The 113,608-nt window shown below is 70.7% G+C and carries 104 protein-coding genes and 1 pseudogene (2 of these 105 cut by a window edge); 49 read left to right on the top strand and 56 right to left on the bottom strand.

The window, feature by feature from the left end:
- A protein-coding gene (locus tag A3CE_RS0131600; protein ID WP_084642147.1) for a GH92 family glycosyl hydrolase crosses the window boundary here: on the bottom strand, positions 1-1,389 show its beginning. It extends 1,836 nt beyond the left edge of the window; 1,389 of the gene's 3,225 nt are visible here — the first part of the coding sequence; it begins with the start codon at positions 1,387-1,389; the stop codon falls past the left edge of the window.
- Between the two features lie 311 nt (positions 1,390-1,700).
- Between A3CE_RS0131600 and A3CE_RS0131595 the strand changes: the two genes are divergently transcribed.
- From A3CE_RS0131595 to A3CE_RS0131535, 12 genes are all read left to right on the top strand, one after another.
- Positions 1,701-2,684 carry a LacI family DNA-binding transcriptional regulator gene (locus A3CE_RS0131595; RefSeq protein WP_020644107.1) on the top strand — a complete coding sequence of 328 codons (984 nt, stop codon included), beginning with the start codon at positions 1,701-1,703 and terminating at the stop codon, positions 2,682-2,684.
- On the top strand, positions 2,681-3,718 hold the full coding sequence (locus A3CE_RS0131590; RefSeq protein WP_020644106.1) for a class I mannose-6-phosphate isomerase: 1,038 nt from the start codon (positions 2,681-2,683) through the stop codon (positions 3,716-3,718). The genes A3CE_RS0131595 and A3CE_RS0131590 overlap by 4 nt, the downstream gene beginning before the upstream one ends.
- Positions 3,715-4,479 carry an ATP-binding cassette domain-containing protein gene (locus A3CE_RS0131585; RefSeq protein ID WP_020644105.1) on the top strand — a complete coding sequence of 255 codons (765 nt, stop codon included), beginning with the start codon at positions 3,715-3,717 and terminating at the stop codon, positions 4,477-4,479. The genes A3CE_RS0131590 and A3CE_RS0131585 overlap by 4 nt, the downstream gene beginning before the upstream one ends.
- Entirely contained in the window at positions 4,476-5,525 is a 1,050-nt protein-coding gene (locus A3CE_RS0131580) for an ABC transporter permease (protein WP_020644104.1), read from the top strand. Before A3CE_RS0131585 ends, A3CE_RS0131580 begins: the two co-directional genes overlap by 4 nt.
- Positions 5,526-5,554: 29 nt before the next feature.
- Positions 5,555-6,550, top strand: a complete 996-nt coding sequence (locus A3CE_RS0131575; RefSeq protein WP_020644103.1) for an ABC transporter substrate-binding protein — start codon at positions 5,555-5,557, stop codon at positions 6,548-6,550.
- Positions 6,551-6,789: 239 nt separating this feature from the next.
- Positions 6,790-7,509, top strand: a complete 720-nt coding sequence (locus A3CE_RS0131570; protein WP_026469067.1) for a type III secretion system chaperone family protein — start codon at positions 6,790-6,792, stop codon at positions 7,507-7,509.
- A gap of 44 nt (positions 7,510-7,553) precedes the next feature.
- Positions 7,554-8,600, top strand: a complete 1,047-nt coding sequence (locus A3CE_RS0131565; RefSeq protein WP_020644102.1) for a sensor histidine kinase — start codon at positions 7,554-7,556, stop codon at positions 8,598-8,600.
- The gene (locus A3CE_RS0131560) at positions 8,597-9,352 is read left to right on the top strand and encodes a LytR/AlgR family response regulator transcription factor (RefSeq protein ID WP_020644101.1); all 756 of its coding nucleotides are present in this window, start codon (positions 8,597-8,599) and stop codon (positions 9,350-9,352) included. The genes A3CE_RS0131565 and A3CE_RS0131560 overlap by 4 nt, the downstream gene beginning before the upstream one ends.
- Positions 9,349-9,699 carry a hypothetical protein gene (locus A3CE_RS0131555; protein WP_026469066.1) on the top strand — a complete coding sequence of 117 codons (351 nt, stop codon included), beginning with the start codon at positions 9,349-9,351 and terminating at the stop codon, positions 9,697-9,699. The genes A3CE_RS0131560 and A3CE_RS0131555 overlap by 4 nt, the downstream gene beginning before the upstream one ends.
- Before the next feature lie 82 nt (positions 9,700-9,781).
- Complete coding sequence (locus A3CE_RS0131545) at positions 9,782-11,506, top strand: sodium/solute symporter (protein ID WP_020644099.1); 1,725 nt, start codon at positions 9,782-9,784, stop codon at positions 11,504-11,506.
- Between the two features lie 70 nt (positions 11,507-11,576).
- Positions 11,577-11,936 carry a DUF485 domain-containing protein gene (locus tag A3CE_RS0131540; protein WP_020644098.1) on the top strand — a complete coding sequence of 120 codons (360 nt, stop codon included), beginning with the start codon at positions 11,577-11,579 and terminating at the stop codon, positions 11,934-11,936.
- Positions 11,933-13,540: a solute symporter family protein gene (locus tag A3CE_RS0131535; RefSeq protein WP_020644097.1), complete on the top strand. Its 1,608-nt coding sequence runs from the start codon at positions 11,933-11,935 to the stop codon at positions 13,538-13,540. Before A3CE_RS0131540 ends, A3CE_RS0131535 begins: the two co-directional genes overlap by 4 nt.
- Positions 13,541-13,610: 70 nt before the next feature.
- Here the strand turns inward: A3CE_RS0131535 and A3CE_RS0131530 are convergent, their stop codons facing one another.
- A complete protein-coding gene (locus tag A3CE_RS0131530; protein WP_020644096.1) occupies positions 13,611-14,348 on the bottom strand; it encodes an isocitrate lyase/PEP mutase family protein in 738 nt (245 codons plus the stop codon).
- A complete protein-coding gene (locus A3CE_RS0131525) occupies positions 14,345-14,806 on the bottom strand; it encodes a carboxymuconolactone decarboxylase family protein (RefSeq protein WP_026469065.1) in 462 nt (153 codons plus the stop codon). The genes A3CE_RS0131530 and A3CE_RS0131525 overlap by 4 nt, the downstream gene beginning before the upstream one ends.
- A 46-nt stretch (positions 14,807-14,852) precedes the next feature.
- Between A3CE_RS0131525 and pdxR the strand changes: the two genes are divergently transcribed.
- Complete coding sequence (gene pdxR, locus A3CE_RS0131520; RefSeq protein WP_020644094.1) at positions 14,853-16,235, top strand: MocR-like pyridoxine biosynthesis transcription factor PdxR; 1,383 nt, start codon at positions 14,853-14,855, stop codon at positions 16,233-16,235.
- Positions 16,236-16,453: 218 nt separating this feature from the next.
- On the opposite strand, the gene A3CE_RS0131515 is transcribed toward pdxR, so the two are convergent.
- From A3CE_RS0131515 to A3CE_RS0131505, 3 genes are all read right to left on the bottom strand, one after another.
- Positions 16,454-17,176, bottom strand: coding sequence for a peptidylprolyl isomerase (locus tag A3CE_RS0131515; RefSeq protein WP_020644093.1), 723 nt, complete (start codon positions 17,174-17,176; stop codon positions 16,454-16,456).
- A 272-nt stretch (positions 17,177-17,448) separates the two neighbouring features.
- The gene (meaB, locus tag A3CE_RS0131510; RefSeq protein WP_020644092.1) at positions 17,449-18,414 is read right to left on the bottom strand and encodes a methylmalonyl Co-A mutase-associated GTPase MeaB; all 966 of its coding nucleotides are present in this window, start codon (positions 18,412-18,414) and stop codon (positions 17,449-17,451) included.
- A complete protein-coding gene (locus A3CE_RS0131505; protein ID WP_020644091.1) occupies positions 18,415-19,602 on the bottom strand; it encodes an acetyl-CoA C-acetyltransferase in 1,188 nt (395 codons plus the stop codon). It lies immediately after the preceding gene.
- Positions 19,603-19,739: 137 nt separating this feature from the next.
- Here A3CE_RS0131505 and mce point away from each other — a divergent pair, with 137 nt between their 5' ends.
- Complete coding sequence (mce, locus tag A3CE_RS0131500) at positions 19,740-20,195, top strand: methylmalonyl-CoA epimerase (protein ID WP_026469064.1); 456 nt, start codon at positions 19,740-19,742, stop codon at positions 20,193-20,195.
- Positions 20,196-20,322: 127 nt separating this feature from the next.
- Here the strand turns inward: mce and A3CE_RS0131495 are convergent, their stop codons facing one another.
- The gene (locus A3CE_RS0131495) at positions 20,323-20,895 is read right to left on the bottom strand and encodes a TetR/AcrR family transcriptional regulator (RefSeq protein ID WP_020644089.1); all 573 of its coding nucleotides are present in this window, start codon (positions 20,893-20,895) and stop codon (positions 20,323-20,325) included.
- Between the two features lie 19 nt (positions 20,896-20,914).
- Positions 20,915-21,283: an SPW repeat domain-containing protein gene (locus tag A3CE_RS51930; RefSeq protein ID WP_026469063.1), complete on the bottom strand. Its 369-nt coding sequence runs from the start codon at positions 21,281-21,283 to the stop codon at positions 20,915-20,917.
- Between the two features lie 205 nt (positions 21,284-21,488).
- Between A3CE_RS51930 and ccrA the strand changes: the two genes are divergently transcribed.
- The 6 genes from ccrA (at position 21,489) to A3CE_RS51925 (ending at position 28,188) form a co-directional block, all read left to right on the top strand.
- Positions 21,489-22,829 (top strand): crotonyl-CoA carboxylase/reductase, encoded by a 1,341-nt coding sequence (gene ccrA, locus A3CE_RS0131485; RefSeq protein ID WP_020644087.1) that lies wholly within the window; start codon positions 21,489-21,491, stop codon positions 22,827-22,829.
- Between the two features lie 183 nt (positions 22,830-23,012).
- Positions 23,013-24,239 (top strand): coiled-coil domain-containing protein, encoded by a 1,227-nt coding sequence (locus A3CE_RS0131480; RefSeq protein WP_020644086.1) that lies wholly within the window; start codon positions 23,013-23,015, stop codon positions 24,237-24,239.
- Between the two features lie 93 nt (positions 24,240-24,332).
- Positions 24,333-24,785 carry a universal stress protein gene (locus A3CE_RS0131475; RefSeq protein ID WP_043791178.1) on the top strand — a complete coding sequence of 151 codons (453 nt, stop codon included), beginning with the start codon at positions 24,333-24,335 and terminating at the stop codon, positions 24,783-24,785.
- 1 nt (position 24,786) lies between these two features.
- The gene (locus A3CE_RS0131470; RefSeq protein WP_020644084.1) at positions 24,787-25,959 is read left to right on the top strand and encodes an adenylate/guanylate cyclase domain-containing protein; all 1,173 of its coding nucleotides are present in this window, start codon (positions 24,787-24,789) and stop codon (positions 25,957-25,959) included.
- 697 nt (positions 25,960-26,656) lie between these two features.
- A complete protein-coding gene (locus tag A3CE_RS0131465) occupies positions 26,657-27,865 on the top strand; it encodes a helix-turn-helix domain-containing protein (protein WP_245589617.1) in 1,209 nt (402 codons plus the stop codon).
- A gap of 5 nt (positions 27,866-27,870) precedes the next feature.
- On the top strand, positions 27,871-28,188 hold the full coding sequence (locus A3CE_RS51925; RefSeq protein ID WP_020644082.1) for a hypothetical protein: 318 nt from the start codon (positions 27,871-27,873) through the stop codon (positions 28,186-28,188).
- Here A3CE_RS51925 and paaE read toward each other — a convergent pair.
- From paaE to paaZ, 6 genes are all read right to left on the bottom strand, one after another.
- A complete protein-coding gene (gene paaE / locus A3CE_RS0131455; protein ID WP_020644081.1) occupies positions 28,166-29,218 on the bottom strand; it encodes a 1,2-phenylacetyl-CoA epoxidase subunit PaaE in 1,053 nt (350 codons plus the stop codon). The genes A3CE_RS51925 and paaE overlap by 23 nt on opposite strands.
- A 1-nt stretch (position 29,219) precedes the next feature.
- Positions 29,220-29,708, bottom strand: coding sequence for a 1,2-phenylacetyl-CoA epoxidase subunit PaaD (gene paaD, locus A3CE_RS0131450; RefSeq protein ID WP_020644080.1), 489 nt, complete (start codon positions 29,706-29,708; stop codon positions 29,220-29,222).
- Entirely contained in the window at positions 29,702-30,559 is an 858-nt protein-coding gene (gene paaC / locus A3CE_RS0131445) for a 1,2-phenylacetyl-CoA epoxidase subunit PaaC (RefSeq protein ID WP_020644079.1), read from the bottom strand. Before paaC ends, paaD begins: the two co-directional genes overlap by 7 nt.
- Positions 30,556-30,840 carry a 1,2-phenylacetyl-CoA epoxidase subunit PaaB gene (gene paaB / locus A3CE_RS51920; protein WP_043792750.1) on the bottom strand — a complete coding sequence of 95 codons (285 nt, stop codon included), beginning with the start codon at positions 30,838-30,840 and terminating at the stop codon, positions 30,556-30,558. Before paaB ends, paaC begins: the two co-directional genes overlap by 4 nt.
- Before the next feature lie 68 nt (positions 30,841-30,908).
- Positions 30,909-31,844, bottom strand: a complete 936-nt coding sequence (gene paaA, locus A3CE_RS0131435) for a 1,2-phenylacetyl-CoA epoxidase subunit PaaA (protein ID WP_020644077.1) — start codon at positions 31,842-31,844, stop codon at positions 30,909-30,911.
- On the bottom strand, positions 31,841-33,868 hold the full coding sequence (gene paaZ / locus A3CE_RS0131430) for a phenylacetic acid degradation bifunctional protein PaaZ (protein WP_020644076.1): 2,028 nt from the start codon (positions 33,866-33,868) through the stop codon (positions 31,841-31,843). The genes paaA and paaZ overlap by 4 nt, the downstream gene beginning before the upstream one ends.
- A 166-nt stretch (positions 33,869-34,034) precedes the next feature.
- Between paaZ and paaI the strand changes: the two genes are divergently transcribed.
- From paaI to A3CE_RS0131415, 3 genes are read left to right on the top strand one after another with little or no spacing between them, the layout of a single operon-like run.
- Positions 34,035-34,451: a hydroxyphenylacetyl-CoA thioesterase PaaI gene (gene paaI / locus A3CE_RS0131425; protein WP_020644075.1), complete on the top strand. Its 417-nt coding sequence runs from the start codon at positions 34,035-34,037 to the stop codon at positions 34,449-34,451.
- Entirely contained in the window at positions 34,448-35,725 is a 1,278-nt protein-coding gene (paaK, locus tag A3CE_RS0131420) for a phenylacetate--CoA ligase PaaK (RefSeq protein ID WP_020644074.1), read from the top strand. Before paaI ends, paaK begins: the two co-directional genes overlap by 4 nt.
- Entirely contained in the window at positions 35,722-36,315 is a 594-nt protein-coding gene (locus A3CE_RS0131415) for a TetR/AcrR family transcriptional regulator (RefSeq protein WP_020644073.1), read from the top strand. The genes paaK and A3CE_RS0131415 overlap by 4 nt, the downstream gene beginning before the upstream one ends.
- 102 nt (positions 36,316-36,417) lie before the next feature.
- Here the strand turns inward: A3CE_RS0131415 and A3CE_RS0131410 are convergent, their stop codons facing one another.
- Positions 36,418-36,729, bottom strand: coding sequence for a hypothetical protein (locus A3CE_RS0131410; protein WP_020644072.1), 312 nt, complete (start codon positions 36,727-36,729; stop codon positions 36,418-36,420).
- Positions 36,730-36,922: 193 nt separating this feature from the next.
- Between A3CE_RS0131410 and A3CE_RS0131405 the strand changes: the two genes are divergently transcribed.
- Positions 36,923-37,594: a TetR/AcrR family transcriptional regulator gene (locus A3CE_RS0131405; protein ID WP_020644071.1), complete on the top strand. Its 672-nt coding sequence runs from the start codon at positions 36,923-36,925 to the stop codon at positions 37,592-37,594.
- On the opposite strand, the gene A3CE_RS0131400 is transcribed toward A3CE_RS0131405, so the two are convergent.
- Complete coding sequence (locus tag A3CE_RS0131400) at positions 37,515-38,570, bottom strand: AraC family transcriptional regulator (RefSeq protein WP_020644070.1); 1,056 nt, start codon at positions 38,568-38,570, stop codon at positions 37,515-37,517. The genes A3CE_RS0131405 and A3CE_RS0131400 overlap by 80 nt on opposite strands.
- Before the next feature lie 78 nt (positions 38,571-38,648).
- On the opposite strand from A3CE_RS0131400, the gene A3CE_RS0131395 reads away from it, so the two are divergent.
- Together A3CE_RS0131395 and A3CE_RS0131390 are read left to right on the top strand one after the other, a co-directional pair.
- Positions 38,649-39,746, top strand: coding sequence for a winged helix DNA-binding domain-containing protein (locus A3CE_RS0131395; RefSeq protein WP_026469061.1), 1,098 nt, complete (start codon positions 38,649-38,651; stop codon positions 39,744-39,746).
- 90 nt (positions 39,747-39,836) lie between these two features.
- Complete coding sequence (locus A3CE_RS0131390; RefSeq protein WP_043791174.1) at positions 39,837-41,297, top strand: flavin-containing monooxygenase; 1,461 nt, start codon at positions 39,837-39,839, stop codon at positions 41,295-41,297.
- 44 nt (positions 41,298-41,341) lie between these two features.
- On the opposite strand, the gene A3CE_RS0131385 is transcribed toward A3CE_RS0131390, so the two are convergent.
- On the bottom strand, positions 41,342-42,811 hold the full coding sequence (locus tag A3CE_RS0131385) for a chitinase (RefSeq protein ID WP_026469060.1): 1,470 nt from the start codon (positions 42,809-42,811) through the stop codon (positions 41,342-41,344).
- 142 nt (positions 42,812-42,953) lie between these two features.
- Between A3CE_RS0131385 and A3CE_RS0131380 the strand changes: the two genes are divergently transcribed.
- Complete coding sequence (locus tag A3CE_RS0131380) at positions 42,954-45,341, top strand: Tex family protein (RefSeq protein WP_020644066.1); 2,388 nt, start codon at positions 42,954-42,956, stop codon at positions 45,339-45,341.
- Between the two features lie 173 nt (positions 45,342-45,514).
- Here the strand turns inward: A3CE_RS0131380 and A3CE_RS0131375 are convergent, their stop codons facing one another.
- From A3CE_RS0131375 to A3CE_RS0131355, 5 genes are read right to left on the bottom strand one after another with little or no spacing between them, the layout of a single operon-like run.
- Positions 45,515-45,928, bottom strand: a complete 414-nt coding sequence (locus A3CE_RS0131375) for a hypothetical protein (protein WP_020644065.1) — start codon at positions 45,926-45,928, stop codon at positions 45,515-45,517.
- A 9-nt stretch (positions 45,929-45,937) separates the two neighbouring features.
- The gene (locus A3CE_RS55495) at positions 45,938-46,552 is read right to left on the bottom strand and encodes a VOC family protein (protein WP_020644064.1); all 615 of its coding nucleotides are present in this window, start codon (positions 46,550-46,552) and stop codon (positions 45,938-45,940) included.
- A gap of 29 nt (positions 46,553-46,581) precedes the next feature.
- A complete protein-coding gene (locus A3CE_RS0131365; RefSeq protein ID WP_020644063.1) occupies positions 46,582-47,352 on the bottom strand; it encodes a 2-keto-4-pentenoate hydratase in 771 nt (256 codons plus the stop codon).
- Complete coding sequence (locus A3CE_RS0131360) at positions 47,349-47,795, bottom strand: nitroreductase family deazaflavin-dependent oxidoreductase (RefSeq protein WP_043791171.1); 447 nt, start codon at positions 47,793-47,795, stop codon at positions 47,349-47,351. The genes A3CE_RS0131365 and A3CE_RS0131360 overlap by 4 nt, the downstream gene beginning before the upstream one ends.
- On the bottom strand, positions 47,795-49,501 hold the full coding sequence (locus A3CE_RS0131355) for an acyl-CoA dehydrogenase family protein (protein WP_020644061.1): 1,707 nt from the start codon (positions 49,499-49,501) through the stop codon (positions 47,795-47,797). Before A3CE_RS0131355 ends, A3CE_RS0131360 begins: the two co-directional genes overlap by 1 nt.
- A gap of 236 nt (positions 49,502-49,737) precedes the next feature.
- On the opposite strand from A3CE_RS0131355, the gene A3CE_RS0131350 reads away from it, so the two are divergent.
- Positions 49,738-51,255, top strand: coding sequence for a DEAD/DEAH box helicase (locus tag A3CE_RS0131350; protein ID WP_020644060.1), 1,518 nt, complete (start codon positions 49,738-49,740; stop codon positions 51,253-51,255).
- 150 nt (positions 51,256-51,405) lie between these two features.
- Here A3CE_RS0131350 and A3CE_RS0131345 read toward each other — a convergent pair whose 3' ends face one another.
- From A3CE_RS0131345 to A3CE_RS0131335, 3 genes are read right to left on the bottom strand one after another with little or no spacing between them, the layout of a single operon-like run.
- On the bottom strand, positions 51,406-52,329 hold the full coding sequence (locus tag A3CE_RS0131345; protein ID WP_020644059.1) for an ABC transporter permease: 924 nt from the start codon (positions 52,327-52,329) through the stop codon (positions 51,406-51,408).
- Positions 52,316-53,107, bottom strand: a complete 792-nt coding sequence (locus tag A3CE_RS0131340) for an ABC transporter ATP-binding protein (RefSeq protein ID WP_020644058.1) — start codon at positions 53,105-53,107, stop codon at positions 52,316-52,318. The genes A3CE_RS0131345 and A3CE_RS0131340 overlap by 14 nt, the downstream gene beginning before the upstream one ends.
- A gap of 13 nt (positions 53,108-53,120) precedes the next feature.
- On the bottom strand, positions 53,121-54,173 hold the full coding sequence (locus A3CE_RS0131335; protein WP_020644057.1) for an ABC transporter substrate-binding protein: 1,053 nt from the start codon (positions 54,171-54,173) through the stop codon (positions 53,121-53,123).
- Between the two features lie 212 nt (positions 54,174-54,385).
- On the opposite strand from A3CE_RS0131335, the gene A3CE_RS0131330 reads away from it, so the two are divergent.
- Positions 54,386-54,781: a hypothetical protein gene (locus tag A3CE_RS0131330; RefSeq protein WP_020644056.1), complete on the top strand. Its 396-nt coding sequence runs from the start codon at positions 54,386-54,388 to the stop codon at positions 54,779-54,781.
- Between the two features lie 126 nt (positions 54,782-54,907).
- Here the strand turns inward: A3CE_RS0131330 and A3CE_RS0131325 are convergent, their stop codons facing one another.
- The 3 genes from A3CE_RS0131325 to A3CE_RS0131315 are packed head-to-tail and all read right to left on the bottom strand — an operon-like array spanning position 54,908 to position 58,013.
- The gene (locus A3CE_RS0131325) at positions 54,908-55,924 is read right to left on the bottom strand and encodes an S-adenosylmethionine:tRNA ribosyltransferase-isomerase (RefSeq protein ID WP_020644055.1); all 1,017 of its coding nucleotides are present in this window, start codon (positions 55,922-55,924) and stop codon (positions 54,908-54,910) included.
- Positions 55,921-56,595 (bottom strand): SDR family NAD(P)-dependent oxidoreductase, encoded by a 675-nt coding sequence (locus tag A3CE_RS0131320; protein WP_020644054.1) that lies wholly within the window; start codon positions 56,593-56,595, stop codon positions 55,921-55,923. Before A3CE_RS0131320 ends, A3CE_RS0131325 begins: the two co-directional genes overlap by 4 nt.
- A 44-nt stretch (positions 56,596-56,639) precedes the next feature.
- On the bottom strand, positions 56,640-58,013 hold the full coding sequence (locus A3CE_RS0131315) for a purine-cytosine permease family protein (protein WP_020644053.1): 1,374 nt from the start codon (positions 58,011-58,013) through the stop codon (positions 56,640-56,642).
- A 203-nt stretch (positions 58,014-58,216) separates the two neighbouring features.
- Here A3CE_RS0131315 and A3CE_RS0131310 point away from each other — a divergent pair, with 203 nt between their 5' ends.
- A complete protein-coding gene (locus tag A3CE_RS0131310; protein WP_020644052.1) occupies positions 58,217-59,740 on the top strand; it encodes a sensor histidine kinase in 1,524 nt (507 codons plus the stop codon).
- 63 nt (positions 59,741-59,803) lie between these two features.
- On the opposite strand, the gene A3CE_RS0131305 is transcribed toward A3CE_RS0131310, so the two are convergent.
- Both A3CE_RS0131305 and A3CE_RS51915 read right to left on the bottom strand, forming a co-directional pair.
- Complete coding sequence (locus A3CE_RS0131305; RefSeq protein ID WP_020644051.1) at positions 59,804-61,735, bottom strand: S53 family peptidase; 1,932 nt, start codon at positions 61,733-61,735, stop codon at positions 59,804-59,806.
- Positions 61,736-61,967: 232 nt separating this feature from the next.
- A complete protein-coding gene (locus tag A3CE_RS51915) occupies positions 61,968-63,149 on the bottom strand; it encodes an ROK family transcriptional regulator (protein ID WP_020644050.1) in 1,182 nt (393 codons plus the stop codon).
- A 51-nt stretch (positions 63,150-63,200) separates the two neighbouring features.
- Here A3CE_RS51915 and A3CE_RS0131295 point away from each other — a divergent pair, with 51 nt between their 5' ends.
- Positions 63,201-64,445 carry an MGH1-like glycoside hydrolase domain-containing protein gene (locus A3CE_RS0131295; RefSeq protein ID WP_020644049.1) on the top strand — a complete coding sequence of 415 codons (1,245 nt, stop codon included), beginning with the start codon at positions 63,201-63,203 and terminating at the stop codon, positions 64,443-64,445.
- Here A3CE_RS0131295 and A3CE_RS0131290 read toward each other — a convergent pair.
- On the bottom strand, positions 64,424-66,196 hold the full coding sequence (locus A3CE_RS0131290) for a discoidin domain-containing protein (RefSeq protein WP_020644048.1): 1,773 nt from the start codon (positions 66,194-66,196) through the stop codon (positions 64,424-64,426). The genes A3CE_RS0131295 and A3CE_RS0131290 overlap by 22 nt on opposite strands.
- Before the next feature lie 351 nt (positions 66,197-66,547).
- Between A3CE_RS0131290 and A3CE_RS0131285 the strand changes: the two genes are divergently transcribed.
- Positions 66,548-67,732, top strand: coding sequence for a glycoside hydrolase family 88/105 protein (locus A3CE_RS0131285; protein ID WP_020644047.1), 1,185 nt, complete (start codon positions 66,548-66,550; stop codon positions 67,730-67,732).
- Between the two features lie 173 nt (positions 67,733-67,905).
- Here A3CE_RS0131285 and A3CE_RS0131280 read toward each other — a convergent pair whose 3' ends face one another.
- Both A3CE_RS0131280 and A3CE_RS0131275 read right to left on the bottom strand, forming a co-directional pair.
- Positions 67,906-69,393, bottom strand: coding sequence for a glycoside hydrolase family 28 protein (locus A3CE_RS0131280; protein WP_020644046.1), 1,488 nt, complete (start codon positions 69,391-69,393; stop codon positions 67,906-67,908).
- A 332-nt stretch (positions 69,394-69,725) separates the two neighbouring features.
- Complete coding sequence (locus tag A3CE_RS0131275; RefSeq protein WP_020644045.1) at positions 69,726-70,352, bottom strand: TetR family transcriptional regulator; 627 nt, start codon at positions 70,350-70,352, stop codon at positions 69,726-69,728.
- A gap of 157 nt (positions 70,353-70,509) precedes the next feature.
- Here A3CE_RS0131275 and A3CE_RS0131270 point away from each other — a divergent pair, with 157 nt between their 5' ends.
- The 3 genes from A3CE_RS0131270 (at position 70,510) to A3CE_RS0131260 (ending at position 76,199) form a co-directional block, all read left to right on the top strand.
- The gene (locus tag A3CE_RS0131270; protein ID WP_020644044.1) at positions 70,510-73,440 is read left to right on the top strand and encodes an AfsR/SARP family transcriptional regulator; all 2,931 of its coding nucleotides are present in this window, start codon (positions 70,510-70,512) and stop codon (positions 73,438-73,440) included.
- An 87-nt stretch (positions 73,441-73,527) separates the two neighbouring features.
- Complete coding sequence (locus A3CE_RS0131265) at positions 73,528-74,742, top strand: hypothetical protein (RefSeq protein ID WP_020644043.1); 1,215 nt, start codon at positions 73,528-73,530, stop codon at positions 74,740-74,742.
- Positions 74,743-74,963: 221 nt separating this feature from the next.
- Positions 74,964-76,199 (top strand): glycoside hydrolase family protein, encoded by a 1,236-nt coding sequence (locus A3CE_RS0131260; RefSeq protein WP_026469055.1) that lies wholly within the window; start codon positions 74,964-74,966, stop codon positions 76,197-76,199.
- Positions 76,200-76,235: 36 nt separating this feature from the next.
- On the opposite strand, the gene A3CE_RS0131255 is transcribed toward A3CE_RS0131260, so the two are convergent.
- Entirely contained in the window at positions 76,236-76,688 is a 453-nt protein-coding gene (locus A3CE_RS0131255) for a DUF4396 domain-containing protein (RefSeq protein WP_020644041.1), read from the bottom strand.
- Positions 76,689-76,945: 257 nt separating this feature from the next.
- On the opposite strand from A3CE_RS0131255, the gene A3CE_RS0131250 reads away from it, so the two are divergent.
- Positions 76,946-77,965 carry an autoinducer 2 ABC transporter substrate-binding protein gene (locus A3CE_RS0131250; protein WP_020644040.1) on the top strand — a complete coding sequence of 340 codons (1,020 nt, stop codon included), beginning with the start codon at positions 76,946-76,948 and terminating at the stop codon, positions 77,963-77,965.
- On the opposite strand, the gene A3CE_RS0131245 is transcribed toward A3CE_RS0131250, so the two are convergent.
- The 3 genes from A3CE_RS0131245 to A3CE_RS0131235 all read right to left on the bottom strand — a co-directional run bounded on the left by A3CE_RS0131245 (position 77,962) and on the right by A3CE_RS0131235 (position 81,683).
- Positions 77,962-79,530 carry an esterase-like activity of phytase family protein gene (locus A3CE_RS0131245; RefSeq protein WP_020644039.1) on the bottom strand — a complete coding sequence of 523 codons (1,569 nt, stop codon included), beginning with the start codon at positions 79,528-79,530 and terminating at the stop codon, positions 77,962-77,964. The two genes, A3CE_RS0131250 and A3CE_RS0131245, sit on opposite strands and share 4 nt — an antisense overlap.
- Positions 79,531-79,620: 90 nt before the next feature.
- Positions 79,621-80,919 (bottom strand): DUF6923 family protein, encoded by a 1,299-nt coding sequence (locus tag A3CE_RS0131240; RefSeq protein ID WP_026469054.1) that lies wholly within the window; start codon positions 80,917-80,919, stop codon positions 79,621-79,623.
- Positions 80,916-81,683 carry a bestrophin-like domain gene (locus tag A3CE_RS0131235; protein WP_020644038.1) on the bottom strand — a complete coding sequence of 256 codons (768 nt, stop codon included), beginning with the start codon at positions 81,681-81,683 and terminating at the stop codon, positions 80,916-80,918. The genes A3CE_RS0131240 and A3CE_RS0131235 overlap by 4 nt, the downstream gene beginning before the upstream one ends.
- Positions 81,684-82,092: 409 nt before the next feature.
- On the opposite strand from A3CE_RS0131235, the gene A3CE_RS0131230 reads away from it, so the two are divergent.
- The 3 genes from A3CE_RS0131230 to A3CE_RS0131220 all read left to right on the top strand — a co-directional run bounded on the left by A3CE_RS0131230 (position 82,093) and on the right by A3CE_RS0131220 (position 86,199).
- A complete protein-coding gene (locus A3CE_RS0131230) occupies positions 82,093-83,565 on the top strand; it encodes a family 2B encapsulin nanocompartment shell protein (protein WP_020644037.1) in 1,473 nt (490 codons plus the stop codon).
- A gap of 241 nt (positions 83,566-83,806) precedes the next feature.
- Positions 83,807-85,195, top strand: coding sequence for a family 2B encapsulin nanocompartment shell protein (locus A3CE_RS0131225; protein ID WP_026469052.1), 1,389 nt, complete (start codon positions 83,807-83,809; stop codon positions 85,193-85,195).
- Positions 85,192-86,199, top strand: a complete 1,008-nt coding sequence (locus A3CE_RS0131220) for a family 2 encapsulin nanocompartment cargo protein polyprenyl transferase (protein WP_020644035.1) — start codon at positions 85,192-85,194, stop codon at positions 86,197-86,199. The genes A3CE_RS0131225 and A3CE_RS0131220 overlap by 4 nt, the downstream gene beginning before the upstream one ends.
- Positions 86,200-86,361: 162 nt before the next feature.
- On the opposite strand, the gene A3CE_RS0131215 is transcribed toward A3CE_RS0131220, so the two are convergent.
- On the bottom strand, positions 86,362-87,498 hold the full coding sequence (locus A3CE_RS0131215; RefSeq protein ID WP_020644034.1) for a CapA family protein: 1,137 nt from the start codon (positions 87,496-87,498) through the stop codon (positions 86,362-86,364).
- Between the two features lie 395 nt (positions 87,499-87,893).
- Here A3CE_RS0131215 and A3CE_RS0131210 point away from each other — a divergent pair, with 395 nt between their 5' ends.
- The 6 genes and pseudogenes from A3CE_RS0131210 to A3CE_RS0131190 all read left to right on the top strand — a co-directional run bounded on the left by A3CE_RS0131210 (position 87,894) and on the right by A3CE_RS0131190 (position 93,385).
- On the top strand, positions 87,894-88,871 hold the full coding sequence (locus A3CE_RS0131210; protein ID WP_020644033.1) for a substrate-binding domain-containing protein: 978 nt from the start codon (positions 87,894-87,896) through the stop codon (positions 88,869-88,871).
- Positions 88,872-88,983: 112 nt separating this feature from the next.
- Positions 88,984-89,454 (top strand): annotated as a pseudogene (locus A3CE_RS59955) (ATP-binding cassette domain-containing protein); the annotation flags it as partial.
- Between the two features lie 102 nt (positions 89,455-89,556).
- Positions 89,557-90,477 (top strand): sugar ABC transporter ATP-binding protein, encoded by a 921-nt coding sequence (locus A3CE_RS59950; RefSeq protein WP_425387615.1) that lies wholly within the window; start codon positions 89,557-89,559, stop codon positions 90,475-90,477.
- Between the two features lie 73 nt (positions 90,478-90,550).
- Positions 90,551-91,576, top strand: coding sequence for an ABC transporter permease (locus A3CE_RS0131200; protein WP_020644031.1), 1,026 nt, complete (start codon positions 90,551-90,553; stop codon positions 91,574-91,576).
- A gap of 2 nt (positions 91,577-91,578) precedes the next feature.
- On the top strand, positions 91,579-92,220 hold the full coding sequence (locus A3CE_RS0131195) for a FadR/GntR family transcriptional regulator (protein WP_020644030.1): 642 nt from the start codon (positions 91,579-91,581) through the stop codon (positions 92,218-92,220).
- An 82-nt stretch (positions 92,221-92,302) separates the two neighbouring features.
- Positions 92,303-93,385 (top strand): glycoside hydrolase family 88 protein, encoded by a 1,083-nt coding sequence (locus tag A3CE_RS0131190; RefSeq protein WP_026469051.1) that lies wholly within the window; start codon positions 92,303-92,305, stop codon positions 93,383-93,385.
- Positions 93,386-93,418: 33 nt separating this feature from the next.
- Here the strand turns inward: A3CE_RS0131190 and A3CE_RS0131185 are convergent, their stop codons facing one another.
- The 13 genes from A3CE_RS0131185 to A3CE_RS0131125 all read right to left on the bottom strand — a co-directional run bounded on the left by A3CE_RS0131185 (position 93,419) and on the right by A3CE_RS0131125 (position 105,003).
- Positions 93,419-94,081, bottom strand: coding sequence for an HAD family hydrolase (locus A3CE_RS0131185; RefSeq protein WP_020644028.1), 663 nt, complete (start codon positions 94,079-94,081; stop codon positions 93,419-93,421).
- Positions 94,082-94,137: 56 nt separating this feature from the next.
- Entirely contained in the window at positions 94,138-95,442 is a 1,305-nt protein-coding gene (locus A3CE_RS0131180; RefSeq protein WP_020644027.1) for a DNA polymerase IV, read from the bottom strand.
- A 1-nt stretch (position 95,443) separates the two neighbouring features.
- The gene (locus A3CE_RS0131175) at positions 95,444-95,755 is read right to left on the bottom strand and encodes a transcriptional regulator (RefSeq protein ID WP_020644026.1); all 312 of its coding nucleotides are present in this window, start codon (positions 95,753-95,755) and stop codon (positions 95,444-95,446) included.
- On the bottom strand, positions 95,752-96,375 hold the full coding sequence (locus A3CE_RS0131170) for a hypothetical protein (protein ID WP_020644025.1): 624 nt from the start codon (positions 96,373-96,375) through the stop codon (positions 95,752-95,754). Before A3CE_RS0131170 ends, A3CE_RS0131175 begins: the two co-directional genes overlap by 4 nt.
- A gap of 159 nt (positions 96,376-96,534) precedes the next feature.
- The gene (locus A3CE_RS0131165; RefSeq protein WP_020644024.1) at positions 96,535-97,266 is read right to left on the bottom strand and encodes an ABC transporter permease; all 732 of its coding nucleotides are present in this window, start codon (positions 97,264-97,266) and stop codon (positions 96,535-96,537) included.
- Positions 97,263-98,162, bottom strand: coding sequence for an ABC transporter ATP-binding protein (locus A3CE_RS0131160; RefSeq protein ID WP_020644023.1), 900 nt, complete (start codon positions 98,160-98,162; stop codon positions 97,263-97,265). The genes A3CE_RS0131165 and A3CE_RS0131160 overlap by 4 nt, the downstream gene beginning before the upstream one ends.
- A gap of 145 nt (positions 98,163-98,307) precedes the next feature.
- Positions 98,308-99,882, bottom strand: coding sequence for an alpha/beta hydrolase (locus A3CE_RS0131155; protein ID WP_026469050.1), 1,575 nt, complete (start codon positions 99,880-99,882; stop codon positions 98,308-98,310).
- Between the two features lie 118 nt (positions 99,883-100,000).
- The gene (locus A3CE_RS0131150) at positions 100,001-100,273 is read right to left on the bottom strand and encodes a hypothetical protein (protein ID WP_020644021.1); all 273 of its coding nucleotides are present in this window, start codon (positions 100,271-100,273) and stop codon (positions 100,001-100,003) included.
- Positions 100,266-100,646, bottom strand: coding sequence for an effector-associated constant component EACC1 (locus tag A3CE_RS0131145; RefSeq protein WP_026469049.1), 381 nt, complete (start codon positions 100,644-100,646; stop codon positions 100,266-100,268). Before A3CE_RS0131145 ends, A3CE_RS0131150 begins: the two co-directional genes overlap by 8 nt.
- Before the next feature lie 54 nt (positions 100,647-100,700).
- Complete coding sequence (locus A3CE_RS0131140) at positions 100,701-102,422, bottom strand: aminotransferase class V-fold PLP-dependent enzyme (RefSeq protein ID WP_020644019.1); 1,722 nt, start codon at positions 102,420-102,422, stop codon at positions 100,701-100,703.
- Positions 102,419-103,186, bottom strand: a complete 768-nt coding sequence (locus tag A3CE_RS0131135) for an amino acid ABC transporter ATP-binding protein (RefSeq protein WP_020644018.1) — start codon at positions 103,184-103,186, stop codon at positions 102,419-102,421. The genes A3CE_RS0131140 and A3CE_RS0131135 overlap by 4 nt, the downstream gene beginning before the upstream one ends.
- A complete protein-coding gene (locus A3CE_RS0131130; protein WP_020644017.1) occupies positions 103,179-104,066 on the bottom strand; it encodes an amino acid ABC transporter permease in 888 nt (295 codons plus the stop codon). The genes A3CE_RS0131135 and A3CE_RS0131130 overlap by 8 nt, the downstream gene beginning before the upstream one ends.
- A complete protein-coding gene (locus A3CE_RS0131125) occupies positions 104,053-105,003 on the bottom strand; it encodes an ABC transporter substrate-binding protein (RefSeq protein WP_026469048.1) in 951 nt (316 codons plus the stop codon). The genes A3CE_RS0131130 and A3CE_RS0131125 overlap by 14 nt, the downstream gene beginning before the upstream one ends.
- A 97-nt stretch (positions 105,004-105,100) precedes the next feature.
- Between A3CE_RS0131125 and A3CE_RS0131120 the strand changes: the two genes are divergently transcribed.
- Positions 105,101-106,084 carry a Gfo/Idh/MocA family protein gene (locus A3CE_RS0131120; protein ID WP_020644015.1) on the top strand — a complete coding sequence of 328 codons (984 nt, stop codon included), beginning with the start codon at positions 105,101-105,103 and terminating at the stop codon, positions 106,082-106,084.
- An 87-nt stretch (positions 106,085-106,171) separates the two neighbouring features.
- Here A3CE_RS0131120 and A3CE_RS0131115 read toward each other — a convergent pair whose 3' ends face one another.
- Positions 106,172-107,380 carry a family 8 glycosyl hydrolase gene (locus tag A3CE_RS0131115; protein ID WP_020644014.1) on the bottom strand — a complete coding sequence of 403 codons (1,209 nt, stop codon included), beginning with the start codon at positions 107,378-107,380 and terminating at the stop codon, positions 106,172-106,174.
- Between the two features lie 155 nt (positions 107,381-107,535).
- Between A3CE_RS0131115 and A3CE_RS0131110 the strand changes: the two genes are divergently transcribed.
- Entirely contained in the window at positions 107,536-107,937 is a 402-nt protein-coding gene (locus A3CE_RS0131110) for a PPOX class F420-dependent oxidoreductase (protein ID WP_026469047.1), read from the top strand.
- Here the strand turns inward: A3CE_RS0131110 and A3CE_RS0131105 are convergent.
- Together A3CE_RS0131105 and A3CE_RS0131100 are read right to left on the bottom strand one after the other, a co-directional pair.
- Positions 107,906-108,487: a TetR/AcrR family transcriptional regulator gene (locus tag A3CE_RS0131105; RefSeq protein WP_020644012.1), complete on the bottom strand. Its 582-nt coding sequence runs from the start codon at positions 108,485-108,487 to the stop codon at positions 107,906-107,908. The genes A3CE_RS0131110 and A3CE_RS0131105 overlap by 32 nt on opposite strands.
- Positions 108,487-110,031, bottom strand: coding sequence for an acyl-CoA synthetase (locus A3CE_RS0131100; protein ID WP_020644011.1), 1,545 nt, complete (start codon positions 110,029-110,031; stop codon positions 108,487-108,489). The genes A3CE_RS0131105 and A3CE_RS0131100 overlap by 1 nt, the downstream gene beginning before the upstream one ends.
- A gap of 186 nt (positions 110,032-110,217) precedes the next feature.
- Here A3CE_RS0131100 and A3CE_RS0131095 point away from each other — a divergent pair, with 186 nt between their 5' ends.
- Positions 110,218-111,606: a glycoside hydrolase family 28 protein gene (locus A3CE_RS0131095; RefSeq protein ID WP_020644010.1), complete on the top strand. Its 1,389-nt coding sequence runs from the start codon at positions 110,218-110,220 to the stop codon at positions 111,604-111,606.
- Here A3CE_RS0131095 and A3CE_RS0131090 read toward each other — a convergent pair.
- Positions 111,603-111,965 (bottom strand): winged helix-turn-helix transcriptional regulator, encoded by a 363-nt coding sequence (locus A3CE_RS0131090; protein ID WP_020644009.1) that lies wholly within the window; start codon positions 111,963-111,965, stop codon positions 111,603-111,605. The two genes, A3CE_RS0131095 and A3CE_RS0131090, sit on opposite strands and share 4 nt — an antisense overlap.
- Before the next feature lie 93 nt (positions 111,966-112,058).
- Between A3CE_RS0131090 and A3CE_RS0131085 the strand changes: the two genes are divergently transcribed.
- Positions 112,059-112,463: a RidA family protein gene (locus tag A3CE_RS0131085; RefSeq protein ID WP_020644008.1), complete on the top strand. Its 405-nt coding sequence runs from the start codon at positions 112,059-112,061 to the stop codon at positions 112,461-112,463.
- On the opposite strand, the gene A3CE_RS0131080 is transcribed toward A3CE_RS0131085, so the two are convergent.
- On the bottom strand, positions 112,460-113,608 hold the 3' portion of the coding sequence (locus A3CE_RS0131080) for a hypothetical protein (protein WP_020644007.1). Its footprint extends 54 nt past the window's final position; the window shows 1,149 of its 1,203 coding nt (coding positions 55-1,203); the start codon falls outside the window, past its right edge — the gene reads right to left on this strand; the stop codon is at positions 112,460-112,462. The two genes, A3CE_RS0131085 and A3CE_RS0131080, sit on opposite strands and share 4 nt — an antisense overlap.

Raw genomic sequence — 113,608 nt, 5'->3', positions numbered from 1 at the left:
GTACGCGCCGGCCACGATGATGTGGTACGGGTCGCCGTTCATCACGCCGGTGTAGTCGTTGGCGACCGTCCAGCGGTCCCACGAGCCGCCCTGCTCCGCGTAGGCCATCATCGACCGGACGATGTCGGAGGTCTCCTTCGGCGCGATCGTCGCCAGCAGCGGGGTCTCGGAACGGTAGATGTCCCAGCCGGAGAAGTTGGTGTACATCGCGTGGCCCTTGTCGGCCTTGTGGATGCGGCCGTCGAAGCCGGGGTACTGACCGTCCACGTCGGAGAAGACGTTCGGCTGGATCAGCGAGTGGTACAGCGACGTGTAGAACGTCGTCTGGTGCTCGTCGGAACCGCCGGTGACGGCGATCTTGCCGAGCTGGTCGTTCCACGCCTTCCGCGCGGCCGCGGCGACCGTGTCGAACGGCTTCTTGGTGTTCTCGGCCTTGAGGTTCGCCTTCGCGCCGTCAACGGACACAAAGGACAGTCCCACCTGGACGTTCACCTGCGCGCCGTTGAGGTTCGCGAAGGTGACGTACCCGCCGCTGCCCGGGCCGGACACGGTGGTGTCCTGCGGCTTCGCCTTGGCCGGGCGCGCGATCGACGCGCCGACGCCGTTGGGCTGCGCGACCTTCGCCTTGGCCCCGCCGGTCTCGGCGGCCTTGTTCGGGGTCACGGCACCGTTCTTCCAGGTGCCGATCGACGCGAACGGCGTGTCGAACTTCGCCGAGAAGTAGACGCGGTAGCTGTTGCGTGCCCCGCAGAACCGGCCGCTGGTCGCCCAGCCGCTGATGGTGTCCTTGCCGATGGTGATCGACGCGTCGTCGGTGCCGTTGACCGAGCCGGACGTGTTGACCAGCAACGTCGAGGACGCCCCCGCCGGGTAGGTCAGGCGGGCCGAGCCGGTGCGCTGGGTCGCGCTCAGCTCGACCTTCGCGCCGCTGTCGAGGGTGACGTCGTAGGCGCCCGCCGTCGCGTGTTCGTTGGTGTGCGAGAACTTGGACGTGTAGTGGGACGGGTCCGTGGCCGGGGACGTCGTCACTTCACCGACATAAGGGATGAACGGGATGTCCTCATAGGTCGAGCAGCCCGCGCCCGAAAGGTGCGTCAGGCTGAACCCGGTCAGGGCGTTGTCGTCGTAGAAGTAGCCGCCGGGCTGGGACTTCACCGTGTCCGGGCTCCACTGGACCATGCCGAACGGCACGACCGCCCCCGGGAACGTGTTGCCGGCACCGCCCCCGGTGCCGTGGTCGGCCCCGCCGGGCCGGGTGCCCACGAAGGGGTTGACCCACTTCGCGTAGTCGGTGCTGGTTGCTGCCACAGCGGGCACAGCGGGAGCCACCGCCGCGGTCACCGCCAGGGTCAGGAAGGTCAAACCGGCTCTTAAGCGCGCTCGCGCCATGGCCATCGCCTCTCCACCTCGTCAGCGCGACCAGAAACGGTGTCATGACAACCTTGTCGCGCAGTCGGTCGAACCGGGTCACCTTGGGCAGCGGCTCACCAAGCCGTCAAGGGTGTGGTCAAGACCTGTCCACTTCCGGACAGGGTGCTCAGCCGTCTGTCCTACGACGCCGGTAGCCGAATCGGCACAATCCGCGTTCGGGGCGTTGACAAGCCCGGGGGACGTGGCGTTCAATCCCCGTCACTATGACAACGTTGTCTCCTCTCGGCCGGGACTCCGGCAGCACGCGCACCGCGAGCAGACGAGCCACGATGAGCGACGTGGCCCGGCTGGCGGGCGTGAGCATCAAGACCGTGTCCCGCGTGGTCAACGACGAACCGGCCGTGCACCCGGACACCGCCGAGCGGGTCATGGCGGCCATCGAGCAGCTGGGGTTCCGGCGGAACCTGGGCGCGCGCAACCTGCGCCGCGGGTCCACCACCGGCACCATCGGGCTGATCGTCGAGGACGTCGGCAACCCCTTCTACTCCGAGCTGAACCGCGCGGTCGAACGCATCGCGACGTCGTTCGGGCGCCAGGTGCTCACCGGCTCGTCCGAGGAGAACTCCGACCGCGAGCGCGAGCTCGTGCTGGAGTTCTGCGCGCGGCGGGTGGACGGAATCCTCGTCGTCCCGGCCGGTCTCCAGCATGGCTACCTGGTGCCGGAGATGCGCGCGGGCACGCCGGTGGTGTTCATCGACCGCCCGGCCGGCGACATCGTGGCCGACACGGTCCTGGTCGACAACCTCGGCGGCACCGTCGAAGCCGTCACGCACCTGGCGAAGCACGGGCACCGGCGGATCGCGTTCCTCGGCGACAGCCCGGACATCTTCACCGCGGCCGAGCGCCTGCGCGGGTTCCGCGAAGGCTGCGTGCGCAACGGCATCTCCTACGACGAGTCCCTGGTCTCGATGGGGACACCGACGCCGGAGTCGATCGGCCACGCCGTCAAGCGGCTGCTGCACGGCCCGGACCCGGCCACCGCGGTGATCGCCGGCAACAACCGGATCGCCGTGCACCTGCTGCGCACGCTGGCCCACGCCGACAAGCGCCCGGCGATGGTGGGCTTCGACGACTTCGAGCTGGCGGACCTGCTGAACCCGCCGGTCACCGTGGTCGCGCACGACGTGAGCGCGCTGGGCCACGCCGCGGCCGAGCTGCTCTTCGCCCGCGTCCAAGGAGACCAGTCCCCGCCGAGAAAGGTAGTCCTGCCCGTGCATCTCGTCGCCCGCGGTTCCGGTGAGGCCGCCCCGTGACCCTCGAACCGATCCGGCTGCCCGCCAACCAGCCGCCGCAGTTCTACCGCGGGGGCGACGCCATCGCGGCACTGCGCGGCGCATCGCCGGACAAGAAGTCCGGTCCGGAGGACTGGGTCGCTTCGGCGACCACGATGTTCGGCCGGGAGACCACCGGGCTGACCCGGCTGCCGGACGGCGCCTGGCTGCGCGACGCCGTCGAGGCGAACGCGAACGGCTGGCTCGGCGCGAAGCACGTCGAGGCACTCGGGACGTCGACCGGGCTGCTGGTGAAGCTGCTCGACGCGGGCCAGCGGCTGCCCGTGCACTTCCACCCGGACGACGCGTTCGCGAAACGGCACTTCGACTCCCACTTCGGCAAGACCGAGGCGTGGATCGTCGTGGGCACCTACGGCGACGACCCGCGCGTCTACCCGGGTTTCAAGGAGACGCTGTCGAAGGCGACGGTGTCCGAGTGGACGCGCGAGCAAGATGTCCCGAGCATGCTGGGCGCGTTGAACAGCATCCCGGTGTCCGCCGGCGACACCGTCTACATCCCGGCCGGGCTGCCGCACGCGATCGGCGAGGGCGTGTTCGTCGTCGAACTGCAGCAGCCGACCGACTTCTCGCTCACCATCGAGTGGCGGGACTTCCTCGCGTCGCCGGAGAAGGGCCACCTCGGGATCGGCTTCGACACCGCGATCGAGGCCCTCGACACCTCCGGCTGGGACGTTGAACGTCTCGAGACCATCATCAAGCGCACCGCGGGCGACCCCGCGGCCACGGTGGACCTCCTGGCCGGCGGATCGGAGCGGTTCTTCCGAGCCGAACAGCTGCGTACGGACAAGCTGACAACGTTGTCACTCGACCCGTCATTCGCGGTCCTGGTCGTCCTCGACGGCGAAGGCACCCTGCGCACCGAGCACGGCGGCGAACACGCGCTGACGAAGGGCGACACCTACGTCGTCCCGTTCGACGCCGGCCAGACCGAGCTGTCCGGCACCGCGACGGTGATCCGCTGCCGCCCGCCGGCGCCGGAAGAGAGGCACCGATGAGCGAAATCCTCCTGGACGCGGTCGAGGTGACCAAGCACTACGGATCCGTCGAAGCCCTGCGGGGCGCGTCGTTCCAGGCCCGCGCCGGCGAAGTGACGGCGTTGATCGGCGACAACGGCGCCGGGAAGTCCACTTTGGTCAAATGCCTCTCCGGCGCGGAGCAGCCGATGTCGGGGAAGATCCTCCTCGACGGCGCCGAGGTGCACTTCGACTCGCCGACCACCGCGCGGCGCCTGGGTATCGAGACCGTCTACCAGGACCTCGCCGTCGCACCCGAGCTCGACCCGGCGGCGAACCTGTTCCTCGGCCGCGAAATCCACCGCAAGGGCATCCTCGGCAAGCTCGGCATGCTCGACAAGAACGAGATGCGGCGGCGGGCCGTCGAAGAGTTCCAGCGGCTCGGCGTGACGCTGCAGAGCACCGACGTCCCGATCGGCTCGCTGTCCGGCGGCCAGCGCCAGAGCGTCGCGGTCGCGCGTTCGGTCGTGTGGGCGTCGAAGGTCGTGTTCATGGACGAGCCGACGGCGGCGCTCGGCGTCGTACAGCGCGAGCGCGTGCTCGACGTCATCAAGAAGGTGCGCGACAAGGGCATCGCCGTCGTGCTGATCAGCCACAACATGCCCGAGGTGCTGTCGGTCGCCGACCGCGTCGAGGTGCTGCGGCTGGGCAAGCGCGTCGCCCGGTTCACCGGCTCGGACACGAAGCTCGAAGACCTCGTCGCCGCGATGACCGGCGCGCTCGTCCAAGAGGAGGCCGCGTGACCGTGTCCACTCCCCGGAAGGACATCCAGGAATCCCCCGAGGCGGGCTTCGGCAAGCGGCCGCTGGGCAAACGCCTGGTCGAGGCCAACACGTTCTGGATCGGGCTGGTCCTGCTGGCCCTGGTCGTGCTGTTCAGCGTGATCGCGCCGGACACCTTCCCGACGCTGTTCACCTTCCAGACGCTGTTCATCGAGTCCTCCGTCCTGCTCATCCTTTCCGTCGGCATGACGTTCGTGATCATCACGTCGGGCATCGACCTCTCGGTCGGCTCGGTGCTGATCCTCTCCGGCATGGTCGGGGGCAAGACGATGGAGGCGTTGTCCGGCGGCGACGCGTCGCAGGCGGGCTGGGGCGTGATCGTCGTCGGGCTCGTGGTCGCCGTGGTCACCGGCACGATCTGGGGCCTGATCAACGGCGCCCTCGTCGCGCTGGCGAAGCTCCCGCCGCTGATCGTCACGCTCGGCACCATGGGCGCTTCCCTGGCCACCGCCTACCTGCTCAACGGCGGCTCGGACCTGCGCACCGTGCCGGCCGCCCTCACCCGGACCCTCGGCTACGGCACGTCCTTCGGCGTCGTGCCGAACCTGGTGATCGTGGCGATCGTGATCACCGTGATCGGGGCGTGGCTGCTGCGGACGACGAAGTTCGGCCGGTACACGTTCGCGGTGGGCTCCAACGCCGAGGGCGCGCGCCGGGTCGGCATCGGCGTCACCGCCCACCTGCTGAAGGTGTACACGCTCACGGGTTTCCTGGCCGGGATCGCCGGGTTCCTGTCGCTGGCCTACTACAACTCGACGACCATCTCCGGGCACACCACCGACAACCTCAACGCCATCGCCGCGGTCGTGATGGGCGGCACCAGCCTCTTCGGCGGCGTCGGCACGATCCTGGGCACGGTGATCGGGGTGTTCATCCCCGCGGTGCTGCGCAAGGGCTTCAACATCATCCACGTCCAGGACTTCTGGCAGATGTTCATCGTCAGCTGGGTCCTGATCGCCGCGGTCTGGTTCGACCAGCGGCGCCGCCGTCGCCGCAACTCCCGCTGATTTCCCCGAGTACGAAGAGGTGCTTACGAATGAAGCTGACCAAGACTCTCACCGCCATGGGTGCCGCGGTCTCCGCCGCCGCCCTGCTCACCGCGTGCGGGTCCGGCACGGTCGGGCAGACCGGGTCCGGTGACTCGGCCAAGCCGGTCGGCGGCAAGAAGCTGGCGCTGATCCCCGGCGTGCAGGCCGAGCCGTTCTACATCTCGCTGCAGTGCGGTGCGGAGGCCGAGGCGAAGAAGCTCGGCTACGAGCTGACCACGCAGGCACCGCAGAAGTTCGACGCTCCCCTGCAGACCCAGCTGGTCAACGCCCTCGGCTCGAACCCGCCGGCGGCGTTGCTCATCGCGCCGACCGACGACACGGCGATGCTCGCGCCGATCCAGCAGGTCAAGGCCCGCGGCGCCAAGATCGTCGAGGTCGACACCGCGCTCAAGGACACGAGCGTGGCCGCGTCGTCCGTCTCGTCCGACAACACCGCGGGCGGGAAGCTCGCGGCGCAGACGATGGCGAAGCTCGCGGCCGGCAAGAGCGGCTCGGTCCTGGTGCTCGACACGATCGCCGGCACGTCGACCACGGCCGCCCGCGCCAAGGGCTTCGAAGACGAGCTGAAGAACACCCCGAACCTGAAGTCGATCGGCGTCCAGTTCACCCAGAACGAGCCCGACCAGGCCGCGGCCAAGGTGACGGCCGCCCTGTCGTCGACCCCGGACCTCGTCGGCATCTTCGCGACCAACCTCAACACCGGCGAAGGCGCGGCGACCGGCCTGCGCAACGCGGGCAAGGTCGGCGCGGTCAACCTGATCGGCTTCGACGCCAGCCCGTCCGAGGTCGAAGGCCTGAAGAACGGCCAGTACCAGGCCCTGATCGCCCAGGACCCGGCGTCGATCGGCACTCAGGGCGTCCAGCAGGCCGTCGCGGACGTCGAGGGCAAGGCGGTGACGCGGAACCTGACCGCGCAGCTGCACTCGATCACCAAAGCCGACATGGACGCCAACTCGCAGTACTTCTACAAGCAGAGCTGCTGACCGCCCGCGGAGCCGCACTCGCGTGGTGCGGCTCCGTCCGTCAGCGCCCTATGAGAGCTGTGCGTCTCGATCGCTACCCGCTTCACCAGGGCTTTTCACCGCCCGTAGTCGGTTACTACCGGTTACCGCGGTGAGGGAACCGCTCACCGCAGGGCCCGTTCCCCCGATCCGGTGTCTGGCGTCACACTCACTTGCACATGCAGATGCATCAGCACCTGCATGATCGCAGGGAGGGTGCGATGAACTACGAGCGGCCGGCGATGCACCGGACGATCTTCGCCGTGGACGTCGAGGGCTACGGCGACCAGCACAGGACGACCCCACACCGCCTGGCGTTGCGCGACGGGCTGTACCGCGCGCTGTCCCGGGCGTTCGACGACGCCGGCGTCCCCTGGACGGACTGCCAGGACCAGGACTGCGGCGACGGCGTCTTCGTCCTCGCCCCACCGGAGATCCCGAAAGGGCCCTTCGTCGAGTTCCTGCCCACCGCCCTCGCCGTGGCGCTGCACCGGCACAACCGGACGCACCCCGCCGGGGCGCGGATCCGGCTGCGGATGGCACTGCACGCGGGCGAGGTCGCCTACGACGACCACGGCGTCACCGCACCGGCGATCAACCAGGTGTTCCGGCTCCTGGCGGCCCCGCCGCTGAAGCAGGCGCTCAAGTCCTCGAACGGCGTGCTCGCGCTGATCACGTCGGCGTGGTTCTTCGACGAGGTCGTGCGGCACAGCGAGGGACTCGACCCGACGACCTTCCGGCCGGTGCGGGTGGCGGTGAAGGAGACCCGCACGACCGGTTGGGTCTCCCTGCCCGACCGGCCGTACCCGGCCGACGCGAGCCTCCTGGCCGAGGAGCCGCCGCCCGCCCCGGTGACGGCGATGGACGACTACCGCATCTGGCGCTGGTTCCGCCGCCACGCCCAGGTGCTGACCGACCGGGAGGACGCGGCTTGGCCGTAGGATCTGTTCCCCTGGACACCGCTGCCGAGGGGAGGCCGCTCACCGTGCACCTGCGCCCGGCGTCCCGCGCCGACCCGCTGCCGGTGCTCGCCGCCGCCCGCCGGATCACCGACGACCTGCGCGACGGCCTGTCCGGCACTCGCGCCCGCCGCGCCGCGCATCGCCTGCGCCGGCTGTTCGGCTTCCCCGGCCTCGGCCTCACCGACCTGTCCGGCGCACTGCTGTGGTCCGGACGGCCGGGGCCCGACGACGCCGTCGCTTCGGTGCTCGAAGGCGTGTTGCACACCGAGGAACCCGGCTCCGCGCCGGACGTCCTCGGGCTGCCGCTGCACGTCCGCGACGAACTCGCCGGGGCGCTGCTGGTCGTGGGCGACGTCCGGGACGCGGTCGCGGGCGAGGCCGCGGACCTCGTCGTCCAGGCCCTCGAACGAGCCCGGCTCGAGGCGTCGGCGGAACAGGCCGCGCAGGCCGAACTGCGGGCGCTGCGGGCGGAGATGTCCCCGCACTTCGTCTACAACGCGCTCACGGTCATCGCGTCGCTGGTGCGCTCGGACCCCGACCGGGCCCGCGACCTCATGCTCGACTTCGCCGACTACACCCGCTACAGCCTCGCCCGGCACGGCGAATACACCGTCGTCGCCGAGGAGTTCCGCGCGATCGAGACGTACCTGGCGCTGCAGAAGGCGGTGCTCGGCGAACGGCTGCGCGTCCAGGTGCGGGTCGCGCCGGAGATCCTCGCCGTCGCCGTCCCGTACCTCGTGCTGGAACCCCTGGTGGAGAACGCGATCCGGCACGGCATCGAGCCGCGGTCGGGCACCGGGCAGGTCCACGTGCACGGCCAGGCGGAAGGGAACGACTGCGTGATCTTCGTCGAGGACGACGGGGTCGGCATGGATCCGAAGCGGGCGGCGGACCTCCTCGCCGGCCGCGTCGGGGAGGACGACCCGGCCGGTCTCGGACTGGCCAATGTGGACAGACGGTTGCGGGACGTCTACGGCGCCTGGTACGGCCTCACGGTGGAGACCGAGGTCGGCGCGGGCACCCGGGTCGTCGTGCGGGTGCCGCGGTTCCAGCCGGGGGTGCTGCCGTGACCGGCCTGCGCGTCCTCGCCGTCGACGACCTGCCACCGGCCCTGGACGAGCTCTGCCGCATGCTCGGCGAAGCGCCCGATGTCGGCGAAGTCGTCGGCGCGGCCGACGCGCTGAAGGCATTGAAGCTGCTGCAGGCCGACCGCTTCGACGCGGTGTTCCTCGACATCTCGATGCCGGGCCTCGACGGTCTCGAACTCGCGTCCCTGCTGGCGAAGCTGAGCGAGCCGCCGGTGATCGTGTTCGTCACGGCGCACGACGGGCACGCGGTGGCGGCATACGGAATCGGCGCCGTCGACTACCTGCTCAAACCGGTCCGCGCCGAACGGCTTTCGGCGGCGTTGGCGAAGGTGCGGCGGATGGCGGCACCGGCGTCGCGCCCGACCCCGGACGCGATGGCCGCGCTCCCGGTCGAGTCGGGCGGACGCACCCGGTACGTCCGCCGCGACGACGTCCTGTTCGTCGAGGCCCACGGCGACTACGTCCGGCTGCACACCCGCGGCGGCGTGCACCTGGTGCGGATGCCGATCTCGCGGCTCGAGGAGTACTGGGAGGGCACCGGATTCAGCCGGGTCCACCGCGGGTTCCTGGTGGCGGTGGGAGCGGTACTGGAGCTGCGCAGCGACACCGCGGGCGGCCTGCTGGCCCACACCGAGGCCGGCGACGTCCCGGTCAGCCGGCGCCACGCCCGCGACCTGCGCGACAGGTTGCTGGAAGCCGCCCAGCGCGGCCAGCTCGGCCCGGGCGCGCGATGAGCAAGATCCGCCGTGTGGCCGTGACCAGCCCGCAAACCCGGCTCGCGCACGCACGGCGCCGGTCACGCGGCCGCTGGCGCCAGACGCGGCTGCCCGCGGGCGACACCCAGCGCGCCACGGCGCTGTACCGCGCGCAACGACGTCACGGCGTGCCCGCGCTGGCGCTGATGTTCGCGCTGCTGCTCGGCCTGCCCGGGATCTTCGCGGCGTTCCCCGGCCTGGACTCCGTGCGGCTGCTGGGGATTCCGCTGTCGTGGCTGATGCTGGCGGTCCTGCCGTACCCGGCGATGGCCCTGCTGGCCCGCTGGCAGCTCCGCCGCGCCGAACGCCTCGAGGACGACCAGTGACCTCCGAGTCCGTGAATGGCACATTGAGGGACTTGACGTCCCTCAATGTGCCATTCACGGACTTCGATGGCAGGACCGGCTAGTGGGAGTCGCGCTCGCTGTCGCACCGGTCGTGCTCGTGACGCTGCTCATCGGCGTCCGCGGGGTCGCCGCGATGCGCACGACGTCGGACTTCCTCGTGGCGTCCCGGCGGATCTCGCCGCTGGTGAACTCGGCCGCCGTCTCGGGCGAGTACCTCAGCGCCGCGTCGTTCCTCGGCATCGCCGGGCTCGTCGTCAAGGACGGCATCGGCGCGCTCTGGTACCCGGTCGGCTTCACCGCCGGCTACATCGCGATGCTCGTGCTCGTCGCCGCGCCGATGCGGCGGTCGGGCGCGCTGACCGTCCCCGACTTCGCCGAAGCCCGGCTCAACTCCCCCGCGCTGCGCCGCCTCGCCGCCGTCGTCGTGCTCGTGATCGGCACCATCTACGTCGTACCGCAGTTCCGCACCGCCGGCCTGGTGCTCGCCGCGGTCGGCGGCACCCCGTACTGGGTCGGCGTGGTGGTGGCCGGTGCCGCGGTCAGCGTCACCCTGGCCCTCGGCGGCATGCGCGCGGCGACGTACGTGCAGGCGTTCCAGTTCGTCCTGAAGCTGCTGCTGTTCCTCGTCCCGGCGATCTGGCTGGTGCTGCAGGCCGGCGCGGTCAACCGGACCGACGCGCTCAACCCCGTCGAGTTCACCCACTTCGCCCGCGAGACCCCGGTGCGGTTCGAGGTCGACGTCACCATGGAGATCCGCGAACCGACCCCCGTCCGGCGCAACGGCGTCGTCGAAACCCTGCCGCCGGGCGAATTCACCGCGCGCAGCCAGGACGAGGTCAGGTTCGCCACGGGCGCGGCCGTCCCGGCGGTCCGCGGCGGCGCCGCGCTCGGCGGCCCGGACTGGCGGCGCCCGCTGCTCGACCTCGGCGACCAGGGCTACCCGCTGCTCGGCACGTGGGCCGTCCTGGTCGCGACCATGCTCGGCACGATGGGCCTCCCGCACGTCCTCATGCGCTTCCACACCAGCCCGGACGGCCGCGCCGCGCGCCGCACCGCCGCGATCACGGTCGCGCTGCTCGGCGTCTTCTACCTCTTCCCCGGCGTCTACGGCGTGCTCGGGCGGGTCCTCGTCCCCGGGCTGTACCTCTCCGGCGCGACCGACACCGTGGTCGTCGCGCTTCCGTACCAAGTGGACAGTGGCTGGGCCGGCGGCCTGTTCACGGCGCTGCTGACGGCCGGCGCGTTCGCGGCGTTCCTGGCGACGTCGCTCGGCCTGCTGCTGGTGATGTCCGGCGCGATCGCCCACGACCTCGTGCCCGGCGAGCTGCGGCGGCTGCGGATCGCCGTGTTCGGCGTCGCCGGGGTGATGGTGCTGCTGGCGCTGCGCTCGGCAGAGCTCGACGCCGGCGTCCTGGTCACGTGGGGCTTCACCGTCGCCGCGTCGACGTTCTGCCCGCTGCTCGTGCTCGGCATCTGGTGGCCGCGGCTGACCGCGACCGGCGGGATCGCCGGGGTGCTGACCGGGCTGGTCGCGTCGTCCGGCTCGATCCTGTTCGCCCTCGCCGGGCCGCCGCTGCGCGGCTGGGTGGCGATCTTGGTGCAGCAACCGGCACCCTGGTCGGTACCCTTGGCGTTCGGCGCAATGGCGCTGGTCTCGTTGCGGGGCAGGCCACCCGCCTGGTCGACGGCGGCGATGCTGCGCCTCCACCTGGACGAACCCCGTTTGACGGGACCGCGCGACCGTTCGTCAACCGTTCGTCGTCTGACCCGGCTGTTGAGCCGCTGATTCTTCACGCGAGCCTCACGCGTCCCTACGGTGTCACAGGTCACTTTCCGCAACGTCGCAGGGAGCAGCGATGAGCACGACGGACACCGGCGGGCCCCCGGACACGTCAGAAACCATCTGGGAACGCGCGCACGAAAGCACCGAGTTCCGCGAGCTGCGCAGCCGCCTGCGCCGGTTCGTCTTCCCGATGACGGCGGTGTTCCTGCTCTGGTATCTGCTGTACGTGCTCCTCGCGGACTACGCGCACGGCTTCATGAGCACAAAGGTGTTCGGCAACATCAACGTCGGCCTGATCTTCGGCCTGCTGCAGTTCGTCTCGACGTTCGTGATCACCGGGCTGTACGTCCGGTACGCCAACCGGAAGCTCGACCCGGTCGCGGAGAAGATCCGTGAGGACATCGAAGGCGACTCTGCGAAGGAGCAGGCATGACGAACATCGCCGCGGGTGTGGAAGGCAGCAGCCCGCTCCTCAACATCATCATCTTCGCCGCCTTCGTGGTCATCACCTTGGTGATCGTGTTCCGCGCCAGCCGCAACACGAAGACGGCTTCGGACTACTACGCCGCCGGCCGCGCGTTCACCGGCCCGCAGAACGGCATCGCCATCTCGGGTGACTACCTGTCGGCGGCGTCGTTCCTCGGCATCGCCGGCGCGATCGCCATCAACGGTTACGACGGCTTCCTCTACTCCATCGGCTTCCTGGTCGCCTGGCTCGTCGCGCTGCTGCTGGTCGCGGAACTGCTGCGCAACACCGGCAAGTTCACGATGGGCGACGTCCTGGCGTTCCGGATGAAGCAGCGGCCGGTGCGGGCCGCGGCCGCGACGTCGACGCTGATCGTGTCGTTCTTCTACCTGCTCGCGCAGATGGCGGGCGCCGGCGGTCTCGTCGCGCTGCTGCTCGGCGTCGAAGGCAAGGGCGCGCAGGCACTGGTGATCGCCGTGGTCGGCGTGATCATGATCGCCTACGTCCTGATCGGCGGCATGAAGGGCACCACCTGGGTGCAGATCATCAAGGCCGCGCTGCTGATCATCGGCGCGCTCGTGATCACCCTGTGGGTGCTCGGCAAGTACGGCTTCAACTTCTCCCAGCTGCTGCAGGCCGCCGTCGACAAGGCGGGCAAGGCCGGGCAGACGCTGCTCGGCCCGGGCAAGCAGTACGGCGCCACCGGAACGTCGAAGCTGGACTTCCTCTCCCTCGGCATCGCGCTGGTGCTGGGCACGGCGGGCCTGCCGCACGTCCTGATGCGCTTCTACACCGTGCCGACGGCCCGCGACGCGCGCCGCTCGGTGGTCTGGGCAATCGTGCTGATCGGCGTGTTCTACCTGTTCACACTGGTGCTCGGCTACGGCGCCGGTGCGCTGGTCGGACCGGACACGATCAAGAAGGCGCCGGGCGGGGTCAACTCCGCGGCTCCGCTGCTCGCGCTCGAACTGGGCGGGCCGGTGCTGCTGGGCCTGATCTCCGCGGTCGCCTTCGCGACGATCCTCGCGGTGGTCGCCGGCCTGACGATCACGGCGTCGGCGTCCTTCGCCCACGACGTCTACGCGAACGTCGTCAAGCGCGGCAAGACGTCGCCGGACTCGGAGGTCAAGGTCGCCCGGATCACCGCGGTGGTGATCGGCGCCCTCGCCATCGGTGGCGGCATCCTGGCCAACGGGCAGAACGTCGCGTTCCTGGTCGCGCTGGCCTTCGCGGTCGCGGCCTCGGCGAACCTGCCGACGATCCTCTACTCGCTGTTCTGGAAGCGGTTCAACACCCAGGGCGCGCTGTGGTCGATCTACGGCGGCCTGGCCATCACGATCGTGCTGATCGTGTTCTCGCCCGCGGTGTCGGGCAAGAGCACGTCGATGATCAAGACCGCGGACTTCGCCTGGTTCCCGCTGAGCAACCCGGGCATCGTGTCGATCCCGGCCGCGTTCATCCTGGGCTGGCTGGGCACGGTCCTGTCCAAGGAGCACGACGAGAAGAAGTACGCCGAGATGGAGGTCCGCTCCCTCACCGGCGCGGGCGCCGAAAAGGCGGTCGTTCACTAGCGCACCGACCCCGAAGGCCGTCGCGAGGGTGTTCCCGATCCCCTCGCGACGGCCTTCGGCCATTCCCCGGTCAGTACGGGAGCCGGCCTTCGGCGACACCGGTGACGGCCGCCTCGAACTGCTTCCGGACGTACTGCCAGAGGCCGCCACCCAGCGAAATCCTCGCCACCCCCAGTGCGGCGAGGCCTTCCAGACCCGGGCTGTCCGGCCAAGCGGCCGCGTTGACGGCCCCACCGACCCCCCGCACGAACTCCGCGATGAGTTCGGGCGTGCGCAGGTGGATCGGGTAAACGCAGTCGGCGCCGGCCCCGAAGTAGGCCTGCGCCCTGGCAATACCGGCTTCGAGCGCTTCACGGGCGTCGGCTCCCCGGAAGGAGTCGACGCGCGCGTTGATCACCAAGCCGTCCCCCGCCGCGGCACGCAGGGCGGCGATCCGCTCCGCCTGCCGGGCGACCGGCCGGACCTCGCCGGTGGCGTGGTCGGTGTCCTCGAAGTTGCAGCCGGCCGCGCCCGCGTCGAGCAGCCGGCCCGCCAGCTCGGCGCCGGACAGGCCGTAGCCCGACTCCGCGTCGACGGTGACCGGGACGCCGACCGCCTTCGCGATCCGCGCGGCGGCGGCGAACATCTCGTCGGCGGGCGCCGCCTCGCCGTCGGGGAACCCGAGCGCGGCCGCGACGGCGACCGAGCTGGTCGCCACCGCCGGGAACCCGGCGGCCTCGACGAGCTTCGCGGTGTCGGCGTCCCAGACGTTCGGCAGCACCAGCGGCCTGCCCGGGACGTGCAGCGCCTTGAGCGCGGCGGCGGTCACTCGTCCCGCTTCGGCAGCGGCGTGTGGCTGGTGATGGTCATCCGGTTCCAGCTGTTGATCGCGATGATCTCCCACGCGACCGCGCGGTACTGGTCTTCGGTGAACACCTTCGCCGCCTGCTCGTAGACGTCGTCGGGCACCGCCTGCGTCGCGGACAGCTTGGTCATCGCCTCGGTGAGGGCCAGTGCGGCCTGCTCCTGCTCGGTGAACAGGCCGGTCTCGCGCCAGCCGTCGAGCACGAACAGCCGCCGCGGCGACTCGCCCAGCTCGAGCGCGTCGCGGGTGTGCATGTCGAGGCAGTACGCGCAGCCGTTGAGCTGCGACGCGCGGGTCTTCACCAGCTCCAGGAGTTTCGGGTCGAGCCCGGCGTTGGCCCCGGCTTTGTTCACCTCGGCCTGCAGGCCGGCCATCGCCTGGTAGAGCTCGGGCGCGCCCCCGAGTCCGATGCGCTTGGTCATGCCGTTCACGCTAGCGGCGACTGGACCACGGGTATGGTCCAGTCACATGACGGATTCGTGGTCCAGTTCGGGGCTCGACGTCCACCTCGGCTGGCAGCCCTCGACGGGCCGCAGCGGGCTCGTGGCGGCGATCCGCGCGGCGATCCGGGAGGGCCGGTGGCAGCCGGGCGCGGCGGTGCCGTCGACCCGCGCATTGGCGCACGACCTGGGCGTCGCCCGCGGAACGGTCACCCGCGTGTACGCCGACCTCGCCGCCGAGGGCTACCTGCGCACGGCCCAGGGCGCGCCGACCAGGGTGGCGACGGCGGGCTCGCTCCCCCAGTCCGCGCCCCGGCAGGCGCCGCGCGACCCGGCGCCGCGCTGGGACCTGCGCCCGGGCCGCCCGGACCTGACGGCGTTCCCCCGGCATGCCTGGATCACCGCCACCCGGCGGGCCCTGCTGCGGACGCCGGCGGCGGCGTTCGGCTACGAGTCGGAACTGGGCGCGCCGGAACTGCGGGACACCCTCGCCGGCTACCTCGCCCGCGCCCGCGGAGTGGTCGCCGACCCGGCGCGGATCGTGGTGTGTCACGGGTATTCACACGCCGTCGCGGTGGTGTCCCGGGCGCTTGCCGGCCTGGGCGTCGGCGAAATGGCGTTCGAAAACCCTTCCCTGGCCACGTACCGCTCGATCGCGGCGGCACAGGGACCGCGGGTCGTCGGCGTTCCGGTCGACGAGCACGGGATCGACGTGTCCGCTTTGGACAGTCCGGCGGCGGTCGTGACGGCGGCGCACCAGTACCCCACCGGCGTCACGCTGGCCCCGCCCCGGCGGGCGGCGCTGGCCCGCTGGGCGAGCGAATCGGGCGCGTTCGTGCTGGAAGACGACTACGACGGCGAGTTCCGCTTCGACCGCCAGCAGGTCGGAGCGCTGCAGGCGCTGGCGCCGGAGCGGGTGGTGTACGCGGGCACGGCGAGCAAGACCCTGGCCCCGTCGCTGCGGCTGGCGTGGCTGGTGCTGCCGCGGACCCTGGTCGAACCGGTCCGCGCCGCGATGGCCGACAGCGGTTCACGCCCGGCGCTGCTGAATCAGCTGGCACTGGCCGAGCTGATCGACTCGGGCGCCTACGACCAGCACGTCCGCCGCAGCCGCGCGGAGTACCGCTCCCGCCGCGCCCGTCTCCTGGCGGCGTTGCCGGACTCGGTGCGGCCGTACGGCATCGCGGCGGGCCTGCACCTGCTGCTGACCCTGCCCCCGGACGGTCCCTCGGAGGCAACGGCCCTGGCGGCCTGCCGCCGCCGCTCGATCGGCATCGAGGGCCTGGGCAGCTACTGGATGACCCCGGACTGCCCGGGCGGCCTGATCGTCGGCTACGCGGCAACCCCGAAACACGCCTTCGCCGGCGCAACCCAGCATCTGGTGGAAGCCCTCTGGGAAATCACCGCCTGACCCACCCACTCCCGCCCCCAATCACACAAGTCCCGCCCCCAATCACGCGAGTCCCGCCCCCAATCACGCGAGTCCCGCCCCCAATCACACGAGCCGACCGCCCAGGCACACGAGCCGACCCTCCAATCACGCGAGTCGACCCTCCAATCACGCGTAATGCCCTTCCCATCACACGCGATGGCCGCGGGCCACCCTCAGCGGGTGGCCCGCGATCACCGTCAGAACCAGCAGTCCGGCCGGACGCGGAGCAGTTCCGTCCGCAGCACCGGCGTGCCGTCGACCGGCGCCGGGTCCTCCGCGGTCGGCTGGATCCCGCCGGCGGCAACCTTGTCGAGCGTCTTCAGCCCCTCGGCGCCGACCGTGCCGAACACCGTGTAGTTGGGCCGCAGCGCGGAATCGCCGTACACCACGAAGAACTGCGAACCGTTGGTGTCCGGCCCCGCGTTGGCCATCGCGAGCAGTCCTCGCGCGTACACCCGCCGCGCACCGGTCGGGTCGGTCGGCGCCGGCGGCAGGTCCACCGGCAGCTCGTCCTTGTACTTGTACCCCGGCCCGCCTTCGCCGGTCGCGGTCGGGTCGCCGCACTGCAGGACCTTCAGCGTCGGGTACGCGGTGAGCCGGTGGCACACCGTGTGATCGTAGAACCGGTGGCGCGCCAGGTGCAGGAAGCTCTGCACGGTGCACGGCGCCTTCGCGCGGTCGAGCCGCAGCGGAAGCGCGCCCTGGCTGGTCGGGATCGCGACGTCGACCTTGCCGTGGCCCGGCGTGTGCCGCGGGTCGGGTGGCAGCGGCACCGGCCGGGCGGGCGGTTCGTCGGGGGTTTCGGTGTACTGGCACGGCCCGTGAGTCGTCTTCGGCGGAGCGTCGGCCGCCGTGGCGACGCCGTTGCCCGCCACGAACAACGCGCCCGCCGCCAGCGCGGTGACGAGTGTTTTCTTCATCCTGCACGCCCTCCCAGTGATCGCCCGGTTCCGGAGCGCCCCGCAGTCTAGGCCCCGCCACCGACAGCCAGAACCGGCGAAAGTCGCCTGTGTCAGCCCATCGGGTGAACTCGGACGCGGGCCCCCCGGAAACTGTCGTACCCCCGGCGCACGATGGTCATCACGCGGCAAACCCGCCGCACACGAGGGAGGGCATCATGGCGTTTCAGCGAGGAACCGTTGCCGTGGCAAGGTTTCTGCTCGTACGGCTCGCGTCGGCGGTCCGGGCCGTATTAACCTCGCAGGTCCGCGATCAGTTCCTCGGCGGCGGCGAACGGATCGATCTCCCGGGCCACCACCCGCTCGGCCACCCCGGCCAGCCGTCCCCCGCCGCGCAGGTCCGCCAGCTCGGCCCGCAGCCGCCGCACGGCGATGGCCTCGACTTCGTCGCGCGCCCGGGCCGCCCGGCGCCGCGCCAGCTCGTCGTGCGCCACCAGCCAGTCATGGTGCGAGGACAGGGCCTTCACGAGCTCGTCGATGCCCTCGCCCTTCGCCGCGACGGTCCGCACGATCGGCTGGCGCCAGGCGGCTCCCCGGATCTCCCGGCGGGCCAGCGCGATCATCTGCTTGAGGTCGTGCACCGTCGCGTCGGCGCCCTCGCGGTCGGCCTTGTTGACGACGAAGACGTCGGCGATCTCGAGCACGCCGGCCTTCGCGGCCTGGATACCGTCGCCCATCCCCGGCGCGAGCAGCACCACCGTGGTGTCGGCCAGTTTCACGACGTCCACTTCGGACTGTCCGACGCCGACGGTCTCGATCAGCACGATGTCGAAGCCGGCGGCGTCGAGCACGCGCACCGCCTGCGGGGTCGCCCACGACAGCCCGCCGAGGTGCCCGCGCGTGGCCATCGAGCGGATGAACACTCCCGGATCGGTGGCGTGCTCGGTCATCCGGATCCGGTCGCCGAGCAGCGCACCGCCGGAAAACGGCGAAGACGGGTCGATCGCCAGGACACCGACCCGCTTGCCCTCCGCGCGCAACGCGGTGAGCAGCGCCGAAGTCGAGGTCGACTTGCCGACGCCGGGTGGCCCGGTGAGCCCGACGACCCGGGCCCGCCCGGTGTGCGGGGTCAGCGCCCGCGCGATCTCGGCGACGCGGGGGTGGGCGTCCTCGACGAGCGACAGCAGCCGCGCGACGGCACGGGGCTGCCCGTCCCGCGCGCGGCCGACGAGGTCGTCGAGGTCGAGTGGGCCGGCCACTTACGCGGACGGCACCCGCAGCAGCAGCGCGTCGCCCTGGCCGCCGCCACCGCACAGCGCGGCCGCGCCGAGCCCGCCACCGCGGCGGCGCAGTTCGTGGATGAGGTGCACGGCGAGCCGCGCGCCGGAGGCACCGATCGGGTGGCCGAGCGCGATGGCACCGCCGTTGACGTTGACCTTCTCGGGGTCGAGGCCGAGCTTCTCGGTGGAGACCAGCCCGACCGCGGCGAAGGCCTCGTTGATCTCGACGAGGTCGAGCGCGCCGGCGGTCAGGTTCGCCTTCGCCAGCGCGGCGAGGATGGCGTTCGACGGCTGCTCGTGCAGGCTCGCGTCGGGCCCGGCGACGACACCGTGCGCGCCGATCTCGGCGAGCGGTGTGATGCCGAGTTCCTCGGCCTTCGCCCTGCTGGCCACGACGACCGCGGCGGCGCCGTCGGAGATCTGCGAGGCCGAGCCCGCGGTGATGGTGCCATCGGAGGCGAAGGCGGGACGCAGCTTCGCGAGGCTCTCGGCGGTCGTTTCGGCGCGGACGCCTTCGTCGGTGTCGAAGACGACCGGGTCGCCCTTGCGCTGCGGGATGGAGACCGGCGCGATCTCGTCGGCGAAGTAGCCGTTCTTGATCGCCTCGGCGGCACGCTGGTGGGAGCGCGCGGAGAAGGCGTCCTGTTGCTCGCGGGTGACGCCGTAGCGGGCGTTGTACTTCTCCGTCGAGGAGCCCATGGCGACCTGGTCGAACGCGCAGAAGAGACCGTCGTAGGCCATGTGGTCGACGAGCGTGGTGTCGCCGTACTTGAAGCCGGAGCGGGACTTCGGCAGCAGGTGCGGCGCCTGGGTCATCGACTCCTGGCCGCCGGCGACGACGAGGTCGAACTCACCGGCGCGGATGAGCTGGTCGGCGAGCGCGATGGCGTCGAGGCCGGAGAGGCAGACCTTGTTGATCGTCAGCGCGGGCACGCTCATCGGGATGCCCGCGGCGACCGCGGCCTGGCGGGCCGGGATCTGGCCGGCGCCGGCGGTCAGCACCTGGCCCATGATCGTGTACTGCACCGCGTCCGGGGAGACCCCGGCGCGTTCGAGGGCCGCCTTGATCGCGACCCCGCCCAGCTGAGCCCCCGTGAAGTCCTTGAGGGAGCCCAGCAGGCGCCCGATCGGCGTACGGGCGGCACCCAGGATCACGGAACCGGACACGGCGTCCTCCAAGCATCGGCGCATGGGCAGTTTTGCCGACCATACCCGGGAGCAGGGCTTCTTGATGGAGCCAGTGTGAGGCGGGGCACGCGACGATTCCGGCTCGGCGCGGCGCGCGGGCCCCCTATCCTGCCTCCATGAATGACGCCCTGCGGCCGTTCGTGACGGCCATCGACCACGTCGGCATCGCGGTCCCGGACCTCGACGCGGCCATCGAGTTCCACCGCGCGCACTTCGGCCTCGAAGTCGCGCACGAGGAGGTGAACGAGGAGCAGGGGGTGCGGGAGGCGATGCTGCGCGCGCCCGGCACGGCGGGCACCGAGACGCAGATCCAGTTGCTGGCACCGTTGCGCGAAGACTCGGCGATCGGCAAGTTCCTGGCCAAGAGCGGCCCCGGGCTGCAGCAGCTGGCGTACCGCGTGTCCGATGTGGACGCCGCGGCGGCGGCCCTGCGCGAACAGGGCTTGCGCCTGCTGTACGAGGAGGCGAAACGGGGAACGTCGAACAGCCGGGTGAACTTCGTCCACCCGAAGGACGCCGGCGGCGTCCTGGTGGAGCTGGTGGAGCCGGCGAAGGACGGCGCCCCGCACTGAGCGCGGCCGGCCCGTTCCGGCGCAAGGGTTCCGGCGTGACGAAACCGAACGCCGGTGCCGGGAACCGGGCGGGTGCCCCGAGGGGATACCTGCCGAGCGCACCTCGGACGCCGGCCCACCTGGCGGGCTAGGCGGGTGCCGCCTTGGCGGACAGCGCGTCGGCGATGAAGGTCAGCTCGCCGTCGAACTCGGCGGGCAGGTCGTCTTCCGAGTGCCGGGCCGTGGCGTGGCGGTGGCTGACCGCGCGGGCCAGCAGGCCGGACGCCCGCTCGACGTCGGCCGGCGGGAGCCCGCCGCCGGTGGCCGCCACGATCACCGCGCGGACCTGCCGGACGAGGACCTGGAAGCGTTCGTGGAGGGCGTCGCGGACGACGTGGTGGGTGTCGGCCTCGCGCCACAGGAGGTGGGAGAGGCCGAGAGACCGGCTGAAGCGGTGGTCGAGTTCGCGGACGAGCCGCCGCAGGCTGCCCACGAGGTCGCCGGGGACGACGACCACGGCCGGCTCGATGCGCTCGTCGGGCAGCCGCTCGACGAGCGCGGTGAGCAGATCCGACTTGTGCCGGAAGTAGTAGTGCACCAGCCCCTTCGGCACCCCGGCCCGCTCGGCGATGCGGGAGGTCGGGGTGGCGTCGAAGCCGGACTCGGCGAAGAGCGCCTCGGCGGCGCAGAGAATGCGCTCCTTCGCCGAATCCTCGGTCATTCCGGTGCCTCCTGGTGCGTCAGTGCTGGCCTGCCGTGCGGTGGGCGGCGTTCGCGACCGGCATCGCCGCCGCGCCGGCGATGACCGTCAGCACGCCGGCGATCCAGGACGTCCAGGACGCGCCGTTGAACTCGGTGTAGCTCATCACCCACGGCGCGATGAAGAGCAGCACGCCGAGCGCGATCTGGACGCCTTCGCCGTAGACCATGCCCGGCATCGCCAGCGAGACGAGGCCGTCGAGAGCGATCAAGGCACCCAGGACGACCATCGTCCACATCGCGGTCGTGTCCGTGCTCAGCCAAAGGGGTGAAAGAGCGGCGACCACCCCGATGACGACCTCGGCCCAATCGTGGGGCCGGGTCCATGCGCGCGTAGAGACTTCACTCATTCGTGCTCACCTCCGTCGGTGAAACTGCTGGCCGGGTGGGTGTACCCGGTTTCAATGATCCGCTTGACTGGCCAGCCGGTCAAGATATCCGGGTCACAGTTCGGCGTGTGAGGGTGCCGCTCGTCTCGTACAGTTGTGGGCGCGTGTTACCGGCGGGTAATTTCTGGCGCCAACGCCGTTGACCCCCATCTCCGCGGAGGAACCGATGACGCAGCTCGGCGAGATCCAGCAGGCCATCTTGAACGGCGAGTCCGCCGCGGTCGGCTCGTTGCCCGTGCCCGAGAGCTACCGCGGGGTGACCGTGCGCGCGGACGAGGTCGACATGTTCGAAGGCCTCGAGAGCCGGGACAAGGACCCCCGCAAGTCCCTGCACGTCGACGAGGTCCCCGTCCCGGAGCTGGGCCCCGGCGAGGCGCTGGTCGCCGTGATGGCGAGCGCCATCAACTACAACACCGTGTGGACGTCGATCTTCGAGCCGATCCCCACGTTCAAGTTCCTCAAGAAGTACGGGAAGCTCTCGCCGCTGGCCAAGCGGCACGACCTGCCCTACCACGTCGTCGGCTCCGACCTGGCCGGCGTCGTGCTGCGGACCGGCGTCGGCGTGCACAACTGGAAGCCGGGCGACGAGGTCGTCGCGCACTGCCTGAACGTCGAGCTCGAAAGCCCGGACGGGCACAACGACACGATGCTCGACACCGAGCAGCGGATCTGGGGCTTCGAGACGAACTTCGGCGGGCTCGCCGAGATCGCGCTGGTCAAGGCCAACCAGCTGATGCCGAAGCCGGACCACCTGACCTGGGAAGAGGCCGCCTCCCCCGGCCTGGTCAACTCGACCGCCTACCGCCAGCTCGTCTCGCGCAACGGCGCGGACATGAAGCAGGGTGACGTCGTCCTGATCTGGGGCGCCTCGGGCGGCCTCGGCTCCTACGCGACGCAGTACGCGCTGAACGGCGGCGCGATCCCGGTGTGCGTCGTGTCCAGCCCGGAGAAGGCGGCGATCTGCCGGAAGCTCGGCGCCGAGCTGATCATCGACCGCAGCGCCGAGGACTACAAGTTCTGGAAGAGCGACACCGAGCAGGACCCGAAGGAATGGCAGCGCTTCGGCGCGAAGATCCGCGAGCTGACCGGCGGCGAGGACCCGGACATCGTGTTCGAGCACCCGGGCCGGGAGACGTTCGGCGCGTCCGTCTACGCCGCGCGCAAGGGCGGCACGATCGTCACGTGCGCGTCGACCTCGGGATACATGCACCAGTACGACAACCGCTACCTGTGGATGAACCTGAAGCGGATCATCGGCTCCCACTTCGCGAACTACCGCGAGTCCTGGGAGGCGAACCGGCTGATCGCGAAGGGGCTGATCCACCCGACGCTCTCCAAGACCTACCCGCTCGAGGAGACCGGGCAGGCCGCGCTGGACGTGCACCGCAACGCCCACCAGGGCAAGGTCGGCGTGCTCGCGCTCGCCCCGCAAGAAGGCCTCGGCGTCCGCAACGAGGAGAAGCGCGCGAAGCACCTCGACGCGATCAACGCGTTCCGCGGCGCTTGAGCCGCGAAGGCGCCGGGAGCGGTCGCGCTCCCGGCGTCGGAAATCGCCGAAGAGCAGCGGAAATCCGCCAGTTCCCTTCACCGCGGCAGACGGCGCGTTCGGCGCACGGCCCGGGTGCTCACCCTTCCGTGACCGGACTGCGACTACGGTAGGGCCATGAGCCTTGGCGATGAACGGGAGCTTGTGCCGCTGGGAGCCGGCTTCGACGTAGCGAAGCGCGGGTACAGCCGAGCGCAGGTCGACGAGCACCTCGAACGGCTGGACGCCGACCTGAAGATGCTCACCGCGGATCGGGACGCCGCCATCGCGCAGGCCGGCGACCTGGCCCGGCAGCTGGAGATCTCCCGCGGCGAGATCGCGGACCTGCGCGGGCAGGTCGACCGGCTGGCCCAGCCGCCGACGAGCGTCGAAGGCCTGTCCGAGCGGCTGCAGCGGATGCTGCGCCTGGCTCAGGACGAGTCGGCCGACACCCGCGCTCGCGCCGAAGCCGAGGCCGGGCACATCCGGGCCAAGGCGGAGACGGACGCGAGCGCCATGCGCGCCCGGTACGAGCAGCTGCTCACCGAACTCGACCTGCGGCGCAAGGAGATGGAGGCGGAGCACCGCAAGGTGCTCGAAGACGCCCGCGCGCAGGCCAAGGAGATCACCGACAAGGCCGAGGCGGAGCGCAAGCGGCTCGACACCGAGTCCTCGGACCGCCGCACGAAGGTCGAAGAGGACTTCGAGATCGCGATGGCCTCGCGCCGCACCGAGGCGATGCGGGTGCTGGCCGAGCAGGAGGCGGCGAGCAAGGCCGAAGCCGCGCGGCGCGTCCAGGAGGCCACGCAGGACGCCGCCGACATCCGCGCGAAGGTCCTCGAAGAGGAGAAGGCCGCCAGGGCCGACATCGACCGCCGCCAGCGGGAATCGGTCGCGGAGGCGAACAAGCGCCGCCAGGACTCGATCACCGAGGCGAACGCCCGGCTCGCGGAGGCGGCCGACGAGGCGCGGCGCCGCGTGACGGCGGCGACCGAGGAGTCGAACCGGCGGATCACCCAGGCGAACGAGCGGGTCGACGCGCTGCGGAAGGTGCGCGGCGGGCTGGCCGAGCAGGTGCGCTCGGCGCGGGCGGTGCTGGCCGAGGCGCACACCGTCCTCGGCGACGACGTGAAGGTCCCCGCGGACATCACGGCCGACCTGACCGCGGACCGGACCGGCAAGACCGGCCAGGACCAGAAGCCCGGGGACGACACCGAGAAGACGGTCCGGGTGACCGACGTCGAAGAGACGATCCGGATCCGCGCCGCCGACGTGCCGAAGCCCAAGCCCGGTACCCGGCCCGGGACCAAGCCCGCCCCCACAGCGTCCCCCAAAGCAGCGCCGAAGCCGGCTCCGCGGCCGAGCGGAGCGCAGAAAGCGACTGGCGAGTAACCTTCCACCCGACACGGGCGCGGACGAGCCTGCGCGGCCGGCACCGGCCGGCCATCGTCCCTGCTCACGCGGGATAACCTGGAGGTTTTGCGCATGGGTGCGGCATATCGGACCGTGGTGGTGGGCACGGACGGCTCGGAGTCCTCGTTCGCGGCGGTGGACCGGGCGGCGGCGGTGGCCGGTGACGCGGGCGCGACGCTCGTCATCGCGTGTGCGTACTACCCGGCCAGCCAGTCCGACGTCGACAAGGCCCAGGACGCCCTCGGCGAAGAGGCGTACCAGGTCGTCGGCTCGGCACCGGCCGAAGACACCCTGCAGTCGGCCCGGGACCGCGCGGCACGCGCGGGAGCCGAGAAGATCGACACGGTCGCGATGAAGGGCGACCCGGTCGACTCGCTGCGCAAGGTCGTGCGCGAGCGCGAGGCCGACCTGCTGGTGGTCGGGAACCGGGGGCTGAACACGATCGCCGGCCGCATCCTGGGCTCGGTGCCGTCGGAGGTCGCCCGCAAGTCCGGTGTGGACGTGCTGATCGTCCACACGACCTGACGTGGTCGATTCGAGCGAAGAGCTCCAGCAGCGGCTCGAACGCGTCCTGCTCGGCGGCAGGCGGAAGTACACCCGGCTCGAGGTGGCGGAGAAGGCCGGCGTGCCCGACGACCGGTCACGCCGCCTCTGGCGCGCCCTGGGCTTCGCGACGGTGCGCGACGACGAGGTGGTCTTCACCGACGCGGACGTCGAGGCGATGCGGACCGCGGACCAGCTGGTCCAGTCGGGGCTGATCGACCCGAGCATCGAGGTGTCGGTGACGCGCGCGCTCGGCCAGCACCTGTCGCGGCTGGCCGAGTGGCAGGTCGACATGCTGTGGGCGCTGATCACCGAGCAGCCGGAGCTGGGTGGCAGTGAGCGGCAGATCGCCCGGCTGGTGGACCGGTTGCTGCCGGAGCTGGAGCGGGTGCAGAACTTCGTCTGGCGGCGCCACCTGGCCGCGTACGCGGGACGCGCGCTGGCCGCGCCGGACGAGCACCTCGAAACCCGCACCCAGGTGGTCGGCTTCGTCGACATGGTGGGCTACACGCGGCTGACGCGCCAGATCGACGAAGAAGAGCTGAGCCGCGTGCTCGACGCGTTCGAGACGCTGGCGACGGAGGTGATCGCCGAGCACCACGGCCGGGTGGTGAAGATGATCGGCGACGAGGTCCTGTTCGTCGCCGACGCGCCGGTCGACGCGGCGGAGATAGCGCTGACGCTGACCGAACGCACCTCGGCGGACGAGAACCTGCCTTCGGTCCGCGCGGGCATGGCCTCGGGCCGGATCTTGTCGCGCTTCGGCGACGTCTACGGCTCGGTGGTGAACTTGGCGGCCCGCCTGACGTCGGTGGCCCGCCCTGGCACGATCCTGGTCGATCGCGAGCTGGCGGCGGAGCTGTCGGAGGAGAAGGCGTACGAGCTGAGGCCCCGCAGGCCGGTGACGGTCCGGGGCTACAACCGCCTCCGCCCGGCAGCGTTGCGGCGGGCCCGGGAAGCGCCGACGGGCATGTTCGCGAGTTCCCAGCAACTGGCGGCGGAGATGCTGGGCCTCACCGAGCCCGTATCCAGGAATGCCGAAGGCGCCGAGGAGGAAACCGCATCGGCAGCCGAGCCCTCGGACGCCACCCGTTCCGGCAAGTCTTCCGACGCCGTCCCTCGCCTCCGCGGCAGGCGGCGTCGGCGCGTCCTCTGACGGTTACCGAGGGGTTTCCCGTTACCTGCCCGTGCAGTCAACAGGAAACTCCTTGTCGCCGGAATGTGAAGGACAAATCCTGGACGAGAACCGAGCCAAGCTCGTTTTGCATTCCGTCTCCCGACGCCGTCTGCCAGCTCCGGACGAAGCATCGGGCCGAAGGTCCCCCTGTTGGCGCAGGGGGACTTTCACATCCTTCGCCCGGTCTCGGGCCTCCGACCACCGCGGGATACCCGACGGCGGACGTCCCGTTTCTCGTTTCGCGCTGAGCGAGCAACAAGAAACTTCTTGCCGGACGGTACTGCCGGACGAATCCTGGACAACAACCGGACGCAGGCCTTCTCGCATTCGGTTTTCGATGCGGTCTGCCGTTTCCGGGCGAAGCATCGAGACGCAGTTCCTTCTGTTGGCGCGGAGGGGTCTGTACCGCCTTCACGTCGATCGACTCCGCTCTCAGGCCCCCGAGGGCTGGCCAAGACGATGGTGCGCGTTGCATCATGGAGCCGCCTGAGCGACCTCGGAGGCCCGGTAGCGCCAACTGCCGGGCAGCACGGACCAGCCGACCAGCCCGGGCGAGAAGCCTTCGTCCGGAGCTGAGCAGAAGTGCGGTGGTGTCCGATGATTCACGGGTTCCTTCTCCCCACGATCGGCATGTCCTGGCCGCGGCCGGATCGTCGATGGCGCGAGAAGCCCATCGATGGACGCTGCTGAGCCCGAGCGAGGGCCGATGCCCGATTTCGGGACGGAGCTGAAACGCCGGCGCACGTCGGCAGGGATGTCGCTCACCGGCCTGGCCGCGGCGGTCCACTTCACCAAGGGCTATCTCAGCAAGGTCGAGAACGGCAAAGTCCGGGTGAACCGAGATCTCGCGAAGTCCTGCGACCAAGCCCTCGACGCACGCGGTGAGCTGCTCGCCCTCGTGCCTGAGAACACGCCGCGTGCAGCTCTACAAGCGAGACTGCCGGCCGCAGACCTCACACGTGAGCCCGATGACGCCCCGGTGGTGATCGGAACAGCGGCGTTGGCGATCATGGGAGAGCTGCTCAAGCAGTACCGGGGACTCGCTCGTATCGCGGCACCGCGGCTGGTGGCCCCCGCCGTTCGCGACCTGGCTCTCCGCCTGCAACAGCACCTCGGCCGACGGGACGAAACTGTCAGTGTGCTCGCCGCCCGAGCTGCCGAGCTCGCCGGATGGATCGAGCAGGAGATCGGCGACGTGCGCGCGGCACGTCAGTGGACCGTCCAGTCGGGAGAGCTCGCCCGAGCGGCCGGACGGGACGATCTCGTCGGCTTCGCTCACCTGCGACTGGCCGATATCGCGCTCGAAGCCGAGGAGCACGAGTCCGCGCTCGCGCACGTCGTGACCGCCGGGCGGTGGTTCGAGGCAGGCGATCCTTGGCTGCGGGGCCTGCTGGCCATCCGGGAAGCTCGGGTTCACGCGCTGAGGAAAGACCCCGCCGGCCTCCGGGCTGCGCTGACCTCGGTGGAGTGCATGCCCACCGGCAATGTCGGCGAGTACGGCGAGGACAGCAGCCTCGACGCCGAAGTCCACCGCGCGGTCACCGAAGGGTGGGCGCTGTTCGAACTGGGCGACGGTTCTCCGGCCACTTCACGCGCTCTCCAGGAAGCGCTGGAGACGGTACCGATGGACAACCCGCGGTGGCGTCATCGGGTACAGGCGCGGCTGGCTCTGGCCCAAGCCGAAGCGGGCGACGTCGACGCAGCAAGTGCGCACGTCATCAGCCTGGCCGACGACGCACGCGTGCTCGAATCCGCTACCGCCCAGCTGGACCTGCGCCGGTTGCGTACCGCTCTGGGAAAGGGGAACGGCAAGAAGGTCGACGAGGTCCGTGCTCTCCTCGCAGAGCCGCTGGGGCCCGGCCGGGATCCGGCCCGGGGATGGTGAATCCCATGGCCGAACCCGGCACGTCAGAGCTGCCGACAGGCATCTGCGCTCTCATCGGGTACGTCGTCAGTGGCAAAACGCGAACCGAGAACCTGCTGCGCCTGATCAAGGCCGCCACCCTCTCGGTCATCAGTGTGCTGCTCGTCGTCTCGATCATCGCCGGCAGCGTGCCGGCGGCCACGGGCCACGTCGCCGGTGGTCTGGCCTTGCTCGCGGGAGCTGTCACGTCTCCCGTCGTGGGCGGACTGAGCTGGAAGGGTTTCATCCGTCTGCGCGCCGCCCTTCAGCGACGCAAGCACTTCAGGCGTCGAAGTCGACCGTGAGTGTCTCCGAGACCGGGTACGACTGGCACGTCAGGACGAAGCCCGCCGCCACCTCCGCCTTCTCCAGGGCGAAGTTCCGTCGCAGGTCGACCTTGCCCTCCGTCACCCTGGCCCGGCAGGTTCCGCACACCCCGCCCTTGCAGGCGAACGGCAGGTCCGGGCGGAACTTCTGCGCGCCGTCCAGCACCGACGTCGACCGGGGCAGCGTCATCGGTGTCGAACGGCCGTCCAGGACCAGCGTCACTTCCGAAGACTCACCCGAAACCGCCGGGTCGAGATGCTCCACCGGGGCCGGTGGCGTGTCCACGTAGAACAGCTCCTGGTGCACCCGCGACTCCGGTACCCCCAGGGACGTCAAGAGGTCCCTGGCTCCGGAAACCATCTCGAACGGGCCGCACAGCCACCAGTGGTCCACGGAAGCCGCCGGCACCAAAGAGGAAAACAGCGCCCGCAGCTTCGGGACGTCCAGGCGGCCCGTGAACAGCTCCGCCTCCCGCGGCTCCCGGGACAGCACGTGGATCAGCTCCAGCCGCGACGGCGCGCTGTCCTTCAGGTCCGCCAGCTCGTCCGCGAACATCACCGTGTCCGTGCGGCGGTTGCCGTACAGCACCGTCACCGTCGCCGTCGAAAACCGGAGCAGCGAGGACACGATCGACAGCACCGGGGTGATGCCCGAGCCCGCCGCGATCAGGACGTGGTGGCCGCCCGAGGCCAGGTCCGGGGTGAACGAACCCGTCGGCGGGGCCACCTCGATCGTGTCGCCGACGCCGACCTCGCTCACCAGCCACGACGAGAACAGGCCGTCCGGCACCAGCCGCACGCCGACCCGGGGTGGCGCGCCCGACGGGGCGCAGATCGAGTACGACCGGCGCTCGTCGCGGCCGTCGATCGATCGCCGCAGCGTCAGCGATTGCCCCGGCTTGAAGTCGAATTCGGAGGCCAGGGAAGAAGGCACGTCGAACGTCACCGCGACCGCGTCGTCGCACAGCCGCTCGACCCCCGCCACCGTCAGCTCGTGGAACCGCGCCACCTCAGATCTCCTTGACGTGCTCGAACGGCTCGAGACACGCGCGGCAGCGCCGAAGCGCCTTGCACGCCGTCGCGCCGAAACGGGACTGCTCTTCGGTGTCCGCGGAACCGCAGTGCGGACACGACACAAGCGTGACCGGCGCCGACAGCGTCAGCGGGATCGGGCCTGACCGCCGCGGCGCCGCGGCCGGTGGGGCGATGCCGGCCGCGGCCAGCTTTTCCCGCCCCGACAAGGAAATCCAGTCCGATGTCCACGCCGGCGACAGCTGCGTCCGGATCTCGACGTCCGAGTAGCCCGCCGCGAGCAGCGCGTGCTCCAGGTCGTCGCGCATGGTGTCCATCGCCGGGCAGCCCGTGTACGTCGGCGTGATCGCGACGACCACGCGCCCCTCGGACTCGGACACCGAGCGCAGCACGCCCAGGTCCGCCAGCGTCAGCATCGGCAGCTCGGGGTCGGTGACCGTGGCGGCCACGGCCTCGGCGGTCACCATTTCGCGTCCGGCATCGCCCGGGCCACGCTCTGCAGCTCCGCCAGCAGGAACCCCAGCTGCTCGGTGTGGACGCCGTCGCGGCCCGTCCGGCCCGACACCCCGGCCAGCTCACCCGACGACGGCCGCGCCAGCGAAGCCGCGGCGAGGGCCTGGTCCAGCACCGCGTCGAACTCTGGCCGCAGGGACGCCGCGTCCACGAGTTCCAGCGAGTGCGCGCGGAACAGCTCCCCCACGTACGGCCAGACCGCGTCGAGCCCCTCCTGCATCCGCGAGTGCGACAACGGCGTGCCGTCGCCGAGGCGGACCAGCCACTGCGCCGCGTAGTCGCGGTGGTAGGTCACCTCCTTGACGCCCTTGTCCGCGATCGCCGCCAGCACCGGGTCCACCGACGAAACCAGCCGCTGGAGCAGCGCCAGCCGCCACGTCGAGAACACGAACAGCCGCGCGATCAGGTGCCCGAAGTGCCCGCCGCCCAGCTCCGCGAGCCGGACGTTGCGGAACTCGTTCTCCATGCGCCCGAACGCGTAGGAGTCCTCCGAGCGACCGGAGCCGTCGGCCTTGCCGGCCCGGGCCAGCAGCAGCCGCGCCTGGCCGAGCAGGTCGAGGGCGATGTTCGCGATGGCGACCTCGTCCTCCAGCTCCGGCGCGTTGGTGCACCACTCCTGGAGCCGGTGGGAGAAGATCAGCGCGTCGTCGCCCAGCATCAGGCAGTAGGCCGACAGCCGCGCACCGTCCACACCGGACGGTACCGAGGTGTCCACTCCGGACAGCGAGTCTTCGAAGCCGGTGCCGAACGCCCAGCGGGCGTCGTTCTCCTCGGTGATGGCCTCGTACACGTTGTCGAAACTCATATGTGCGGCACCTCCTCGGGAATGTCGTAGAACGTCGGGTGCCGGTACACCTTGTCGCCGCTGGGCGCGAAGAACGGGTCCTTCTCGTCCGGCGACGACGCCGTGATGTCCGAGGCGCGCACCACCCAGATCGACACGCCCTCGTTGCGGCGCGTGTAGAGGTCACGCGCGTGGTGCAGCGCCATCTGGTCGTCGGCCGCGTGCAGCGACCCGACGTGCACGTGGTTCAGCCCGCGCTTGCCTCGGACGAACACCTCGTACAGCGGCCAGTCGTGCTTGATCGGGCCCGGGGCGGCGGGGACGCCTTCCAGCGGGACGGCGCCGTGGCCGCCTTCGGCCGTCAAGTCGGTCACTTGCGCTCCTTCTTTCCGGCGTGCGCGACGGCGGCTTCCCGCACCCACGCGCCCTCTTCGTGGGCCCGGCGCCGGTGCGCGATCCGCGAAGCGTTGCAGGGCCCGTTGCCCTTCAGGACGTTCTTGAACTCGTCCCAGTCCACCGCGCCGAAGTCGTAGTGCCCGCGCTCGGCGTTCCAGCGCAGCTCGGGGTCCGGGAAGGTGACGCCGAGGGCTTCGGCCTGCGGCACCGACATGTCGACGAAGCGCTGCCGCAGCTCGTCGTTGGTGTGGCGCTTGACCTTCCACGCCATCGACTGCGCGGTGTTCGGCGAATCGGCGTCCGGCGGCCCGAACATCATCAGCGACGGCCACCACCAGCGGTTCACGGCCTCCTGGACCATCTCTCGCTGTTGCGAAGTCCCGCGCATCATCGTCATCAGCAGCTCGTAGCCCTGCCGCTGGTGGAAGGACTCCTCCTTGCAGATCCGGATCATCGCCCGCGCGTACGGCCCGTACGACGACCGGCACAGCGGCACCTGGTTGCAGATCGCCGCGCCGTCGACCAGCCAGCCGATCACGCCGACGTCGGCGAAGGTCAGCGTCGGGTAGTTGAAGATCGACGAGTACTTCTGGCGTCCGGTGATCAGCTTGTCGGTGAGGTCCGCCCGGTCCGCACCCAGTGTCGCCGCGGCCGAGTACAGGTAGAGCCCGTGGCCGGCTTCGTCCTGCACCTTGGCCAGCAGGATCGCCTTGCGCCGCAGCGACGGCGCCCGCGTGATCCAGTTGCCCTCCGGCTGCATCCCGATGATCTCCGAGTGCGCGTGCTGCGCGATCTGCCGGATCATCGTCTTGCGGTAGCCGTCGGGCACCCAGTCGCGCGGCTCGATCCGCTGATCACGCTCGATCGTCGCCTCGAAGTGTTCTTGGAGCTGTGTCCCATCCAAGGTCACGGCTGCTCCTTCGAAACCAGGGTCAGGACGTCGTACTTGGCGACGGACTCGCCCGCGGCGTTCGTGACGCCGGCGTCCCAGCGGACCTCGCCGTACTCCTGGTCGATCCGCGGGGTGATCTGCTTCGCGGTCAACGTGACCGTCAGCGAGTCCCCGACCTTGACCGGGGTGAGGAACCGCAGGTTCTCCAGGCCGTAGTTGGCCAGCACCGGGCCCGGCTCGGGCGAGACGAACAACCCTGCCGCAAACGAGACGACCAGGTAGCCGTGCGCGACGATCCCGCCGAACAGCGGGTTGGCCGCTGCGGCTTCTGGGTCGGTGTGCGCGTAGAAGGTGTCGCCGGTGAACTCGGCGAAGTGGTCGATGTCCTCCTGCGTGACCGTGCGCGGCCCGGCGACGACGGAGTCACCGATCTTCAGCTCGGCCAGGGACTTCCGGAACGGGTGGACGCCTTCGGCGCGCGGCGCGCCGGCGACCCAGCGGCCGGTGACGGCGCTCAAGACGGCAGGCGAACCCTGCACTGCGGTGCGCTGCATGTGGTGCAGCACGCCGCGGATGCCGCCCATCTCCTCGCCGCCGCCCGCGCGGCCCGGGCCACCGTGGACCAGCTGCGGCATCGGCGAACCGTGCCCGGTGGACTCCTTCGCGTCCTCGGCGTCGAGCACGAGCAGCCGTCCGTGGAACGGCGCCGCGCCGAGGACGACCTCGCGCACGAACTCCTTGTCCGCCGACACCACGGACCCGGCCAGGCTGCCGCCGCCGCGCGCGGCGAAGTCGACGACCTGCTCGGTCGACGTGTACGGCATGAGCGTCGAGACCGGCCCGAACGCCTCCACCTCGTGCGGCTCGGAGCGTTCGGGGTCGGCCTTGAGCAGCACCGGCGAGATGAAGGCGCCGCGCTCGGCGTCGGCGTCGACCACCGAGACGTTTTCCGGGTCGCCGAACACGACGCTCCCGGCGTCCAGCAGCGCCTTGAGCGACCGCCGGACCTCTTCGCGCTGCTCCAGGCTGGCCAGCGCGCCCATCCGGACGCCTTCCGACGCCGGGTTGCCGACCGTCACCTTCGCGAGCCGTTCGGACGCGGCCGCGGCGACCTCGTCGAGCAGCTCCGCCGGGACGAACGCGCGGCGGATCGCGGTGCACTTCTGCCCCGCCTTGACCGTCATCTCGGTGACGAGCTGCTTGACGAACAGGTCGAACTCCGTCGTCCCGCGCACCGCGTCCGGGCCGAGGATCGAGCAGTTCAGCGAGTCCGCCTCGGCGTTGAACCGCACGGAGTTCCGCACGATCGCCGGGTGCGCCCGCAGCTTCTGGGCGGTCGAAGCCGACCCGGTGAACGACACCAGGTCCTGCGCGGTGACGTGGTCGAGGAGGTCGCCGACGCTGCCCGCGACGAACTGCAGCGCACCCTCCGGCAGGATGCCCGACTCGATGATCAGCTCGGCCAGCCGCGCGGTCAGGTACGCCGTCGAGCTCGCGGGCTTGACCAGGCTCGGCACCCCGGCGAGGAACGCCGGGGCGAACTTCTCCAACGGCCCCCACACCGGGAAGTTGAACGCGTTGATCTGGACGGCGACGCCCCGCAGCGGCGTCGCGATGTGCTGCGCGACGAACGTGCCCCCGCGCGAGAGCGGCTCGACGTTGCCCTCGACATAGACCGTGTCGTTCGGCAGCTCGCGCTTGCCCTTGGAGGCGTAGCTGAACAGGACGCCGATGCCGCCGTCGATGTCGAACTTCGAGTCACCGAGGGTGGCACCCGTGCGAGCGGAGAGTGCGTACAGCTCGTCGCGGTGCTCACGCAGGTGCGAGGCCAGGGCCTTGAGCAGGGCCGCACGCTGGTGGAAGGTCAGCTCCCGCAGCGCCGGGCCGCCGACCCGGCGGCCGTACTCGAGGGCGGCCGCGAAGTCGACCCCCGCCGACGAGATCCGGGCGACCTCCTCGCCGCTGGCCGCGTCGTGCAGCGGGACACCCTCGTCCGCCGCCGTGTGCCAGCTCCCGGAGACGTAGCTGCGCAGCAGTGCCATCAGGTCCCTCTCGCCGAATTACCTACCGGACGTTCAGTTAATCGCATGGTAACCGCCGGGCCCGAAGATCGGAAGAGCCGGACGCTTGACACCGGCACCGACCACTGCCTTTACTGAGCGGCACCGCGAGGTGACCGTCCATTCGGTCAGTGGGGACGGAGCAGGAATGACCAACGCCGCGCACACCATGTTCGCCGCCGACGAGGCGTCGCGCGCGCTGGGCATCGAACTCGTCGAAGCCCGCGACGGCCGGGCGGTGGCGACCATGACGATCACCCGGGCGATGGTCAACGGCCACGACATCGCGCACGGCGGGTACGTCTTCCTCCTCGCCGACACCGCGTTCGCCTGCGCCTGCAACACCCACGGCCCGGTGACGGTCGCGGCGGGCGCGGAGATCTCCTTCGTCGCCGCCGGGCGGCTCGGCGACCACCTCGTCGCGACGGCCGCCGAGCGCACCCGCTACGGCCGCAACGGCATCTACGACGTCACCGTGCACCGGGAGACCCCCGGCGGCCCCGAGGTCGTCGCCGAATTCCGCGGCCGCAGCCGCGTCCTCTCCGCGAAACGGGACGAAGCATGATCGAGACGGACATCAGCGCCGACGAGCTGGCCGTACTGCAGCTCGAGCGTCTGCAATGGACACTCAAGCACGCTTACACGAACGTTCCCGCGTACCGGAAGAAGTTCGACGCGGCCGGCGTCCACCCCGGCGACTGCAAGGAACTCGCCGACCTGGCGAAGTTCCCGTTCACCACCAAGCAGGACCTGCGCGAGAACTACCCGTTCGGGATGTTCGCCGTGCCGCAGGACCAGGTGCGCCGCATCCATGCCTCGAGCGGGACGACCGGCAAGGCCACCGTCGTCGGCTACACCGAGCAGGACCTCGACACCTGGGCGACGGTGATGGCCCGGTCGATCCACGCCGCGGGCGGGCGGCCGGGGCACAAGGTGCACGTCGCCTACGGCTACGGCCTGTTCACCGGCGGCCTCGGCGCGCACTACGGCGCCGAGAAGCTGGGCTGCACCGTGATCCCGGCGTCCGGCGGGATGACCGCGCGGCAGGTGCAGCTGATCACCGACTTCCGGCCCGAGATCATCATGGTCACGCCGTCGTACATGCTGACGCTGCTCGACGAGTTCGAACGACAGGGCGTCGACCCGCGTTCTTCTTCCCTGAAGATCGGCATCTTCGGCGCCGAGCCGTGGACCGAGCAGATGCGCACCGAGATCGAGGAGCGCCTGGACCTCGACGCCGTCGACATCTACGGGCTGTCCGAGGTGATGGGCCCGGGCGTCGCGCAGGAGTGCGTCGAGACGAAGGACGGCCTGCACATCTGGGAGGACCACTTCTACCCCGAGGTGATCGACCCGTACTCCGAGGAGGTCCTGGGCGGCGGCGAGACCGGCGAGCTGGTGTTCACGTCGCTGACCAAGCAGGCGCTGCCGATCATCCGCTACCGCACCCGCGACCTGACCGAGCTGAACCCGGGGACCGCGCGGCCGGCGTTCCGGCGGATGGCCAAGGTCACCGGCCGCACCGACGACCTGATCATCCTGCGCGGGGTCAACGTCTTCCCGACGCAGATCGAGGAGATCGTGCTGCGGACCGCCGGGCTGAGCCCGCACTTCCAGCTCGTCCGGTCCACGCGGGGACGGCTCGACCACCTGACCGTGCGGGTGGAGGCACGTCACGACGCTTCCGGCGACGACCGGCAGCGCGCGGCCGCCGAGCTGGTCGCCGCCGTGAAGGACGGCGTCGGCGTCACGGTGTCGGCGGAGGTCGTGGACCCCGACACCCTCGAGCGGTCCATGGGGAAGATGCGGCGGATCATCGACCAGCGGGAGACGCCGTGACGACACCGCGCCGCGGGCGCCCCGGCTACGACCTCGAATCACTGCTGCAGGTGGCGGTGAAGCTGTTCAACGAGCGCGGCTACGACGGCACGAGCATGGAGGACCTCTCCCGCAAGCTCGGCATCACGAAGTCGGCGATCTACCACCACGTGCCCAGCAAAGAGGAACTGCTGCGGCTGGCGGTCGACCGGGCTCTGGACGGGCTGTTCGAGGTCGCGTCCGAGACGGCCCGGCTCGACGGGCGCGCGATCGACCGGCTGGAGCACCTGGTGCGCGGCAGCGTGCTGGTGCTCGCCGACCGCCTGCCGTTCGTGACGCTGCTGCTTCGCGTGCGCGGCAACACGAAGGTGGAGCGGGCGGCACTGGCGCGACGGCGCGAATTCGACCGCCTGGTGACGGACCTGGTGAAGCAGGCCGAAGCGGAGGGCGACGTCCGCCCCGACGTCGATCCGGCGGTGACCGCGCGGCTGGTCTTCGGCATGGTCAACTCGCTGGTCGAGTGGTACAAGCCGCGGCGCGGATCGGCGGCGGCCGAGGTCGCGGACGCGGTCTGCAAGGTGGCGTTCGAGGGCCTGCGCACCGGCTCCTGAGCGAGAAGCGGTGCTGCGGCGGCGTCCTGAATGACTCATTCAAGACCTCCCACGTCCTGAATGAGTCATTCAGGACCTCCCGGACCGCCGAGCCGCGGCGGGTCAGTCCTCCGCGGTCTGCGGCGGCCGGCCCGCCTGCCACAGCAGGGCCGAACGCAGCTGCTCGATGAGCCGTTCGTCGTCCGCTTCGGACGGGTCGACGCCCAGCGGAATCCAGCGCTCGGAGACCTTGGCCCCCTGGTCGTAGCTGGTGATCACGATGCCCGAGTAGGACAGCGACTCTTCGTCCGCGCAGTCGCCGTCGGGCAGGGGCTCGTCCGCTTCGAAACCGTCGTCGAAGCTGACGTGGCGATGCTGCAGGCGGACGCTCACCCAGCGTCCCGCCCGCCGGATCGGCGCGTCTTCTCCGGTCATCTGCTCCTGCCCCCAGTCGCGGGTCCCTGCCGTCTCGTCGCATCCGGGTGCCGGGAAGTTACCGGCCGGTTGTTCCGGTTGCGTAACGACAAAGGTTGGCGCGAAACACCGCGCGCCCGCCACCGGAGTCACTCTTTTGACATCGGGTCAACTACTTGTTGACAGCGTGCCGGTCCCCCGCGAGGCTGAGCGGATGACCAGTGGGACCCGGCCGCGGCGCCGCCGGCTCGAACCGGCCGAGCGGCGCGCGGAGATCCTCGCCGCGGCCCGGCACCTGTTCGGCGCCGGCAGCTACGCGTCGGTGTCCACTTCGGACATCGCCGAGGCGGCCGGGGTGGCGCGCCCGCTGATCAACCACTACTTCGGCGGGAAGCGCGAGCTGTACCTGGAAGTGGTGCGGCAGATGATGATCGTGCCCGCGCCGGTCACCGAAGCGCTGCCGGACACCACGATGGAGCAGCGCCTGGCGATCGGCGTCGAACGGTGGATCGAAGTCGTCGACCGCAACCGCGACGCGTGGCTGACCGTGATCGGGCCGGAGGCGGCCGGGCGCGACCCCGAGATCGAGCGGATCATGCTGGAGGCCGACGAGATCGCGGCCGACCGGGTTCTGGAAGCCGCCCTGATGACCGGCGTGACCGAGGGGCGCGAAGAGCTGCGCGCGATGATCCGGTCGTTCGGCGGGATGCTGCGGGCGGCGTCGCGCGAATGGCTGATCCGCGGCACACTGGACCGCGCGGCGCTGCGCACCTTCCTCACCGATTCGATCCTCAACCTGCTCAAGGTCACCTACCCGGCGGTGCTTGCCGAGCGGCGCGGAAGCGACGGGCGAACGCCGCCGGCGTCAGCCCGGTCCAGCGCTTGAACGCGTGGATGAAGCTCGACGCCTCGGCGTACCCGAGCCGGTAGGCGACGTCCTCGACCGACAGCGCGCCCGTGTCGAGCAGCTCTTCGGCGAGCGTGTGACGCACCTCGTCGACCAGCGCGCGGTAGCTCGTGCCGGCTTCGGTCAGGCGGCGGCGCAAGGTCCGCGTGCTGAGCGAAAGCCGGCGGGCGATCTCGTCCATCCCGGCGTCGACGCCCCCGAGCCGGACCAGGCGTTCCCTGACCTGCTGGGAGATCCCCGAACGCTGCCGCCGGCGCGCGACGAGCGCGTCGCACTGAGCGGCGCACAGGGCGACGGTCTGGTCGTTGGCCTGCGGCAGCGGCCGGGTCAGCAGCGCCGGGTCGAGCGTCGCGCGGCAGGCGTCGGCGCCGAACCGGGGCCGCAGCCCGAACGTCGTCTCGTAGGCGTCCATTGCGGACGGATCGTGCCGGAACCCCAGGTCCTCCAGCGTGATCTCGGGCAGCAGGTCGCGCATGACGGTGAAAATCGCGGCCAGGTCGCGCAGCACGAGGAAGCGGGCGACGTCGGCGGGCACGCGGCTGTCGTCGAGCTCCAGCGTCAGCCGGTCGTCCCGCAGCTCGACGTGCGGGATGCAAAAGGCGAAGCTGAGGTCGAAGTAGCGCAGGGCGAACAGCATCGCGTCGCGCAGCGTCGGGCTGCTGATGCAGGCGAAGCCGAAGATGCCGAAGGTGCTGACGCGGTAGCGGCGCCCGAGCTCCAGCGCCGTCGCGTCCGAACCGTCCAGTCCGGCCAGCGCGCGGACGACGGCCAGCTCCTGACGCGCGTCGACCTGGACGGCCGGGTCGGCGAGGAGCTCCGGCGAGAGCGTCGTCGCGGCGAGCAGCTGCCCGGCGGGGAGGCCGCGTTCGGCGGCGAACCGGGTCATCAGCTCGATGCTCGCGGTGCCGCGGGGGAAGTCCCAGTCCCCGACGGCGGGCGCGGCGAGCTCGGCCATGGCCGGAAGTATGGATCAGGTGCTTCCGCCGGGCAATCGAGGACCGGAACTGTCCTGGGTGATCGTTAGGGTGACGACGTGCAGACCTTGAGCCGAAGGGCCCTGAACCGCGCGATGCTGGAGCGCCAGCTGCTGCTGAGCCACGCGAAGATGTCCGCCTTCGACGCGGTGGAGCACCTGGCCGGGCTCCAGGCACAGGCGCCGTTCCCGCCGTACTACGCGCTGTGGGCGCGGTTGGCGTCGTTCCAGCCGTCGGATCTGGCGTCGTTGCTCGAGAACCGGCAGGTGGTGCGGATCGCGCTGATGCGCGGCACGGTCCACCTGGTGACGGCGGCGGACGCGCTGGCGTGGCGCCCGGTGGTGCAGGGACTGTACGACCGCGACCTCAAGCAGAACGCGCTGCACGCCCACGAGCTGGCCGGGCTGGACCACGACGCGATCGCCGAAGCGGCGCGGAAACTGCTTCTCCGCGGGCCGATGCCGGGTATCGCGCTGGGCGCCGAGCTGACGCAGCGCTGGCCGGACGTCCCGAAGGCATCGTTGACGCACCTCGCCCGGGCCCGGCTGCCGCTGGTGCAGACCCCGCCCCGGGCGATCTGGGGCAAAGCCGGGCAGACGACGTACGCGTGCCTGGACGAGTGGGTGGGCGCGTCGCTCTCGCCGCCTTCGCCCGCTTCGCTGATTTCGCGGTACCTACGAGCCTTCGGGCCGGCGTCGGTGGCGGACGTCCAGACGTGGGCGGGCATCACCCGGCTGGGCGAGGTGGCGGCTTCGATGGAGTTGCGCCGCTACCGCGACCCGGACGGCCGGGAGCTGCTGGACCTGCCGGAGCTGACGGTGCCCGGCGAGGACGTCCCGACCCCGCCGCGGCTGCTGGGGCCGTTCGACCAGACGATCCTGTCGTACGCGGACCGCACCCGGGTGATCTCCGACGACTACCGGAAGCGGGTGATCTCGCAGAACGGCCTGGTCAAGGGGACGCTGCTGGTGGGCGGGTACGTGCGCGGCTTCTGGGAGCTGAAGAAAGACCGCAAGGCGGCGACGGTGGAGCTGTCGCCGTTAGAGAAGCTGCCGAAGAAGGAGCTGGCGGCGCTGGAGAGCGCGGCCGGGCGGCTGGTCAGCTGGGCGGAGCCGGCTGCGGAGACCCGGGAGGTCCGGGTGCTGCCGGTGGACTGAAGCCCCGTCCCGCCCGGCTGGCCGGAAATCTCGATCGGGTGACCGATCGTCCCCTGGTGTCACACCTTCTCGGTCCGTAGCTTTTTCCGCATGAGTAGTTCGGCGAAGGGCCCCTCGGTGCTGATCGTGGGCACCGGGTTCGGCGGCATCGGGACGGCGATCGAGCTGAAGCGCGCCGGGTTCGGCGACTTCACGATCCTGGAGCGCGCCGACGGGCCCGGTGGGGTCTGGCGGGACAACACCTACCCCGGAGCCGCGTGTGACATCCCGTCGCCGCTCTACTCGTTCTCCTTCGAGCCGAACCCGCGCTGGCCGAAGCGGTTCTCGCACCAGCCCGACATCCTGGCCTACCTGCGGCGCGTCATCGCGAAGCACGGTCTCGAGCCGCACATCCGGTACGGCGCCGAGGTCACCGGGGCCGCGTTCGACGAGGGCACCGGCACCTGGCGGGTCGCCACCAAGAACGGCGAGACGTTCGAGGCCGACGTCTTCGTCCCCGCGGTCGGCCAGCTGTCCAGGCCGGTCCTGCCCGACATCCCGGGCCGTGAGCGCTTCGCGGGCGACGCCTTCCACTCGGCACAGTGGGACCACGGCGCCGAGCTGGCCGGGAAGCGCGTCGCCGTCGTCGGGACCGGGGCCAGCGCCATCCAATTCGTGCCCGAGCTGCAGAAGCGCGCGAAACACGTCACGGTCTTCCAGCGCACGCCGCCGTACATCATGGCGAAGTCCGATCCGAGCTACCGGCGGTGGCAGCACTGGCTGTTCGAGCACCTGCCGCCCACGCAGCTGCCCGGCCGCCTGCGGATCTTCCTGCTGGCCGAGTACGCGACGTACGCGATGACGCGCCACCCGCTGCTGGCCAAGGTGTTCGAGCTGCGGACCGCGCAGCTCCGGCGCCGCCACCTCAAGGATCCGGAGCTGCGGGCGAAGCTGAAGCCGGCGTATCCGCTGGGCTGCAAGCGGATCCTCTTCAGCAACGACTACCTGCCCACGCTCGCCCAGCCGAACGTCGACGTCGAGACGCGCCGGATCCGCGAAATCACCCCGAACGGCGTGCGGGTCGAGGACGGGACCGAGCTCGAGGCGGACGTCCTGGTGTACGGCACCGGCTTCGCCGCGACGGACTTCCTCGGCCGGATCGAGGTGCGCGGCCTGGGCGGCCGGTCGCTGCGGGACGCCTGGTCCGGCGGCGCGCGGGCGTACCTGGGCATCACCGTGCCCGGCTTCCCGAACCTGTTCTGCGTCTACGGGCCGAACACGAACCTCGGCGCCGGCTCCATCATCTACATGATCGAACGCCAGGCCCGCTACGTCCGGCAGGCGGTGGAGCAGCTCGCCCGGCCCGGAGTGTCCTCTTTGGACGTCCGGCCGGAGGTCGAACAGCGCTACGACGCCGAGGTGCAGGCACGGCTGGGCCACAGCGTCTGGAGCGCCTGCACGAGCTGGTACCGCCAGGCCGACGGCCGCGTGACGACCAACTGGCCGGGCCTGGTCACCGAGTACGACCGCCGGACCCGGCGGCTCGACGTCGCGGACTACCGGGTGGCGTGAGGCCCTCCCGGCCGCGCTTCCGGGAGGGCCTCTTCAGCACACGGTCAGGGCAGGCCGGCGAGCCCGGCCGAGACCGCGTTGGCGAACGCGTACCCCTGCGACGCGTCCCAGTTGATCGACCACGTCATCGCGCCGCGGATCGACGGGTACGTCGCCGACGGCTTGAAGCTGCCGCACGACGTTCCGCGGGCCAGGCAGTTCAGCGCCGACACCGTGTTCGACGGCGCCTGATAGCCGCCGCCGGCCGCCTGGGACGAGGCCGGCAGGCCGAGGCCCACCTGGTCCGCCCGCAGGCCGCCCTGCAGCTGGATGCAGGCCAGCGCCGTCAGGAAGTCGACCGTGCCCTGCGAGTAGACGTTGCCGTTGCAGCCGTTCATCGAACCGGAGTTGTAGTACTGCATGTTGACGATCGTCAGGATGTCCTTGATGTTCAGCGCGAGCTGGAAGTAGCCGCCGGCCGTGGATTGCATGTCGATCGTCTGCGGCGCCATCGTGATCACCTTGCCGCCGCCGTTGTAGATGCTCCGCAGCGCCTGGCCCATGTACGTGGCGTTGATGCCGTTCTCCAGGTCGATGTCGACGCCGTCGAAGCCGTAGTTCGCGATCAGCGACTTCACGCTGGTGGCGAAGTTGGTGGCCGACGAAGAGTCCGTGACGCTGATCGTGCCGTTCTGGCCGCCGACCGAGATGATCACCTTCTGGCCGCGCGCCTGGACCGTCCTGACGTCGGCCTTGAACTGCGCGTCGGTGTAGCCGCCGAGCTGCGAAGACAGGCCCGAGTCGAGCGTGAAGCTCACTGCGCCGGGCGTACCGGTGGCGTCCGCGAACGACACCGCGATGACGTTGTACTTCGTGGGCACGTCCGCCAGCTTCAGCGCCTTGGCGCCGTTGTAGAAGTTCTGCCAGTAGCCGGTCAGGACGTGTTTCGGCAGGTCACCCTGGGTCGGCGGCGGCGTGGTCGTCGTCGGCGGGGTCGTGGTGGTCGTCGGCGGGGTGGTGGGCGTGGTCGGCGTCGTCGAGGGCGGGGTGCCCGGGCCGTCGAGGCTGACGTCGTCGGCGTAGTACGCCGGCTGGGCGTACCAGCCGTGCAGGTACACCGTCAGCGACGTGCTCGAGCCGGTGGTGAAGCTCAGCGACAGCTGCTGGTAGCCGCTGGTGCCGGGCGTCCACGTGCTGGTCGTCGCCGAGCCGGAAACGCCCAGGTAGACGTAGCTGCCCTGGACCCAGGCCGACAGCTGGTACGCCGTGTTCGGCGAGACGGTGAGCGTCTGCGAGCACTGCGCGTTGTCCGACGACGTCGGCGCCACGTTCAGGGCGCGGCTCCCGCTGTGCACGGGGCTGCTCACCACGGACGGCGTGGCGGTGCACGTCCAGCCCGTGGTGCCGGCCTCGAAGCCGGGGTTGGCCAGGATGTTCGCCGCCGAAGCGCTGCCGGCGAGCACGAAGGTCACACCGAGACAGAGTGCAACCACGGATAGTAACGACAACAGGGCGAAGCGAGCCTTGGGGACCATGGGACCTCCACAAACCAGTGAGGCAGGTCACCACAAAATGGACTAGACCAATCTGATTGTCAAGGAGCCCCATCCGAAAGTCGGGGCGGCGGAAACGGCAGAATGGGACGATCGGATCCAGGCCAATCGGGAGCGTGTTGCAGTGAGCGTGTCGGTCGAGCAGAAGATCGCCGAAGAACTGGGCGTGCGCGAAGGACAGGTCAAGGCCGCCGTCGACCTGCTCGACGGCGGGTCGACCGTGCCGTTCATCGCGCGCTACCGCAAGGAAGTCACCGGCATGCTCGACGACGCGCAGCTGCGCACGCTCGAGGAACGGCTGCGCTACCTGCGGGAACTCGAGGAGCGACGGCTCGCCGTGCTCGAGTCGATCCGGAGCCAGGGCAAGCTCGACGACGCCCTCGAGGCCCAGATCCTGGCCGCCGACACGAAGTCGCGGCTCGAGGACATCTACCTCCCGTACAAGCCGAAGCGGCGCACGAAGGCCATGATCGCGCGCGAAGCGGGTCTCGAGCCGCTGGCCGACGGCCTGCTCAACGACCCGGCGACCGATCCGCACGCCGCCGCGGCGGTGTTCGTCGACGCCGACAAGGGCGTCGCGGACGCACAGGCCGCCCTCGACGGCGCCCGCGCGATCCTCGTCGAGCGCTTCGCCGAGGACGCCGACCTCATCGGCGAGCTGCGGGAGAAGATGTGGGGCCAGGGGCACCTGGTGGCCAAGGTCCGCTCCGGCAAGGAGGAGGAAGGCGCCAAGTTCTCGGACTACTTCGACTTCTCCGAGCCCTACACCAAGCTCCCCTCGCACCGCATCCTCGCGATGCTTCGCGGCGAGAAGGAGGAGGTCCTCGACCTCACGATGGCGCCCGAGGAGCCCACCGACGAACCCCAGGTCGGGCCGACCGAGTACGAGCACCGCATCGCCGCGAAGTTCGGCATCGCGCAGCAGGGGCGCCCGGGCGACAAGTGGCTCGGCGACACCGTGCGCTGGGCGTGGCGCACCAAGATCCTCCTGCACCTGGGCATCGACCTGCGCATGCGGCTGCGCCAGGCGGCCGAGGACGACGCCGTGCGCGTGTTCGCGTCCAACCTCCGCGACCTGCTGCTCGCCGCGCCGGCCGGCACCCGCGCCACGATGGGCCTCGACCCGGGCTTCCGCACCGGCGTCAAGGTGGCGGTCGTGGACGCGACCGGCAAGGTCGTCGACACCCACGTCATCTACCCGCACCAGCCGGCGAACAAGTGGGACCAGTCGATCGCCGAGCTCGCGGCGCTGTGCGCGCGGCACAAGGTCGAGCTGATCTCGATCGGCAACGGGACGGCGTCGCGCGAGACCGACAAGCTCGCGATCGAGCTGATCAAGAAGCACCCTTCGCTGAACCTGACGAAGGCCGTCGTGTCCGAGGCGGGCGCTTCGGTGTACTCGGCGTCGGCGTTCGCTTCGCAGGAGCTGCCGAGCATGGACGTCTCGCTGCGCGGCGCGGTTTCGATCGCTCGGCGGCTGCAGGACCCGCTGGCCGAGCTGGTGAAGATCGACCCGAAGTCGATCGGCGTCGGGCAGTACCAGCACGACCTGTCCGAGGTCTCGCTGTCGCGCTCGCTCGACGCGGTGGTCGAAGACTGCGTGAACGCGGTCGGCGTGGACGTCAACACCGCGTCCGCGCCGCTGCTGACCCGCGTTTCGGGCATCACGACGGGGCTGGCGGAGAACATCGTGACGCACCGCGACACGAACGGGCCGTTCCGGTCTCGGACCGCGCTGAAGGAGGTCGCGCGGCTCGGCCCGAAGGCGTTCGAGCAGTGCGCGGGCTTCCTGCGCATCCCGGACGGCGACGACCCGCTCGACTCGTCGGCGGTGCACCCGGAGGCGTACCCGGTGGTGCGGCGGATCCTGTCGACGACCGGGACCGACCTGCGCGCGTTGATCGGCAACACGCGGACGCTGTCGTCTCTTCGCCCCGGTGATTTCGTCGACGACACGTTCGGCCTCCCGACGGTGACGGACATCCTGGCGGAGCTGGACAAGCCGGGCCGCGACCCCCGCCCGGCGTTCAAGACGGCGACGTTCGCGGAGGGCGTGGAAAAGATCTCGGACCTCAAGCCGGGCATGCGGCTGGAGGGCGTGGTGACGAACGTGGCGGCGTTCGGCGCGTTCATCGACGTCGGCGTGCACCAGGACGGCCTGGCGCACGTTTCGGCGCTGTCGAAGAACTTTGTGAAGGACCCGCGCGAGGTCGTGAAGCCCGGGGACATCGTGAAGGTGAAGGTCCTCGACGTCGACGTGCCGCGGAAGCGGATTTCGCTGACGCTGCGCCTGGACGACGAGCCGGGAGCCGCGTCTTCGCGCGGCGGCGAGCGGCGTGACCGCGGCCAGGGCGGCGGTCAGGGTGGCGGCCAGGGTGGCGGCCAGCGCCGTGGTGGCGGTAGTGGCGGCGGTGACCGGCGCGGCGGTAGCGGTGGCGGCGGCAAGGACCGCGGCGGCAACGCCAGCGGGTCGATGGCCGAGGCGCTTCGCCGGGCCGGCTTCGGCAAGTAGGTTGTCCACAGGCCGGCGGAGATGTGGACAACTCCGCCGGCCGGCGGCTTTTCGGCCGGGTTCGTCAGTGGGGGCCGATAGACTGGACTTGGGCACGCCCCCCAGGGCGGGTGGGGGCCGCCAGGTGAGACGGGCGGGGCCCGGCAAAGTTGCGCCCGGTTCGCCCTCTGCGGTCAGCGCAGCGCGAAGAGACCGGCCGCGAACAACGCCACCGGCACCACCGCCGCGGCCGCGCTGATCAGCCCGTGGCCGCCGCGCCAGCCCACCGGGGACGCGTCGAGCACCATGCGGCGCAGCAACGCCGCCTCCAGCACCGCCGTCAGCAGGAACCCGAAGCCCACGCTGAAGATCGCCGCCGCGCCGACGAAGAACAGGCCCGAGGTCGACGCCGCGCCCAGTGGTGCCGCGATCTCCCAGCGCACCAGTCCCGCGGATGCCGCGAGCAGCGCCAGCAGCAGCACGAACGCGACCAGGAAGCCGATCCGCGCCGTCGTCTGGTGCTGGGCTCGCGTGAACAGCCAGAATCCCGCGTCGAGCGCCGCCACGATCACCGCGAGCACCAGGAACCCCGCACGGAACGTCAGCATCCGCTCACCCTAGCGAGGCGGGACCTGGCTCATGATCGCCGTCGGGTGGCCGTCCGGGTCGGTGAAGAACGCCATCCACTCCTCCGCCCCCGACTCGTGCCGGAAGATCAGGTGCGGCGCGCCCAGGAACTCCACACCCCGCGAACGCAACTCGTCGTAGACGGCGTCGATGTCCGGAACGCGGAAGTACAGCACCGACTCCGCACCCTTCGGCTCGCCGGCGGTCAGGAACAGCCGGATGCCGTCGCAGTCGAAGAACGCCAGGTCGCCGAATGTGTATAAATGCGAGAGACCGAGCACGTCGCCGTAGAAGACCTTCGCCCGGCCGAGATCCGCGACCGTCCGCGAAACCTGCCCGATCGGTCCCAGCACCGCTGCCTCCTCACGCGTCCGGCCGGCGAGCGCGCTGTCCGCCGGGGCGCCGCGCCAGGCGCGCAGCTCGGCCCGCCCGGTGAGGCCGAGCTTGCGGACGGCGTTGCCGACGTGGAACTTGACGGCGTCCTGGCTGGTGCCGCGCCGCCGCGCGATCTCGCGGTTGGTCAGGCCGTGGCGGACCGCGTCGACCACCCGCCACTCGGCGGGGGTCAGCCGGTCCGGGTGCCGTGGCCTGCCGCGCTCGCCCACGCGCCGACGATAGCCGCGGAACCGCCGAATTACCCTCCCCCGGCGAACCGCACCTCGACACTGCCCAGCGCGCCGAAGTCCGCCACCACGTGGCCGCCCGCACGGATCGGGCACGGCGGGGTCGCCGTCCCCGTCGTCACGACATCGCCCGGGCGCAACGAGCGGCCGTGGCGGGACAGCTCCATCGCCAGCCAGTGCAGGGCCAGACGCGGGTCGCCCAGCACCAGGCTTCCGCTGCCCCGGGCGAACTCCGCGCCGTCGGCGTGCAGGACCACCGGCTGCCGGGGCAGGTCGTGGTCGCGCCAGCCCGGGACCGCCCGGCCCTCGAGGAACCGGCCCGCGCAGGCGACGTCGGCCAGCAGCTGCGGGCCTCCCACGTGCTGGTGGTCGGTGTAGCGGCTGTCCGGCATTTCCAGGGCCAGGAACATCGTGTCGACCGCGTCGAGCATCGCCGTCAGCGACGGCGACGGCCCCGGATCGGCCTTGAGCCGGAACGCGAACTCGGGTTCGGCCACGCCCATGGTCATCGTGTCCGCCGGCACCGGCGCGCCCTCGACGTGGTGGAACCGCTCGAACAGCGCGCCCGCCAGCGGGCCGGGGACGTCGAGGTACTGCCGGGCGTACACGGTGGTTGCCGCGATCTTCCAGCCGGACACCGGCCCGGCCAGCTCGGCGAGCGCCGCCTGCGCGGCCATGCCCTCGGCGAGGTCGTGCGGGCGGGCGTCGGGCGGAAGACCGTCGAGACGTTTCCCGGTCTGCCACGCGTCCCAGATCAGCTCCGCCGCCCGCTCCCGGTTCACACCCGTGATCTTGCCAACCGGAACACCGGGTGTCGATCGGCTTCCACGGCGAAGGCCTCGGCCGGGTCGGTCAGCTTCGCGTCGAAGAACGGCGCCGTCACCGGGATCTTGCGGACGTACGCGCGCAGCACCGGGCCGGCCGTCGCGGCGTCGGCCTCCTCGACCTCCCACGTCTCGCGCCGGCGGCCGCGCCACAACCGGGCGGTGGCGTCGACGCGGAGGTTGTGCACCCAGCCGACCTGCCCGTACGGCGACACGAGCCAGCGGTCGCCACCGACTTCGACGACGTTGACCGGAGTGGTGCGGTCGGCGCCGGAGCGCCGCCCGCGCGTGGTCAGCAGCCACCCGGTGCTCCCCGCGATCGGGATGCCGCGTTCCAGGAACGCCGTCACCAGGACGTTCGCGGCTTTCCGCATGATCCCCAGCCGGTACTTCCTCGCCATCACGGGTGCATAGCGTAGACCCCGGAAAGCGCGCGGACGCGCGCCCAGACGTTCTCGAAGCGCTCCGCGTCCACCACCGGCTTGCGCAGCGCGGCCAGGGCGATCGCCTGCTGGGCCTCGGTCGAGCTCGCCTTGCCGTTGAGGTCCACCGCCGCGACGCTGAAGTCCTGCACCAGCACCGCGAAGATCTGGTCGACGACCTCGTCGTCCAGGCCGGTGATGCGGGCCTGCTCCAGGATCAGCTGGCCGTACACGATCAGGGTGAACAGTTCGGTGAGCGCGAGCCCGAAGTCGAGGTCGGCCTGCTGCGCCTCGTCCGGCGCCGCTTCGGTGAGCAGCTTGACCAGCGAGCCGGCCTGCTCGGTGAACAGCGCGACGTTCGGGATGTGCGCCGCTTCGGCGTAGGCGGTCTTCCAGTCGTGGAAGCGGACCTTCGACAGGCCGCGCGCCGGGCCCTGGCGGAAGAGGAACTCGTCGTCCGCGGCGTCGGTGCGGGTGCCGACCGGGGCGTACTCCTGCGGCGCGAACAGGTAGTTCGGCATGAACTTCGCGATCAGCGCGAGGTTGACGGCCACCGTGCCTTCGAGCTTCGGCAGGCCGTCGATGTCGTTCTTGGACATCGCCAGGTAGGTGTCGGCCTCGAAGCCCTTGGCGGCCACGACGTCGGCGACCAGGCCGATCACCTTCTGCGCCTCGGTGGTCACCTTCATCTTGGTGATCGGGTTGAACAGCAGGTAGCGCCGGTCGTCCGGGCCGGCGCTGCGGAAGTAGTCGACGGCGCGGTCGGAGAACAGCTTCATCGCGGTCAGCCGCGCGTAGGCCTCGACGAACTCGCGGCGGACGTGCGGGAAGTTCGTCACGGGCTTGCCGTACAGCACGCGGTTGTGCGCGTGCGTGATGGCCTCGTACAGCGAGTGCGTCGCCATGCCGATGCCGCCGAAGCAGAGGTTGAACTTGCCGATGTTGACGGTGTTCAGCGCGGCGCTGAAGGCTTCGGCGCCGACGTGGAGGATGTCGTCGGCGTGCACCGGGTAGTCCTCGAGCCGGAACTCGGCGACGTACATCTGGGACGGCACGACGTTCTTGACCACGTGGTAGTCCGGGTGCTCGGAGTCGGCGTAGAAGAAGACGTACTGGTCGGGGCCCGCGACGCCGTCGATGCGGCCGAACACCGAGACCGTGCGCGCACAGTTGCCGTTGCCGATGTAGTACTTGGAGCCGGTGGCGCGGTAGCCGTCGCCGTCCTTCGTGAGCACCATGCCGGAGGAGTAGATGTCGGCGCCGTGGTCCTTTTCGGACAGTCCGAACGCGCCGACGCCGCCGGCGTCCAGGGCGTCGGCCGCGCGCTTGCGGGCGACGTCGTTGCCGCTCTGCCACACCGGGCCGAGGCCCAGGATCGTGACCTGCCACGGGTACCAGTAGTTCAGCCCGTAGAACCCGAGGATTTCCGACAGCGCCGCGACGCGGCCGGTGTCCCAGCGCTTGTCCGGGTTGCCCCCGGCGTTCGCGGCCGGCGTCAGGAAGGTCGAGAACAGGCCTTCCTTGCCGGCGAACTCGATGAAGTCCGCGTAGAAGGTGCGGTTGTGGTAGTCCTCGGTGAGCTTCGCCTTGCCACGCTGTTCGAACCAGTCGATGGTGGCCCGGAGCAGCCGGCGCGTCTCCGCGTCGAAGTGGGCCGGGTCGTACTCGTGCGGGTTCAGCAGCATGGAACTCCTCCTTGATTACCGACCGGTAACTTAGCAAGGCGGTCCGAGTGCGGGCAATCTCACTGGGGGTACGTCACTCCTTCCCGCTATACTGATCATGCGGGCCGCTCAGTTCTGCCTCGGCCCGCTGTTGTTGTCGACTACCACGCGCCGCGGCCGTACGTAGGTCTGCGCCGGGCAGGACAACCCTTCTCAGGTTATGGAGACCAGGGCGTTCAGCGCGCCCACAAGCACTTATGAGCACTTTTCTCGAACTTGGCCTGCCCGCCCCGCTGGTGACCGCACTGGCCGCCCAGGGCGTCACCGAGCCTTTCCCGATCCAGGCGGCGACCCTGCCGCACACCCTCGCCGGGCGCGACGTGCTGGGGCGCGGCCGCACCGGCTCCGGCAAGACGTACGGCTTCGTGCTGCCCGTGCTGGCGCGCCTCGCCGCGGGCCCGACGCGGCGCAAGCCCGGCCGTCCCCGCGCGCTGATCCTGGCGCCGACGCGCGAGCTTGCGACGCAGATCGAGGCCTCGATCCTGCCGCTGGCGAAGCCGCTGGGCCTCAAGACGACGACCATCTTCGGCGGGGTCAGCGCGAACCCGCAGATCACCCGGCTGCGTGACGGCGTCGACATCGTCGTCGCCTGCCCCGGCCGGCTCGCCGACCACATGCGCTCCGGGCACGTGAAACTCGACGCCATCGAGATCACCGTGCTGGACGAGGCCGACCACATGGCCGACCTGGGCTTCCTGCCCGAGGTCCGGCGGATCATGGACCAGACGCCGTCGCGCGGGCAGCGGATGCTGTTCTCCGCGACGCTGGACAACGGCGTCGACGTGCTGGTCAAGCGCTTCATGAACGACCCGATCACGCACAGCGTCGACTCGGCCCAGTCGCCGGTGTCGACGATGGACCACCACGTCCTGCACCTGGAGGAGACCCACCGGCTGCAGGTGCTGGTCGACCTGACCGCCGCGCCGGGCCGCACGCTGGTGTTCACGCGGACCAAGAGCCGCGCGAAGGCACTGACGCGAAAGCTGGTGGCGTCCGGCGTCCCGGCCGTCGAGCTGCACGGCAACCTGGGGCAGAACGCGCGGACGCGCAACCTCGAGGCGTTCTCCTCGGGGACGGCGAAGACGCTGGTGGCCACGGACATCGCGGCCCGCGGCATCCACGTCGACGACGTCCGGCTGGTCATCCACGCCGACCCGCCGGTCGAGCACAAGGCGTACCTGCACCGCTCGGGCCGCACGGCGCGCGCCGGGGCCTCGGGCACGGTCGTGACGCTGATGACCGACGCGCAGGTCCGCGACGTGCGCGACCTCACGCGCAAGGCGGGCATCAAGCCGACGACCACCCAGCTCGGCCCGGGACACCCGCTGCTGGCGGAGCTGGCCCCCGGCGAGCGTTCGTTCACGGCGTCACCGAAGCGGCCTCCGGTGGACAACCGCCCGAAGAAGGTTTCCGCCACGGGCTCGGCCCCGGGTGGCGGCCGCGGCCGCCGGGGAGGCCCCGCCACGCCGAAGGAGAACCGCGGCGGCCAGCGCGCCCGGGCGAACGGTCAGGCGCGCCGCGACGAGCAGCCGCAGCGTTCGGCCGACGCCGGCCGTGGCGGTTCGGGAGCCAACCGCCGATCGGGCGGCGCGGCCGGCGCGGGCAAGACGGGCGGCACCGGGCGCTCGGGCGCCCCGGCGGCGACGGGCAACCGCCGCAGCGGCGCGGCGGCTTTCTCGGCCGGTACTCGCGCGGGCGGTCGACGCCCGCGCTGAGCGGGCTCCGGCACGCAGGACCTGCGAAGGGCCGGATGGGTCAGCCTCTGACCCATCCGGCCCTTCGCCGTTCCAAGCGTAGCCGCAGGCACCGCCACGCGCCGATGATCGGCGCCGCGGAAGCGGCTTCGACATCCAGGCGCGAAACTTCTAGAGCGACGAAGTCAGCCCGCGGGCCCGCAGGACGGCGCGCTCCAGCGGGCGGAACACCGCCAGCTCGATCCCCACGCCGACCAGCAGGATCAGGAAGATCGCCGCGATCACCGTCTCCATGCTGTTGAACGACGAACCCTGGTTCAGGTACGCGCCGAGCCCGACACCCAGCTGGGGCGACAGCGCGATCAGCTCGGCCGCCATCAGCGACCGCCACGAGAACGCCCAGCCCTGCTTCAGCCCGGCCAGGAAACCCGGCAGCGCGGCGGGCAGCAGGATGTGCCGCGCCGAGGACAGCCGGTTCGCGCCCATCACCTGGCCGACGCGCGGCAGGATCGGCGGGATCTGGTCGATGCCGGACACCAGGCCGTTCGCGATCGACGGCACCGAGCCGAGCAGCACCACGAAGTAGATGGCCGCGTCGTTGATCCCGAACCACAGGATCGCCGCCGGCACCCAGGCCACCGACGGCAGGCTCTGCAGCCCGGTCAGCAGCGGCCCGATCGCCGCCCGCACCACGCGGACCTTAGCCACGACCAGGCCCAGCGGGGTGCCGATGAGCACACCGGCGAGGAAGCCGAGCGCGGCGCGGTGCACGGACGTCCAGACGAAGCCGAACACCTGGCCGTCGACGACGATGTCCCAGAACTCGCCCCACACCGCCGCCGGTGACGGCAGCTGCGACTCCGGCCAGAAGGCGGCGGCCCAGAGGATCTGCCAGACGACGATCAGCAGGACCAGCGCGCCCAGCGGAGGCAGGAAGCCCCAAGCGAAGCGTTTCCAGAACCCCGGGCGGCGGTCGCCAACAGGGGCGTCCAGCGAATCCAGTCCGGCGCCGACCGCGTCCAGGTCGACGTCAGCACCGCCGCCCCCGGGGGTCTGGGGGTTCGACCCCCGGGCAGCAGAGTCAAGCTGCGGCATGGGTGCTGATCACCTCACGCAGGTGCCCGGTGATTTCCTCGGTCAGCTCAGCTGCGTCGGCCAGCGGCACGTCCGTCCACTCGCGCACGACCCGGCCGGGCCGTGACGACAGCAGCACCACGCGCTGGCCGAGCCGGACCGCCTCGCGCACGTCGTGCGTCACGAACAGCACGGACGTGCCCGTGCTGCGGTAGACGCGCAGCAGCTCGCCCTGCAGGACGTCGCGGGTGATGGCGTCGAGCGCGGCGAACGGCTCGTCCATCAGCAGGAGCGACTGTTCCGGGTCGCCGCCGACGCGCAGGGTCGCGGCCAGGGCGCGGGCCAGCGCGACGCGCTGCCGCATGCCGCCGGACAGCTCGTGCGGCCGCTTGCCGCCCGCGCCGTTCAGGCGGACCAGGTCCAGCAGCTCGGCGGCCTTTTCGCGGCGCTCGGCCCGGCCGAATCCGGCCAGCCGCAGCGGCAGCTCGACGTTGCGGGCCGCGGTCAGCCACGGCATCAGCGCGGCTTCCTGGAACATCACCGCCGGCCGGGAGGTGTTCAGCGTGATCTCCCCCGCCGACGGCGCGTCCAGCCCGGCGACCAGGTTCAGCAGCGTGCTCTTGCCGCAGCCGGAGGCGCCGAGCAGGCAGACGAACTCGCCGGGCGCGACCGTCAGGTCCACGCCGTCCAGCGCGACGACCGCGCGGCCGGCCGTGCCGAACGTCTTGCGGACGCCGTCGAGCCGGACCGCGGTCGCGCCGGTGAAACTGGACCGGCCGGTCGGGAGGGTCGTGGTCATCGCTGACTGCCTCTCACTTGGTCAGTTCGGGAGCTACGACGGCGGGCAGGTTCTGCGCCTTGAGCACCTCGTTCAGCGGGCCGAAGTCGGCGAAGCCCTTCAGCGCCACTGCCGATTTCACCACGCCGGCCGTCACCGAGTCCTGCGCGAGCTGCGGGAATTCGGCGGCGATGGGGTCGGTGGTCAGCTCGATGCCGGAGAACGCACGGTCCAGGACCGCCGCACTCAGGGTACTGCCGGCCAGCTCCTTGAGTGCGCCGTTGACCACGGTCTTCGCCTCCGCCGGGTTGGCCTTCGCCCAGTCGATCGCGGCCAGCTGGCCCTTGAGGAGCGCGCGGACGGTGTCCGGGTGCTGCTGCAGGAACTCGCTGCGCACGATGACGACGGTGCTCGGGAAGCGGCCGCCCGGCCACAGCGTCTTCTCGTCGACCAGGACCTTCGCGCCGGCGTCGAGGACCAGCCGCGACGCCCACGGCTCGGGCAGCCAGCCGCCGTCGACCTCGCCCTTCTTGAAGGCGTCGAGCGTCTTCGGGTTGTCGAGGTTGGTGATCTTGACCTGGCCGGTCAGCTGCTTGCCGGCGAGAAACTTCTTGAGCGCGACGTCCTGGGTGTTGGCCAGCTGCGGGGTCGCGATGTTCTTGCCCTTGAGCCCCTCGACGCTGGTGATGTCCGGTTTGACGACCAGCTGCGCGCCACCCGAAACGGCGCCGGAGACCAGCTGGATGGCGCCCTTGGACTTGGTGAAGGCGTTGATCGCCGGGCCGGAGCCGATGAAAGCGACGTCGAGGGAGCCGCCCAGCAGGGCGTTGACCTCTTCGGGGCCGGCGTTGAAGGTCTGGGTGGTGAGCTTGGTCGAGCCGAGCTCGTTCTTGAAGAAGTCCTTCTTGACGCCGATCAGCGCGGGCGCGTGCGTGACGTTGGGGAAGAACCCGACCCGGACCTCGCCGGCGGCCCCCTGGTTCGCGGCCGGCGCGGCGCTGCTGTCGGCGCGCGAACAGCCCGCGAGCAGGCCCACGACGGTCAGGGCGGCCAACGCCGAGGCCAGGGTTCTCCGGGAGGTGCGCACGTCAGCATCGCCTTTCGTCGGTGTCGGGGCGAGGTTCGCACGGTCACCCACTCAGGCGCATAGCCATCCGCATCCCGGGAATCCTGGTGAGATTTCTTGACATCGGCGGCCGGGGCGCTTACAGGCCGTCTTCGAAGAAAGTCGCCGGCACGGACAACCGCTCGCGTCACCCGAACGTGGTAAAGGATGACCACCGATTCGGGAGGGAAGACATGACGAGCACCGCACAGCGACGCGGCCAGGGGGCCGCAGGCGTCCGCGTGGCGCTGTTCGTGCTGTTCATCGGGCTGGGCCAGGCGTCGTTCGAGTGGCTCCGGTCACTCGGCATGGACGCGGTGACGGGCGTGGTCGTCTGGGCGATCCCGGTCGTCACCGGGGCGGCGGTGGCCCTGGTGCTGTGGATGGCGTCGGACCGCGCGTTCGCACTGCGCAACTGGCTGCCGGTGGCGGTGAGCATCCCGGTCTACGTGGGCGGCGGCTTCGGCCTGGCCACCGGCACGGCAAGCCTGGTGGCTTCGATCGTCAGCGGCGTGGGCCTGGGCATCGCGGCCGTGGTGGGGGCCGGGCTGTACCGGTCCCACCGGCAGAACGCCGAGGCGCGCCAGTAGGACAGAGTTGTAGCTGCCGTGGTGTCTTGAATGACTCATTCAGGACCTCGGAAGACCTGAATGAGTCATTCAAGACACCACAGCAGCTGCCTTTCGCGTGCTCGCGCAGGCCTCCCACGACCGGACTCAGCGGCGAAGCAGGAGCGAGACGTCGCCGAATTCGTGCCACAGGTACCGCTCCTCCACCGCCGCGTCGTACGCGCGCTGGACCACCTCCGCGCCCGTCACCGCTTGCAGTAACAGCAGGTGGGACGCGTCCGGCGCGTGCAGGCCCGTGATGATGCCGTCCGCCACCCTGGCCGGGCGGTCCGGGCCCAGCACCAGGTTCGTCCAGCCCTCGGCCGCCCGGACCATGCCGTGCGCGGAGGCCGCCGACTCCAGGGCTCGGGCCGCTGTCGTGCCCACCGCTATCACCCGGCCGCCGCGGGCGCGGACCCAGGCGACCAGCGCCGCCGTCGGGGGCGGTACGCGGAACCGCTCCGGCTGGGGTGGCTCGCCCGCCTCCGGGGACGACACCCCGGTGTGCAGCAGCAGCGGCGCGAACAGCACTCCGTCGGTGACCAGGCGTGTCACCAGCTCCGTCGTGAACGGGCGGGCCGCCGAGGGCATCTCCGCGCTGCCCGGCTCGCGGGCGAACACCGTCTGGTAGTCCGCGAGCGGCCACGCCCGGGGGACGTAGCCGTAGCGGATCGGGCGGCCGGCCGCCGCCAGGAACCCCGGGACCGGTCCCTCGACCGCCACCTCCGCCCGCCACAGCCGCCGGTCCCCCGGGGCGGCCGGCGCCAGCAACGTCAGTGACGCGCCCCTGGGCAGCTCCAGGTGCTCCCCCGGCCGGCCGTCGAGCAGCGGGCCGCCCGGGGCGCGCAGCTCGACCACCCACGAACCGTCGTCGAGTGACGTCGAGAAGTGGACGACGACCGGACGTCCGCCGCGGATGGCGTCGACCGCCGCCGGGAGGGTTCCGGACGTGTTGACCACCAGCAGGTCACCCGGCCGCAGGTGCTCGCCCAGCGAAGCGAACACCGTGTGGTGCACGCCCGACGGCGAGGCGACCAGCAGGCGGACTTCGTCGCGCGCCAGGCCGCGAGCTTCCGGCGGCGCCGACGCCGACAGCTCGTCCGGCAGCTCGAACCGGACGTTCATCCCGCCGCCAGGAGGTCGGCCGCGCGATAGCGGCCGCTGGGTGGGCGCTCGTCGAGCAGCCTGAGGAACGCCGGGACCGCGGACGACGGCAGCGGCCGGTCCGAGATGTCCTCGCCGGGGAACGCGCGCTGGTGCATCGCCGTGCGCAGGTCGCCCGGGTCGACCGCGTACACGGCCAGGTCCGGCTGTTCCACGCCGAGGACGGCGGTGAGCTGGTCTAGCGCCGCCTTCGCGGAGCCGTAGCCGCCCCAGCCTTCGTACGGCTCGACGGCGGCGTCCGAGCTGATGCCGATCACGATGCCCCGCGCCGCCGTCAAGGCGGGCAGCAGCAGCTGGGTCAGCGCGAGCGGCGCGAAGACGTTCACGCGGTAGACGTTTTCCAGCTCCGCCAAGGGATACCGCGCCAGCGGCGGCAGCGGGCTGACGCCGAGCGAGCTGGCGTTGTTGACGAGCAGGTCGAGCTCGGCGCCGGCGACAGCAGCCAGTGCGGCGCGGTGGGCCGGGTCGGCGACGTCGCCGGAGACGGCGGTGAAGCCGATCTCGCGAGCCGCCGAATCCAGCGCGGCCGCGTCCCGGCCGTCGCCGACGACCGTCCACTGGCGACTCACCAGGGCCGCCGCGAGCGCGCGGCCCAGACCGGCGGACGCCCCGGTGATCAGTGCGGTGGGCATGGTTCCTCCTTCGAGGGGTACCACACCATCGTGAAACCTCTACATTACTCGAGGTCAACCGGAGACCGGCCGCGAAGCAGGAAATACGCTGCCGGCGAAACGACGAGCCCGACGTAGTACGCGAGGTCGGCGCCGTGCAGGGCCGCGGCGACCGGTCCGGTGTAGAGGGACGTGTTCATGAACGGCACCGCCGCGCCGAAGCCAGCCACGAACGCCACCACCGCCGCCCAGGGGCGGACGGGGACCGAAGCCAGGACGTCCACCCGGCGCCCGCCGCGGGTCCGCGCGAGCCAGTCCGGGACGACGACGCCGAGGAACGGCGGGATCCAGTAGCTGACGAACAGGAGCACGTTCTGGAACTTCGCCGCGAGCTCGCCGCTGTGCATCCAGAGGATCAGCGCGAACGCGAGCACGGTGACGACCACCGCCGACACCGGGCGCCGCAGCCGGACGCCCACGGTCTGCAGGGCCAGCGAGCCGCTGTAGTCGTTCATCGCGTTCGACGACACCGCCGCCAGCGCGATCACCGCCAGCGCCAGCGCACCCAGGAACCCGCCGCCGAGCAGGTCCGCGACGCCCTTCGCCGTCTGGTCGCCCAGCGACGTCCCCAACGCGAGCCCGAGACCTTCGCCGATCGCGTACGACGCCGTCAGCCCGAGCAGCGTCGCCCAGAAGACCGACCGCGACGACGTCCGGTGCGGCAGGTAGCGGCTGAAGTCCGACGCGTAGGGCGCCCACGAGATCGCCAGCGACAACGTGATCGTCGTGAACAGCACGACGCCGCCCGCCAGGTCGGCGCCGGACGCGGTGTCCGCGGTGGCGATCGGGTGTCCGGAAAGGACTTTCACCGCCAGCGCGGCGAACGCGAGCACCAGCAGCACGCTCATCACCGCCTGGACGCGGTGGATCAGGGCGTAGCCGAAGACGCCGAGGGCGCACTGCAGCACCAGCACGATCAGCACCGCCACCCAGAACGGCAGCCCGGTCAGCTCCGCGAGGGCCTCGCCGCCGAACAGGCCGACCAGCGCGTCCCAGGCGATCGAGCCGAGCCACTGCACCAGCCCCGGCAGCACCACCCCGCCGCCGAACGGCAGCCGGGCGAGCGGCAGCTGCCCGGTGCCGGTGCGCGGGCCCCAGGTGGACAGGTACGCGACCGGCAGCGAGCCGAGGACAGTGCCGGCGAGCATCGCGGCCAGCCCCGTCCAGAAGCCCAGGCCGAGCGTCGCGGCGAGGGTGCCGGTGAACACGGCCGTCATCGTCAGGTTGGGCGCGAACCACACGCTGAACAGCCGCCACGGACGCCCGAAGCGGTTGTCCTCCGGGACCGGCCTGATGCCGTGGGTTTCGATCGCCAGATCCCGCCCGCCGGTGGGCATCCGCCCGCCGAAGACCTCGGCGTCCAGACCGCGTCCGCTCATGTCCTGCCTCCCGTCCGAACCCTGTTCACCCTAAAGCGCGGCCGCCCGGTGTAACGCGACGGCCCGAACGGGCGAATCATGGTTAGCCGTTGCCGGAACGCCGCCCGATCCCGCCAGGTGCCACCCGGCTGCCCGAGCGCGCGTCCGCGAAGCACACCGGGAGGGGTTGCGTGGTTGCGGTGCAGCACCCCCGGACACTCGTGATGACCGGCCTGCTGACCGCCGGTTTCGCGCTCGGCGTCACCGCGCTGACGCTGAAGGCGGCCGAGGGCACCCACTCCGCGCTCGACACCGCGCTCAGCACCACGACCGGGTTCCTGTTCCTGCTCGCGGGCGCGGTCGCGCACGTGCGACGGCCGGCGAACCCGATCGGCGTGCTCATCGCGCTCGTCGGCCTCGCGCTGTTCCTCGAAGACCTGCAGTTCACGCGGAACCCGCTGCTGTACACGATCGCCGTACCGCTGCGCGCCGCGTCCAGCCCGGTGATCGCGCACCTCGTGCTCGCGTTCCCGCACGGACGGCTCCGGTCGCGGTGGGAACGCCTGCTCGTGGCCGCGGCCTACCTGGTGGTACTCGGCTCGGGCGTGGCCGGCCTGCTGGCCGACGACGACCCGCGCAACCTGGTGGCGATCTCGTCCGCCGCGGCCGATGGCGCCTTCGCCCACCGCGTGCTGGACTTCGTCGCGACGGCGACCAGCGCCGGTGTGGTCGTCGTGCTGCTCTACCGGTGGCTGACCGGGCGGCTGCCGCAGCGGCGGCTGCTGTCGCCGGTGATCGCCATCGCGTTGTCCGGCGCGCTGACGTCCGGCGTGGGCACGGCACTCGGCGACGGGAACCCGCTTTCCGAGCCGCTGCTGCAGGCGTACCGGATCCTGTTCTGCCTGTGGCCCCTGGCGTTCCTGTTCGGGGTGCTGCGCGCCCGGGTCGGCAACGCCGAGATGCTCCGGCTGCTGCTGGAACGCGACGGCACCGGGCTGGCCGCGCTGGTGCAGGACGACGAGGTGTGGAAGGACAGCCGGTCGATCGACGCGCTCGACGCCGCGGCCGGGCTGGTGCTGGACAACCAGCGGCTCACCGCCGAGCTGGAGCAGCGGCTGGCCGAGGTGCGGGCGTCGCGGGCGCGGCTGGTCGCGGCGGGCGACGAGGAGCGCCGCCGTCTGGAGCGGGACCTGCACGACGGCGCCCAGCAGCGGCTGGTCAGCGTCGTGCTGCTGCTGCGGCTGGCGGACCGCCGGTACGGCGCCGAGCTGCCCACCGAGGTCCGGGCCCTGATCGGCGGCGCGGTCGACGAGCTGCAGACGGCGATCACCGAACTGCGGGAGCTGGCGCGCGGCATCCGGCCGGCGATCCTCACCGAAGCGGGCCTGGCCGCGGCGGTCCGGTCGCTGGCCGCCCGCATCCCGATGGAGGTGGGGCTGTCGGTCGGCACCGTGCCGCGCCTCGACGCGGCGGTGGAGGCGACGGCGTACTTCGTGACGTCGGAGGCGTTGACGAACGCCCTCAAGCACGCCCAGACCGACCGCGTCGACGTCCGGATCGCGGTGGCGGGCGCCGAGCTGCGGGTGGAGGTGACGGACCGGGGCGCGGGCGGCGCGGACGTCGAGGGCGGCACGGGACTCGCCGGGCTGCGCGACCGGGTCCAGGCCCTCGGCGGCGAGCTCGGGGTGCGAAGCGGCCCGGACGGCACCACCGTGTGCGCGGTGATCCCCCTGGCCGGAAAGCCGTGAAGGCCACCTTCAGGAACTTGTAGTTCCTGAAGGTGGCCTTCACGGACTTGGGACTACTTGGGACTAGACGAGCAGCAGGAACAGCCAGCCGTTGGGCGTGCCGAGGCCGGTCACGTCGTCGTAGCCGGGGGTGGTGTGGATGGTCAGGCCCTGGTAGTCCAGGGTGCGGACCGAGTGGAGCAGGCCGGCCGAAGCGTCGACGGCGTTCGCGTAGTCGACACGAGCCACGGCGGCGTCCACGTGCTTCACGTCGCTGATCGCCGGGGTACGGGAGGTCAGCTTGTAGATCACGGGGTTGATGAAGCCGTGGTGGAAGTGGTCGAAGCTGTCGGCCACCGCCATGATGCCGGCGAACACCGGCGACGCGAGGCTCGTGCCGCCGATCCGGTACTGGTCGTAGTAGGCGCCGTCCGGGAAGGTCTGCGTCTGGCCGACCAGGAAGCCGGTGTTCGGGTCGCCGACCGCGGAGATGTCCGGGACGACGCGGCCCTTGTTGTTGCCGGTCTGGTTCTTCTTCGCCAGCGCGTCCGGCACGACGCCCTTCTGGTAGAAGGGCTGCGGGAACAGCCGGCTCGTGCCACCACCGGAACCGCTGGTGTAGTTGGCCGGGCCGTAGACGCCGTTGGTCAGCAGCGACTTGCTGGTCTCCCAGCCGGTCTCGAAGATCCGCTTGCCGTCCTTGCCGATCGCGATGGACGTGCCGCCGACCGCGGTGATCCACGGCGCGGAGGCGGAGAAGTCCGGCGACGGCGTGCCGAGGCGCGCGACCTCGTCACCGTTGTCGCCCGAGGAGAAGTAGACGCCGATGCCTTCGAGCACCGCCTGCAGCGAGATCTGGTTGAACACCTTGACCTCGTCGGCCGGGATGTCCTCGCCGGTGTCGCCGTAGGAGTTCGACACGATGTCGGCCTTGTGGCCGGCGATCACGTAGTTCAGCGCCACGTCGAGGGCGTTGTCCTCGCAGGACTCCCCGCCGACGTACAGGATGTCGGCGCCCGGCGCGAGACCGTGGGCGGCCTCGACGTCGAGGGTCTCCTCGCCGTACCAGCCCGCCGCGTCGCACTGGTCCGGCGGCTCGAGGACCGGGTTCGCCGGGAAGACGTGCTGCTTGAACTGGCTCTGCTTCAGCGGGTGCTGCGGGTCGTTCTTCTTCGCGTACGTGCTCGCGTCCGAGTAGATGGTCGGCGAGGCGAACGCGTCCACGATGGCGATCGTGGTGCCCTTGCCGTCGGCGCCGACCTTGTCGACGCCGTAGGCCGAACGCAGCTGCGCCGGGGTGTAGCCGCAGGGCGCGTACGGCAGCTGCTTGCCGTTGTAGGCGGGATCGGTGGTGTCGATCTTCTCGCCGTAGTAGGCACTGCACGGCCGCGCGTTGCGGAACCCGGGGCCGGGCGGGACGTCCGACGGCGTACCCGAGCCGGTCGCGTGGTCCGGCTTGAACAGGTTGGTCGCCTGGTCGACGCCGACGACGCCGAGCACGTCGCCGGCCAGGTTCGCGGGCACCGACAGGTTCTTGTCGGCGGCACGCAGCGTCTGGCCCTTGACCCGGTACTTGCCCAGGTCGACGGCGAACGCCTGCTCCGTCTGGCCGGCGGTGCCGGTGGCTTCGACGTAGGCGCGGTTCGACGGCACCTCGCCGATGCTGAAGCCGTTGCCGGTCAGCCACGACTTCACGGCGTTCACGGTCGCGTCACTGGCGGCGAACCGGTCACGCACCTGATCGGGGTTCAGGAATTGCCGGTAGGTCGGGCTGTCCGGGTCGGAAACGGCCTGGGCCAGCGCCTCGGCACCGGCGTTGTCGCGCTGGTTCAGGTAAACCCGGAAGCTCAGCTTCGCCGCGGGCGCGGTGTCGGCGACCTTCGCCTGCGCGTTCGCCCACAACGGGTGCGACTGCGGAATGTCCTGACGCCCCTGCGCCGACGCCGTCGCCGGCAGGGCGGCGGTGAGGCCACCCACCACCGCGAGCGAAAGGAGCAGGGTGGAGCTTCTTCGCACAGAAATCTCCCTCTCGAATGCGGCCCCCAGAAAACGGGCCTGGAACACCGGGTGAGACTAGAACGGCGTTCCGCTCGCGGGGAAGTACTTGCGGAACCGTTATCTCGACGCATATTCACCGGTGGTACGGAAATCCGGTTTGTCACACGGAAAATGCGAGGAATAATCCTCGATGTACGATACGTCCGGTTCGCTCCCGTATTGCGGAACAAGCGAGACCGGCCGACGCCACCTACGAAAGTCGGTCGCTCCGTCCACTCGGGACAGTCGGAACAGTGACCCCAGCCAGGCGGCTGTCCACGGCGGCCGGCGCGAACACCGCCTCCACCACCATGGTGACCGCCCCGCCGATCGCTTCGCCGCGGCCGCCGATTTCGACGCGCAGGCTCTGCGTCGCGCGCGGCAGCGCCCGCCGGTAGAGCACCTCGCGGACGCCGGCCACGAAGTGCGGCTCGGCGAGGTCGCCGGCGATCACCAGCACCCCGGGGTTGACCACGCAGACCAGGGTGGCGAGCACCTCCCCCACCTCGCGGCCGGCGAACTCGGCGAGCCGCACCGCGGCCGGTTCGCCGGCCACGATGCGGTCGCGGACCCCCGAGCCCGACGTCGTCGGCAGGCCCAGCTCCGTCAGGCGCGCGGCCAGCGCGCCACCGCCGGCGACGGCCGCGAGGCAGCCGAGCGAACCGCACGCGCAGCGGGCTTCGGGATACCCGGGCAGCCGGATGTGCCCGATGTCGCCCGCCCCGCCGTCGACACCGCGGTACACCTCGCCGCCGAGGACCAGCCCGGCGCCGATCCCGGTGGACACCTTGACCACGACCAGCGCGGCCGTGTCCGGGTACCGGGCACGGTGCTCGCCGAGCGCCATCAGGTTCGCGTCGTTGTCGGCCAGCACCGGGACGCCGAAGCGGGCGCCGAGGTGAGCGTCGATCGCGTAGCCGTCCCAGCCGGGCATGATCGGCGGCTGCTTGACGCGGTTGCCCTCGACCGGGCCCGGCACGGAGACGCCCACGCCGCAGACCGGCCGGTCTGCCTCGGCCAGCATCGCCGCGAACCACTCCGCGATCCGGCCGAGCACGGGCTCCGGGCCGTCGGCGACGCGCAGGGCGCCCGCGCGGTGCGCCAGCCGCCGTCCCGCCAGGTCGGTGAGCGCGGCCTCGGCGTGCGTCGTGTCGATGCTCGCGGCGAGGACCACGGCGTGCCGGTCGTCGAACCGCAGCTGCCGCGCGGGACGGCCGCCGGTCGAGTCCTCCTGGCCTCCCTCGGCGAGCAGGCCCGCCGACTGGAGCTGCTCGAGACGCGCGGTCAGCGTCGAGCGCGACAGCCCGCTGCGCGTCTGGAGCGCCTTCCGCGTGGTCGCCTCACCCGTACGGACCAGTCGCAGCAGCTCCCCGGCACTGGTCGGCGTCGTCATCCAGCCTCTTTTGCTCATTGACAAGACATAAGTTGGAGATAGATTGGACATATGAACGTAACATGGGGGCGCGCCGCCGACGTCCTGGCGGGCAACTGGCTCGGCTCGTCGACCGTGCCTTCGCGGGGGCTCTACCCCCACCAGTGGAGCTGGGACTCCGCCTTCATCGCGTTCGGCCTGCGCCACCTGGCCCCCGAGCGCGCGCGGCGTGAGCTGCTGACCCTGTTCTCCGCCCAGTGGCGCGACGGCCGCGTGCCGCACATCCTCTTCAACCCGGACACCCCGCCCGAGGCGTACTTCCCCGGCCCGTCCTTCTGGCACGCCGGACGGACGTCGGGCCTCATCCAGCCGCCGGTGCACGCACGGGCGGTGCTGGCCGTGCACGAGGCCGAACCCGACCACGTGTTCCTCGCGACGCTGTACCCGAAGCTGCGGGCCTGGCACGAGTACCTGCGGACCCAGCGCGACGCGGGCGGGCGCGGGCTCGTGGCGATCGTGCACCCGTGGGAGTCGGGGATGGACAACAGCCCGGCGTGGGACGGGCCGCTGTCGGCCGTCACGCCGTCGACCGGGTTCGTCCGCCGCGACCTGCAGCACGGCGCCGCCGCGGACCGGCCGAGCGACGACGACTACGGCCGGTACGTGCGGCTCGCCGCGGACTACCGGGACAGCGGCTACCGGGACTTCGGCGATTTCGTCGTGGAGGACCCGGGCTTCAACGCCTTGCTGGCCGACGCCGAGCTGGCGCTGGCCGAGATCGCCGCGATCCTCGGCCTGCCGGCGGCCGCCGCCGCCCATCGCGAGGCCGCGGCACGCGTCGCGAAGGCGTTGCAGGACACGTTGTGGGACAGCACTTCCGGCTGGTTCTTCGCCCGGAACGTCCGGACCGGCGCGCTGACCCCCGAGTACACGTGCGCGGGCCTGCTGCCGCTGGTGCTGCCGGACCTGGCGGTCGCCCCCGCCCTGCTGGCGACGGCGACCGGCCCGCGCTTCCGGCTCGGCCGGGTGCACGGCGTCCCGAGCTACGACCTGACGGCCCCGGACTTCGACCCGGGCCGCTACTGGCGCGGGCCGTCGTGGTTCAACGTCGGCTGGCTGGTCCGCCAGGGCCTGCTGCGGCACGGCGAGCACGCCCTCGCCTCACGGCTGGCGGACGACCTCGCCGACACAGCGGCCCGGACGGACTTCGCCGAGTACTGCGACCCGCTGACCGGCGCCGGCCACGGCACGCGGTCCTTCAGCTGGACCGCGGCCCTGACCGTCGACCTCCTCGCTCAGCCGGCCGCGGTCGCGTAGTCCGAACCCAGCCAGGTCTCGTCGATCCGCAGGCGCTTGTACCGCGAGCTGTCGCTCGAGGCCGCGTACGTGCTGGTCACCTGCAGCCGGACGTACCGGGCCGTCACCGCGGAGAGGTCGGCGAACTGGACGCCGCGGTGGCTCGGCAGCGTCCCGGACTTCACCGCGCTGCCCCAGTCCTTGCCGTCGCTGGAGACGAACACCTTGTACGCCTTGATCCGCGCGGACTGCTCGGAGTCCGACCGGGCGTAGCTGACCGAGTCCTCGCGCTGGTTGATCCCGACGTACTGCACCTTCTTCGCCGAGCCGAGGTCGAAGTCGAGGTTGACCGGCAGGGTCTTGCCGTTGTCGAAGTAGGTGAGGTAGTCGCCGTCGCTGGCGGACTGTCCACCGTGGCCACTCGCCGACGCGCTCGCCTTGAGCGTCACGGTCTTCGGGTCGTAGGTGCCGGTACGGCCCGACGTCTCCACCTTGAACACCGTGTCGTAGGTGTCCCAGCCGGACAGCCCGGTCAGGGTCAGGCTGCCGCCGCCCTGGCTGAAGGCGATCGCCGCGCCGGTGCGGAGGTTCGTCACCCGGCGGACGCGGTAGCCGTTGTCGCGGATCTTCAGCGTCGACGTCGACGGTTTGGTCAGGACGTGGACGTACTGCGATTCGCCCTTGATGGTGATGACGCCGTGCGCGCCGTCGTTCCAGAAGCCCGGCTGCATGCCGCCGTACATGTACCCGGCGCCTTCGGTGCCGCCGAGGGACTCCCAGATCGCGTCCAGGTAGGTGTTCGCGAAGTTGTTGAACGCTTCCTGGTTCGACGGGAACTTCCCGTTCACCATCGCCGTCTCGGCCATCAGGGACTTGATCGACGAGCCCGAGTTGGTCACCAGACGTCCGATGTTGAGCATCTTGTTCACCGACGAGTTGGAGCCGCCGTACCACCACGAGCCGCTGTCGGGGAGCTTGAAGCACGCCTCGGTGAGCCGCGGCATCGCCGTGTACGTCGCCTGCGGGTAGTCGTAGGACGGGGACATGCCGGTCTTCTGCTCGTTGCTGATCGTGTCCATGATCGGCGTGTCTTCGTTGTTGTTGCTCAGCAGATAGTCCGGCCGCTGCTGGTAGATCTGCTGGTAGAGGTCGTGGGACTCCCAGTAGGCGTTGTCGTTGTCGATCCAGAACCCGCCGAGGTCGGGGTAGTTCTTCATGACCTCGAAGAAGTTGTCGTAGCTGAACTGGCCGAAGCCGCTCTGGCTGTCGAGGTCGACGTCCTTGCCCTTGTACTTGGAGTAGCCGGACGAGTCGAGCCACTCGTGGCCGCCCTCGTCGTGCCACTGGGCGTCGTTGGTCATGTAGAGGATGACCTTGAGGCCCTGGGGTTTCGCCGCGGCGATCAGCTCGCCGAGGAAGTCCCGCTTGGTGGTACAGCTGCCGGGGATCTTCGACGGCCAGGCCCGCGAGTAGCCCAGGCGGCTGTGGAAGGAGGCGAGCACGAGGTACGACGCGTGCAGCTTCTTGGCCTCGTTGACCCAGTAGGCGGGACTCCACCCGCCGTCGGTGATCGCCTTCTCCCAGGCGCTGCAACTGGTGTAGCCGGGTGACGTGCGCATGCCCCAGTGCAGGAACAACCCGGCCTGGCTGTCGCGCAGCCACTGCTGGGAGGGCTTCTGCAGGTCGGCCGACGCCGGTGCGGCGACGAGCCCGGACACCACCAGCATCGACGCCGCGGCGACGAGCACCCGGCGCAGGAACTTGGCTGACATGAACGACCTCCAGTGGTCTGGTCCACTCGGTGGTGTACTCCTGCCGTCGCGGCCCGGTCAAGACTTAGATCCGACCTTTCCGCCGCGTTTCGCTGGCCGGTACATCGAAGGGGCCGCCATTCGGGTTAAATATCTGATATATGAGACGAGAGATCCGATCTCTCTTGACTGCGGGTCGGCGGGGCGAGTAGATGTTCTCCCCAGAGAGCGCTTTCGCTCCAAGACCATCGCTCCGGCGACACGGGTAGCACGCCGCGCCCCCCAGAGCTGGTCGGGATGCCGACGGACGGCGGATCGGCATCCCGGCCACCCACTCCCGCGTCGCGGGGCCAGCGCACGAAAGGGACGACGATGTCCGAGCACCCCCTTCGCCCGACCCGGCGCGCGGTCCTGGCCGGCACCCTCGGCGCCCTGGGCGCCCTCGCCGCGGCAGGCCCCCTCGCGCGCGCGGCGGACCGGCTTCCCCCGATCGGTGGCACGGCTCCGGCGGACTGGTCCCGCGCCGTGATCGACTCGACGATGAAGCGCTACACGCCGGACAAGATCGGCGGGTGGGGCTACACCCTCGGGCTGTACCTCTACGGCCAGTACCTGTTCTACAAGCGCACCGGCGAGAAGAAGTACCTCGACTACATCATCGCGTGGTACGACCGGTTCATCACCGACAGCGGCATCTCGAACAGCTTCACCAACCTCGATTCGATGCGTTCGTGCCAGATGCTGCCACTGCTGTACGCGGAGACCGGCCGCAAGAAGTACAAGACGGCCGCCGACCAGCTGCGCAAGCGGTTCCCGTCCTACCCGAGGACGTCCGACGGCGGCATGTTCCACGCCACCAGCAAGGTCGGCCAGCTGTGGGGCGACGGCGTCTACATGGCCCAGCCGTTCCTCGCGCTCTACGGCGCCGCGTTCAACGACGGCGCGTACTGCTTCGAGGAGTCCGCGAAGAACCTCGTCGTCTACTTCAGCCACCTGCGCGAACCGGCGAAGGGCCTGCTGTACCACGCTTACGACGAGGACGGCTCCGAGTCGTGGGCGTCCGGGACCGGGCACCACTCGAAGTACCACTGGGCCCGCGCGATCGGCTGGTTCGGCATGGCCACCATCGACATCCTCGAGGTGCTCCCGGCGAACCACCCGCGCCGGGCGGCGCTGATCGAGATCGTCCAGTTCCTGGCCGCGGGCTACCAGCGGTACCAGGACGCCTCGACCGGCCGCTGGTACCAGGTCGTCGACCGCGGCGGCGACTCGAAGAACTGGCTCGAGACGTCGGCGTCGTCGATGTACACGTTCACGATGGCCCGCGGCGTCCAGCGCGGCTACCTGCCGGCGTCCTACCAGGCAGTGGCGGACAAGGGCTACGCCGGCGTGCTGAAGAAGATCTCCCTCGACTCGGACGGCCTGACGAAGATCACCGACATCTGCGAAGGCACCAACGTCGGCGACCTGTCCTACTACTACGCCCGCGCCCGCAAGACCAACGACTTCCACGGCCTCGGCGCGTTCCTCATCATGAACGAGCAGTACATGCACTGACCCCTCCCGCGCCGCACAAGGGGCCCCGGCCGACCGGCCGGGGCCCCTTCGTCCGTGCGGAAACCCGTATCTCGCGTGATGGAGACCGGAACTCGCGTGATTGAAGCCGGAACTCGCGAGTTACGGCTCTGATCACGCGAGTTCCGGCTCTGATCACGCTGGTTACGGGAAACTCAGCAGGTTGAGGTGGAGTCCGAGGTGGTGATGCGGAGGGTTCCGCCTGATGTTGTTGCCGAGTTCTTGACGCAGTAGCCCGTCACCGACTGGAAGCCGATGTCGAACGGGCTCTTCGAGCCCTTCTCCGCCGTGAAGTGGTCGAACGTGATGTCGGAGCTGTTGTTGACGATGCTCGCCGGACGGCCGTCGTCCTTGCCGAACTCCACCGAGCTGTCCACGAACTTGATGCCCGACGCGTAGTGCAGGTACCAGCCGTACGACGGGCGGGTGCCGATGCTCTTCGGGTTGTAGTCCGTCGCGGTGTTGCTCGGCACGCCGGTGCCCATGGTGCCGTTGCCGCCGGGCACCGTCAGGTGCACGCCGGTGAACGTGACGTCGGCGACGCGGTGGCCGCTGTCCGCGCCCCAGATCGTGGGGCTGAAGTTGCTGCCGGTGTGCGTGCCCGTGATGTTGTCGAACGTGACGCCGCTGATCGAGCCGACGCCGGGGCTGTTCCCGCAGCGTTTCCGCGTGCCGATCTTCATCATGATCGGCGAATACGTGCCGGACATGGTGATGTTGCGGTAGTGCACGTCGGAAATCTTCGCGCCGTCCATCGAGACGATCCCGATGCCCGATTTGTGCGCGCCGGTGATCGTGATGTCCGAGAACTGGTAGCCGGTGAAGTCACCGCACGTCTCGGAGCCGAACATCAGCGCGTTGCAGCACTTCGCCGACAGTTTCGCGTTGTTCACCGTGACGTTCCCGTTCGGCAGTTTCGCCCCGAGCGCGTAGTCGCTCTTGAACACCAGTGCGTCGTCGTTCGCCGCGATCGAAGCGTTCGTGATCGTGACGTTGGTGGTGCTGATGATGTTCCAGCCGTCGCGGTCGCTCGCCGTGTCGATGGTCAGGTGGTCCGACACGACGTTCGTGCAGCCGTTGATCAGCGCCGCGAAGTGCCCGCCGCGGCGCAGCTTGATCCCGGACAGCGTCAGCCCGTCACACCGGGTGAGGGACAGGATCTTGTCGGCCTCGCCGGACTTCGGGTTGCCGGTGATGAGGTTGCCGCCGCCGTCGATCGTGCCGGCGCCGGTGAAGCCGATGTTCGTCAGCTTGTCGCCGGAGAACATCGCGTTGTGGAAGTGGCTGTGGCCGTAGTCCTGATAGTTGTCCCACTGGTTCGACTCGGGTTTGTCGTAACTGTCCGCACTCGACCCGGTGATCGTCGCGCCCGCGTCGAGCTGGATCGTCACATTGCTCTTGAGGTGGACGGTGTTGGCCGACTTGTAGGTGCCGGAGGTGAACCGGACGGTGCCGCCGCCCGCCGCGTTGGCCGCCGTGACGGCCTTGTCGATGGCGGAGGAATCGTTGGCCGACCCGTTTCCCTTGGCGCCGTAGTCCTTGACGTCGTAAACGCCGCCGGGCGCCGCGGCGGTGGCGACCCCGGCGCCGGTTACCACCAGCCCCGCCACCGCGAAGGAGATCAGCAGGAATTTCGCTTGCACCGTTGCAACCGCCTTGTCATGGAATCGAAAAATCTCGGCATGACGGCGGAGCACTCAGATTACGAGCGTCCGGAGCGGACTGTCAAGATCGCCGCGGTGACAAAGGAAAACGCTTTTCGCGCGAAAGCCCAGGAGACCCGCGCCACCCCCAGTCGGACGCGGGTCCCCCGGTGTTCGGGGGTGGCTGGATCCGCGGCGGCGGTCCGGCGGGGCACCGCGAGCCCGCCGGCTCGGGGTGTCCTATCAGGATTTTGGCAGTCTACCTTCGCCGGGCCCGGGGTTCCCGTGTGATTTTCATGGTCCGGCCGGGAATCCGGCATGATCGGCGCGCCTCAGCCGAACCCTACGCCGGACGACAGCAGGGTGAACGCCCGTTCGGCCGCCTCGACGGCGCCGGAGAACCGCTGCCGCGCCGGGACGCCGTCCGCGACCGCCGCCATGTTCGCCGTGGCGAGCGTCCGCCGGACGGCGGCGATCTGCGCGGCCGCGAGACCCGCGTCCGGCTCGGCGACCCCGGCCTCGGCGAGCGCGGCGGCCAGCGCCGACTCGCCCGCGGAGGTGAACTCCGCCAGCCTCGCCGCCAGCGCCGGGGTCCGGGTGACCAGCCGGAACACCGCGAGGACGGCCGGGGCGTCGCACAGCCCGGTCACCGGTTCACGCTCGGCGAGACCACGCAGGAACGCCTCCCGCAGCGCGGCCAGCGCCCCCTGCCCGGGACGCCGGGCGCGGACGACGTCGGCCGCGTCGGTCTCGTGGTCGGCGAACCGGTGCAGCACCAGGTCCTCCTTGGTCGGGAAGTAGGCGAAGAGCGTCCGCTTGGACACTTCGGCCACCCGCGCCACTTCGGCGACCCCGACGGCGTCGAACCCGCGCTCGAGGAAGAGTTCGATCGCCGCCGTCGAGATCGCCGCCCGCGTGCGGAGCTTCTTGCGCTCCCGCAGGCCCAGTTCATCGGTCACGTCACGCAGCGTAGCGCCCAGCCCTCGGACCGGCCGTCAGCCACGCTTAGCCGCTTGCCCTGAGTAGCCGACGGCGCCGCGCCGCAGCGCACGTGTGCGCCTAGACACTCCGAATGGATCTATCCCGTCAGGTCCGAGCGGCCCTAGCATCCGCTGTATGGGGGAACTCTTCGGGCAGGTTGAGACCACCTCGCTGACCATCCGCGTGCTCGGACCGCTGGAGGTCACGGCCGCCGGGCAGGTGATCGCGCTCGGCGGTCCGAAGCCCCGGCTGCTGCTGGCCGCGCTGGCGTTGCAGCCGAACGTCGTCGTGTCGACCGACGTGCTGGTGGAAGTGCTGTGGCCACAGGCGGCGCCGCGGTCGGCCGCGGCGAACATCCGCACGTACGTCCATTCGCTGCGGAGACGGTTCGCCGAGATCGACCCCGCGCTGGGCGAGCGGATCAGCAGCCGGGCCTCCGGCTACCTGCTCACCGCGGCGCCGGAAGAACTGGACCACCTCGCCTTCACCGCCTTGGCCGGTGAAGCGCAGGAAGTACTCGACGGCGGCGAAGCCGAGGGCGCACTCAAACTCCTCGACCGGGCCGACGCGCTGTGGCGCGGCGAAGTCCTCGAAGGGCTGCCGCACGACCACAGCTGGGGCGCGACCGTCGCCCGGCTCGCCGAACTCCGGCTTTCCGTGCAGGAACAACGCCTGAAGGCACGCATCGGCCTCGGCCGGTGCGGCGAGGCCGTCGCCGAGCTGCGCGGGCTGGTCACCGAACACCCGCTGCGCGAGGAGCTGTGGGCGCAGCTGATCGTCGCGCTGCGTGCCGCCGGCCGGACCACGGACGCCATCGAGGCGTACGAGTCGGCCGAGCGGGTCCTTCGCGAAGAGCTCGACGCCGAACCGGGTGCCCGGCTGCGCGAGCTGCGCGCGACGCTGGTGCCGGAGAGCGTCCTCGCCCCGCGCCCCGCCGAAGTCGCGGTCTGCCAGCTGCCCCTCGACCTGCCGGACTTCACCGGCCGCGACGACGTGATCGGCGAGGTCGTCGGCCTGATGCGGGAACGCGCGAACTCGGGGACGCCCGCCGTCATCGTGCTTTCGGGCGCTCCCGGCGTCGGCAAGTCCGCGATCGCCATCCGGGTCGCGCACGCGGTCCGCGACGACTTCCCCGACGGCCAGCTGCACGTCGACCTGGCCGGCACCTCGTCGTCGCCGCGGGCGCCGATGGGCGTGCTGGCCGAGCTGCTGCACGCGCTGGGTGTCCCCGACGCCGGCCTGCCGCGGGAGCTCGCCGAGCGGTCGGCGCTGCTGCGGTCGCGGCTGGCCGGACGGCGGATGTGCGTCGTGCTCGACGACGCCGGCAGCGCCGCCCAGGTGCGGCCGCTGCTGCCCGGCGCCGGTGCCTGCGCGGTCCTGCTGACCAGCCGCATCCGGCTGCCCGGGCTCGCCGGGGCGACGCCGGTCGACGTCGACCTGCTGCCGGAGGTCGAGGCCGCGCGGCTGCTGGAGGGCATCGTCGGTGCCGATCGGGTGGCCGCCGAGCCGGAGAGCGCCGCGGCGATCCTGCGCCAGTGCGGGCACCTGCCGCTGGCGATCCGGGTGGCCGGCGCGAAGCTGACGAACCGGCCGGGCTGGACGCTGCGGCTGCTGGCCGGCCGGCTGCACGACGAACGCCGCCGGCTCGACGAGCTGCGCGTCGGCGACCTCGCCGTCCGGGCGAGCGTGACGCTGTCCTACGACCTGCTGCCGATGTCGGCGGCCACCGCGTTCCGCGGGCTCGGGCTGCTCGGACCGGTCCAGTTCCCGGCGTGGGCGGTCGCTTCCGTGCTGGGCCGCCGCGACGCCGACGAGGTGCTCGACGTGCTGGTCGACGGTCATCTCGTCGAGCTCGTCGGCTCCGACTCGGCCGGGCAGCCGCGTTACCGCCTCCACGATCTGCTGCGCGTGTACGCGGTCGAGCTCGCGGAGCGGAGTGACGCGGCGAAGACGCGCGCCGGCCTGCGGCGGGTGCTGGAGGGCTACCTGGCGCTGGCGCTCGAAGCCGCGCGCCGGATGCCCCTGCACTTCTTCGGGATGTACCGCGACGACGAGCTGCCGCGCCCGGCGGTCCCCGCCGACGTGCTGCCCGACGACCCGGCCGCGTGGTTCGCGGCCGAGCGGCACACCAGCGTCGCGGCGGTTTCGCTCGCCGCCGAGCACGGCTTCGACGACCTGGCCTGGCAGCTGGCGTCGGCGCTGACGCCGTACTTCGACCTTCGCGGGCACCAGGACGACTGGCACAGCACGCACACCATCGCGCTCGCCGCGGCCCGCCGGACCGGCTCGCTGCGTGCCGAGGCGATCGTGCAGCGCAACGTCGGCCAGTACCTGCTCTACCAGGACGACTACGCCGAGTCCCGGGTGGCGTTCGAGGAGTCGAAGGCGTTGTTCGAGCGCGTCGGCGACGTCCAGGGCGTCGCCATCGCGCTCACCGGCCTCGCCACGATCCTGCGCATCGACGGCGAGGACGACCTGGCGCTCGACCACTGCCACGAGGCACTGAAGCTGTTCGACGAAGCCGGCGACCAGCACGGCGAAGCGGTGGCGCGCATCGGCGCCGGCGCGGTCTGGATGTCACGCGGCTGCTACGCGGCGGCGAAGCGCTGGTTCACCGACGCGCTGGAGCTGTCGGCGGAGATCGGCGACCGGCACCGCGAGGCGCACGCGTTCAAGCGGCTGGCGCTGCTGCACCAGCACCAGGGCAACCTGGCCGCGGCGCGCGAGCACGTCGACCGGTCGATCGCGATCTTCACCGAGCTGGGCGACGACCACTGCGTCGGTTACGCCAACCAGAACCTCGGCGAGCTGTGCCTGCACAGCGGCGACTTCGCGCACGCGCAGCTGCTGCTGGTCAACTCCCTGTCGGTGCACCGCCGCAACGGCGACCGGCGGTCGGAGGCGGAGGTGTCCCAGCTGCTCGGCGAGCTGCACCGGGCCCTCTCGCAGCCCGAGCGGTCCCGCGACTATTCCGAGCGGGCGCTGGCGATCTGGCACGAGCTGTCGGCTCCGCCGAAGGAACCGCTGACCCTCGCCGAGGAGCCGCCGCACATCGTCTCCGCCTGACGCACAAACTGCTTGTACGGATCATGTACGCCGTCCGGTCAGTCTTTCGCCACGTTCGAGTGAACGAGTGCGAGAGGAGAACCGGGGATGATCCGGATCAAGAAGACCGGCCGTGTGACCGCGGCGGTCCTGGCCGCCGGGGCGGTGACGGCGCTGGCCGGAGCCCCCGCCCAGGCCGCGACCACGAACAGCTGGACCGCAGACGTGTCCACTGTGGACAACGACGACGTCAACGTCGCCGCCGCGAGCGGGACACTGACCCTGGCCGACGCCGCCTGGCACAGAACCGCCCGGGTGTTCGCCGGCAGCGAGGGCAGCCTGACCACCGCCGGGCACGAGCTGGGCTCGCCGTCGAACCGCGTCAGCGCGGAACTGAACCTCGACACCCCGAAGGGCACTTCGGTCGACGTCGACGTCCGCGGCCGGACCGGCGCGAACGACTGGACCGAGTGGACGCCCGCGGGCACCGCGCTGAAGAGCACCGTGAGCGAGGTGCAGGTGCGGATCAGCCTGCACAGCACCACCGACGGCGTGCGGCCCACGGTCAAGAGCGTCGCGCTCAGCGCCGACAGCGTCCCGCAGGCCAACGCGCTGGCCGCCTCGACCGCGCTGACCTACAAGATCTACGCCACCCGCGAAGGCCTGACCGGGCAGACGACCGCCAACGGCCACGTCATCACCAGCCGCGACCACTTCGTCGCGCTGCCGTCCGGGCGCGCGCTGTCCGGCAAGGGCTCCGGCACCTACACCGTGCGCGTCTGCAAGACCGACGGCAGCCGCTGCGAGTACGCCCCGGTGTGGGACGTCGGCCCGTGGAACACCAAGGACGACTACTGGAACCCGGCCTCGGTGCGCGCCGAGTACAAGGACCTCCCCCAGGGCCAGCCGGAGGCGTACGCCGCCTACCACAACAACTACAACGGCGGTAAGGACGACCTCGGCTACAAGGTCGGCAACCCGGCAGGCATCGACCTCGCCGACGGCGTCTTCTACGACGGGCTCGGCATGTCGGACAACGGCAACGTGAACGTCACCTACCTGTGGACCGGCTCCGACAAGACCGGCGTGATCAGCACCGCCGGCGACCCGATGAACGTCCGGGCGAGCGCGAGCACGTCGGCCGCCATCAAGGGCCTCGCGGCGAACTACGCCAAGGTCAACATCGAGTGCTACGTCGAGGGTGACACCGTCACCGGCAAGTTCGGCACCGGCAACATCTGGGACCGGATCGGCCCGAACAACTACGTCTCGGACACCTACGTCCAGACCGGCTCCGACGACCCGGTGGCGCCGCACTGCTGAGCCCCGGCTCGAGTGCACCACGAGCATCGCGTGGTCGACTGCCCTCACCCGCGATAACAGCGAAGGCCCGGCATTCCCGCCGGGCCTTCGCCCATTCGCGGACCATTCCGCTCACCGGCACACGAATTCACAACCATGAACAAAAGTCCGCCGGGTGTACAACCGCGCGCTGATCGTGCGAAAATTCCGGGCACTTTCCCCACACGGAATGGCGGGCACCTGTGAGCATTACCCGGAGAACCTTGCTGACGACCGCGGCCGGTGCCGCGGCGGCGGTGAGCGCCAGTACCTCCACGGCCGCTTCAGCGGCCGGCCCCGATGCCGCCGACCAGGCATCGGCCACCCGGACGCTCCGCCAAGCGGCCGACTACGCGGTGACCAAGCTCCGCGCGGTGGCACCCGGTGTCACCGCGTTTCCGGTCGGCACGAAGTTCGAGAAATGGACCTATTCACAAAACGGTGACTGGGTCGGCGGATTCTGGCCGGGACAGTTGTGGCTGGCCTGGCTGCACAGCGGCGAGGAACAATTCAAGACCCTCGCGCTGGCGTCCGCGGAGAAACTCGCACCACGCCGGACCGACACCGGCACGCACGACCTCGGATTCCTCTTCTACCCCTCATGGGTGACCGCCTGGCGGCTCACCGGCGACGACAAGTGGAAGGACGGCGCGGTGCAGGCCGCGTCGTCGCTGATCCAGCGCTACAACCCGGCGGGGAAGTTCATCCGGGCCTGGGGCGCGCTCGACGACCCGAAGAACGCGGGCCGCGTCATCATGGACACGATGATGAACCTCGACCTGCTGGCGTTCGCGAGCCGGCAGACCGGGGACCCGCGGTACCTGGACATCGCCGTCGCGCACGCGAAGACGGCCCAGCGGTACTTCCCGCGTCCGGACGGATCGACGCCGCACGTGTTCGACTTCGACCCCGTCACCGGCGCGCCGGTCGGGCCCGGCACCGTGCAGGGCTACAGCCCGGCGTCGTGCTGGTCGCGCGGACAGGCTTGGGGCGTCTACGGGTTCACGACGATCCACCGCCGCACCGGGGACCCGGAGTTCCTGACCACGGCCCGGCGCCTGGCCGACTTCGCGCTGTCCCGGCTGACCTCGGACCACGTGCCGGTCTGGGACTACCTGGCACCCCAGGCCCCGGACGACGTCAAGGACGCCTCCGCCGGGGTGATCATGGCGTGCGGCCTGCTGGACCTGGCGGAGCTCACGCACCGCCCGCACTACCGGGAGAGCGCGCTGCGGATCCTCACCGGGGTGTCGCGGACGTGCCTGACCACGAAGTCCGCCCGGGCCGAGGCGAGCGTCGCGCGCTGCACCCGCAACCGGCCGAACGAGGACGGCGTCGAGGTGTCGCTCCCCTACGCCGACTACTACCTGCTGGAAGGCATCCTGCGGGTGCTCGACCGGCGGAAGGCCGACCGCGCGATCGACCTTTCGAGCGTGTAGCGGCCGCCGGGGAGGCCGCCACCTCCCCGGACGCGGTCAGTGGTGGTGGGCGTGCACTTTGGCGTGGCCGAGGCCGCGCCCGATCATCGCCTTGTTCACCGGCACCGTGACCACGAACGCGATCGCCAGCGAGAGGGCCAGCGACAGCCAGAAGAGCAGGCTGGCCAGGCCGGCGTCCATCGCCCCGGGAATCGCCACGACCACGGTGTTGTCGATCAGCTCCATCACGGCGATCGACACGGTGTCCGCGGCCAGCGCGACCTTGAACGCCGCCGCCGGCCCCAGGCCCGACTTCAGCACGCCCCGCATGGTCAGGGCGTAGCCGAAGACGAAGGCCAGCACGATCGACAGGACCACCGTCGCCGCGTTGTGCAGGCCGAACGCCGTGCCCAGCACCATGCCGAGCACCTCACCGATGGCACAGCCGGTCAGGCAGTGCAGAGTCGCCTGGATCGCCGTCGCCCACGAAGCCCCGTGCTGTTCGCTCATGCCGGCGACTATACCCCTCGGGGGTATTCGGGTCACGTCTCCCGCGTCACCCGTGTTCATCACTTCCGGTATCAACGCTCGTCACTCAGCGTGGCCGACACCGCCATCCAGCGCATTTCCCGGAAAAGGCCGCGGAGCAGAACTCACTTCCGTAACCCTTTGCGCACATCCCGTTGACCACAGTTACGCGGGGCCCTACGTTCGCCCTTGGTCTCCACCGTGCGCAGACCGTCCGACAGTCCTGAGGAATGGGTGCGATGCGAGGGCCGACGAAGACCTTCCGGCTGGTCGCGACGCTGCTGCTGGGTGCGGTGCTCGCGCTCGGCGGCTGCTCGGACCAGCGGGGCGGCGCCCCGGCGCCGACGTCGCCGACCCGGATCGCGTTCGTGCCCAAGATCGGCGGCATCCCGTACTTCGACGCGATGGACACCGGTGGGCGCGAGGCGGCGAAACAGCTGGGCGTGGAGTGGACCACGACCGGCCCCGGGAACGTCGACCCGGCCGCGCAGGTGAAGATCGTGCGCGACCTGATCGCGAAGAAGGTCGACGTCATCGTCGTGGCGCCCAACGACCCGGCCGTGCTCGCGCAGGTGATCGCCGAAGCGCGGGCGAAGGGCATCCACGTGCTGACCTCGGACACCGACGCGCCGGGCACGCAGCGCGAGGTGTTCGTCAACCAGGCCAGTGCCCAGGGCATCGGCACCGCGGTCGTCGACGCGCTGATGGCGAAGACCGGCGGCACCGGCCAGTACGCGATCGTCTCCTGCGGCCCGGCGGCGGCGAACCTCAACTCGTGGATCGCCGTCCAGAAGGAGTACGCGGCCGACCGCTACCCGAAGGCCCAGCTCGTCGAGACCGTGTACGCGGGCGAGGACCAGGACACCGCGACGAACCTGGCCAAGGGCATCATGGCCGGCCACCCCGGCCTGACCGGGCTGATCGGCGAGTGCACGACGTCGGCGCCGGGGGTCGCGAAAGCCGTGCGCGACGAGCAGAAGATCGGCCAGGTGTTCACCGTCGGTGTCGGCACGCCGCAGGCGATCAAGCCGTTCCTGCTCGACGGCTCGTGCTCGCAGTCGGTGCTGTGGAACGTCGAGTCGCTGGGCTACCTGACCGCGTGGACGGCCAAGCAGGTCGCCGACGGCAAGCCACTCCAGGCCGTCAACAAGGTGAGCCTGGAGTTGCCGGCGGTGAAGTACGACACCGCGTCGAAGACCGTCCTGCTGGGCGATCCGCTGCTCATCACCACCGACAACGTCGACCAGTTCAAGTACTAGCGCACGTCGATCGTCACCGTCGCGGTGCTCGTCGCCGCCGGGAGCCGCGTCGTGTCGACGACGAGGTACTCGCCGTCGTCCTGGCGGCCGTCCGGCAGCGTCTTCGGGTGCAGCGCGTACGGCGGCGCCGCGTTCGTCACGCCGTCGATGCCGAAGTCGTTGTCGTTGCTGACCACGACGGTCCGGCCGCCGTCGGTCGTCGCGACGCCTTCGACCTTGTCGTGGCCGAAGAAACCGCCGCTCGGGTCCAGTGTGGACACGAGGGCGCCCAGGTCCACGTGGAGCTTCTTGGCCACCGGCGTGATCCCGGCCGCGGCGAGGTCCTTCAGTGCCTCGGCCGTGGTGTCCTTGCCGACGTAGGCGTCGATGCTCTTCCCCGCGACGAGCAGCCCGCCCTTGCCGGCGTCGTAGCCGGCCGCTCGCGGGCCGACGTCGGTGGCACCGGACAGGTCGATCTCGAAGAGTTTCTTGAAGGCACCCGGTTCGGGTTTGCCGTCCCGCTCGTCCACCAGGAACCGCGTCGCCGACAACGCGGTGATCTCGCTGACCGCAGTGCTCGTCGTGGCCGGGTCCTCGAGCAGGTAGAGGTACTCGTGCGTGGCGCGGGTCCGCAGGTCGACGGTGACGATCCGCAGCGTCGTGACGTTGCCCGGCTTCTTCGTCAGGTCCGGCTGCTGCAACGCCGACTGCATCACGCCGACCAGCGTCCGGCCGTCCGGGGTGAGCGCGAGGCCTTCCATGCCCTTGTTCGGCACCCGGTAGTGCAACTCGGCCGGCAGTGAGCCGTCGAACGGCGAGAGGCGCTCGAGCGCGCGGCCGTCCCGCCCGAAGTGCGTGATGAACGGGCCGTATTCGTCGGACACCCAGAACGTGCCGTCGCAGAGGGCGACCATACCTTCGGGGTCGTAGCCGTACGGCGACGCGGGCAGCGGGTTCCCCTTCAGGTCGACGATCTTCTCGCCGGTGCTCGCCAGCGTGCTGACCTGGCCGTTGTACGGCGTGCCGTCCGCCGCGCGCAGCGGGATCGTCTTCTCCAGCACGGCTTTGCCGCCGCGGAGCCGGAACTTCCCGATCGCCGGGGTGAAGCCGGGCAGCGGCTCGATCTTGCCGCCGCCGGGCGCGTCGACGTTCGGGCCGCGGTCGGTGAGGCCGTAGAACTCGTCGCGCTCGCCGGGCACGGGAGTGAGCGCCGAGCCGTAGGCACCGGCCTTGATCTCGACACCGCCGATCGTGGCCAGGGGTGGCAGGTCGGTCGGGTAGAGCTCGACCGCGTCGGAAACGGTGTAGGTGAAGGTGTCCCGGCCGGTGAAGCCGGGCGCCGGGGTGTAGCGGAACGTCCCGTCGGCACCGATCGTGACGGTCCCGTGCGCGGCGGCGGTGTGCCGGACGACGGCGGCGGCGCCCCGGTCGTTGCCGAGCACCCGGCCCCGCAGCGGCTGCCCCGCACGGACCCGGTAGTGGTCGTCGGCCGCCCGGAGGCCGTGACCGTGGGCCGCGGCCGGCCCCGCGGCAGCCAGCGGCAGGGCCAGAACTCCGGCCACGAGGGCGATTCGTACCCGCTTCATCCGTTTCTCCTCCTCCGGCGCGGCGGCGCGCCGGAGGAGGAGTCTGGGTGGCCGAGATGGACAGCGCCCGTCTTCGAGGAGGCCGGGGCGTTAACGGTGCCGGCGCACGTGGGCGACCGCGCCGCCGCCGAGGACCAGGATCAGCGCCGTCAGTCCCCAGCGGCGTTTCTCCTGGGTCCGGCGGCCGGTGTCCTGGGCCACCGGCTGGGGTTTCCGCGGCGGGCGCGCGTGCCGTGACGTCGCCGGGGCCGGCGGCGGGGGCGTCACCGACGGTGGCGGCGTGAGCGTCGGTGTTGGCGTCGGTGTTGGCGTCGGTGTAGTTGTCGGAGGCAGGACGACCGGCCGTTCCACCGGCGGCGGCTGCGGGGGCGGAGGCGGCTCCGGCGAAGGTGACGGTGCCGGTGTGGTCGGTGCTGGTGTCGGCGACGCTGCCGGTGTGGTCGGTGACGGCGACGGCGGCGGCGATGGGGACAGGGACGGTGGTTCCCGAGGCGAAGGCAGCGGCGGGGGTTCCTCGGGGTAGCACCCGGCCGCGTCACTGCTCGCCAGCGGCAGCCCGGTCGCGACCTCGGCGGCGGGGCCCGAGCCGTCGCGGGGCAGCCGATACGTGACGCTGCGGTGCCCGTCGCGGTTGGCCGTGGCGTAGATCGCGCCGGGCCCGAGCGCGACCGATCCGTACGCGCCGCCCTCGGGGAAACGTTCCCCGGGCACCGGCTCGACCTTCCCGGTCGCCGGGTCGAGCGTGACGACCGAGCCGGCGCCGCGAGTGGTCGTCGAAACGCCGTAGAGGAGGCCGTCCGCCGGGTCGTAGGCGAAGTCGTCGACGCCGGCCGCGAGCGACACCGGCCGCAACGCCGTCCGGTGCACGACCCGCAGGTAGTCCGCGCTCGCCGGGTCGATGTCCACTGTGTACAGATCGCTGTCCTGCCGCACGTACCAGCGGTTGCCGTCGATCGCGCCGGCCGTGGCGCCGGTGACCAGGCTCCACACCGGGCGCCGCGCGCCCGCGCGGCCGATCACGCCCAGGTCGGTGACCGTGCCGGCGGCGTCGATCCGCACCGCGTGCGCGCCGTGGTCGTACCGGCCGCGGCGGGTGCCGTCCGCGACGCCGTAGACGACGTCCTGCCGGGCGGAGTACCCCATCGCGTTGATCCAGTACCCGGCCTCGGTCACCCGCTGCGTGACACCGCTGGGCAGCGAGACCAGCCGCAACGTCGTCGGGGCGTGGTCGCGTTCGGTTTCCGCCTGCAGGACCGTGCACGAGTCCGGCTCCTGGGCCGCCGCGGTCCTCGACGCCGGGGACTCGAGCCGGCCCGTCGTGGCCAGCAGCGCCGAAACCGCCGCGGCCACGCCGAAAACCGCCGCCCAGCGAGCCCGCGTGCCGGTCAAGCCAGCCTTTCCAGCGCCGAGGTGAACGCCTCGGCGGGCACCTTCGCGCCGCCGCTGAACGGGTTCTGCAGCTCGTGGATGGCGAACAGCAGCAACGTGATCGTGCCGGCCAGCGTGGACACGATGATGATGTGCGCGATCAGCCGGGTGCCGCCGAAGAGGTTGGGCAGCAGGATCGCGGTGATCAGGCTGCCGAGGATCAGCGCGAACCAGACGACCGCGCCGACCCCGTCGCCGCCGGAGTCCGCCAGCCGCTGCTGGCGGGCCTGGTAGACCGCCCAGAGCTGGTTGCTCGCCTCGGTCTTGCGGTCGATCTGCCAGTCGCCGTCGGTCGGCGCGGCCGCCACCGCCTGGCGCATCTGGTCGAGCTGCCGCCAGCCCGTGGCCGGTATCGGGCCGCCGTCGGCCAGGCGCGGCCACTCCTGGTCCTCGACCGTCCGCGCGTAGGCGACGGCGAGCTGGTGCACCCGGTCCTTTGTCTCCGCCGGCAGCGCGTCGGCCGCCCAGGTGGCCGCGACCAGGCTGTCGGCCTCGGTCCGCGCGTCCTGGCTCGCGGCGCTCACCGAGTCGAAGAGCGAGATGAGCACGAACGCGACCAGGACCGCGTGCAGCCCGCCGACGATGGTGAACACCTGGCCCGCCGCGTCGTTGTTGGCGGGCCTGCCTTCGCCGTCCCGGCCGAAGCGGCGGACCAGGTAGGCGATCCCGCCACCGGCCAGCGCCGCGCCGGCCACCCACAGACTGCCGGCCACGAAGATGTTCAATCCAGGTCCTTTCGCCCGCGAGCCGCGGGAAGTGTCACCCGGCGCATTCCGTCACCGGGAACCGTCAAGTTAGCCATCCGTTGACCGACGTACAACCGCAATTGCGGAATTCATCCGGGTGGCCGTATCGCGACTCCGGGAATCGCCGGTTCGGCGCAGTTCCGGGCGGCATGACCACTCCCACCATTCCTGGCTGCGACCGGGGAAGTCCGCCTCGAGCTGGGATCCTCCCGACCGGGTGACGGCCGGGAACACGCGGTGACCACTTCTTTCCCCGATGCGGCCAAATGATCAATAACGAACCGGCGATCATCGTCCTGACCCGATCGTGTCATTGTGCCGCCGAACGCTGTTGCTATGTTGATTTCGCGGGATCGCGAAATCCGCGAATTCCAGGAAATAGCAGCTCATGACCGGCGCGCCCGCGGGGGCGCGTGCCGACGCGAATGAATGGGTGGTTCTCGCTGTGACTGTCACCGACCCGGTGGATTCCGTGAACGCGGACGAGCAGACGCTGTCGAGCCTGAGCCGGGCCGCGGCCCGGACCCTGGCGACGACGACCAAGTCGGTTCCGCAGATGCAGGGCATCTCCTCGCGGTGGCTGCTGAAGCTGCTGTCCTGGGTGGAGGTCTCCGGCGGCGCGTACCGGGTGAACCGGCGACTGAGCTACGCGGTCGGCGACGGCCGGGTCACGTTCACCTCCACCGGCGCCCAGGTCCGGGTCATCCCGCCGGAACTGGGCGAGCTGGCGCCGTTGCGGGGGTTCGACGACGAAGAGGTCCTCACCGAGCTGGCCGGCCGGTTCACCCAGCACGAGTACGAGCCGGGCGACGCCCTGGTGGAGTTCGGAAGCCAGGCCGACCACGTGTTCCTGCTCGCCCACGGCAAGATCAGCAAGATCGGCACCGGCGCCTACGGCGACCAGGTCGTGCTGGGCACGCTCGCCGACGGCGACCACTTCGGGGAGAACGCGCTCGTCCACGGGGACGGGATCTGGGAGTTCACCGCCAAGGCCGTCACCGCCTGCACCGTGCTTTCCCTGCCTCGCCAGGCGTTCGAAGACGTCGTGGCCCGGTCCGAAGCCCTGCGGGCACACCTGGACGGCTACCTGGCGCTCGGCTCGGCGGCCAGCAACGACCACGGCGAGGCGGAGATCTCCCTGGCGTCGGGGCACGACGGGGAGCCGGTGCTGCCGGGCACGTTCGTCGACTACGAGGCCAGGCCGCGGGAGTACGAGCTGTCCGTGGCGCAGACGGTGCTGCGCGTCCATTCGCGCGTCGCCGACCTCTACAACCAGCCGATGAACCAGATCGAGCAGCAGCTGCGGCTGACCGTCGAAGCACTGCGGGAACGCCAGGAACACGAGCTGATCAACAACGCCGGCTTCGGCCTGCTGCACAACGCCGACTTCGCGCAGCGCATCCCCACCCGCACCGGTCCGCCGACCCCGGACGACCTCGACGAGCTGCTCTCGCTGGTGTGGAAGGACCCCGGGTTCTTCCTCGCCCACCCCAAGACGATCGCCGCGTTCGGCCGGGAATGCACGAAGGCCGGCGTCTACCCCGACGCCGTCGACCTCGGCGGGCACCACGTCCCGGCGTGGCGCGGGGTGCCGATCCTGCCGTGCAACAAGATCCCCGTCACCGAGACCCGCACCAGCTCGGTCCTGCTGATGCGCACCGGCGAGGAAGCCCAGGGCGTGGTCGGGCTGCACCAGACCGGCCTGCCGGACGAGTACCAGCCGGGGCTGAACGTGCGGTTCATGGGCATCAACGAGCAGGCCGTCATCTCCTACCTCGTCTCCGCCTACTACTCCGCGGCCGTGCTGGTGCCCGACGCCCTCGCGGTCCTGGAGGCCGCCGAGCTCGGCCGGGAGGAGTGATGCCCGAGCCCGCCACCCCGCCCCGCAAGCCGGACGCGCCCGGCCGCCCGCTGTGTCCTGTGGGGGCCGAGCCCCCACACCCCGCGCCGGGGGCCCTGCCCCCGGACCCCCGAACTGCAGGTGGATTACCCGCGTCCGCCTTCGGGCCGACCGGGCTCGGCACGGCCGCCGCCCGGGTCGTGCCGAGGCCCGCGGGCACCCGTCCTCCCGAAGCACCCGAACCCGATCGGCGCGTGAATCCTTGACAGTCACCGAAGAAACATCCGTGCAGCTGTCGCTGAGCGTGAGAGCGGCACGGACCCTCACCACGACGACCAAGTCACTGCCGCAGATGCGCGGCATCACCACCCGCTGGCTGCTGTCCCAGCTGCCCTGGGTCGACGTCCCCGCCGGCAGCTACCGGGTCAACCGGCGCCTGACCTATACCGTGGGCGACGGCAAGGTGAGCTTCTACAACACCGGCGCCCGCGTGCAGGTCGTGCCCGCCGAACTCACCGAACTCGCCCTGCTCCGCGGATTCGGCGACGAACAGGCGCTGAGCGCGTTGGCCGGCGCCTTCGAACAACGCGAATACGAACCCGGCGCGACGCTCTTCACCGAGGGCACGCCCGTGGACACGCTGGTGCTCATCGCCCACGGCAAGGTGACCCGTCACGGCACCGGCGAGTACGGCGACGAGGTCCACCTCGGCACCGCCACCGACGGCGACCACTTCGGCGAGGAACTCCTCGGCCACGACACCGGCACCTGGGCGTTCACCGCCCGGGCCGCCACCCGCGTCGTCGCGCTGGTGCTGCCCGCCGCGGCGTACGCACGTCTCAACGGCCGGTCCGAAGCGCTTCGCACCCACGTCGCGGAAGCGCTTACACGGCCGCGGAAACCGGCGAACAAGGCCGGCGAGGCGAGCGTCGACCTGGCCGCCGGGCACGACGGGGAGCCGCTCCTGCCGGGCACCTACGTCGACTACGACCCGTCGCCGCGCGAGTACGACCTGGCCGTGGCGCAGACCGTGCTGCGGGTGCACAACCGCGTCACCGACCTCTACAACCAGCCGATGAACCAGCTCGAACAGCAGCTGCGGCTGACCGTGGAAGCACTGCGGGAACGGCAGGAACACGAGCTGGTGAACAACACCGAGTTCGGGCTGCTGCACAACGCCGACCTCAAGCACCGGCTCACCACCCGCACCGGCCCGCCGTCCCCGCTCGACCTGGACGACCTGCTCAGCCGCCGCCGCAAGACGCGGTTCTTCCTCGCCCACCCGCGGGCCATCGCGGCGTTCGGCCGGGAGTGCACCGCCCGGGGCGTGTACCCCGCCCCCACCGTCCTGGACGGCAAACGCGTCGCCGCCTGGCGCGGGGTGCCGATCCTGCCGTGCGACAAGATCCCCGTCAGCGCGGCGGGGACGACGTCGATCCTCGCCATGCGGACCGGCGAAGACGACGCCGGGGTGATCGGCCTGCGCCCGAAAGCGCTGCCCGACGAGTACCAGCCCGGGCTGAACGTCCGCTTCATGGGCACCGACGAACGCGCGGTGACCTCGTACCTGGTCAGCGCGTACCACTCCGCCGCCGTCCTCGTCCCGGACGCGCTCGGGGTGCTCGACGACGTCGAGATCGGCCGCTCATGACGACCATGAACGCGCGCACCGCGGCCCGGCCCCTCGCCGACGTCCTCGCCTGGAGCCGCGGGTTGGTCGACCCGGCGCTGCGCACCGCCGCCGAGCGGCTGCCCGAGGCGATGCGGCGGATCGCCGCCTACCACTTCGGCTGGGCGGACACCCACGGGCGGCCGTCGCCGGGCGGCGGCGGCAAGGCGTTGCGGCCGGCCCTGGTGCTGTTGTGCGCGGAAGCCGCGGGCGGTGACGCCGCGGACGCCGTCCCGGCCGCCGTCGCGGTCGAGCTGGTGCACAACTTCTCGTTGCTGCACGACGACGTCATGGACGGCGACACGACCCGGCGGCACCGCGCGACGGCGTGGACGGTGTTCGGCACCGGGCCGGCGGTGCTCGCCGGGGACGCGTTGCTGAGCCTGGCGTTCGAGGTGCTGGCGCCGGGCGGGGCGCCGAACACGCGGCTGCTGTCGTCCGCGGTGCTGGCCCTGCTCGAGGGACAGGCCGCGGACCTGGACTTCGAGCAGCGCGACGACGTCACCCCCGGCGAGTGCGTGCGGATGGCGGAGGGCAAGACGGCCGCGCTGCTGGGCGCGGCGTGCACGCTCGGGGCGGCCGGTGACGACCGGTTCGGCGCGTTCGGGCGAGCGGTCGGGCTGGCGTTCCAGCACATCGACGACCTGCTCGGCATCTGGGGAGACCCGGCCGTCACCGGCAAGCCGGTGTACTCGGACCTGCAGAACCGCAAGAAGTCCCTGCCGGTGGTGACGGCGCTGAGTTCGGGCACGGACGCGGGCGCGGACCTGGCCGCGCTCTACGCCCGGCGCGAGCCTCTCGACGAAGCGTCGCTGGCCCGCGCGGCCTCGCTCGTGGAAGCCGCGGGCGGACGTCAATGGAGCCAAGCCCAGGCGGAAGCGTTACTGGCCAAGGCACTGCGCGACCTCACCGCGGCGAACCCGGTCCCCCGCGCGGCCGCCGAACTGGCGGCCTTGGCCCGCCTGATCACCACCCGCACCCACTGAACCCCGTGACGGAAGCGCCAACTCGCGTGATCAGAACGCCAACTCGCGTGATTGGAGGGTCGACACACTGCGGCAGGCTCGGTGTCGCCGTGTCGACCCTTCAATCACGCGTGTCGACTCCCTGATCACGCGTGTTGACCGCTCAATCACGCCAGTTACGGGTTACTTGCCGGGGCGGGTGAGGCCGGTTTTGTCCGCGCCGAGGCTCAGGATGTTCTTGTCCGTGTCCTGGAGGGCCTTGGTGACCTGGGCGGACTTCGGGGATGTCGACAAGTCGATCAGACGGATCGGGGCGTCGAGCTTGATCAGGGTCGGGATGTACTCGGCTTTGTCGACTTTCCAGCGGTCGCCGTCGCGGACGAAGCGGAAACGGGCCGCCGCGCCTTCCTCCGTGTCGCCGCGGGGGTCGGAGTGACGGGCGACGCTGTTGCCGAGGCCGTAGGCCACCCACTTTTCGCCGATCTTCTCGAACGGCTGGACCACGTGCGCGTGGTGGCCGACGATCAGGTCGATGTCGTCCGACGCCAGGAGTTTCTTGGCCTGCGACCGCTGTTCCGCCGTCGGGTCGTGCTGGTACTCGACGCCCCAGTGCAGGCTCGCGATGACTACCTGCGCCCCGGCTTCACGAGCCTTGCGAGCCGCGGCGAGGACGTCGTCGACGTCGATCTGGTTGGCCAGCCACGGTTTCCCGGCCGGCACCTTGATCCCGTTGAAGCCGAAGGCATACGACACCTGCGCGACCTTGACGCCGTGGACGTCGAGGATCAGCGGCTTCGCGGCCTCGGCGGCCGACCGCGCCGAGCCGGTGTGCTTGACGCCGGCGTCGTCGAGCTTGTCCAGGGTCCGCTTCACCCCGTCGGCGCCCTGGTCGATGGTGTGGTTGGACGACGTCGAGCAGGTGTCGTAGCCGGTGTCCTTGATCGCGTCGGCGATCTCCGGCGGCGCGCTGAACGACGGATACCCGCTGTAGGGCCCGCCTTCCGGCGCCAGCGGCGTCTCGAGGTGGCAGATCCCCAGGTCGGCGCCGGAGATCAGCGGCTTGATCCCGGCCAGCAGCGGCCGGTAGTCGATCTTCCCGTGGCCGTCGGCCTCGGCCTGCTCGGTGAGCGCCGGGTGGATCAGGACGTCGCCGGTGGCAACGACGCTGAAGGACCCGTCGGGCGCGTCGGGCGCCGCGGCGGACGACGACTCCGCCGTCTCCGGGAACGGCGTCGGCGCGGGACCTTGCTGCGGCGGGCTGCTGCAGGCGGCCGCCAGGACGGCGACGCCGGCGAGCGCGGCGACGCGGTGCTTCGTCATCGGACCCCCTCCTGACGTGGTCCGGCCATCCTGCCAGCCGGACGAATCCGGCAAGGACACCCGTCCCGCTGATCGACAAGACCCGATCGACCAATCGCACCACAGTCGACAACACCGATCAGAACATTCCCACTGGACAAAACCGGTCAACACGCAGGACAGCGACGGAAAAATACGATAATTGACGACGTCTCCGTACCTACGATGTCACGGAGAGTAGGTCTCGCTCCGCTAACTGCCGGGCCACCGCGCCTTGACGCTCCACGAATGGGTGTTTTGTAATACGAGTCACTTCGCGGTACCCGACCCGCACCACCCGACCTCGGCCCCCATGGGAGCACTCGATGTCCACATACCCGCACAGGTTCCGCACCTGGAGCGTTGTTGGTTGTTGTTTGATTTCCGGTGTCCTGATGGCCTCCTGCTCCTCGGGCAAGACTGATACATCTGCGCCCCAGCAGCAGGCGCCGTCGAACGGCAAGATCACCCTGTACTACCTGCAGAAACAGGGTGACCAGCAGTACTTCGTCGAGCAGGCGCAGGGCGCGCAGGAGAAGGCGAAGGAGCTCGGCGTCGAGCTGAAGGTCGTCAACCTCGGCCAGGACGCCAACAAGGCGATCACCGAACTGGACGCCGCGGTCGCCCAAGGCGCCAACGGCGTCGCGATCGTCGTCCCGGACCAGGCCATCGGCCCGCAGGTGATCGACAAGGCCAAGAGCGCCGGCATCCCGCTGATCGCCTCCGACGACGTCATCAAGGACGGCACGGGCGCGAAGGCGCCGTTCGTCGGCTTCAACGGCAGCCAGATGGGCGACTCGGTCGGCACCGAGGCCGGGAAGCTGTTCAAGGCCGCGAACTGGACCGCCGCCGACACGAAGATCATCAGCGCCTACAAGCAGGATCTGACCGTCTGCACCGACCGCGTCAACGCCTCGAAGAGCGCGTTCTCGAAGGCCGCCGGCGCGGACGTCCAGGTGATCAACGTCGGCACCGACAACTCCCCCGTCGACGCGCAGAACCGCTCCGGCGCGGTGATCGGCTCCAACCCGGGCGTGAAGCACTGGGTCGTCTGGGGCTGCAACGACGAGAACGAGACCGGCGTCGTGACCGCGCTGGCCAACTCCGGCGTGCAGGCGAACAACATCATCGGCGTCGGGCTCGGCGCCTACCTCACCTGCAAGGACTGGGCGGCGGGCAAGGACACCGGCAACAAGGCCGCGCTCTACATCTCCGGCGCCGAGGTCGGCCGCTCGGCCATCCAAGTGCTCGTCGACAAGGTGAAGAACGGCAAGGCACTGCCCGCGGAGACGATCGCCAAGACCACGATCGTCAACAAGGACAACTACAAGCAGGCCGGCGTCAACTGCACCTGACCGCAACTCCCGGGACCGGCACTTTCCCGTGAAAGTGCCGGTTCCGCCGCCGTACGGAAGGGACACCATGTCCGGCTCTCCTCCCGCGCTGGCCGTCGAGGGCATCGGCAAGCGCTTCTCCGGCGTCACCGCCCTCGACGACGTCTCGCTGGAGTTCCGCTCCGGCGAAGTCCTGGCTCTGATGGGCGAGAACGGCGCCGGCAAGTCGACGCTCCTGCGCGTGCTGTCCGGCGACCAGGGCCCCGACGACGGCCGGCTCCTCCTGGACGGCACCGAAGTCACCTTCGACACCCCGCGCGCGGCGATGGCCGCCGGGGTGCGCGTGATCTATCAGGAACCCGAGATCATCCCGCACGTTTCGGTGGCGGAGAACGTCTTCGTCGGAGAACTCCCCGCGAAGGCGCGCGTCTTCAACCGCCGCACGCTCATGAAGGCCACGCACGACGCGCTCGTCGAGTACGGCTTCGAAGGCGTGCTCAACCCGGCGACGCTCGGCGCCGCGCTGTCCGCCGCACAGCGTCAGCTCGTCGAGATCCTGCGCGTGCTCACCGCGGCCACGCCACCGCGCGTGATCGCGTTCGACGAACCGACGTCGTCGCTGTCGGAGCACGAGGTGGAGGCGTTGTTCCGGCTGATCGGGCGGCTGCGCGACAGCGGCGTCGCGGTCGTCTACGTCTCGCACCGGATGAAGGAGATCTTCCAGCTCGCGGACCGCGTCGCCGTGCTGCGCGACGGCAAGCTCGTCGGCGTCCAGCAGGTCGCGGAGACCGACGAGCCCGGCCTGGTGCGGATGATGATCGGCCGTGACCTCTCGGCGCTGGAACGCCGCACCACTCAGGACACCGGCGAAGTCGTCCTGAAGCTGGCCGACGTCACGACCGACGACGTCACCGGCATCTCGCTGCAGGTCCGCGCGGGCGAGGTCGTCTGCCTGGCCGGGCTGGTCGGCGCCGGACGTTCGGAGTTGGCCCGCGCGATCGTCGGCGACCTGCCGATCCGGTCGGGCACGGTCGAACTCGACGGCAAACGGCTGCGCGCGCACAACCCCGGCGACGCCGTGAAGGCGGGCATCGGCTTCGCGCCCGAAGAGCGCAAGACGGACGCGCTGCTCATGCAGCGGTCCGTCCGCGACAACATCTCCATCTCGGTGCTGGACCGGCTTCGCCGCTTCCGCGTCGTGAAGCGCGCGAAGGAACGCGCGCTCGTCGAGGAGTACGTACGCGAGCTTCGCGTGCGGACGCCGTCCATGGAACAGGAAGTCCGCAAGCTGTCCGGCGGCAACCAGCAGAAGGCCGTCCTCGCCCGCTGGCTCGCGCGGCGGCCGAAACTGCTGATCCTCGACGAGCCGACGCGCGGGGTCGACGTCGGCGCGAAGGCCGAGATCTACCGGATCATCGACGGCCTCGCCGCCGAGGGCATCGCGCTGCTGGTCATCTCCTCCGACCTGCCCGAGGTGCTGACGCTGGCCGACCGCATCCTCGTGATGCGGGCGGGACGTCTCGCGGGCGAGCTCGGCCGCGAGGAAGCGACCGAGGAAGCCGTGCTGACCCTCGCCATCCCCGAAACCGAACCAGCCGTGGAAGAAGCCCAGGAGATCGGCGCATGAGTGAGCTTGCGAACGAATCATTCAACACAGCGCTTGCCGCTCAGGCCGCACCGAGCGTCAGCGAGGTCGGCGCATGAGTACCCCCACCAAGGAAACTTCGGCCCCCGCCGCGCCGCCCCAGCCGTCGGCCGCGCGCCGCGTGCTGACCGGCATCGGCGTGCAGAACTCCAGCCTGATCATCACGCTCATCGCGCTCGTCATCCTGCTGAGCGTGCTGAACGAGAACTTCTTCCGCACCAACAACCTGCTGCTCATCGGCAGCGCGATCACCATCATGGGGCTGCTGGCCCTGGTCCAGACCCTGGTGATCATCCTGGGCGCGCTGGACATCTCGGTCGGCTCGATGGCCGGGCTCGCCTCGGTCATCTCGGCGATGGTGTTCACCTCGACCGGCAACGCCGAGGTGGGCATCCTCGCCGCGGTCGGCGTCGGCATCCTGTGCGGCCTGGTCAACGGCATGATCATCATTTTCGGCCGGGTCAACCCGGTGGTCGCGACGCTGGCCATGCTCGCCACCTACAAGGGCATCGCGCAGGTCATCTCCGACGGCAAGGCGCAGGGCTACACCGGCGGCGACGACTTGTTCATCTTCCTGGCCAAGGGCGCGATCGCGGGCCTGCCGTCGCTGGTGTGGGTATTCCTGATCGTCGCGGCACTGCTGCACTTCCTGCTCAAGTACACCGACATCGGCCGCAACGTCTACGCCATCGGCGGCAACGACACCGCCGCGCGGCTGGCCGGCATCAACATCAACCGGTACATCATCGGCGTGTACGCGCTGGTCGGTGTGGTCGCGGCGATCGCGGGCGTGCTGATCACCGCCCGCACCGGCTCCGGCCAGCCGACGTCCGGCTCCGAGGGCCTGGAGCTGCAGGCGGTCACCGGCGCCGCGCTCGGCGGCACGATGCTCAAGGGCGGCCGCGGATCGATCATTTCGACCGTGCTCGCGGTGATCATCCTGGGCGTGCTCGACAACGGCATGTCCGGGCTGGGCATCAACCCGTTCTGGCAGAACGTCGCCCACGGCGCCCTGCTGGTGATCGCGGTCGTGCTGCAGCAGCTGCGCAGCGGGGAACGGCGCGTCGGCCTGCCCGAGTAGCGGTGCGGAACCTCCACGCGCGCATCGTCGACGAACTGGGCAGGCTGATCGTCGAAGGCGTCCTCGGGGACGGGCAGCCGCTCGTCCCCGAGGAGCTCGGCCGCCGGTTTTCGGCGTCCCGCACGGTGGTCCGCGAAGCGTTGCGCGTGCTCGAGTCCAAGGGCATGGTCACCGCGCGCCCGCGGGTCGGGACCTGGACGCTGCCGCCGGAGGCGTGGGACGCGATCGACCCGGACGTCATCGCCTGGCGCGTCGGCGGTCCGGACGGCCGCGAGCACTTGCGCGAGCTGTTCGAACTGCGGCTGGCGATCGAACCGCAGGCGGCGCGGATGGCCGCGAAGCACCGGCGTCCCGACGAGCTCGCGGCGATGGCCGCGGCGTACGCGCTGATGACCGACGCCGCCGACACCGCGGCCTTCCGGGCCGCCGACGCGCGGTTCCACGCGGCGCTGGTCCGCGCCTCGGGGAACGCGCTGATCGCCCAGCTGCAGGTGCCGGTGGTGGCGGCCCTGCGGGCACAGGGCGAACCTGCGGACACGCTCGTCGCGCATTCCCGCGTGCTGACGCTGGTGCTGGCGAAGAACGCCGACGGCGCCGAGTCCGCGGCCCGCCGATTGCTGGAAACCGTTGCAGCGTACCGCTGATCGGTACCTTGACACGTCCACCGGGACGCGCTTCACTCGCTGCGGATGACCGCCGCCATGACGTGCTGAGGAGGACGCTTTCATGCGTTTCCCGGGAATTCGTGGTTTCGGCGTGCTCGCGGCCGCGGCGTTGGCAAGCGGGCTGCTGCCGGCGACAGTGGCGATGGCGGCACCAGCTGAATGCGCCGTCTCGGACGAAATGGTCGCCGCGGGCAACTACTGGGTCGCCAACGGGACGAACCTCGCCGCGCCGGACTGGCAGAACGCGACGTTCCACGTCGGCAACCTCGCGCTGGTCCGGACCACCGGCCAGTCGAACCACAAGACACTGCCCTGGGCGCAGGCGAACAACTACCAGCTGCCCGCCGATCCGAAGCGGCCGTTCTTCCCGGACAACCAGGCCGCCGGCGAGGCGTACCTCGACCTGTACACGTACTTCCACCCGGAAATCTCGCTCGAATCGATCCGCACGCGGATCAAGGACGAGGTCGCCTCCGTCCAAGCGGGACACCGCGACTACTGGAACTACGTCGACGCGCTGAACATGGCGATGCCGTCGTTCGCCCGGATGAGCCTGATCGACCACGATCCGTCCTATTTGGACGCCATGCAGCAGCTCTTCTCGTACTCCGAGCACAAGCTGTTCAACGAATTCACGGGCCTGTGGTACCGCGACGCGCGGTTCAAGGGCTCGGGCGTGTTCTGGTCACGCGGCAACGGCTGGGCCCTGGCGGCGCTGACGAAGGTCCTGCAGGTCCTCCCGGCGGACGACCCGCGGCGGCCGGAGTACCTGCGGGTGTTCAAGAAGATGGCGTCCACGCTGGCTCTGGTCCAGCGCCGCGACGGCTTCTGGAACTCCGACCTGCTGAACCCGTGGGACCACGGCGGCCCGGAGTCCAGCGGCACGGCGTTCTTCACGTTCGGCATCGGCTGGGGCGTCAACGCGGGCATCCTCGACGCCACCCGGTTCCGCCCGGTGGTCGACAAGGCGTGGACGGCGCTGTCGGCCAAGGCCCTGCAGCCGAGCGGCCTGGTCGGCTACGTCCAGCCGGTCGGCGACCGTCCGGCCACGGCGAAGCCGGCGGACACCGCGGCCTACGGCGTGGGCGCGTTCCTGCTGGCGGGTCAGCAGGTGGCGAAGCTCCAGGGCTGTTCGGCCTCGTGAGCCGGAGGGGGCTTCCGGCGCGGGAAGCCCCCTTCAGTCCGTCAGCAGCTGCGTCAGGTCGGCGACGATCCACTCGGCGCCCAGGCCCGCCGCCACGAAGTCGGCCGCCGGTTCGATGCCGCTGAGCACCGCCACGAACGCCACCGACCGGGCCGACGCCACGCGGAAGTCGCGGATGCTGTCTCCGATGTAGACCAGTTCCTCGCGCGCGTAACCGGCGCGGTCCAGGTGCTCGACGACGACGTCGAGCGCCCGCGGATCCGGTTTGTGGAACGGGGTTTCCTCGTGGCCGTGGATCCACGCGAAGTACGGCGTGAGGCCAACGGCGTCCAGGTCCTGCGTGATCAGCGCGCGGCTGCTGGACGTGAGGATCTCCATCCGCGTCCCCCGGGCGGCCAGCCGCGCGAGCAGTTCGGGCGCGCCCTTCGTGGGCCGGGGGCGGTTGACGCGCATCGCGAGCCGGTAGCGCCGGACGAAAGCGCCCGGATCGACGGACGGCACGATCGTCGCGACGAACCGGTCGAACGGGAGTCCCCACGCCGCGACGATGGTTTCGGCGGTGAGCGTGACGCCGAACGTCCGGGCGGTCCTGATCAGCAGCCGCCAGCGGGTCCGCGCGGTGGCGAGCACGGTGTCGTCGCAGTCGAAGATCACCGCCGGTGCGCGCCGGACCAGCTCGGCCGCTTCCCACGACACGGACCACCCCCTCGGCGACACGGCTACCCAGAATGTCACACCCGGCCGGTCGATGCTCACTTCAGGCAGTCGCCGGGGTCGCCGCGGCGCAGGGCCGGATCCGCCTGCTCGAACGTCCTCGCCACACCCGGGCCGCTCGAGCGGGTCTCGAACCGGACCGTCACGCGGCCGTGGCCGGCGCCCTGGACCCAGCCGGTGCCGAACTCCTCGTGCACGACGTCGTCGCCCTGGCGCCACGTCGACGGCGGTGGTGCGGCGGCCGGCGCCGCGGAGACCACCGTCGAGGACACCGAAGGGGCGGCCAGGCTGAACAGCGCGTCCTGGTGCGGTACCGAAAGCCCGCTGTAGGCGACGCCCGCCAGCCGGATGCCGCCGAACTCCGCCGGGTCGAGCAGCAGCCGCTCGGCGGTCGCGGCCAGCTCGGCCAGGTCGTCGGTCGGGGCGGAGATCGTCTCCGAACGGGTCACCGTGTGCATGTCGGTGTGCCGCAGCTTGATCACCACCGTCCGGGCGACGCGCTCGGCCTTGAGCAGCCGCTGGTGCGCGCCGGCGGCGATGCGGCGCACCTCCGTCCGCAGCGTGGCCAGGTCGATGATGTCGATGTCGAACGTCGTTTCGGCGCTGACCTGCTTGGTTTCGGCGCGGCCCGCCACCGGGCGGTCGTCGGCGCCGGTCGCGAGCCGCCGCAGGTCGCGGCCGACCACGCCGCCGAGCGTGGCGACGGCGTCCTGTTCGGACAGTGCCGCCAGCTGCCCGAGCGTCTGGACGCCGATGAACCGCAGCTTGCCTTCGGCGACCGGGCCGATGCCCCACAGCGCGCGCACCGGCAGTGGCGCGAGGAACTCCCGTTCGGTGCCCTGCGGCACGACCAGCAGCCCATCCGGTTTGGCCTCGTCGGAGGCGATCTTCGCGATCTGCTTGCCGTTGCCCGCGCCGATCGACGCCACCAGGCCGGTTTCCGCGAGGATCCGCGCGCGCAACGAAGCGCAGAACTCCGTCACCGCGTCGAAGGACGCGTCGACGAGCTGCGGCGGCTCGGCGAAAGCCTCGTCGAGGGAGATCTTCTCGAGCACCGGCGCGACCGCCGTGACGGCGGCGAAGACGTCCTGGCTGAGCCGCTCGTACACGCGGAACCGTGGCGGCACGATCACGCCGTTGGCCGGGAGCAGCCGCCGTGCCTGGGACATCGGCATCGCCGAGCGGATGCCGAAGACCCGGGACTCGTAGCTCGCGCCGGCGACGACGCCGCGTGGCCCGGTGCCGCCGACGAGCACCGGGCGCCCGGCCAGTGTCGGGCGGGTGAGCTGCTCGGCCGAGGCGTAGAAGGCGTCCAGGTCGAGGTGGATCACCCAGCGGGCCACGTCAGTCCCCGCCGGTGGCGTCCAGCAGCTGGTGCAGCGCCTTGGTGTAGCTCTCGAACGCGGCCCGGCCGGCCGCGGTCAGCCGGACCAGGGTGACCGGCGTGCGGTGCTCGTAGGCCTTGGTGATCTCGACGTACTCGGCGTCCTCGAGCTTCCGCAGGTGCGTCGAGAGGTTGCCGGCCGTCATGTCCAGGAGCTGCTGCAGCCGCGGGAAGGTGATCTGGTCGCCGGTGCGCAGCCCGGCGAGCGCGACGGTGACCCGCAGCCGCGCCTGGGCGTGGATGACGGGGTCCAGCTGCGGCAGTTCGTTCATCGACCGGTCTTCTCGCGCACGAAGTAGACGATCGCGCCGAGCAGGAACCCGCCGCCCCCGCAGACGGTGAGCACGAGGAAGTTCGCCGGGTACCCGACCAGCACGCTCAGCGCGGCCGACACGATCATCCACGCGCCGAGGCCGTACATCAGCCTGTCCTGCCACACCATGCCGCCCGCCAGGTACATCACGCCGGTCAGCAGCAGCCACGTGCCGGTCCACAGCAGCGACACCTGATCGACCGACAGCGCCTGGAACCGCGTGATCCGGATGTCGACGACCATCAGCCCGATCGAGGAGAGCGCCCAGCCGTAGCCGTACATCGCGCCGACCGTCCGCGACGGGCCGCGGATCCCCCGGCCGGAGCGGATGCTGGTGTAGGTCGTGTAGGCGACGGCGCCGAGGAACAGCAGCGGGACGACGATGCCGCCGGCGACCCAGCCGGGCACGTCCACGCCGGGCAGCGTCGTGACGTACGTGAAGCCCCAGCCGACGATCCAGGCGAGGGCCCAGGCGGCGAGCATCCGCGCCGGGCCCCCGCCCAGTTCCCGGCGGGTCCGCCGGTTCTGCTGGGCGATCAGGTTCAGCGATTCCGCCGCCGACAACGGTTCGTCGTCCACCTTTTTCGCCCTCCTCCCGTGCAGACCCCTCAACGCTGCACGGAAGATACTCTGCCATTCGTTGCCGATCCGACCACAGTCACGGCCTGATCGGCCCGTATCAACAGTCGCGTCCCGCTCGGGTGCCGGCCTGCTTTTGGCCGGATCGGCAACAGGCATTCACAGCCGGGCCGTGTCCAGCCGGAACCGGCGCACCACGATCAGGGCGGGCACGACCAGCCAGCCCGCCAGGACGATCGTCGCGACCCACGTCCCGGAGGTGTGGGTCAGCGGGTCGAGGCCGACGCGGCGCAGCCAGTAGGTCGGCATGAAGTGCGCCAGCGTCGACATCCAGCCGGGCAGGAACTCCAGCGGGATCCACAGCCCGCCGAGCAGGCCCAGCGGCATCATCAGCGCGCCGGTGACCGCGCCGACCGTGTCGCCCTTCCCGAACAGGCCGATGGCCAGGCCGAGGACGGCGAACGGCAGGGTGGCCGCCCACAGGAAGACCAGCAGCCTGCCCCACTCGGCCAAGGTCAGCGGCTCGCCGCGCAGGAAGCCGACGAAGAAGATCGCCAGCAGCACCGGCAGGGCGACGGCCATCGCCGAAGCGACCTTGACGACCAGGTAGCCGGGCCCGCGCATCGGCGTGAGCCTCAGCTGCCGCTGCCAGCCGTCGGTGCGTTCCTGGGCCACCCGGGTGCCGGTGAACAGCGCGCCGCCGCTGGCGCCGTACGCGGCCATGCCGACCATCGTCTGCGTGCTCGAGTGCAGGCCGCCGGGCAGGATCGCGTCACCCCAGATGGCACCGAACAGCAGATACATCGCCACCGGCATGCCGATGGTGAAGATCGTGAACTGGGGACTGCGGAGGATCCGCTTGATCTCCAGGCTCAGGTAGGTGGTGTTCACGCGGCTGCCTCCTCGGCGGTCAGCGCCAGGAAAGCCTCTTCGAGGCCGAGCGCGGTGATTTCGATGTCGGCCGCCAGCGGGTGCCGCGCCAGCAGGGCGCGGATCGCGGCGTCGGAGTCGGCGCAGGCGAGTTCGGCTCGGCCGGCGCGCAGCTGGACGCTGGTGACGCCGGGGAGCGCTGCCAGGTCGGCCTCGGTGGCTCCCGGCACGGCGGCCTTGAGCACCCGCCCGGACACGGCGGCCCGCACCTCGGCGACCGCGCCGTCGGCGACGATGGCGCCGTGCCGCATCAGCACGACGCGGTCGGCGTAGTCCTCGGCTTCGGCGAGGTAGTGCGTCGCGAACAGGACGGTCCGGCCGGCGGCGGCGAACTCGCGGATGGCCGCCCAGAACGCCCGCCTGCCGTCGACGTCCATCGCGGCGGTGGGTTCGTCGAGCACGAGCAGCCGCGGGTCGCCGGCCAGCGCGAGCGCGAACCGGACGCGCTGCCGTTCGCCGCCGGAAAGCTTGCCGCAGCGGCGTTTCACGAGGTGGCCGAGGCCCGCGCGGGCGATCACCTCGCTCGCGGGCAGCGGGTGGGCGTGCGTCGAGACGACCAGGCCGACGATCTCGCCGACGGTGACGTCCGGCAGCAGCGCGCCGTTCTGCATCATCGCGCCGACGACGCCCCGGTCGACGGCTTCGCGCGGGGTGCCGCCGGCGACGGTGATCTCCCCCGCGTCCGGTTCGGTCAGGCCGAGCAGCATGTCGACGGTGGTCGACTTGCCCGCGCCGTTCGGCCCGAGCAGCGCGACGACCTCGCCGGGCGCGACATCGACGGACACGCCGTCGACCGCCGTGACCCGGCCGAACCGCTTGGTCAGGCCGTGGAGCGCGAACGCCGGTCCCCCAGTCATGGCGCCTCCTTCCGTTCGTGGACTTTGCAGCGCAAAGTCGCTGCGAACTTTGTAACACAAACTTCGCTCGGATTCAAAGTGCACCGCGACGAAAACGGGGTGCCGGACTACGCGCCCGACACCCCGTTTCAGCGGTTACCGCAGGTCAGCCGGCGAACCGCCCGGCGACGAGACCGCTGTCGGCACGAGCCGCGGCCGCCGTCGGCGCCGATGGCGTCGATGGCGTCGGCTGCGGCAGCGGGGCGCACTCGACGTCGGCCGTGCGGCCCGGCTTGCGGGCCGGGAGCGCGCCTGTCGCCAGGTAGTCGGCGATCTTGTTGTCGACGCAGGCGTTGCCGCGCGGGGTGATCGCGTGGCTGGTGCCACCCGGCTCCGCGATCAGCGACGCGCCCGGGAAGCGGCTGCGGACCTCGAGGCTGCCTTCGTACGGCGTGGCCGCGTCGAGCGTCTCGTCGATCATCAGGACGCTCGGCACGCCCCGGCCGTCGACCTTCGTCGGCTTGCCCGCCTTCGCCGGCCAGTACAGGCAGGGCGCGTTGAACCACGCGTTCTGCCACGTGAAGTACGGCGCCTTGGCGAAGGTCTGCCAGTTGTCGCGCTTCCACTGGTGCCAGCTCTGCGGCCACTGGACGTCGGTGCACTGCACGGCGAGGTACACGGCGTAGCCGTTGTCGTCTCCGCGGCCGCCGAAGGCCTCGAAGAGCGTCTTCCAGTTCTGCCAGTCACCCTTGTTGACGAACCGGGAGAGCGCGTCGCCCAGGAGTGTCCACCGCAGCTGGTAGTACGAAGCCTGCTGGATGACGTCGAGGATCTCGTCCGGCCCGATCACGCCGCCGGCGGGGTTGAACGACGCCTTGAGCAGCTGCTCGTTGACGACCCGCCGCACCGCGGCCTGCGTCTTGCCGAGGTGGTAGACGTCGTCGTGCTGGGCGACCCAGCCGAACCAGATGAGGATGTTCTTGTCGAAGGCGACGTCCTGGTCGAGGTTGTCGCCGTACCAGACGCCGCGCGGGTCGACCGTGGAGTCGAGCACCATCCGGCGCACGTTCTGCGGGAACAGCGTGCCGTAGACCTGGCCGAGGTAGGTGCCGTAGGAGTAGCCGTAGAAGTTCAGCTGCTGCCGGCCCAGCGCCTTCCGGATGGAGTCCATGTCCTTGACCGTGTCGGTCGTCTTCATGTTCTCCAGCAGGGCGCGCGAGTTGTTCTTCGCGCACGCCTCGGCGTACCCCTTGGACCGGTCGAGCCAGGTCCGCTCCAGCTGCGGGGTGAACGGCACGTACTGCGGCCGGTTGTAGTCCATGTAGTTCGGGTCGCAGCTCAGCGCGGGCTTGCTGGAGCCGACGCCGCGCGGGTCGAAGCCGACCCAGTCGTAGGCGTCACCGGCGTGGTTGGGCACGCGTGGGCCGCGGGTGGCCAGCAGCAGCCCGGAGCCGCCGGGGCCGCCCGGGTTGGTCAGCATGACCCCCTGGTACTGCGCGTCCGGGACCTTGTGCTTGACGCGGCTGACGGCGAGCTGGACCTGCTCACCGGCCGGCTTGCGGTAGTCGAGCGGCACCGCGAGGTACCCGCATTCGGCGCCGGCGGCGACCAGAGTGGGGTTGGTGCACGGTCCCCAGGCGATCGTCGCCAAGGCCGCGGGCGCGGCGGTCGCGGCCGGTGCGGCCACGAGCGCGGACGCCACCGCGGCGGCGGCCACCACGGCGAAAACGGCACGTCTCACTGTTTTCTCCCCTTTCGGCTCCTGCATCGAGCGGGTGAACCCTAGTCCCGCACGCGGCTTCCGGGGACGGCAAACGGCGGTCCAGCCTCGAATGCCCTACGAAAGGTGGAAACCGTCCCTATTTGGACTGCCGGGCCAGCAGGAACAGCCCCCGGCCGAGAAAGGCGGCCGAGAAAGAACGCGAAAAGCACCAGGAGCAGGACGAAGATCCAGCCGTTCGCGACACCGCCGACGAGGACCACGACATCAGGACGGCAAGCACCCCCGCCTGGATGAAAGGAACCTTCGGGTCGGCCAGGGCCCGCGCGTCACCGCCGGGCGCGGTCAGCCGCCGCAGTGCCGGGTCGGTGTACGCCTCGGTCGCGATCAGCAGCGCGTGTCGGCTAGCCATGCCGCTGGACGAAGGCCTCGATCAGCTGCCGGCGCTCGGCCGACGTCGCCCGTTCCAGCTCGACGGTGTCACCGTCGATCGTCACCTTGATCTTGTGCCGGCCGCCCTGCCTGCCGAGCCACTCGCGCAGGGTCTCGACGAGCCCCGGGAACACGCCGCCGGCCGCGCTGAACGCCACCATCAGCGACCCGATCGTCACCGGGTCCGCGGCCTTCGCTCCCGGCGGAAGCTCGCCCGGGACCGGCAGCACGTCGACGTCGAGCTCACCCAGCTCGGCGCGCAGCCGGCGGGCGAGCAGGTCGAGCTCTTCGGCGTCCGCCTCGCCGTCCGCTTCAAGCCGCACCAGGGCCTGGTGCGTGTCCGGTTCGCTCATGTGCGCCACTGTGCGCCCGGACGGCCGCACGGACAAGGTCCGTTCGGGCACGCCTCAGGCGCGGATCTCGTTGAGGTAGTTGTAGATCGTGTACCGGGTGACGTCGAGCCGCCCGGCCAGGTGGTCGACCGCGTCCTTGATGAGGAAATAACCGGCTTCGTCGAGTTCCCGTACGACAGCGGCCTTGTGCCGTTTCTTCATCAGGTCCACCGGGATTCCCGCCTTCGCGACCGCACGGTCGACGAGGAACCGCTGGAGGCTGTCGACGTCCGGGGGGAAAGTCTCCGGCTCGCCGTTGCCGCCAACGGAAGCGGCCGTGTCGACGCTGTTGACGCACAGACAGCCCACCGCGACCCCGTCGGCGTCACGCAGGAACAGCGTCGACGAGCGGATGGGGCGGCCGTCGGGGCCGTGCGTGCGGTAGTTCGTCAGGTCCTGGGTGGTGCCGCGGCGGACCAGGCCGAGCAGCAGGTCGGTCATCGGGCCGCCGACGCTACGGCCGGTCAGGTCACCCGCGATGGCGACGATCGAGTCCGGCAGCCGGCTCAGGTCGTGCAGCAGCACCTCGTTGCCCGGCCCGAGCATCGCCGCCAGCCCCGGGATCGCCGGGACCAGCGCGGTGAGCACCTCGTGCGTCGTCGCGCCGGCGGCCGGGACGACCAGCGGTTCGCGTGGCTTGGTCAACGTCTCGAGCGCTTCCCGGAGCAACTCCGCGCAAGTCGTCTCGGCAGTCGACGCGTGCGGGGAGAGCCGGACGTGCTCGGGCCGCACGGTCGCCGCGATCCCCGCGTTCGTCAACGCCGCGCCGACCTGCTCGGCGGGGTGGCCGGGCAGGGTGAACGCCAGGATCCCGGCCCGCCGGTCCACCGCCGAGACGACCTCCGCGCCACAGGCGGCCAGCACCTCTTCGAACTCGCCCAGCCGCTCGGCGATGCGCGCCGCGATGGCGCCGACCCCGGCCTCCTCGACCAGCTCCAGTGCCTCGGCGAACGCGCCGGACGTGACCGGGCTGAGGTTGGAGAGCGACCAGGCCTGGGCGGTCGTGTCCGGCGGGTGGATCTCGTCGTCGAACAGGCCGGGGTCGCGGGCGCCGGTCCAGCCGGACAGCACGGGATCCATCCGTTCCAGGGCGCGGTCGGACAACACGGCGAAGCCGGTTCCCCAGCCCGCGCGCAGCCACTTCTGACCGCCGGCGACCAGGACGTCGGCGACTTCCCAGGGCTCGTCGGCCACGCCGAAGCCCTGGATGGCGTCGACGACCAGCAGCCGGTCGCCGACGACCTCGCGCAGGGCCGCCAGGTCGGCGCGGTAGCCGGTGCGGAAGTCGACCGCGCTGACGCTCACCGTGGTGATCTCCGGCGTCAACGCCGCCGCCACCCGCCCGGGGGTGACGTAACCGCCGGTCAGCCGGCGGACACGCAGGCGCCCAGCCTGTTCGGCGCGGGCCCACGGGTAGGTGTTGGCCGGGAACTCCGCCGCCGGCACCAGGACTTCGCCAACGCTGTGGAACGCGGCCTGGAACAGGCCCAGACTGGTGTGCGGGAGCAGCACGGTGTGGTCGGTGTCCGAACCGGACAGCCGGGCCGCGGCGGCCTTGGCCCGGACCTCCTGCCGCATCAGCTCGTCCACAGTGGACGGACCGGCCGTGGTGGCCCGGTGCAGCAGCGCGGCCGTCGTGTCGAGGACCGCGTGCGACGGCGGGCCGAAGCGGGCGAAGTCGAGGTAGCCGGCGGGCTCGTCGAACTGGAGCAGGTACCGGGGCGAAATCCGCGTCACGCGAGGATCCTCGCCAGGAACTGCCGGGTGCGGTCGTGCTTCGGCGCGCTCAGCACCTCCGACGGCGGACCGGTCTCGACGACGGCGCCGTCGGCCAGGAACACCACCTCGTCGGCGGCCTCCGCGGCGAAGCTCATTTCGTGCGTCACGACGACCATCGTCATCCCCTCCCCCGCCAACGTACTCATGACCTCGAGGACCTCGCCGACCAGCTCCGGATCGAGGGCCGACGTCGGCTCGTCGAACAGCATCAGTTTCGGCTTCATCGCCAGCGACCGGGCGATCGCGACGCGTTGCTGCTGCCCGCCGGACAGCTGCGCCGGGTAGGCGTCACCGCGATGCCCGAGGCCCACCCGATCCAGCAATTCGAGGCCCTGCTTGCGGGCAGCGTCCGGTTTGACGCCGAGTACCCGGATCGGGCCCTCGACGACGTTCTCCAGGGCCGTCCGGTGCGCGAAGAGGTTGAACCGCTGGAACACCATGCCGATGTCACGGCGCTGGCGGGCGACCTCGCGTTCGCGCAGTTCGTACAGTTTTCCACCGCGCTGCCGGAAGCCGATCGGCTCGCCGTCGACCCAGATCTGGCCGGCGTCGATGGTCTCCAGGTGGTTGATGCAGCGCAGGAACGTGCTCTTCCCGGCGCCGGACGGGCCGAGCAGGCAGACGACCTGTCCCTTGTGGACTTCGAGGTCGATCCCGCCGAGGACTTCGGTGTGACCGTAGGACTTCCGGACGCCGACGGCGCGCAGCAGCGGCTCAGACACGGGCACTCCTCACCAGCGGCACGCCGCGCAACGCCTTGCCCGCGCGGGCGAGCGGCCCGCGGTCCAGCTGATCAGGGTTGCCGAACGCGCGTTCCAGGTAGTGCTGGCCGACGCCGGCGACGGTCACCACGACCATGTACCAGACGGCCGCGGCCAGCAGCGTCTCCATCACCAGGAGGTTGTTGGACGAGATGTTGTTGGCCGCGTGGATCAGCTCGGTCACGCCGATCACCGACGCCATCGACGTGCCCTTGAGCATGTTGATGAAGTCGTTGCCGGTGGGCGGGATGATCACGCGCATGGCCTGCGGCAGCACCACCCGGCGCAGCGTCGCCGCCGGCGTCATGCCGATCGACTTCGCCGCCTCGGCCTGCCCGCTGTCGACGCTGTTCAGCCCGGCCCGGACGATCTCGGCCATGTACGCGCTTTCGTTGAGTGCCAGGCCGAGGAACGCGGCGGTGAACGCGCTGATCAGCACGTTCGTCTGCTCGTGGACGAGGAACGGGATGTCGATCACCGGGAAGACGAGCGCCAGGTTGTACCAGAGCAGGATCTGCAGCAGCACGGGCAAGCCGCGGAAGATCCAGATGTACCCGGCGGCGAACCACCGGGCGACCGGGTTGGCGCTGCGCCGCAGCAGGGCGATGACGATGCCGAGCACGATCGCGACGGCCTGCGACAGCACGGCCAGCACGACGGTGTTGAGCAGGCCGGTCGCCATGATGCGGTAGAAGACGAAGTCGGGGACCTGGTTCCACGCGATCTGCGCGTTGCCGAGCGCGATACCCAGCAACACGAGCAGCGCGAGGATTATCCCGGCGGCGACCCAGCGGCCCCAGTGCCTCAGCCTGACGATGGGAAGCGGTTCAGGACCCGCCATTGACCGCGGCCTCCTTGATCGCGCCCTGCTCGACGCCCCAGGCCTGGAGGATCTTGCCGTAGGTGCCGTCGGTGATCAGGGCCTGCAGCGCCTTCTGCACGGAGTCCCGCAACGCCGTGTTGGCCTTGTTGACGCCGATACCGTACGGGCCGCCGTCGATCGGCTCGCCGGGGACGACCTCGAAGAACTTGCCCTCGCCCGCCGTCCGCGAGATGTAGACGGCGCTGGGCAGGTCGTTGAGGATGGCCTGCACGCGGCCGGTGCGCAGCTGGTTCTGGTTCTGGTTGTCGCTGTCGGTCGCGGTGACGGTGACCGCGGGCTTCCCGGCTTGGGTGCACTTGGTGCTCTGCTCGGCGGCGAACTTCTGGTGGCTGGTGCCCTGCACGACGGCGACGTTCTTGCCGCAGAGCGTGTCCGGCCCGGTGATGCCGTCCGGGTTGCCCTTGCGGATCATGATCGTGATGCCCGAGGTGAAGTAGTCGACGAAGTCGATCTGGGCCTGGCGGGCCTTGGTGTCGTTCATCCCGGCCATGGTCAGGTCGATGCGGCCGGACTGGAGGCTGGTGATGAGCGAGCCGAACGCCATGTCCTGGTGGGTCACGGTGACGCCGAGCTTGGCGGCGATCGCCTTGGCGAGGTCGACCTCGTAGCCGATCGGGGTCTTGCCGTCGGCGGCGTAGAAGTTGTTGGGCGCGGACTGCAGGTTCGAGGCCAGGCGCAGGCCCGCCTGCTTGACGGTGTCCGGCAGAGCCGCGTTGAGCTGGGCGTCCTTCTGCACGCCCTGGACGATGGCGGCGGTGTCCGGGATGCCCGAAGCGGGCGCGCCGGCGGCCTGCGACGTCCCGCCCGCACCGTCCGGACCGCCACCACAAGCCGTCACCAGCACGGCGACGCTCGCGAGCAACACTCCCGCCTGCACAACACGAGAACGGGACATAACGGACCTCCACAGTTCGACTGGCCGGAACGCTACAACTCAGTGTTGAAGAGGTCAACCATGTGTTGAAATCGCGATTCGGTGCTAACTTCGCGCCATGAGCCTGCGGATCGGCGTCCTGGGGGCGGCTCGCATCGCCCCCGCTGCCTTGATCAAGCCCGCCGCATCGAACGCCGACGTCGAGGTCGTGGCCGTCGCGGCCCGGTCCCCGGAGCGGGCGCAAGCGTTTGCGACCAAGCACGGCGTGCCACGGGTGCATTCGTCCTACGAAGCACTGCTCGCCGACCCGGACATCGACGCGGTCTACAACCCACTGCCGAACGGCCTGCACGGACGCTGGACCCGGGCCGCTCTCGAGGCGGGCAAGCACGTGCTGTGCGAGAAGCCGTTCACGGCCAACGCGGCGGAGGCGCGGGAGATCGCCGGCTTGGCCGCCGGTTCGGACCGCGTGGTGATGGAGGCGTTCCACTACCGCTACCACCCCCTATCCCTGCGGGTCGAGGAGATCGTGGCGTCGGGCGAGCTGGGTTCGCTTCAGCGGGTCGAGACCGCGTTGTGCTTCCCGCTGCCCAAGTTCTCGGACATCCGCTACAACTACGACCTGGCGGGCGGCGCGACGATGGACGCGGGCTGCTACGCGGTCCACATGGCCCGCATCTTCGGCGGCGAGACCCCTTCGGTCGTTTCGGCTTCGGCGAAGCTGCGCTCACCCCGGGTCGACCGGGCGATGACGGCGGAGCTCGCGTACCCGTCCGGCCACACGGGCCGGATCGAGTGCTCGATGTGGTCGTCCTCGCTGCTCAAGATCAGCGCGAAGGTGATCGGCTCACGCGGCTCGCTGGCGGTGCTGAACCCGGTGGGCCCGCAGGCCTACCACCGGCTTTCCGTCCGGGTCGGCGAAACGCGGCGCACGGAGAAGTTCCCGCGCCGGGCGTCGTACGCGTACCAGCTGGACGCGTTCGCGGCGGCGGTGCTGAAGGGCGAGCCGGTCAAGACGTCGGCGGCGGACGCGGTGGAGACGATGACGGTGATCGACGAGATCTACCGCGCCGCGGGGCTCCCACTGCGCGAACCCAGCTGAGCCCGCCGGGCACACTCTTTTCCGATGTTCGTGAAGGCCACCTTGAGGAACTTGTAGTTCCTCAAGGTGGCCTTCACGAACTTTGCCCTACGCGGCCACGTAGTTGCCGGTCAGGATGAGCAGGACCTGGACCGTGATGCCTGTTCCGTAGTAGTCCGTCGCGTCCGGGGACCACGTCGAGATCGCCGTCCACAGCTTGTCCAGCCACGCCTGACTGCCCGGGTCCGTCATCGCCGCCACCGCGAACGGGGCCGTGAAGCACGGGTGCTGACCGCTTTCGGTCTTCGAGCCCGCCAGCGAGTAGCCGCTCTGGATCTTCGCCGGGTCGCCGCCCGTGGCCGACTTGATCCACGTGTTCATCTTGCGGACCTGCGACACCGCCGCACTGCCCGAAGCCGAGATCGCGTCCGCGCCGAGACGCCACGGGTCGCGGCAGGCGTTCCAGCTGTACTTGCCGTCGTACGGGCCCTCGAGGAAGTTCGACGGCGCCGGCTTGGGCGTCGAGTTCGTGTTGACCACGAAGTCCGGCAGTAGCCCGGTGTTCGGCGCGTACGACGACTGCAGCTGGCTCACCGCCGTCTCCGCGCGGGTGCGGACGGAGTCCCAGAAGCTGTCACCCGTCGCCGCGGCGAACGCGCGCAGGTGGCCCGGCATCCAGTCCGACGAGCGCGAGCTGTTCTTGTACTTCGAGTCGTCGATGCCCCAGTCGCCGAGCGCGGTGAACTTCGTCGAGCCGCTCACCTCGCTCTTCTTGATCGCGTTGATGATCCGGACGGCTTCGGCCTTGTAGTCGACGGACCCGGCACTGCCCCACTTCTTGTCCGCGATCAACAGGCCGTAGGCGATTTCGAGGTCGCCGTCGGTGGCGGAGTCGCTGCCGTTGACGCTCTTGCACTTCGAATCCTGCTCGGCCGCGTGGAGGTCCTTGTTGTTGACCGACGGGTGCGCCTTCACGAACTTCAGGATCCCGTCGACGATCGAGCGCGCCTGCGGGTCCTTGTCCGCCATCATCGCCGAGATCGTCATGCCGTAGCCCTCGCCCTCGGCGACGAAGGAGTGGTCGGCGTCCTTGGACAGCACGGCGTAGGTGCCGCTGCCGCACTTGGTCGTCAGGAAGTTCTTCTTCCAGAAGTCGTAGTACTTCTGCACCGCGGCATCCTGCGTGGCCTGCGAGACGGAAGGCCGCAGCGTTCCCGGCACGTACGGCGTGCCGGCCGCGGACGCGGCCGTCGGCACGCTCAGCAGCCCCGCGGCGAGCGCGGCCGAAACCACCACCGCGCGGACGACTCTCTTCATGGCTCCTCCGTAAGACATCGTTGACTGCGGCGAAGGTGATCAGAGCCTGACAGAAGGTTCAAGACCAGGTCAAGACTGTTAGGAAACTTTCCTTACTATCACCGTGCGTGGGTCCTCCCGCGGCCCGGGCACCCGGACGGACTAGCGTGGGCACCATGAAGATCGACCTCGACGGCCGCGGCCCGGACTTCCGCGCGTTCTGGACCGAGCGACGGCTGGCCACGCTGACCACGGTCCGCCCGGACGGCACCCCGCACGTCGTCGCGGTCGGCGTGACCGTCGACTTCGAAGCGGGCCTCGCCCGGGTGATCACGTTCGCGCCGTCGGTCAAGGCCCGGCTCGTGCGCGCCGCGGGCGACGGCGGCATCCCGGTCGCCGTCTGCCAGCTCGACGGCCCGAAGTGGTCCACATTGGAGGGACGCGCGGTGCTGCGCGACGACCCGGAGTCCGTGCGGGACGCCGAAAACCGGTACGCCGCCCGCTATCGGCAGCCCAAGCCGAACCCGCAGCGGGTGGTCCTGGAGATCACGGTGACGCGGGTGCTCGGCAACGCCTAGTCCGCACCTGGCTCGCGCGGGAGTGCACCAGCCGCGTGTACTCCCCCAGCAGCGCCGTCAGCTCGCCGTGCTCGCCCGCCGACGCCAGCTGCTGGTGCCCCACGAGCATCGCCATCCCGAGCGCGGTCAGCGTCCGGGCCACGGCGCGGTCGCCGACGATGCCCGCGACCGCCTTGCCGACCGTCCGCAGCCGCGCGGAGTCGACGCGGTTCTGTGCCGCGCGGACGGTCTCGTCGTTCATCGCCCACGCCCGGATCGCGGCCTCGGCCTCGTGGGGCAGCCCGAGCGTGAGGTCCATCAGCGCCGCGAAGTCCGCCGCGGGTCCGCCCGTGCCGAAGCTGCCCTCGTGCAGGATGAGCACCTGCCGGTTCTCCCAATGGTCCAGCAGCTGCTCGACGAACCCCGGCCAGCCGCCGAAGTGGTGGTAGAACGAGCCGCTCGTGACCCCGAGGTCGCGGCACAGCGCGCCGACGTTCAGCCCGGTGAACCCCTGCTCCGCCAGCACCTTGAGCGCGCTGGCGAAGTAGGCCTGCCGGTTCGCCGCCGGCATCAGACGTTCCGGTCCCGGTCCCGCCAGTAGGGTTCACGCAGCGAACGCTTGAGGATCTTGCCGGTCGCGTTGCGCGGCAACGCCTCCACGACGTCGACGCTGCGCGGGCACTTGTAGTGCGCCAAGCGCTCGCGGCAGAACTCCACGATTTTCTCCGCGTCGAGCTGGTCGCCGGCGACGACGGCCTTGACCTGCTCGCCCCACCGGTCGTCCGGGATACCGATCACGGCCACCTCGGCGACGCCGGGGAACTCCGCCACGACCCGCTCGACCTCCGGCGAGTAGACGTTCTCGCCGCCGGTGATGATCATGTCCTTGACGCGGTCTTCGAGGAACAGGAACCCGCCGTCGTCGAGACGCCCGACGTCGCCGGTGCGGACCCAGCCGTCCACGATGGTCTCCGCGGTCGCCTCGGGCTTGCCGAGGTACCCGGCCATCCGCTGCTCGGTGCGGACCCAGACCTCGCCGACCTCGGTGTCCTCCCCGGTGACCGGGTCGGCGATCCGGATGTCCACTCCGGACAGTGCGGTGCCCGCCGAGGCCAGCCGTTCTGGGCGCGTGTCGTCCCGGTGGGCCTCCGGATCCAGCGCGGTGACCGCGCCGGACAGCTCGGTCATGCCGTAGACCTGGGCGAACCTGACGCCCGGCCAGGCGGCGAGCACCGTGCGCAGCAGCGGGAGCGGCATCGGCGAAGCGCCGTAGCAGAGGTACCTCAGCCGGGAGAACGCCGTGAGCGCGGCCTCGCCGGCCTGCGCGATCCCGGCCACGACGGCGGGCACCAGGAAGGCGTGCGTAATCCCGGCCTGCAGCGCCGCGAACAGCGACGCCGCGTCCGGCTCGCGCGTCAGATAGGACGGCTCTCCGTAGAGGAACCCGGAAACCGCGTAACAGCTGCCGCCGACGTGGAACAGCGGCATCGCGACCAGGTTGACGTCGCCGGGACCGATCGGGAACGCGGTCCCGGCGGCGAGGCCGTGCGCGAGGACGCTGCGATGGGTCAGCACCGCCCCCTTCGGGAACCCGGTGGTGCCGCTGGTGTACATGACCAGGACGCCGTCGTCGGTGTCGACGCCGGTCCCGGCGTGCGGCTCGGCGGAAGTCAGGAAGGACTCGTACTCGTCGGCGTCCCCGCCGACGACCACCACGCGTTCGACCGCGGGCAGCCGGTCGCGGATCGCGTCGAGCGCGGGAACCAGCTCGGCGCCGACGAAGACGATCTTCGCCCCGGCGTCCTTGAGCACGTACGCGAGTTCCTCGCCGGAGAGCCGCCAGTTGACCACGGCGTTGGCAGCGCCGATCCCGGCCGCCGCGAAGGTCGTCTCCAGGCAGGCGGGGTGGTTCTTGTCGACGAAGGCGACGCGGTCGCCGCGGGTGATCCCGGCGGCCGTGAGCGCACCCGAAAGCCGCCGGATCCGCTCGTCGAACTCCGCCCAGGTCCACGACCGGTCGCCGAAGATCAGCGCGGTGTCCGCCGGGCGTTCCCGCGCCCAGTGCGCCACGAGCTCACCGAACAGCCGGACCCGGGGGCGGACGTCTTCGGGCATGGGAGTCCCCTTCGGGCCGGCGCTGGACCATAGACCGCACTGTGTCATAGACGCAGTGGCCATAGACTGCTCTATGGTGCGCCACGGCCCGCCGGGCGTCAATACCGGTCAGCGGGACTTTTTTGACCGCACTATCGGGCATATCGCATGCTGTACATGATGTATGACGGACACGGGAGGACTCGGATGACCAGTCGGCGCGACTTCCTCAAGGCCGCGGGCGCGGCGGGCGGCCTGCTGGCCGCCGGCGCGGTGTTCGGACCGGCGAGCGCATCGGCCGCCGACGACCCGTGGGCACGCGTGCCGGAGATCCTCGGCCGGATCACGCCGCCGTCGTTTCCGGACCGGGTGTTCGACATCCGCTCCTACGGCGCGGTCGGCGACAACTCCGCCGACTGCACGCCCGCGTTCAAGGCGGCGATCGCCGCGTGCCACGCCGCCGGCGGCGGCCGCGTCCTGGTGCCCGCCGGGAAGTTCCGCACCGGCAAGATCCATTTGCTGTCCAAAGTGGAGCTTCACGTGCTCGGCACGATCCGCTTCCGCAGCGACGCCGCGTCGTACCTGCCGGTGGTGTTCACCCGCTGGCAAGGCATCGAGTGCCACAACTACTCGCCGTTCCTCTACGCGATCGACCAGACCGACGTCGCGATCACCGGATCCGGCACCATCGACGGCAACGCGGCGGCCGGGCCGTGGTTCGACTTCGACGGCAAACGCGGCCCCGACTGGGATCGGCTGCAGCAGCAGGCGGCCGACGGCGTCCCGGTGGCGCAGCGGGTGTTCGGCGACAAGCACTTCCTCAAGCCGAACCTGATCCAGTTCTACCGCTGCCGCAACGTCCTGGTCGAGGGCGTCGCGCTGCGGAACCCGGCGATGTGGACGGTGCACCCGGTGCTGTGCCGCAACGTCACGGTCCGGAACGTGACGATCTACTCCCGCGGCGCGATGGTCGACGGCGTCGACCCGGAAAGCTGCGCGGACGTGCACATCCACGGCTGCTCGTTCGACACCGGCGACGACGGTACGGTGATCAAGTCCGGCCGCGACACCGACGGCCGCCGCGTCGGCGTGCCGAGTGAGGACATCGTCATCGAGGACAACGACTACTACGGCCGCTGGGGCGCGATCACCGTCGGCAGCGAGATGTCCGGCGGGGTGCGCAACGTCTTCGCGCAGGACAACCGGATCCACGCCGGTTCATCGTACAAGTCGTTCTACGGCGTGTACGTCAAGACGAACCCGCGGCGCGGCGGGGTCGTCTCGGACATCCACGTGCGCCGGCTGACCGGCGGCCCGGTCGACCGCGGCGCGATCTTCGTCGACATGAACTACAGCCTCACCGGCCCGGGCTACGGCCCGATCGTGCAGCCGGTGATCCGCGACATCGAGATCAGTGACGTCCACCTCGACGACTCGCCGTTCGCGCTGAAGATCAGCGGGGCCGAGGAGAGCCCGCTGACCGGGTTCCGCCTGGCGAACAGCTCGTTCACGACCATCGACACCCCGGCGCCGCAGATCAGCAACGCCCGGGACGTCACGCTCTCGAACGTGACGGTGAACGGAAAGCCGGTCTAGCCTTCGAAGCGCAGCCGCGCGGTTTCGATGTCCTCGATGTACCGCTGGGTCCAGCCGCACATGCTGTCGACCGTCGCGCGCAGGCCCTGACCGGGCTCGGTGAGGGTGTACTCGACGCGCGGCGGCACGGTCGGGTACACCTCACGCTGGATCAGGCCGTTGCGCTCCAGCATGCGCAGGTTCTGGGTCAGCATCTTGTGGCTGATGCCCTCGACCTGGTTCCGCAGCTCGCTGAAGCGCAGCGTGCGCTCGCCGAGGGTCTCGATGATCAGGAACGCCCACTTGTTGGCGACGTCGGAGAAGATCTCGCGCGCCAGCGAATCCGCGCGGGAAAGGTCCGTGTCCTGCTTGGTCACCATCAGGTTCCCCTGTCACTGGAAAGTGCGTTCTTCCATGTCAGCGCACACTCTCCTATGGTTCCTGGGTAACCACAAGAGATCACGGAGGAGAACATGGCTGTCACCCTGGTGAACCCCGCTGGGCTGCCCGAAATCGACGTCTACCACCAGGTCGCGGTCGCCGAAGGGACGAAGCTGGTCTTCGTCGCCGGGCAGGTCGCGTGGGGCGCCGACGGCAAGACGATCGGCGAAGGCGACCTCGCCGCGCAGGTCGAGCGGAGTTACCTCAACGTCGGCACCGCACTGGCCGGGGCCGGCGGCTCGTTCGACGACGTCGCGAAACTGACGTTCTACGTCGCCGGCTGGACGCCGGACAAGATGCCCGCGCTGCTGGACGGCATCGCCCGGGCGACCGCGAAGCTGGACACCAAGGCGAGCCCGCCGGCCACGCTGATCGGGGTCGCGGCGCTGGACGTCCCCGAACACCTGGTCGAGATCGAAGCGACCGCGGTTCTCTAACCGAACAACGCCAGCAGTCCCTCGGCCGACCGGACGACCACGTGCGCCGCGGCGCGTTCCGGGTGCGGGCGGTCCGGTCGCTCCGCTTCGTGCCGCCAGCGCCGCAACGCGTCGAGGCCCGCGTCGTAGATCTCGCCCGGGTCCGCGTCCGGTTCCAGCCCGAGGCGGTCCGCCGGCGCCGTGCCCTGGGCGCCCAGCAACCGGACCGCCTCCTCCGCCGGCTCGCCGGACAACGCCGTCCGGCCGCCGCGGATGTCGGCGATCAGGCGCAGTTCACGGAAGTCGTGCGCAGCCGCGGCGAAGCGCTCCACCCGGGACACCAGGCGGTCGCCGCCCGGGCGGGGCTGGGCCGCCAGCAACGCCTCCAGCCGGATGATCGCGGTACGCGCCTTCAGCGCCTCGGCCCGTGCCACGAAACAGCCGGCCAGAGTGTCCCGCAGTTCGCCGAGACCGCTGCGGCGCACCAGTTCCGCCGAGAGCTTGACGCGGTCGTCACAGCCGGTGCGGATCAGCGTGAGGGCCAGCCGGACGCCGAACATCCCGAACCGCACCACCAGCGACCGCCGCGTCTCGACCGGGATCGGGCCCGGGAACGCCGGATCGGTGAACGAGTCCACCGAAAGCACGTGCCGTTCCAGCTCTTCGCGCGGCACCGCGGCGAACGCCGCCAGCAGGTCGAACTCGTCGTCACGCAACGACCGGCCGCCGTACGCCAGCTGCCCGGCGACGGCGATCACGCCCAGGAACCCGGTGCACAGCGGGTCTTCGCGCCACGCGCGCCGCGCGAGTTGCTTCGCGGTCAGCAACGCATCGATCCGGCCCGCGCCGACCTCGTCCGCCCGCGACAGCACCAGCACGGAGTTGACCGCGCTCTGCCGCGCGAACGCCGAGCCGCCCGGCTGGTGCGCCGCCGCGAGCTCGTCCGGCTCGAGGTGGCGGACCAGCCGGACCGTCGCGTCCGGGACGTCGTCGCCCGGGCCGGGATCGTCCAGCAGCACGAGGTCGCGCAGCGCGCGCGTCGGCCATTCGCCCAGCGCGGCGGCGAGCGTCGTCTTCCCCGCCGACGGCGCGCCGGTGAACGCGACGCGCAGGGGCTGCTCCAGCCGGTTCAGGCAGTCGTGCAGGAGCGCCGAAGCACGCGGGTC

The sequence above is a fragment of the Amycolatopsis balhimycina FH 1894 genome, from assembly GCF_000384295.1.
GTDB classification, from domain to species: domain Bacteria; phylum Actinomycetota; class Actinomycetes; order Mycobacteriales; family Pseudonocardiaceae; genus Amycolatopsis; species Amycolatopsis balhimycina.
This window is presented reverse-complemented; position numbering and strand designations above follow the sequence as displayed.

Bases quoted from the DNA above. Each gene is read 5' to 3' on its own strand.
- A3CE_RS0131295 (WP_020644049.1), top strand. From the start codon at position 63,201: ATGAACGTAACATGGGGGCGCGCCGCCGACGTCCTGGCGGGCAACTGG.
- A3CE_RS0131400 (WP_020644070.1), bottom strand. From the start codon at position 38,570: ATGGCCGAGCTCGCCGCGCCCGCCGTCGGGGACTGGGACTTCCCCCGC.
- A3CE_RS0131310 (WP_020644052.1), top strand. From the start codon at position 58,217: ATGACCGGCCTGCTGACCGCCGGTTTCGCGCTCGGCGTCACCGCGCTG.
- A3CE_RS59950 (WP_425387615.1), top strand. From the start codon at position 89,557: ATGAAGGAGATCTTCCAGCTCGCGGACCGCGTCGCCGTGCTGCGCGAC.
- A3CE_RS0131105 (WP_020644012.1), bottom strand. From the start codon at position 108,487: ATGCCGGCGGCGAACCGGCAGGCCTACTTCGCCAGCGCGCTCAAGGTG.
- A3CE_RS0131585 (WP_020644105.1), top strand. From the start codon at position 3,715: ATGAGCGAAATCCTCCTGGACGCGGTCGAGGTGACCAAGCACTACGGA.
- A3CE_RS0131360 (WP_043791171.1), bottom strand. From the start codon at position 47,795: ATGGCGAGGAAGTACCGGCTGGGGATCATGCGGAAAGCCGCGAACGTC.
- A3CE_RS0131230 (WP_020644037.1), top strand. From the start codon at position 82,093: ATGACCGGCGCGCCCGCGGGGGCGCGTGCCGACGCGAATGAATGGGTG.
- A3CE_RS51930 (WP_026469063.1), bottom strand. From the start codon at position 21,283: ATGAGTGAAGTCTCTACGCGCGCATGGACCCGGCCCCACGATTGGGCC.
- A3CE_RS0131355 (WP_020644061.1), bottom strand. From the start codon at position 49,501: ATGCTGCTGAACCCGCACGAGTACGACCCGGCCCACTTCGACGCGGAG.
- ccrA (WP_020644087.1), top strand. From the start codon at position 21,489: ATGACGCAGCTCGGCGAGATCCAGCAGGCCATCTTGAACGGCGAGTCC.
- paaC (WP_020644079.1), bottom strand. From the start codon at position 30,559: ATGAGTTTCGACAACGTGTACGAGGCCATCACCGAGGAGAACGACGCC.
- pdxR (WP_020644094.1), top strand. From the start codon at position 14,853: ATGACGGATTCGTGGTCCAGTTCGGGGCTCGACGTCCACCTCGGCTGG.
- A3CE_RS0131270 (WP_020644044.1), top strand. From the start codon at position 70,510: ATGGGGGAACTCTTCGGGCAGGTTGAGACCACCTCGCTGACCATCCGC.
- paaK (WP_020644074.1), top strand. From the start codon at position 34,448: ATGATCGAGACGGACATCAGCGCCGACGAGCTGGCCGTACTGCAGCTC.
- A3CE_RS0131570 (WP_026469067.1), top strand. From the start codon at position 6,790: ATGAACTACGAGCGGCCGGCGATGCACCGGACGATCTTCGCCGTGGAC.
- A3CE_RS0131095 (WP_020644010.1), top strand. From the start codon at position 110,218: ATGACCAGTCGGCGCGACTTCCTCAAGGCCGCGGGCGCGGCGGGCGGC.
- A3CE_RS0131255 (WP_020644041.1), bottom strand. From the start codon at position 76,688: ATGAGCGAACAGCACGGGGCTTCGTGGGCGACGGCGATCCAGGCGACT.
- A3CE_RS0131130 (WP_020644017.1), bottom strand. From the start codon at position 104,066: ATGGCGGGTCCTGAACCGCTTCCCATCGTCAGGCTGAGGCACTGGGGC.
- A3CE_RS0131110 (WP_026469047.1), top strand. From the start codon at position 107,536: ATGAAGATCGACCTCGACGGCCGCGGCCCGGACTTCCGCGCGTTCTGG.
- A3CE_RS0131540 (WP_020644098.1), top strand. From the start codon at position 11,577: ATGAGCACGACGGACACCGGCGGGCCCCCGGACACGTCAGAAACCATC.
- A3CE_RS0131405 (WP_020644071.1), top strand. From the start codon at position 36,923: ATGACCAGTGGGACCCGGCCGCGGCGCCGCCGGCTCGAACCGGCCGAG.
- A3CE_RS0131190 (WP_026469051.1), top strand. From the start codon at position 92,303: ATGCGTTTCCCGGGAATTCGTGGTTTCGGCGTGCTCGCGGCCGCGGCG.
- A3CE_RS0131100 (WP_020644011.1), bottom strand. From the start codon at position 110,031: ATGCCCGAAGACGTCCGCCCCCGGGTCCGGCTGTTCGGTGAGCTCGTG.
- A3CE_RS0131220 (WP_020644035.1), top strand. From the start codon at position 85,192: ATGACGACCATGAACGCGCGCACCGCGGCCCGGCCCCTCGCCGACGTC.
- A3CE_RS0131410 (WP_020644072.1), bottom strand. From the start codon at position 36,729: ATGACCGGAGAAGACGCGCCGATCCGGCGGGCGGGACGCTGGGTGAGC.
- A3CE_RS0131320 (WP_020644054.1), bottom strand. From the start codon at position 56,595: ATGCCCACCGCACTGATCACCGGGGCGTCCGCCGGTCTGGGCCGCGCG.
- mce (WP_026469064.1), top strand. From the start codon at position 19,740: ATGAATGACGCCCTGCGGCCGTTCGTGACGGCCATCGACCACGTCGGC.
- A3CE_RS0131145 (WP_026469049.1), bottom strand. From the start codon at position 100,646: ATGAGCGAACCGGACACGCACCAGGCCCTGGTGCGGCTTGAAGCGGAC.
- A3CE_RS0131085 (WP_020644008.1), top strand. From the start codon at position 112,059: ATGGCTGTCACCCTGGTGAACCCCGCTGGGCTGCCCGAAATCGACGTC.
- A3CE_RS0131115 (WP_020644014.1), bottom strand. From the start codon at position 107,380: ATGAAGAGAGTCGTCCGCGCGGTGGTGGTTTCGGCCGCGCTCGCCGCG.
- A3CE_RS0131475 (WP_043791178.1), top strand. From the start codon at position 24,333: ATGGGTGCGGCATATCGGACCGTGGTGGTGGGCACGGACGGCTCGGAG.
- A3CE_RS0131315 (WP_020644053.1), bottom strand. From the start codon at position 58,013: ATGAGCGGACGCGGTCTGGACGCCGAGGTCTTCGGCGGGCGGATGCCC.
- A3CE_RS0131090 (WP_020644009.1), bottom strand. From the start codon at position 111,965: ATGGTGACCAAGCAGGACACGGACCTTTCCCGCGCGGATTCGCTGGCG.
- paaZ (WP_020644076.1), bottom strand. From the start codon at position 33,868: ATGGCACTGCTGCGCAGCTACGTCTCCGGGAGCTGGCACACGGCGGCG.
- A3CE_RS0131375 (WP_020644065.1), bottom strand. From the start codon at position 45,928: ATGCTGACGTTCCGTGCGGGGTTCCTGGTGCTCGCGGTGATCGTGGCG.
- A3CE_RS0131290 (WP_020644048.1), bottom strand. From the start codon at position 66,196: ATGTCAGCCAAGTTCCTGCGCCGGGTGCTCGTCGCCGCGGCGTCGATG.
- A3CE_RS0131250 (WP_020644040.1), top strand. From the start codon at position 76,946: ATGCGAGGGCCGACGAAGACCTTCCGGCTGGTCGCGACGCTGCTGCTG.
- A3CE_RS0131150 (WP_020644021.1), bottom strand. From the start codon at position 100,273: ATGGCTAGCCGACACGCGCTGCTGATCGCGACCGAGGCGTACACCGAC.
- A3CE_RS0131285 (WP_020644047.1), top strand. From the start codon at position 66,548: ATGTCCGAGCACCCCCTTCGCCCGACCCGGCGCGCGGTCCTGGCCGGC.
- A3CE_RS0131160 (WP_020644023.1), bottom strand. From the start codon at position 98,162: ATGACTGGGGGACCGGCGTTCGCGCTCCACGGCCTGACCAAGCGGTTC.
- A3CE_RS51915 (WP_020644050.1), bottom strand. From the start codon at position 63,149: ATGACGACGCCGACCAGTGCCGGGGAGCTGCTGCGACTGGTCCGTACG.
- paaD (WP_020644080.1), bottom strand. From the start codon at position 29,708: ATGGTGACCGCCGAGGCCGTGGCCGCCACGGTCACCGACCCCGAGCTG.
- A3CE_RS0131495 (WP_020644089.1), bottom strand. From the start codon at position 20,895: ATGACCGAGGATTCGGCGAAGGAGCGCATTCTCTGCGCCGCCGAGGCG.
- A3CE_RS0131385 (WP_026469060.1), bottom strand. From the start codon at position 42,811: ATGGTCCCCAAGGCTCGCTTCGCCCTGTTGTCGTTACTATCCGTGGTT.
- A3CE_RS0131330 (WP_020644056.1), top strand. From the start codon at position 54,386: ATGACGAGCACCGCACAGCGACGCGGCCAGGGGGCCGCAGGCGTCCGC.
- A3CE_RS0131325 (WP_020644055.1), bottom strand. From the start codon at position 55,924: ATGAACGTCCGGTTCGAGCTGCCGGACGAGCTGTCGGCGTCGGCGCCG.
- A3CE_RS51925 (WP_020644082.1), top strand. From the start codon at position 27,871: ATGGCCGAACCCGGCACGTCAGAGCTGCCGACAGGCATCTGCGCTCTC.
- A3CE_RS0131575 (WP_020644103.1), top strand. From the start codon at position 5,555: ATGAAGCTGACCAAGACTCTCACCGCCATGGGTGCCGCGGTCTCCGCC.
- A3CE_RS0131345 (WP_020644059.1), bottom strand. From the start codon at position 52,329: ATGCCGCAGCTTGACTCTGCTGCCCGGGGGTCGAACCCCCAGACCCCC.
- A3CE_RS0131595 (WP_020644107.1), top strand. From the start codon at position 1,701: ATGAGCGACGTGGCCCGGCTGGCGGGCGTGAGCATCAAGACCGTGTCC.
- A3CE_RS0131555 (WP_026469066.1), top strand. From the start codon at position 9,349: ATGAGCAAGATCCGCCGTGTGGCCGTGACCAGCCCGCAAACCCGGCTC.
- A3CE_RS0131125 (WP_026469048.1), bottom strand. From the start codon at position 105,003: ATGTCCCGTTCTCGTGTTGTGCAGGCGGGAGTGTTGCTCGCGAGCGTC.
- A3CE_RS0131340 (WP_020644058.1), bottom strand. From the start codon at position 53,107: ATGACCACGACCCTCCCGACCGGCCGGTCCAGTTTCACCGGCGCGACC.
- A3CE_RS0131265 (WP_020644043.1), top strand. From the start codon at position 73,528: ATGATCCGGATCAAGAAGACCGGCCGTGTGACCGCGGCGGTCCTGGCC.
- A3CE_RS0131465 (WP_245589617.1), top strand. From the start codon at position 26,657: ATGGACGCTGCTGAGCCCGAGCGAGGGCCGATGCCCGATTTCGGGACG.
- A3CE_RS0131390 (WP_043791174.1), top strand. From the start codon at position 39,837: ATGAGTAGTTCGGCGAAGGGCCCCTCGGTGCTGATCGTGGGCACCGGG.
- A3CE_RS0131350 (WP_020644060.1), top strand. From the start codon at position 49,738: ATGAGCACTTTTCTCGAACTTGGCCTGCCCGCCCCGCTGGTGACCGCA.
- A3CE_RS0131515 (WP_020644093.1), bottom strand. From the start codon at position 17,176: ATGAAGAAAACACTCGTCACCGCGCTGGCGGCGGGCGCGTTGTTCGTG.
- A3CE_RS0131245 (WP_020644039.1), bottom strand. From the start codon at position 79,530: ATGAAGCGGGTACGAATCGCCCTCGTGGCCGGAGTTCTGGCCCTGCCG.
- A3CE_RS0131215 (WP_020644034.1), bottom strand. From the start codon at position 87,498: ATGACGAAGCACCGCGTCGCCGCGCTCGCCGGCGTCGCCGTCCTGGCG.
- A3CE_RS0131175 (WP_020644026.1), bottom strand. From the start codon at position 95,755: ATGAACGAACTGCCGCAGCTGGACCCCGTCATCCACGCCCAGGCGCGG.
- A3CE_RS0131200 (WP_020644031.1), top strand. From the start codon at position 90,551: ATGAGTACCCCCACCAAGGAAACTTCGGCCCCCGCCGCGCCGCCCCAG.
- A3CE_RS0131525 (WP_026469065.1), bottom strand. From the start codon at position 14,806: ATGACCAAGCGCATCGGACTCGGGGGCGCGCCCGAGCTCTACCAGGCG.
- A3CE_RS0131120 (WP_020644015.1), top strand. From the start codon at position 105,101: ATGAGCCTGCGGATCGGCGTCCTGGGGGCGGCTCGCATCGCCCCCGCT.
- paaI (WP_020644075.1), top strand. From the start codon at position 34,035: ATGACCAACGCCGCGCACACCATGTTCGCCGCCGACGAGGCGTCGCGC.
- A3CE_RS0131535 (WP_020644097.1), top strand. From the start codon at position 11,933: ATGACGAACATCGCCGCGGGTGTGGAAGGCAGCAGCCCGCTCCTCAAC.